At 52.5% G+C, this 113,627-nt stretch carries 114 protein-coding genes and 1 pseudogene (1 of these 115 running past the window's edge); 58 read left to right on the top strand and 57 right to left on the bottom strand.

Annotation, left to right across the window (positions count from 1 at the left end):
- Positions 1-388: 388 nt before the first annotated feature.
- From BM323_RS13020 to BM323_RS13070, 11 genes are all read left to right on the top strand, one after another.
- A complete protein-coding gene (locus tag BM323_RS13020) occupies positions 389-1,303 on the top strand; it encodes a LysR family transcriptional regulator (RefSeq protein WP_008106774.1) in 915 nt (304 codons plus the stop codon).
- Positions 1,304-1,436: 133 nt separating this feature from the next.
- Complete coding sequence (locus BM323_RS13025) at positions 1,437-2,864, top strand: M20 family metallopeptidase (protein ID WP_008106776.1); 1,428 nt, start codon at positions 1,437-1,439, stop codon at positions 2,862-2,864.
- A gap of 17 nt (positions 2,865-2,881) precedes the next feature.
- Positions 2,882-4,474: an ABC transporter substrate-binding protein gene (locus BM323_RS13030; RefSeq protein ID WP_008106778.1), complete on the top strand. Its 1,593-nt coding sequence runs from the start codon at positions 2,882-2,884 to the stop codon at positions 4,472-4,474.
- A 12-nt stretch (positions 4,475-4,486) separates the two neighbouring features.
- Positions 4,487-5,557, top strand: a complete 1,071-nt coding sequence (locus BM323_RS13035; protein WP_008106780.1) for an ABC transporter permease — start codon at positions 4,487-4,489, stop codon at positions 5,555-5,557.
- Positions 5,554-6,489: an ABC transporter permease gene (locus BM323_RS13040; protein ID WP_008106783.1), complete on the top strand. Its 936-nt coding sequence runs from the start codon at positions 5,554-5,556 to the stop codon at positions 6,487-6,489. Before BM323_RS13035 ends, BM323_RS13040 begins: the two co-directional genes overlap by 4 nt.
- Positions 6,482-7,348 carry an ABC transporter ATP-binding protein gene (locus tag BM323_RS13045; RefSeq protein WP_008106785.1) on the top strand — a complete coding sequence of 289 codons (867 nt, stop codon included), beginning with the start codon at positions 6,482-6,484 and terminating at the stop codon, positions 7,346-7,348. The genes BM323_RS13040 and BM323_RS13045 overlap by 8 nt, the downstream gene beginning before the upstream one ends.
- Positions 7,345-8,109 carry an ABC transporter ATP-binding protein gene (locus BM323_RS13050; protein WP_008106788.1) on the top strand — a complete coding sequence of 255 codons (765 nt, stop codon included), beginning with the start codon at positions 7,345-7,347 and terminating at the stop codon, positions 8,107-8,109. The genes BM323_RS13045 and BM323_RS13050 overlap by 4 nt, the downstream gene beginning before the upstream one ends.
- Positions 8,110-8,125: 16 nt before the next feature.
- The gene (locus tag BM323_RS13055; RefSeq protein WP_008106790.1) at positions 8,126-9,412 is read left to right on the top strand and encodes an MmgE/PrpD family protein; all 1,287 of its coding nucleotides are present in this window, start codon (positions 8,126-8,128) and stop codon (positions 9,410-9,412) included.
- A gap of 139 nt (positions 9,413-9,551) precedes the next feature.
- Positions 9,552-10,262, top strand: a complete 711-nt coding sequence (locus tag BM323_RS13060) for an SDR family oxidoreductase (protein WP_008106792.1) — start codon at positions 9,552-9,554, stop codon at positions 10,260-10,262.
- Between the two features lie 135 nt (positions 10,263-10,397).
- A complete protein-coding gene (locus BM323_RS13065; RefSeq protein WP_008106793.1) occupies positions 10,398-10,841 on the top strand; it encodes a hypothetical protein in 444 nt (147 codons plus the stop codon).
- Positions 10,842-10,846: 5 nt separating this feature from the next.
- On the top strand, positions 10,847-11,392 hold the full coding sequence (locus BM323_RS13070; RefSeq protein ID WP_008106795.1) for an RNA polymerase sigma factor: 546 nt from the start codon (positions 10,847-10,849) through the stop codon (positions 11,390-11,392).
- A gap of 28 nt (positions 11,393-11,420) precedes the next feature.
- Here the strand turns inward: BM323_RS13070 and BM323_RS13075 are convergent, their stop codons facing one another.
- The gene (locus BM323_RS13075) at positions 11,421-12,332 is read right to left on the bottom strand and encodes an MBL fold metallo-hydrolase (RefSeq protein ID WP_238541726.1); all 912 of its coding nucleotides are present in this window, start codon (positions 12,330-12,332) and stop codon (positions 11,421-11,423) included.
- A gap of 242 nt (positions 12,333-12,574) precedes the next feature.
- Here BM323_RS13075 and BM323_RS13080 point away from each other — a divergent pair, with 242 nt between their 5' ends.
- The 7 genes from BM323_RS13080 (at position 12,575) to BM323_RS13110 (ending at position 18,420) form a co-directional block, all read left to right on the top strand.
- A complete protein-coding gene (locus BM323_RS13080; protein ID WP_008106799.1) occupies positions 12,575-12,904 on the top strand; it encodes a gamma-glutamylcyclotransferase family protein in 330 nt (109 codons plus the stop codon).
- Between the two features lie 144 nt (positions 12,905-13,048).
- Positions 13,049-13,339, top strand: a complete 291-nt coding sequence (locus tag BM323_RS13085) for a type II toxin-antitoxin system TacA family antitoxin (RefSeq protein ID WP_008106802.1) — start codon at positions 13,049-13,051, stop codon at positions 13,337-13,339.
- Positions 13,327-13,848, top strand: a complete 522-nt coding sequence (locus tag BM323_RS13090; protein ID WP_008106803.1) for a GNAT family N-acetyltransferase — start codon at positions 13,327-13,329, stop codon at positions 13,846-13,848. The genes BM323_RS13085 and BM323_RS13090 overlap by 13 nt, the downstream gene beginning before the upstream one ends.
- A gap of 91 nt (positions 13,849-13,939) precedes the next feature.
- Complete coding sequence (locus BM323_RS13095; protein ID WP_036648990.1) at positions 13,940-14,734, top strand: MBL fold metallo-hydrolase; 795 nt, start codon at positions 13,940-13,942, stop codon at positions 14,732-14,734.
- 91 nt (positions 14,735-14,825) lie between these two features.
- Positions 14,826-15,626 carry a MetQ/NlpA family ABC transporter substrate-binding protein gene (locus BM323_RS13100; RefSeq protein WP_008106809.1) on the top strand — a complete coding sequence of 267 codons (801 nt, stop codon included), beginning with the start codon at positions 14,826-14,828 and terminating at the stop codon, positions 15,624-15,626.
- A 302-nt stretch (positions 15,627-15,928) separates the two neighbouring features.
- Positions 15,929-17,797 (top strand): low affinity potassium transporter Kup, encoded by a 1,869-nt coding sequence (kup, locus tag BM323_RS13105; protein WP_008106811.1) that lies wholly within the window; start codon positions 15,929-15,931, stop codon positions 17,795-17,797.
- 317 nt (positions 17,798-18,114) lie between these two features.
- Entirely contained in the window at positions 18,115-18,420 is a 306-nt protein-coding gene (locus BM323_RS13110) for a YdgH/BhsA/McbA family protein (protein ID WP_008106813.1), read from the top strand.
- Positions 18,421-18,438: 18 nt separating this feature from the next.
- Here the strand turns inward: BM323_RS13110 and BM323_RS13115 are convergent, their stop codons facing one another.
- From BM323_RS13115 to leuC, 4 genes are read right to left on the bottom strand one after another with little or no spacing between them, the layout of a single operon-like run.
- Complete coding sequence (locus BM323_RS13115) at positions 18,439-19,401, bottom strand: LysR substrate-binding domain-containing protein (protein ID WP_008106815.1); 963 nt, start codon at positions 19,399-19,401, stop codon at positions 18,439-18,441.
- Positions 19,402-19,432: 31 nt separating this feature from the next.
- The gene (locus tag BM323_RS13120; protein ID WP_008106817.1) at positions 19,433-20,347 is read right to left on the bottom strand and encodes an alpha/beta fold hydrolase; all 915 of its coding nucleotides are present in this window, start codon (positions 20,345-20,347) and stop codon (positions 19,433-19,435) included.
- Positions 20,344-20,979 (bottom strand): 3-isopropylmalate dehydratase small subunit, encoded by a 636-nt coding sequence (gene leuD / locus BM323_RS13125; protein WP_008106818.1) that lies wholly within the window; start codon positions 20,977-20,979, stop codon positions 20,344-20,346. Before leuD ends, BM323_RS13120 begins: the two co-directional genes overlap by 4 nt.
- 1 nt (position 20,980) lies before the next feature.
- Positions 20,981-22,402 (bottom strand): 3-isopropylmalate dehydratase large subunit, encoded by a 1,422-nt coding sequence (gene leuC / locus BM323_RS13130; protein WP_008106820.1) that lies wholly within the window; start codon positions 22,400-22,402, stop codon positions 20,981-20,983.
- Between the two features lie 361 nt (positions 22,403-22,763).
- On the opposite strand from leuC, the gene mqo reads away from it, so the two are divergent.
- Entirely contained in the window at positions 22,764-24,410 is a 1,647-nt protein-coding gene (gene mqo / locus BM323_RS13135) for a malate dehydrogenase (quinone) (protein ID WP_008106821.1), read from the top strand.
- Positions 24,411-24,567: 157 nt separating this feature from the next.
- Here the strand turns inward: mqo and BM323_RS13140 are convergent, their stop codons facing one another.
- The 6 genes from BM323_RS13140 to BM323_RS24320 all read right to left on the bottom strand — a co-directional run bounded on the left by BM323_RS13140 (position 24,568) and on the right by BM323_RS24320 (position 29,248).
- Positions 24,568-24,753, bottom strand: a complete 186-nt coding sequence (locus tag BM323_RS13140) for a hypothetical protein (RefSeq protein WP_008106823.1) — start codon at positions 24,751-24,753, stop codon at positions 24,568-24,570.
- Between the two features lie 60 nt (positions 24,754-24,813).
- Complete coding sequence (locus BM323_RS13145; RefSeq protein ID WP_008106825.1) at positions 24,814-26,064, bottom strand: flavin-containing monooxygenase; 1,251 nt, start codon at positions 26,062-26,064, stop codon at positions 24,814-24,816.
- 125 nt (positions 26,065-26,189) lie between these two features.
- Positions 26,190-27,008 carry an ABC transporter permease gene (locus BM323_RS13150; RefSeq protein WP_008106828.1) on the bottom strand — a complete coding sequence of 273 codons (819 nt, stop codon included), beginning with the start codon at positions 27,006-27,008 and terminating at the stop codon, positions 26,190-26,192.
- Between the two features lies 1 nt (position 27,009).
- On the bottom strand, positions 27,010-27,864 hold the full coding sequence (locus tag BM323_RS13155) for an ABC transporter permease (protein ID WP_008106830.1): 855 nt from the start codon (positions 27,862-27,864) through the stop codon (positions 27,010-27,012).
- A 63-nt stretch (positions 27,865-27,927) separates the two neighbouring features.
- Positions 27,928-28,959, bottom strand: a complete 1,032-nt coding sequence (locus tag BM323_RS13160; RefSeq protein ID WP_008106832.1) for a polyamine ABC transporter substrate-binding protein — start codon at positions 28,957-28,959, stop codon at positions 27,928-27,930.
- Complete coding sequence (locus BM323_RS24320; protein WP_139221415.1) at positions 28,949-29,248, bottom strand: hypothetical protein; 300 nt, start codon at positions 29,246-29,248, stop codon at positions 28,949-28,951. Before BM323_RS24320 ends, BM323_RS13160 begins: the two co-directional genes overlap by 11 nt.
- A 79-nt stretch (positions 29,249-29,327) precedes the next feature.
- Between BM323_RS24320 and BM323_RS13165 the strand changes: the two genes are divergently transcribed.
- Positions 29,328-30,290: a LysR family transcriptional regulator gene (locus BM323_RS13165; RefSeq protein ID WP_008106834.1), complete on the top strand. Its 963-nt coding sequence runs from the start codon at positions 29,328-29,330 to the stop codon at positions 30,288-30,290.
- Between the two features lie 31 nt (positions 30,291-30,321).
- Here BM323_RS13165 and BM323_RS13170 read toward each other — a convergent pair whose 3' ends face one another.
- The 8 genes from BM323_RS13170 to BM323_RS13205 all read right to left on the bottom strand — a co-directional run bounded on the left by BM323_RS13170 (position 30,322) and on the right by BM323_RS13205 (position 36,891).
- Entirely contained in the window at positions 30,322-31,251 is a 930-nt protein-coding gene (locus BM323_RS13170) for a 2-hydroxyacid dehydrogenase (RefSeq protein WP_008106836.1), read from the bottom strand.
- Positions 31,248-31,697 carry a type II 3-dehydroquinate dehydratase gene (locus BM323_RS13175; protein WP_008106838.1) on the bottom strand — a complete coding sequence of 150 codons (450 nt, stop codon included), beginning with the start codon at positions 31,695-31,697 and terminating at the stop codon, positions 31,248-31,250. Before BM323_RS13175 ends, BM323_RS13170 begins: the two co-directional genes overlap by 4 nt.
- A 112-nt stretch (positions 31,698-31,809) precedes the next feature.
- Complete coding sequence (locus BM323_RS13180; RefSeq protein ID WP_008106840.1) at positions 31,810-32,421, bottom strand: glutathione S-transferase; 612 nt, start codon at positions 32,419-32,421, stop codon at positions 31,810-31,812.
- Positions 32,418-33,428 (bottom strand): NAD(P)H-quinone oxidoreductase, encoded by a 1,011-nt coding sequence (locus BM323_RS13185; RefSeq protein ID WP_008106842.1) that lies wholly within the window; start codon positions 33,426-33,428, stop codon positions 32,418-32,420. The genes BM323_RS13180 and BM323_RS13185 overlap by 4 nt, the downstream gene beginning before the upstream one ends.
- Positions 33,429-33,434: 6 nt before the next feature.
- Positions 33,435-34,583: an ABC transporter ATP-binding protein gene (locus BM323_RS13190; protein WP_008106845.1), complete on the bottom strand. Its 1,149-nt coding sequence runs from the start codon at positions 34,581-34,583 to the stop codon at positions 33,435-33,437.
- Between the two features lie 40 nt (positions 34,584-34,623).
- On the bottom strand, positions 34,624-35,769 hold the full coding sequence (gene argE / locus BM323_RS13195) for an acetylornithine deacetylase (RefSeq protein ID WP_008106846.1): 1,146 nt from the start codon (positions 35,767-35,769) through the stop codon (positions 34,624-34,626).
- A gap of 8 nt (positions 35,770-35,777) precedes the next feature.
- The gene (locus BM323_RS13200; protein WP_008106848.1) at positions 35,778-36,452 is read right to left on the bottom strand and encodes a DUF1028 domain-containing protein; all 675 of its coding nucleotides are present in this window, start codon (positions 36,450-36,452) and stop codon (positions 35,778-35,780) included.
- A 13-nt stretch (positions 36,453-36,465) separates the two neighbouring features.
- A complete protein-coding gene (locus tag BM323_RS13205; RefSeq protein WP_008106850.1) occupies positions 36,466-36,891 on the bottom strand; it encodes a RidA family protein in 426 nt (141 codons plus the stop codon).
- A 230-nt stretch (positions 36,892-37,121) separates the two neighbouring features.
- On the opposite strand from BM323_RS13205, the gene BM323_RS13210 reads away from it, so the two are divergent.
- Both BM323_RS13210 and BM323_RS13215 read left to right on the top strand, forming a co-directional pair.
- Positions 37,122-37,511, top strand: a complete 390-nt coding sequence (locus BM323_RS13210) for an acyl-CoA thioesterase (RefSeq protein WP_008106851.1) — start codon at positions 37,122-37,124, stop codon at positions 37,509-37,511.
- Between the two features lie 155 nt (positions 37,512-37,666).
- Positions 37,667-38,386, top strand: coding sequence for a dienelactone hydrolase family protein (locus BM323_RS13215; protein ID WP_008106853.1), 720 nt, complete (start codon positions 37,667-37,669; stop codon positions 38,384-38,386).
- A gap of 39 nt (positions 38,387-38,425) precedes the next feature.
- On the opposite strand, the gene BM323_RS13220 is transcribed toward BM323_RS13215, so the two are convergent.
- From BM323_RS13220 to BM323_RS13230, 3 genes are read right to left on the bottom strand one after another with little or no spacing between them, the layout of a single operon-like run.
- Positions 38,426-39,913, bottom strand: a complete 1,488-nt coding sequence (locus tag BM323_RS13220; protein WP_008106855.1) for a SulP family inorganic anion transporter — start codon at positions 39,911-39,913, stop codon at positions 38,426-38,428.
- Complete coding sequence (locus BM323_RS13225; protein WP_008106859.1) at positions 39,910-40,545, bottom strand: carbonic anhydrase; 636 nt, start codon at positions 40,543-40,545, stop codon at positions 39,910-39,912. The genes BM323_RS13220 and BM323_RS13225 overlap by 4 nt, the downstream gene beginning before the upstream one ends.
- Positions 40,545-42,452: a heavy metal translocating P-type ATPase gene (locus BM323_RS13230; RefSeq protein WP_254773263.1), complete on the bottom strand. Its 1,908-nt coding sequence runs from the start codon at positions 42,450-42,452 to the stop codon at positions 40,545-40,547. The genes BM323_RS13225 and BM323_RS13230 overlap by 1 nt, the downstream gene beginning before the upstream one ends.
- 297 nt (positions 42,453-42,749) lie before the next feature.
- On the opposite strand from BM323_RS13230, the gene BM323_RS13235 reads away from it, so the two are divergent.
- Both BM323_RS13235 and BM323_RS24735 read left to right on the top strand, forming a co-directional pair.
- Entirely contained in the window at positions 42,750-43,067 is a 318-nt protein-coding gene (locus BM323_RS13235; RefSeq protein WP_008106864.1) for a YdgH/BhsA/McbA family protein, read from the top strand.
- A 12-nt stretch (positions 43,068-43,079) separates the two neighbouring features.
- Positions 43,080-43,361 (top strand): double zinc ribbon domain-containing protein, encoded by a 282-nt coding sequence (locus BM323_RS24735; RefSeq protein WP_071531661.1) that lies wholly within the window; start codon positions 43,080-43,082, stop codon positions 43,359-43,361.
- Between the two features lie 113 nt (positions 43,362-43,474).
- On the opposite strand, the gene BM323_RS13245 is transcribed toward BM323_RS24735, so the two are convergent.
- The 3 genes from BM323_RS13245 to BM323_RS13255 all read right to left on the bottom strand — a co-directional run bounded on the left by BM323_RS13245 (position 43,475) and on the right by BM323_RS13255 (position 47,645).
- The gene (locus BM323_RS13245; protein WP_008106866.1) at positions 43,475-44,836 is read right to left on the bottom strand and encodes a GntP family transporter; all 1,362 of its coding nucleotides are present in this window, start codon (positions 44,834-44,836) and stop codon (positions 43,475-43,477) included.
- Positions 44,837-45,351: 515 nt separating this feature from the next.
- Entirely contained in the window at positions 45,352-46,422 is a 1,071-nt protein-coding gene (locus BM323_RS13250) for an acyltransferase family protein (protein WP_008106868.1), read from the bottom strand.
- 203 nt (positions 46,423-46,625) lie between these two features.
- Positions 46,626-47,645, bottom strand: coding sequence for a LacI family DNA-binding transcriptional regulator (locus tag BM323_RS13255; protein WP_008106870.1), 1,020 nt, complete (start codon positions 47,643-47,645; stop codon positions 46,626-46,628).
- 250 nt (positions 47,646-47,895) lie between these two features.
- Here BM323_RS13255 and ascF point away from each other — a divergent pair, with 250 nt between their 5' ends.
- Both ascF and BM323_RS13265 read left to right on the top strand, forming a co-directional pair.
- The gene (gene ascF / locus BM323_RS13260; RefSeq protein ID WP_008106872.1) at positions 47,896-49,347 is read left to right on the top strand and encodes a PTS cellobiose/arbutin/salicin transporter subunit IIBC; all 1,452 of its coding nucleotides are present in this window, start codon (positions 47,896-47,898) and stop codon (positions 49,345-49,347) included.
- An 11-nt stretch (positions 49,348-49,358) separates the two neighbouring features.
- A complete protein-coding gene (locus tag BM323_RS13265; RefSeq protein WP_091003776.1) occupies positions 49,359-50,795 on the top strand; it encodes a 6-phospho-beta-glucosidase in 1,437 nt (478 codons plus the stop codon).
- A 29-nt stretch (positions 50,796-50,824) separates the two neighbouring features.
- On the opposite strand, the gene BM323_RS13270 is transcribed toward BM323_RS13265, so the two are convergent.
- Positions 50,825-52,885, bottom strand: a complete 2,061-nt coding sequence (locus BM323_RS13270; RefSeq protein ID WP_008106876.1) for an FUSC family protein — start codon at positions 52,883-52,885, stop codon at positions 50,825-50,827.
- Positions 52,886-53,357: 472 nt separating this feature from the next.
- Between BM323_RS13270 and BM323_RS13275 the strand changes: the two genes are divergently transcribed.
- From BM323_RS13275 to BM323_RS13285, 3 genes are read left to right on the top strand one after another with little or no spacing between them, the layout of a single operon-like run.
- Entirely contained in the window at positions 53,358-53,918 is a 561-nt protein-coding gene (locus tag BM323_RS13275) for a regulatory sequestration protein YfiR (RefSeq protein WP_036649019.1), read from the top strand.
- Between the two features lies 1 nt (position 53,919).
- A complete protein-coding gene (locus tag BM323_RS13280; RefSeq protein WP_008106879.1) occupies positions 53,920-55,134 on the top strand; it encodes a diguanylate cyclase DgcN/YfiN in 1,215 nt (404 codons plus the stop codon).
- Positions 55,131-55,604 (top strand): outer membrane lipoprotein YfiB, encoded by a 474-nt coding sequence (locus BM323_RS13285; RefSeq protein WP_008106883.1) that lies wholly within the window; start codon positions 55,131-55,133, stop codon positions 55,602-55,604. Before BM323_RS13280 ends, BM323_RS13285 begins: the two co-directional genes overlap by 4 nt.
- On the opposite strand, the gene uvsE is transcribed toward BM323_RS13285, so the two are convergent.
- The gene (gene uvsE / locus BM323_RS13290; RefSeq protein WP_036649022.1) at positions 55,591-56,565 is read right to left on the bottom strand and encodes a UV DNA damage repair endonuclease UvsE; all 975 of its coding nucleotides are present in this window, start codon (positions 56,563-56,565) and stop codon (positions 55,591-55,593) included. The two genes, BM323_RS13285 and uvsE, sit on opposite strands and share 14 nt — an antisense overlap.
- A 126-nt stretch (positions 56,566-56,691) precedes the next feature.
- Positions 56,692-58,722, bottom strand: coding sequence for a choline transporter (locus BM323_RS13295; protein ID WP_008106887.1), 2,031 nt, complete (start codon positions 58,720-58,722; stop codon positions 56,692-56,694).
- A 256-nt stretch (positions 58,723-58,978) separates the two neighbouring features.
- On the opposite strand from BM323_RS13295, the gene betI reads away from it, so the two are divergent.
- Genes betI through betA form a run of 3 tightly spaced genes read left to right on the top strand, consistent with a single transcriptional unit; the run spans position 58,979 to position 62,766 of the window.
- Positions 58,979-59,572: a transcriptional regulator BetI gene (gene betI, locus BM323_RS13300; protein WP_008106889.1), complete on the top strand. Its 594-nt coding sequence runs from the start codon at positions 58,979-58,981 to the stop codon at positions 59,570-59,572.
- A 13-nt stretch (positions 59,573-59,585) separates the two neighbouring features.
- Entirely contained in the window at positions 59,586-61,058 is a 1,473-nt protein-coding gene (gene betB / locus BM323_RS13305) for a betaine-aldehyde dehydrogenase (protein ID WP_008106891.1), read from the top strand.
- 28 nt (positions 61,059-61,086) lie between these two features.
- Positions 61,087-62,766 carry a choline dehydrogenase gene (gene betA, locus BM323_RS13310; protein ID WP_008106893.1) on the top strand — a complete coding sequence of 560 codons (1,680 nt, stop codon included), beginning with the start codon at positions 61,087-61,089 and terminating at the stop codon, positions 62,764-62,766.
- A gap of 236 nt (positions 62,767-63,002) precedes the next feature.
- On the opposite strand, the gene vapB is transcribed toward betA, so the two are convergent.
- Positions 63,003-63,233 carry a type II toxin-antitoxin system VapB family antitoxin gene (gene vapB / locus BM323_RS13315; RefSeq protein WP_008106894.1) on the bottom strand — a complete coding sequence of 77 codons (231 nt, stop codon included), beginning with the start codon at positions 63,231-63,233 and terminating at the stop codon, positions 63,003-63,005.
- Between the two features lie 286 nt (positions 63,234-63,519).
- Between vapB and BM323_RS13320 the strand changes: the two genes are divergently transcribed.
- Complete coding sequence (locus tag BM323_RS13320) at positions 63,520-64,422, top strand: alpha/beta hydrolase (protein ID WP_008106896.1); 903 nt, start codon at positions 63,520-63,522, stop codon at positions 64,420-64,422.
- Here BM323_RS13320 and BM323_RS13325 read toward each other — a convergent pair.
- The 4 genes from BM323_RS13325 to BM323_RS13340 all read right to left on the bottom strand — a co-directional run bounded on the left by BM323_RS13325 (position 64,419) and on the right by BM323_RS13340 (position 68,969).
- Positions 64,419-65,126 carry a biuret amidohydrolase gene (locus BM323_RS13325; RefSeq protein WP_008106898.1) on the bottom strand — a complete coding sequence of 236 codons (708 nt, stop codon included), beginning with the start codon at positions 65,124-65,126 and terminating at the stop codon, positions 64,419-64,421. The genes BM323_RS13320 and BM323_RS13325 overlap by 4 nt on opposite strands.
- Entirely contained in the window at positions 65,119-66,429 is a 1,311-nt protein-coding gene (locus BM323_RS13330; protein WP_008106900.1) for a purine-cytosine permease family protein, read from the bottom strand. Before BM323_RS13330 ends, BM323_RS13325 begins: the two co-directional genes overlap by 8 nt.
- Positions 66,422-67,870, bottom strand: coding sequence for an amidase (locus tag BM323_RS13335; RefSeq protein ID WP_008106902.1), 1,449 nt, complete (start codon positions 67,868-67,870; stop codon positions 66,422-66,424). Before BM323_RS13335 ends, BM323_RS13330 begins: the two co-directional genes overlap by 8 nt.
- A gap of 199 nt (positions 67,871-68,069) precedes the next feature.
- Positions 68,070-68,969, bottom strand: a complete 900-nt coding sequence (locus BM323_RS13340) for a LysR family transcriptional regulator (protein ID WP_008106904.1) — start codon at positions 68,967-68,969, stop codon at positions 68,070-68,072.
- A gap of 97 nt (positions 68,970-69,066) precedes the next feature.
- On the opposite strand from BM323_RS13340, the gene BM323_RS13345 reads away from it, so the two are divergent.
- The gene (locus BM323_RS13345) at positions 69,067-70,119 is read left to right on the top strand and encodes an SDR family oxidoreductase (protein WP_008106906.1); all 1,053 of its coding nucleotides are present in this window, start codon (positions 69,067-69,069) and stop codon (positions 70,117-70,119) included.
- A gap of 38 nt (positions 70,120-70,157) precedes the next feature.
- On the opposite strand, the gene BM323_RS13350 is transcribed toward BM323_RS13345, so the two are convergent.
- The 3 genes from BM323_RS13350 to BM323_RS13360 all read right to left on the bottom strand — a co-directional run bounded on the left by BM323_RS13350 (position 70,158) and on the right by BM323_RS13360 (position 71,319).
- Positions 70,158-70,493, bottom strand: coding sequence for a DMT family transporter (locus BM323_RS13350; RefSeq protein ID WP_008106908.1), 336 nt, complete (start codon positions 70,491-70,493; stop codon positions 70,158-70,160).
- 48 nt (positions 70,494-70,541) lie between these two features.
- A complete protein-coding gene (locus tag BM323_RS13355; protein WP_008106910.1) occupies positions 70,542-70,985 on the bottom strand; it encodes a DUF417 family protein in 444 nt (147 codons plus the stop codon).
- A 76-nt stretch (positions 70,986-71,061) separates the two neighbouring features.
- A complete protein-coding gene (locus BM323_RS13360; RefSeq protein WP_008106912.1) occupies positions 71,062-71,319 on the bottom strand; it encodes a YdgH/BhsA/McbA-like domain containing protein in 258 nt (85 codons plus the stop codon).
- Between the two features lie 91 nt (positions 71,320-71,410).
- On the opposite strand from BM323_RS13360, the gene BM323_RS13365 reads away from it, so the two are divergent.
- The 3 genes from BM323_RS13365 to BM323_RS13375 all read left to right on the top strand — a co-directional run bounded on the left by BM323_RS13365 (position 71,411) and on the right by BM323_RS13375 (position 73,916).
- Positions 71,411-72,061: a TetR/AcrR family transcriptional regulator gene (locus BM323_RS13365; protein ID WP_157179248.1), complete on the top strand. Its 651-nt coding sequence runs from the start codon at positions 71,411-71,413 to the stop codon at positions 72,059-72,061.
- An 87-nt stretch (positions 72,062-72,148) separates the two neighbouring features.
- Positions 72,149-73,219 carry an ABC transporter substrate-binding protein gene (locus BM323_RS13370; RefSeq protein WP_008106918.1) on the top strand — a complete coding sequence of 357 codons (1,071 nt, stop codon included), beginning with the start codon at positions 72,149-72,151 and terminating at the stop codon, positions 73,217-73,219.
- Positions 73,188-73,916: a molybdate ABC transporter substrate-binding protein gene (locus BM323_RS13375; RefSeq protein WP_008106920.1), complete on the top strand. Its 729-nt coding sequence runs from the start codon at positions 73,188-73,190 to the stop codon at positions 73,914-73,916. Before BM323_RS13370 ends, BM323_RS13375 begins: the two co-directional genes overlap by 32 nt.
- On the opposite strand, the gene BM323_RS13380 is transcribed toward BM323_RS13375, so the two are convergent.
- Both BM323_RS13380 and BM323_RS13385 read right to left on the bottom strand, forming a co-directional pair.
- On the bottom strand, positions 73,903-75,228 hold the full coding sequence (locus BM323_RS13380) for an HdeD family acid-resistance protein (protein WP_238541728.1): 1,326 nt from the start codon (positions 75,226-75,228) through the stop codon (positions 73,903-73,905). The two genes, BM323_RS13375 and BM323_RS13380, sit on opposite strands and share 14 nt — an antisense overlap.
- A gap of 168 nt (positions 75,229-75,396) precedes the next feature.
- On the bottom strand, positions 75,397-76,185 hold the full coding sequence (locus tag BM323_RS13385; protein WP_091003778.1) for a sulfite exporter TauE/SafE family protein: 789 nt from the start codon (positions 76,183-76,185) through the stop codon (positions 75,397-75,399).
- 117 nt (positions 76,186-76,302) lie between these two features.
- On the opposite strand from BM323_RS13385, the gene BM323_RS13390 reads away from it, so the two are divergent.
- Positions 76,303-77,067: an AraC family transcriptional regulator gene (locus BM323_RS13390; protein WP_008102054.1), complete on the top strand. Its 765-nt coding sequence runs from the start codon at positions 76,303-76,305 to the stop codon at positions 77,065-77,067.
- A gap of 121 nt (positions 77,068-77,188) precedes the next feature.
- On the opposite strand, the gene BM323_RS13395 is transcribed toward BM323_RS13390, so the two are convergent.
- Positions 77,189-78,067 (bottom strand): LysR family transcriptional regulator, encoded by an 879-nt coding sequence (locus BM323_RS13395; RefSeq protein WP_008102056.1) that lies wholly within the window; start codon positions 78,065-78,067, stop codon positions 77,189-77,191.
- Between the two features lie 121 nt (positions 78,068-78,188).
- On the opposite strand from BM323_RS13395, the gene BM323_RS13400 reads away from it, so the two are divergent.
- Together BM323_RS13400 and yddG are read left to right on the top strand one after the other, a co-directional pair.
- Positions 78,189-79,040 (top strand): Vmh family MBL fold metallo-hydrolase, encoded by an 852-nt coding sequence (locus BM323_RS13400; protein ID WP_008102058.1) that lies wholly within the window; start codon positions 78,189-78,191, stop codon positions 79,038-79,040.
- Between the two features lie 142 nt (positions 79,041-79,182).
- A complete protein-coding gene (yddG, locus tag BM323_RS13405; protein ID WP_091003781.1) occupies positions 79,183-80,070 on the top strand; it encodes an aromatic amino acid DMT transporter YddG in 888 nt (295 codons plus the stop codon).
- A gap of 158 nt (positions 80,071-80,228) precedes the next feature.
- Here the strand turns inward: yddG and BM323_RS13410 are convergent, their stop codons facing one another.
- Together BM323_RS13410 and BM323_RS13415 are read right to left on the bottom strand one after the other, a co-directional pair.
- On the bottom strand, positions 80,229-81,431 hold the full coding sequence (locus BM323_RS13410) for an FAD-dependent oxidoreductase (RefSeq protein ID WP_008102061.1): 1,203 nt from the start codon (positions 81,429-81,431) through the stop codon (positions 80,229-80,231).
- A gap of 54 nt (positions 81,432-81,485) precedes the next feature.
- A complete protein-coding gene (locus tag BM323_RS13415) occupies positions 81,486-82,421 on the bottom strand; it encodes an AraC family transcriptional regulator (RefSeq protein ID WP_008102063.1) in 936 nt (311 codons plus the stop codon).
- A 111-nt stretch (positions 82,422-82,532) separates the two neighbouring features.
- Between BM323_RS13415 and BM323_RS13420 the strand changes: the two genes are divergently transcribed.
- The 4 genes from BM323_RS13420 to BM323_RS13435 all read left to right on the top strand — a co-directional run bounded on the left by BM323_RS13420 (position 82,533) and on the right by BM323_RS13435 (position 85,135).
- Entirely contained in the window at positions 82,533-83,366 is an 834-nt protein-coding gene (locus BM323_RS13420; protein ID WP_008102065.1) for an oxidoreductase, read from the top strand.
- A 287-nt stretch (positions 83,367-83,653) separates the two neighbouring features.
- Positions 83,654-83,905, top strand: coding sequence for a regulatory protein YcgZ (gene ycgZ / locus BM323_RS13425; protein ID WP_008102068.1), 252 nt, complete (start codon positions 83,654-83,656; stop codon positions 83,903-83,905).
- 117 nt (positions 83,906-84,022) lie between these two features.
- A complete protein-coding gene (locus BM323_RS13430; RefSeq protein ID WP_008102070.1) occupies positions 84,023-84,313 on the top strand; it encodes a hypothetical protein in 291 nt (96 codons plus the stop codon).
- Between the two features lie 288 nt (positions 84,314-84,601).
- The gene (locus BM323_RS13435; RefSeq protein WP_008102072.1) at positions 84,602-85,135 is read left to right on the top strand and encodes a cysteine hydrolase family protein; all 534 of its coding nucleotides are present in this window, start codon (positions 84,602-84,604) and stop codon (positions 85,133-85,135) included.
- A 44-nt stretch (positions 85,136-85,179) separates the two neighbouring features.
- Here the strand turns inward: BM323_RS13435 and BM323_RS13440 are convergent, their stop codons facing one another.
- From BM323_RS13440 to BM323_RS13455, 4 genes are all read right to left on the bottom strand, one after another.
- On the bottom strand, positions 85,180-85,530 hold the full coding sequence (locus BM323_RS13440) for a DUF3147 family protein (RefSeq protein ID WP_008102074.1): 351 nt from the start codon (positions 85,528-85,530) through the stop codon (positions 85,180-85,182).
- 30 nt (positions 85,531-85,560) lie between these two features.
- Entirely contained in the window at positions 85,561-86,424 is an 864-nt protein-coding gene (locus BM323_RS13445; RefSeq protein ID WP_008102076.1) for a substrate-binding domain-containing protein, read from the bottom strand.
- A gap of 122 nt (positions 86,425-86,546) precedes the next feature.
- A complete protein-coding gene (locus BM323_RS13450) occupies positions 86,547-87,188 on the bottom strand; it encodes a LysE family translocator (RefSeq protein ID WP_008102077.1) in 642 nt (213 codons plus the stop codon).
- Positions 87,189-87,415: 227 nt separating this feature from the next.
- A complete protein-coding gene (locus tag BM323_RS13455) occupies positions 87,416-87,769 on the bottom strand; it encodes a DUF1428 domain-containing protein (RefSeq protein WP_008102079.1) in 354 nt (117 codons plus the stop codon).
- Between the two features lie 178 nt (positions 87,770-87,947).
- Between BM323_RS13455 and BM323_RS13460 the strand changes: the two genes are divergently transcribed.
- Positions 87,948-88,634, top strand: coding sequence for a RipA family octameric membrane protein (locus BM323_RS13460; RefSeq protein WP_008102081.1), 687 nt, complete (start codon positions 87,948-87,950; stop codon positions 88,632-88,634).
- 40 nt (positions 88,635-88,674) lie between these two features.
- Here BM323_RS13460 and BM323_RS13465 read toward each other — a convergent pair whose 3' ends face one another.
- The 5 genes from BM323_RS13465 to BM323_RS13485 form a co-directional block, all read right to left on the bottom strand.
- Complete coding sequence (locus BM323_RS13465; protein WP_008102082.1) at positions 88,675-90,108, bottom strand: 6-phospho-beta-glucosidase; 1,434 nt, start codon at positions 90,106-90,108, stop codon at positions 88,675-88,677.
- Between the two features lie 16 nt (positions 90,109-90,124).
- Positions 90,125-91,633, bottom strand: coding sequence for a PTS transporter subunit EIIC (locus BM323_RS13470; protein WP_008102084.1), 1,509 nt, complete (start codon positions 91,631-91,633; stop codon positions 90,125-90,127).
- A gap of 117 nt (positions 91,634-91,750) precedes the next feature.
- Positions 91,751-92,509 carry a MurR/RpiR family transcriptional regulator gene (locus BM323_RS13475; RefSeq protein WP_091003785.1) on the bottom strand — a complete coding sequence of 253 codons (759 nt, stop codon included), beginning with the start codon at positions 92,507-92,509 and terminating at the stop codon, positions 91,751-91,753.
- A gap of 158 nt (positions 92,510-92,667) precedes the next feature.
- Positions 92,668-93,150, bottom strand: a complete 483-nt coding sequence (locus BM323_RS13480) for a glutathione peroxidase (protein ID WP_008102089.1) — start codon at positions 93,148-93,150, stop codon at positions 92,668-92,670.
- Between the two features lie 63 nt (positions 93,151-93,213).
- Positions 93,214-94,227: a LacI family DNA-binding transcriptional regulator gene (locus BM323_RS13485; RefSeq protein WP_008102091.1), complete on the bottom strand. Its 1,014-nt coding sequence runs from the start codon at positions 94,225-94,227 to the stop codon at positions 93,214-93,216.
- A 114-nt stretch (positions 94,228-94,341) separates the two neighbouring features.
- On the opposite strand from BM323_RS13485, the gene BM323_RS13490 reads away from it, so the two are divergent.
- The 3 genes and pseudogenes from BM323_RS13490 to BM323_RS24635 all read left to right on the top strand — a co-directional run.
- Entirely contained in the window at positions 94,342-95,172 is an 831-nt protein-coding gene (locus BM323_RS13490) for an SDR family oxidoreductase (protein WP_008102093.1), read from the top strand.
- 9 nt (positions 95,173-95,181) lie between these two features.
- Positions 95,182-96,324: a phytanoyl-CoA dioxygenase family protein gene (locus BM323_RS13495; RefSeq protein WP_008102095.1), complete on the top strand. Its 1,143-nt coding sequence runs from the start codon at positions 95,182-95,184 to the stop codon at positions 96,322-96,324.
- A gap of 121 nt (positions 96,325-96,445) precedes the next feature.
- Positions 96,446-96,577: pseudogene (locus BM323_RS24635) on the top strand (LysR family transcriptional regulator); the annotation flags it as partial.
- 86 nt (positions 96,578-96,663) lie between these two features.
- Here BM323_RS24635 and BM323_RS13500 read toward each other — a convergent pair.
- Both BM323_RS13500 and BM323_RS13505 read right to left on the bottom strand, forming a co-directional pair.
- The gene (locus BM323_RS13500) at positions 96,664-97,857 is read right to left on the bottom strand and encodes an MFS transporter (protein WP_091003789.1); all 1,194 of its coding nucleotides are present in this window, start codon (positions 97,855-97,857) and stop codon (positions 96,664-96,666) included.
- Positions 97,858-97,941: 84 nt separating this feature from the next.
- A complete protein-coding gene (locus tag BM323_RS13505; RefSeq protein ID WP_008102100.1) occupies positions 97,942-99,078 on the bottom strand; it encodes an alpha/beta hydrolase in 1,137 nt (378 codons plus the stop codon).
- 173 nt (positions 99,079-99,251) lie between these two features.
- Here BM323_RS13505 and BM323_RS13510 point away from each other — a divergent pair, with 173 nt between their 5' ends.
- From BM323_RS13510 to BM323_RS13520, 3 genes are all read left to right on the top strand, one after another.
- Positions 99,252-100,136 carry a LysR family transcriptional regulator gene (locus tag BM323_RS13510; protein ID WP_036647754.1) on the top strand — a complete coding sequence of 295 codons (885 nt, stop codon included), beginning with the start codon at positions 99,252-99,254 and terminating at the stop codon, positions 100,134-100,136.
- Between the two features lie 491 nt (positions 100,137-100,627).
- Positions 100,628-101,803 (top strand): glycosyltransferase family 4 protein, encoded by a 1,176-nt coding sequence (locus BM323_RS13515; protein ID WP_008102105.1) that lies wholly within the window; start codon positions 100,628-100,630, stop codon positions 101,801-101,803.
- 209 nt (positions 101,804-102,012) lie between these two features.
- A complete protein-coding gene (locus BM323_RS13520; RefSeq protein WP_008102109.1) occupies positions 102,013-102,918 on the top strand; it encodes an alpha/beta fold hydrolase in 906 nt (301 codons plus the stop codon).
- Between the two features lie 45 nt (positions 102,919-102,963).
- On the opposite strand, the gene BM323_RS13525 is transcribed toward BM323_RS13520, so the two are convergent.
- The gene (locus BM323_RS13525) at positions 102,964-104,166 is read right to left on the bottom strand and encodes an MFS transporter (protein WP_008102111.1); all 1,203 of its coding nucleotides are present in this window, start codon (positions 104,164-104,166) and stop codon (positions 102,964-102,966) included.
- 64 nt (positions 104,167-104,230) lie between these two features.
- Here BM323_RS13525 and BM323_RS13530 point away from each other — a divergent pair, with 64 nt between their 5' ends.
- Both BM323_RS13530 and BM323_RS13535 read left to right on the top strand, forming a co-directional pair.
- Complete coding sequence (locus tag BM323_RS13530; protein ID WP_008102113.1) at positions 104,231-105,253, top strand: AraC family transcriptional regulator; 1,023 nt, start codon at positions 104,231-104,233, stop codon at positions 105,251-105,253.
- A 252-nt stretch (positions 105,254-105,505) separates the two neighbouring features.
- Positions 105,506-105,721 (top strand): YdgH/BhsA/McbA-like domain containing protein, encoded by a 216-nt coding sequence (locus tag BM323_RS13535; RefSeq protein ID WP_008102115.1) that lies wholly within the window; start codon positions 105,506-105,508, stop codon positions 105,719-105,721.
- 550 nt (positions 105,722-106,271) lie between these two features.
- On the opposite strand, the gene BM323_RS13545 is transcribed toward BM323_RS13535, so the two are convergent.
- On the bottom strand, positions 106,272-106,742 hold the full coding sequence (locus tag BM323_RS13545; protein WP_008102117.1) for a DUF1203 domain-containing protein: 471 nt from the start codon (positions 106,740-106,742) through the stop codon (positions 106,272-106,274).
- Between the two features lie 321 nt (positions 106,743-107,063).
- On the opposite strand from BM323_RS13545, the gene BM323_RS13550 reads away from it, so the two are divergent.
- From BM323_RS13550 to BM323_RS13560, 3 genes are all read left to right on the top strand, one after another.
- Positions 107,064-107,516: a GNAT family N-acetyltransferase gene (locus BM323_RS13550; RefSeq protein ID WP_008102119.1), complete on the top strand. Its 453-nt coding sequence runs from the start codon at positions 107,064-107,066 to the stop codon at positions 107,514-107,516.
- 138 nt (positions 107,517-107,654) lie between these two features.
- Entirely contained in the window at positions 107,655-108,107 is a 453-nt protein-coding gene (locus BM323_RS13555) for a GNAT family N-acetyltransferase (RefSeq protein WP_036647762.1), read from the top strand.
- Between the two features lie 366 nt (positions 108,108-108,473).
- A complete protein-coding gene (locus BM323_RS13560) occupies positions 108,474-109,076 on the top strand; it encodes a LysE family translocator (protein ID WP_091003792.1) in 603 nt (200 codons plus the stop codon).
- Positions 109,077-109,735: 659 nt separating this feature from the next.
- Here the strand turns inward: BM323_RS13560 and BM323_RS13565 are convergent.
- Entirely contained in the window at positions 109,736-111,256 is a 1,521-nt protein-coding gene (locus BM323_RS13565; RefSeq protein WP_175501706.1) for a recombinase family protein, read from the bottom strand.
- A gap of 381 nt (positions 111,257-111,637) precedes the next feature.
- On the opposite strand from BM323_RS13565, the gene BM323_RS13570 reads away from it, so the two are divergent.
- Positions 111,638-112,237: an Ail/Lom family outer membrane beta-barrel protein gene (locus BM323_RS13570; RefSeq protein ID WP_091003796.1), complete on the top strand. Its 600-nt coding sequence runs from the start codon at positions 111,638-111,640 to the stop codon at positions 112,235-112,237.
- 76 nt (positions 112,238-112,313) lie between these two features.
- Entirely contained in the window at positions 112,314-112,922 is a 609-nt protein-coding gene (locus tag BM323_RS13575) for an Ail/Lom family outer membrane beta-barrel protein (RefSeq protein WP_091003798.1), read from the top strand.
- A gap of 74 nt (positions 112,923-112,996) precedes the next feature.
- Here BM323_RS13575 and BM323_RS13580 read toward each other — a convergent pair whose 3' ends face one another.
- Together BM323_RS13580 and BM323_RS13585 are read right to left on the bottom strand one after the other, a co-directional pair.
- Complete coding sequence (locus BM323_RS13580) at positions 112,997-113,419, bottom strand: tail fiber assembly protein (RefSeq protein WP_091003801.1); 423 nt, start codon at positions 113,417-113,419, stop codon at positions 112,997-112,999.
- A gap of 17 nt (positions 113,420-113,436) precedes the next feature.
- Positions 113,437-113,627 carry the end of a gp53-like domain-containing protein gene (locus BM323_RS13585; RefSeq protein ID WP_091003804.1) on the bottom strand. Its footprint extends 1,225 nt past the window's final position, so 191 of the gene's 1,416 nt are visible here — the last part of the coding sequence; its start codon lies beyond the right edge, outside the window; its stop codon occupies positions 113,437-113,439.

The following is a 113,627-nucleotide window of genomic DNA, read 5'->3' on the forward strand; positions in this document are numbered from 1 at the left end:
ATAGTACTGAACTGCAGCCAGCCTGACGGAATATGGGTGCTTCATTTTAACCTCCGGATTCTGGATTGTTTGTCCAGGATCCGGGGTTCAGTGCAGCCAGGCGTCCTCTGCTCGGTCGCCGCACGAAGGTGCTGCAACTGCCTCAGCACAAGGCGAACGAAAGTCGCTCCGCGCTTAACTGAGCGGCATTACGCAATAAATTGCGCCGCTACGATTCGTGCGGACGAGAAATGATGCACCGGCTGGGTGCATGCTCTGCTTCATTTTTGCGTTTTACTCCTGGTAACGCCTCCAGCATCTATCTATCAGGCCATCCGCAGACTGGCGCGTTTCTTGCGTGTAACAAATTGTGACTTATCGTTCCCTTTCGTCCAAAGAGGTCTGCGCTATGGAATTGAAATGGTTTGAAGATTTTCTCAGTGTCGCCCGCTGTTACAGTTTTACCCGCGCCGCCAATGAGCGGCATATCACGCAATCGGCGCTCAGTCGGCGCATCCGCCAGTTAGAAGAGTGGCTGGGCGTGCCGCTGTTTGACCGCAAAACCTATCCCGTCACCTTAACGCCGGAAGGCCAAACCTTTCTCGCCACCGCCAGCGAAACGGTATTCTCCATGACGCATCTGCGTAACGATCTGCATCAGCGCTACAGCTCACGCACCGCCGTGCTGCGCTTTGCGATGCTGAATACCCTTTCGCTGACCTTCTTTCCCGACTGGATCCAGCGGCTAAATTTGCAGCCGCACCTCAGCTATATCCGCTTATGCAATCAGAAGCCGAGCTTCGTCGAACACATTTCCACTCTGCACAGCGGTGAAACCGATTTCCTGCTGACCTACGCCAACGATGCGGTTTCCTTAATCCACCAGCTGGCGGCTTACCCGATGATCCAACTGGGCCGCGAGCGCGCTATCGCCGTGTGTCGTCCCGACAGCAGCGGAAAACCGCTCTATCCGGTACGCGCTGACGGCGGCCCAATTCCGTGGCTGAGTTACGGCCAGCACACCTTCTTCGCCCACGCGCTGGCGCAGATGCTAAGTAAACGGCCGCTGCCGCTGGAAGCGGTGTATGAAAACGGCATGTCGGTGAACCTCAAAGCGATGGTGTTGGCTGGTGCGGGTGTGGCCTGGCTGCCGCTGAGTTTGATCCACGAAGAGCTGGCCAGCGGCAATCTGGTGCGTGCCGATGAAAGCAATTGGGATATCTCGCTGGCAATTCGGCTTTATCGTCAGCCGGTGCTGCAAAACCCGCAGGCAGAACAGCTGTGGCTGCGCGCCTGCGCCGGCGATACGGCAGACGCCGCCTGATGGCAAACTATGCAATTTTGGAATGGGGAGTGTGAATTGCTCATTGGCCTAACGCTGTTGTTTTCCTCCATGCTGCGAGTTCAGAGAGGCTGCCGCCTCTGGCGATACCTGACCAACCAAGCTGAGGACCATGATGGAAAACAAAGCGTTAGTGTGGAAATGGGTGGAGACACATCAAGCGGACTTTTGTGATCTGAGCGATCGCGTTTGGGGCATGCCGGAAATCTGTTATACCGAATATCGCTCGGTGGCGGAGCATACCGCGATGCTGAAACAGCAAGGCTTTCGCGTCACGGAGAACGTGGCGGAGATTCCCACTGCCGTGATGGGTGAAGCCGGTGAAGGTGGGCCAATCATCGCGTTTCTTGGCGAATACGATGCGCTGCCGGGTCTGAGCCAGGCGGCTGGTGTTGCGCACTATTCGCCGCTGCCGGGCAACGGTCATGGCCACGGTTGCGGGCATAACCTACTGGGTTCAGCCGCGATGCTGGCGGCAACAGCATTGAAAGCCTGGCTGGAAGAAACTGGCGTGCCGGGTCGCGTACGCTATTACGGCTGTCCGGCGGAAGAAGGCGGCGCAGCGAAATCCTTTATGGCACGCGCTGGAGCCTTTGATGGCGTTGATGTTGCTATTACCTGGCATCCGAGCGCGCACCATGAAGTCGCCAAACCGCTGTCATTAGCTAACACGCGTATGGATTTTGCCTTCAGCGGCCGATCGTCACACGCCGCCGCCTCACCGCATCTCGGCCGCAGCGCGCTGGATGCCGCTGAACTGATGAACGTCGGCGTGCAGTTTTTACGTGAACACGTGCCGCAGGATTCGCGCATTCACTACGCTTTTCTTGATGCCGGCGGCGTCGCGCCCAATGTGGTGCAGGCCAAATCCACCGTGCGTTACGCGATTCGTTCGCGCGATGTGCACGCCATGTTTGATCTCAATGAGCGCGTTAAGCGCGTGGCCGCTGGTGCGGCAATGATGACCGATACTCAGGTCGATATCAGCATCATGAGCGCCGTCTCCAATCTGCTCGGCAACCGCCCGCTGGAACAGGCGATGCAGTTCAATCTCGAAGCGCTAGGCCCGGTGCCGTTTGACCAGGCCGACCTCGCCTTTGCCGCCGATATTCAGGCCACCTTAACGCCCGAAGAGATCGACAACTGTTATCGCAAAACCGGCGTAAAACCCGCCAATCCTAAACCACTCAGCGACTACATCATCCCGCTGGATACTCACGGCGAAGTGATGATCGGCTCCACCGATGTCGGCGATGTCAGTTGGGTGATCCCCACCGTGCAGGCACACGTGCCGACCATGGCAATTGGTACGCCCGGCCACTCATGGCAGCTTACCGCGCAGGGCAAAATGCCCGCGGCGCACAAAGCGCTGACGCATGTCGCCAAAGTGATGGCAGCGACGGCGGTGGATGTGCTGACCGATAAAATGCTACTGGCGCAGGTGAAAAAAGCGCACTTCGAACAGGTGAGCGAGAAACCGTATCACTGCCCGATCCCTGCGGAGGTTAAGCCGCCGATTCAGCCACGCCCGGACCATCTGTAACAGCTCAGGAGAGAAGCATGACGATGAAAACACTCACTGCCGCCATCGCGCTGGCAGCAGGTTGCTGCGCCGCTTCGCAGGCCGCCACGCCCCCCGACTCGCTGGTGATGGCATGGAATATTGACGCCATCAGCACCTGGGATCCGGCACAAATTGGTGAAGTGGTGACCAGCGAGATCTACTCCAATACCTGTGACACGCTGGTGGATTTTCGCGTGAGCGACGAAACTCAGCTCGATCCCGGCATGGCGAAAAGCTGGGACGTTTCTGCCGATCGTAAAACCATCACCTTTCATCTGCAGGACAACCTGAAGTTTGCCGACGGCTCACCGGCGACAGCAGGCGATTTGGCCTGGTCAATGCAGCGCGTGGTGAAACTCGGATACGGCAACGCTGCCGCCATCAAGGAGTACGGTTTCAGCAAAGAGAATGTCGATAGCCGCATCACCGCGCCGGATGACAAAACGCTGGTGATGAGTTTCGACAAAGCCTATCCCACCAATCTGGTGCTGCAGGCAATCGCCGCCAATAATGTCTCATCGCTGCTGGATCGCAAACTGCTAGAGAAGCAAGCGGTGGACGGCGATCTCGGCCACAAATATCTCTCCACCCACACGGCGTGCGTAGGTCCGTATCAATTGGTGCGCTGGAACGCCGGTGAAGGCGTGGTGCTGCAAGCCTCGCCCAATTACTGGGGCAAAGCGCCGCTGCTGAAACGCATTCTGATCCGTCACGTTGCTGAAACCGGTACACAGCGTTTGCTGGTGACGCAAGGTGATGTGGATATCGCGCGCGATCTGTCAGCCGATGACCTGAAAACGCTGGATGAAGGCGGCAAGGTCAAAGTGGAGAAGGTGCTGAAACCGCAGCTGTTCTTCTGGACCTATAACAACGAGGACCCGATTTTCAAAAATGCAAAAGTGCGTCTGGCGATGCGTTATCTGATCGATTACGACGGCCTCGGCAACAGCGTGATGCCTTATCTCGGCGTGCCGCGCGCCAGCTTTGTGCAGCAAGGGGCCTTTGGCGCGCTGGATGCCAAACAAGGACAACCTTTCCATCTCGATTTAGACAAAGCGAAACAGCTGCTGACCGAAGCGGGCTATCCCAACGGCTTTAGCGCCTCGGTACTGTTTGGCACGCTGCCGCACTCGGCGCCGATCGCCCAAAGCATCCAGCAAAACGCCGCCAAAATTGGCGTGAAACTCAATCTTGAACGCATGGCGAATGCGCAGCTGTTTAGCCGCGTGCGCGGCCGCGAGTTCCAGAGCGCGATGATGGCGTGGCAAACCTCGGTGCCGGATGCCTACGGCAACGCTTCGCGTCTGGTTTATAACCCGGATAACAGCAAAGAGGCGCGCGCCACGCAGTATCCGAGCTGGCGAGCCGCCTATTTCGATCCGCAGATGAACCAGAAAGTGGAGACCGCGCTGCTGGAGCCGGATGACAGCAAACGCAGCGCACTGTATGCCGATTTGCAGAAAGAGCAGATGCAGAAAGGCCCGATGGCGATCATGTTCCAGATGTACAACAGCGCGGGCATTAACGCCGTGGTGAAGAACTGGACGTGGAACGGTTTCCGCGTTTGGTACGGTGACGCAAGTAAATAATGGAGGTGGCTGATGTCTCAGGTGATCTCACCGCTCGCACAGAACACACCTTCCGCTGGCTGGCGTCTGTTGCGACGCCTTTCTAAGGGAGTTATTTCGATCGGTTGCACGCTGTTGGGGCTGGCCGCACTCACCTTCTTTATTGGCCGTTTGCTGCCGATCGATCCGGTAGTGGCGATCATCGGGGATAACGCCAGCCAGGAAGCGTACGACAAGATGTTCCAGCAGCTCGGCCTCGATCAGCCGCTGTGGCAGCAGTTTGTCGCTTACGTCTGGCAGCTGCTGCATCTTGATTTTGGTATCGCACTCACCACCAGCCACCCGGTGGCACAGGATATCGCCCGCGTGTTTCCCGCCACGCTGGAGCTGGCAACGGTGGCGGCGATTATCGGCGTGGGACTGGGCGTACCGGCGGGCGTGCTCTCCGCCATGTATCGCAACACCTGGTTCGATCATCTGATGCGCTTTGTCGGTTTGCTCAGCTACTCCACGCCGCACTTCTGGCTGGGACTGATGGGTTTACTGCTGTTTTACGCCACGCTGGGCTGGATTGGCGGCCCCGGACGCATCGATTTCATCTACGAATTCGATCTGCAACCGGTGACCGGCTTTTGGCTGATTGATAGTGCGCTAAGCGGCAAGTGGGAGGTGTTCCGCAACGTGTTGGGTCACATCATTCTGCCCGCCTCGATTTTGGGTCTCAGCGCCCTCGCCTATATCAGCCGCATGGTGCGCAGCTTCATGCTGGAGCAACTTTCGCAGGAGTACATCATCACCGCGCGGGTGAAAGGTTTGTCGTGGGCGCGTTGCGTGTGGATACATGCGCTGCGCAACATCGCGGTGCCGACCTTGACCGTGGTTGCGCTGTCCTGGGCCTGGCTGCTGGAAGGCGCGGTGCTCACTGAAACGGTGTTCGCCTGGCCCGGTTTTGGCCGCTACCTCACCAATGCGCTGCTGGCCGGCGACATGAATGCGGTGGTTGGCTGCACCTTGCTGATCGGCGCTATCTTCGTTGCCCTCAACCTGCTGTGCGATCTGCTCTATCGCCTGTTTGATCCCCGCACGCGTCAGGAGGAACCATGACCGATTCCGTAAACAAATCCCCGGCGCTGCCCGCCTCGCGGAGCTTACGCGCCTGGCTGCGCGATCCGGCACCGCAATCGCCGTTGCAGGCGCAAGTGCAGCTGATGTGGATTCAGTGGCGCCGCTTTTGCGCCAATCATTCTGCGCTGTTTGGTCTGCTGGTGTTGCTGGTGATTATCGCTGCCGCGCTGCTGGCACCGTGGATTGCCAGCCACGATATCTACGCACAAAATCTGGCGCTGCGCCTGCAACCCGCCAACGCTGAGCATTGGCTCGGCACGGATGAGCTGGGCCGCGATATCTACAGCCGCCTGCTGTATGGCGCACGCATCACGCTGTATATCGCCGGGCTGACCGCCTTGATTATTACGCCGCTCGGGCTGCTGGTCGGCACCACCGCCGGTTATCTCGGCGGTTGGGTCGATACCGTTCTGATGCGGCTGGTGGATATTTTTCTCGCCTTTCCCAGCCTGATTCTGGCGCTGGCGTTCGTCGCCGCGCTTGGTCCCGGCATCGAGAATGCCATCATCGCGATTTCACTCTCATCGTGGCCGCCGATTGCGCGTCTGGCGCGCGCCGAAACGCTGGCCATCCGCAAAATGGATTACATCGCTGCCGTGCGCTTACAAGGCGCATCGTCGTGGCACATCATCGTGCGCCATATCGTGCCGATGTGCCTGCCTTCCGTGGTGGTGCGCGTCACGCTCAATATGGCGGCGATTATCCTCACCGCCGCCGGACTCGGTTTTCTTGGCCTTGGCGCACAAGCGCCGAGCCCGGAATGGGGGGCGATGCTGGCTTCCGGGCGTGAATTCATGCTTAACAACGGCTGGGTTGCCGCCATTCCCGGTTTAGCCATCCTGTTCACCAGCCTCGCCTTCAACCTGCTGGGTGATGGCCTGCGCGACGTAATGGATATTCGCCATGACTAATTCCCTGCTTCAGGTCAAGAACCTGAATATCGTATTCCGCAGCGCGCACGGCGAACAGCATGCGGTGCGCGACGTCAGCTTTCAGGTCGGTCGTGAAAAAGTGGCGATTGTCGGCGAATCAGGCTCGGGCAAGTCACAAACCTGCCGCGCGTTGCTCAAACTAACGCCGAAAATCGGCCACGTCAGCGCCGATCAGATGCAGTTTGGCGATATCGACCTGCTCAGCTGCAGCGAAAAACAGATGCGCGCCATTCGCGGCAATCGCATCTCAATGATCCTGCAGGATCCCCGCTTCTCACTGAACCCGCTGATGCGCATCGGCGATCAGGTGGCGGAAGCCTGGCGGCTGCATCGTCGCGTCAGCAAAGGCGAAGCACGACTGCGGGCGCTAGCGATGCTGGAATCGGTGCATATTCGCGATGTCGAGAGCGTCGCACAGCGCTATCCGCATGAAATCTCCGGCGGCATGGGACAGCGCGTGATGATTGCCATGATGCTGATACCCGAGCCGGATTTGATCATTGCCGATGAACCGACGTCGGCGCTGGATGTGACGGTGCGCCAGCAGGTGTTGAGCATTCTCAACGAGCAACTGGCGCGCCGCCAAACCGGGCTGCTGTTTATCAGCCACGACCTCAATCTTGTGTCGCGCTTCTGTGACCGCGTGTTGGTGATGTACGCCGGGCGCATCGTCGAAGAGATCCGCGCCGACCGCCTTGAACAGGCGCAACACCCCTATACGCAAGCGCTGTTAGCCAGCCAGCCGCGTCTGCATCAGCCGGTTGAGATGCTGCGCGTGCCGCTGCGTGAAGCCAGCTGGCTTAACGGTCCCTGCTACCGCGATGGAGTGGCGCTATGAATATGATCCCAACGGCAGAACGCAGCATTGAACTGGTCGATCTCACCATCGCTTTCGGCAGCGGAACGCGTCGTCGTCAGGTGGTGGATGGCGTGAGTTTTACGCTGGCGCACGGCGAAAGTTACGGCCTGATTGGTGAATCCGGCTGCGGCAAATCGACAATTTTGCGCGCGCTGGCCGGCCTTAATCACGATTATCACGGCCATATTCTGTTCAATAACCGCGAGCAGCAGCCCCAGCGCGATAAAGCTTTTTATCGCCAGGTGCAGATGGTGTTTCAGGATCCGTATGCCTCACTGCATCCGCGCAAAATGGTGTGGGCCAGCCTGCGTGAACCGCTCAAGCTGCACGGATTGGATCGCCATGAAGCGCGTATCAGCGAGGTATTGCACGCGGTGGGACTTTCCGATGCCTTCCGTTATCGCTATCCGCATCAGCTCTCTGGCGGACAGCGGCAACGCGTGGCGATTGCGCGCGCGTTGATTCTTGAGCCCTCGGTGCTGCTGCTGGATGAACCGACGTCTGCGCTGGATGTGTCGGTGCAAGCGGAGATCCTCAACTTACTCAGCAACATGCGCCGCCAGCGTGGGCTGACCTATCTGATGGTGACGCACGATTTAGCCGTAGTTACGCATCTGTGCAGCCGTATTGGCATCATGCATCACGGCAAACTGCTGGAAGAGCTGAGCGCCGACAACGTGCGGCAAGGGCTGACGCAGGAAAACTACACGCGTGAGTTTCTCGCGGCCAGCGAGGCCTGACTTTGAGGATTCGATCATGACACTTATTGAAACGCTGGCGCAGTGGTGCGCCACGCCGCCCGCCTTCTCGCCTCGTGCACGCCAGCTAGCCTGCGATGCCATTGCCGATACGCTCGGTTGTATGGTCGCGGGAAGCGATGATTTCTCAACCCGCGCGGTGCTGCAAGCCTGGCCTGAACAGCCGCGCACGCGCTCGCTGGATGCGCTGTTTAACGCCACCGCCGCGCACGCCATCGATTATGACGACAACTTTGCGCCCGGCATGAGTCACGCCTCGGCGGTGCTGGTGCCCGCACTGCTAGCGGTGGCGCAACAATGCGATGGTGCGCAGCTTATCCGCGCTTACCTGATTGGCCTGCAGGCACAGGCCTTTGTGGGCGAGTCGATTGGCTATCAGCACTACACCGCCGGCTGGCACGGCACATCCACCGTCGGCTGCATCGGCAGCGCGGCGGGCGTTGCGGCGCTGCTGGGCATGGATGCGGCGGGGATTGCGCGCGCACTCAGCATCGCGGTGAGTCTCGCCAGCGGTGTGAAAAGACAGTTCGGCACGCCGCTCAAACCCTTTCATGCCGGAATGGCCGCACGTAACGCCGTCGATGCCGCGCTGCTGGCGCAAACTGGCATGCAAGGCCGCGCTGATATCATTGAATGCGCGCAGGGTTTTGCTGAGTTGTACGCTGGGAAACTCAGTGTTTCCGCGTTGCCTGGTGAAAATGAACACGTTATCGAGCGCATCGGCGTGATGCCGAAAAAGCATCCGTGCTGCGGTTCAACGCATCGCATTCTTGACGCCATTGCCGATTTGCAGCAGCGCCAGACGCTATCATTGGACGATATCGAAAGCGTGCATTGTCAGGTGGGCATCGCCAACTGGCGCAACCTCGCCTACACGCAGCCGCAGGACGAAATGCAGGCGCGCTTCTCGATGCAATATTGTGTGGCGATGATGCTGGAAAAAGGGGCGCTGAGCGTCACTGACTTTACCGCGCAAAGCGTGCGGGCGCAGACGGATAACGTGCTGATGGCAAGTATCATCATGTCGCCGTGGACGGCAGAACAGGAAGCGGAAAGCCGCGATTTACCGCACATTCTCACTTTGCGCTTTAAAGATGGCCGCGAAGTAGTGCATTCACGTCGACATGCGCGCGGTGCGCACGATGAACCCTTTAGCGCAGCGGAGCGCGAGGCGAAATTTCATGACTGCTGTGCGGATTTGCCTAACGCTGGGAATATCTATCAGCAACTGATGCAGCTCGAACAACAGCATGATTTGGGGTTTATGCGTGAGTTGATGGTGTGAGTTTTTGATATTGGTCGCCATGAATGGCGACCCTACAACGAGTGCGCATTCATGCGCACCAGGTAAACATAGTCAATTTAGGCATTTGCCTGGAGCAGTCCTTTTCCTTAGCTTAAAATCATCAACAGGAGAGGAACTTATGACAGCATCAGCATTACCGGTGGCGATTGTCACTGGCGGCAACAGCGGTATTGGCCTGGAAACCGTGAAGTTATTGGCAGCGGATCATCAGGTTTACGCCATCGGTCGCAATCAGCAAACATTGCAGGCTTTGGAACAGGTCACCAACGTCATTCCGCTGGCGCTGGATATCACGGATTTTGCCGCTGTGGCCGCGTTCACCGCCACGCTAGATCGGGTTGACGTGCTGGTGCATTCGGCGGCGATCTCGATACTCAGCACCACCTTCTCCGCCACGCCAGAACTGTGGCAACAGCACCTGAATATTAACGTCATCGCGCCTGCTGAACTCACGCGTTTAACCTTACCAGCCCTGCGCGCCTCGCAGGGCAAAGTGGTGTTTATCAACTCCGGTTCGGGGACGCTGGCGTTAGCAGGACACGTTATTTACTCCGCCTCGAAATTTGCTCTCACCGCGCTGGCGCATGCGCTGCGCACCGAAGAGAGCGAACATGGCGTGCGGGTCGCGACAGTCGCGCCAGGCCCAACCGATACGCCGATGAACCAAGCCTCGCGTGCCCGCGCGGGCAACCATGCGCCGATCAATCCGCTGGAATATCTCGATGCAGCTTCAGTGGCACGCGCCGTACGCTTTATCGTGGACAGTCCGGAAGACACGCAAATTGCAGATATTGTAATTAGACCACGGAGGGATAAAGTGAAACGCTGATTCCTCAGCAAATAGTCCGCAATCCGAGGCTGCCATCCGGCGGCTTTTTTTTAAATTTTTTTAGCAATATTCTCACCGCTCATTCGTCTACCTCATCACCAGCAGTTATCCGTTAATCTAATGAGGAATAAAACAATGAGAGATTTTGATATGCACAGACACGGTCATCGTGATCATTTTGGCGGCCATCGCCTGGCGAAGCCGCTGCTGATGGGCGCGGTAATTATCGCCGCACTGGGCTTGTTGGTGATGTCGCTATGGAATGCGTTGCTGCCCGGCATCATCGGCGTGAAAAGCATCGGCTTCTGGCAAGCACTGGGTTTGCTGGCGCTGTGCCGCATCTTGTTTGGCGGTTTGGGATTTCGTCCGGGGATGTTTGGTATGGCGCGTCGCCGCATGCATGAACGCTGGATGCAGATGACGCCGGAACAGCGCGAAGAGTTTATGCAGCATCGCCGCAATCGCTTTGGTCATCGTGGCCACCGCGATCGTTGCGACTGGCATGGTCGTCGTGATGAGCGAGGCGAAGCGCGCACACAGCCGGAGAATAACCCGCCTAAATCCAGCGACGCCGAGTAAGCGCGATGGCGCAGAATTCACTGCTGATGTCGGCGATCACCGCCTGTCGCACCAAGCTAAATGCATTTATTCGCGGACGAACCGCAGTGCGTGAAGATGCCGACGACATCTTGCAGGAAGTCACATATAAGCTGATGCAGGTGGAGCAGCCGGTGGAGAATGTCGCCGCCTGGCTGTTCCGGGCGGCACGCAATGAAATGACCGATCGGGCACGGAAAAAGCGTGAGCTGCCGCTGGCCGATTTTTTCGGCGGCAATGAAGAGAATGATTTCCCGGAAGATGAGCTGGCTGAAACCTTATTTGGCGTGCCGCAAACGCCGGAAGATGAATATCTCAAAACGCTGCTGTGGGAAGAACTGGAGGCAGCGTTAGCCGAATTACCGGACGCGCAGCGTGAGGTGTTCGAGAAAACCGAACTGCTCGGCTACAGCTATAACGAACTGGCTGAAGAGAGCGGCAGCAGCGTGCAGACGTTATTATCGCGCAAGCACAAAGCGGTTTTATTTCTGCGCACGCGACTGCGCAACCTGTATGACGAAATAACCGGATAACCCGATTGCCTTGCAATCGGGCCTCTTTTTACCACCACGGTTTCTCTTGCTGCGGCTGTAAAAATTGCACGCCCTGCCCGATTTGCGGCATCGACACGTTAATTTGCTGTTCCTGCGCCAGCGCCACGATTTGATTAAGCGGATCGTCCCATTGATGGAATGCTAAATCGAAAGCGGCATTGTGAATCGGGAACAGCCATTTCGCGTTGAGATCGATAAAGGCTTTGATGGTGTCTTGCGGCAACATATGAATATCGGCCCAGCGGCGGTCATACGCGCCGTTTTCCAAAAAGGCCATGTCGAATGGACCAAATTTATTGCCGATCTGTTTGAAACCGTCGAAATAACCGGAATCCCCGCCAAAGAACAGGCGGAAATCATCGCTGATAATGCTCCATGAGCACCACAAACGTTTATTGCTGTCGAAGATTCCACGGCCAGAAAAGTGCTGCGATGGCGTCGCAACAAAATGAATACCGCCGATATTCTCTGATTCCCACCAATCCAGCTGAGTAATTTTTTCCTGCGCAACGCCCCACGATATCAGCAAATCGCCCACACCAAGCGGTGTGAGGAAATAGCGCGCACGATCTTTGAGCTGCAAAATGGTGTGATAATCCAGATGATCGTAATGATCATGCGAAAGAATGATCCCTTCGATAGGCGGCAGATCTTCTAGCGCTATCGGCGCAGGTTGAAAACGTTTGGGACCAAACCACTTAAACGGCGACGCGCGCTGGGTAAATACCGGATCGGTCAGCCAATATTTCCCCTGCATTTTAAACAGCAATGACGAGTGACCAAGGCGAAATACGCTGTTATCCGCCGCCGCTGCAAGCTGCTGCGCGTCAAGTTTTATTAACGGCAGTGCAGTTTCAGGTACGGTATTTTTCGGTTTATTGAAGGCAAAATCCCAGAATAGTTTGGCTAATTCAGTCAATCCTAACTGTTGGCGTGGGATCTTATTGTTAAACCTTTTGCCATCAAACTGAGCGGATTGCGGGTAGCTTTTTATATTGCAGCGAGAAATGCTCGAACTATTCAACATTGATCTTTTACCTCTCATCGCGGGTCCTTCAGAATAGCCACTTTTAAGGCATCGCACATCGCATATTGGGCGATTGATGACATCGTCATCGCCGATAGGTAAAGTCACCCTTTTGCTTGATTTTATGAGGGAAAATGAAACGTTTATTTGTCTACGGCACGCTGCAGCCAGGCCATTCGAATGCGCATATTCTGGAAAACATCGGCGGCGAATGGCTGGCGGGATCGGTTCGCGGCACCTTCTATGCACGCGGCTGGGGCGCAGCGGCGGATTTCCCCGGCATTGTATTGCAGGAAAACGGCCCGCGCGTACCGGGTTATCTGTTTATGTCTGAAAAGCTCGAGCCACATTGGCCGATGCTCGATGAGTTTGAAGATGGCTACGATCGGGTGGAAGTTAATGTCACTACCAGCAATGGCGAGCAGGTAATGGCGTGGATTTATCAGTTGCAGCCGCAGGCGTAAAAAATGAACAGAAAGAACCATTGAAAATGTGCGCATACCTACATACTATGCTTGTACGGATAAATACCGTACGTTAGTAAGAACTGATTTTGTATCACTGATGTGAATTCTCGGTTCTTCATGAGAATAACTGGAGAAATTATCATGGCAGGTTTGGCAAAAACCGAACGTCTTGAGCTTCGTATCAGTCCTGATGTTAAAAGCGAAATTGAAACCGCGGCGCAGATTAGCCGCGTTAGCGTTTCGCAATTCATTGCTGATTCTGCTCTGGAACGAGCAGCAAATGTGATTAGCGAGCATAGCCGTATTAAGCTGACTGAAGAGTCATGGAATGCTGTCATGGAAGCACTTGAAAATCCTCCAGCGCCCAATGAACGTCTTCGTCGTGCGGCGGCTCTCAGCAGAGAGGAAGCAACCTGGGAATGGAAACGGTAAAACTAACCATTGTGAAGTATTCGGCTGATATGCCACTTAACGTCGAAAACTTCAATTGTGGACGCCCCGAGTTAGACGAGTTCCTCAAAAAACATCTTGCGAAACAGCACGCTGATAATATCCTCAAAGCCTATCTGCTGATCACTAACGATGTCATTCCAGAAGTGATGGGTTTCTACACGGTGTCCGGCGGCAGCTATGCCAAGGCGAGTATGACGCGAGCCTATCAAAAGCAGGTTCCCTATCGTGAAACGTCGTGCATTACGTTAGGTCGTTTAGCTGTTGACCAACGCCTTGCCCGGCGCGGCTTCGGGACACAACTGGTCATCGATGCTTTGCGCGTTGCTTATTATGCTGCCGATGCCGTCGGTATATATTCAGTGATGGTTGAAGCAAAAGATGAAGATGCGGCTGCCTTTTATCGCAAGATGGGGTTTATACCGCTTAAGTCAGAAGAGGATAAACTGAAGTTTTTCTTTCCAGTCACCAGTATTAAAGCGTTGCTTTAATTTTCCCTCAACAGGGCTTAGCGCCCTTTTCTTCTCGCATGTCTTAATTCGCCTTCTAGAATGAATCTCAAATAGACGAGAGGAATTCATGATGATTAAAATCTGCACGGCATGCGGCACATCGTACGATGAACAGCAGAGTAAAATCGAACACTGCAAAATATGTGAAGACGAGCGGCAATTTGTGCCTGCCGGCGGGCAAAAATGGACTTCACTGAATAGCCTGCAATCCACGCATTGCAATAAATGGCAGCAGCATGCTGCCAACTTATTTAGCCTGCAAACCGTACCCAACTTCGCCATAAATCAACGCGCATTTCTGCTGCAAACGCCGCACGGCAATATTATGTGGGATTGCATCGCTAATTTCGATGAAGCCACTAAAGCGATTGTCACCGCGCTCGGCGGTGTTCACGCCATCGCTATTTCGCATCCGCACTACTACAGCACCATGCAGGATTGGGCGGCGGCGTTCGATGCGCCAATTTATCTGCACGCCAACGACAGTGAATGGATTATGCGTGATAGCCCGCATATCTCGCTCTGGCAACACGACGAGCTGGAAATTGTGCCGAAGGTGAAGCTGATTCGTCTCGGCGGACATTTTGCCGGCGGATGTGTATTGCATTGGGCGCAGGATGGTGGCGTGTTGCTAAGCGGCGATATTGTGCAAGTCACGCCGGGCGCTAATGCAGTGTCATTTATGTGGAGCTATCCGAATATGCTGCCGTTATCAGTCACTTCGGTAAGTGATATTACACTTCGTCTGGCGGCGCTGAAATTTGCGCGGCTTTATGGCGCATTTGAACAGCGGGAAATTCTCGCTGATGCGCAGCAGATCGTGATGCAGTCGGGCGAGAAATATATTGCCTGCTTGAACGCCTGAACGAATTGTAAGCAAACGCGCTGCAAATGGATGTACAGACGTCTAAACATCCATTATAGTCCGTTCCCTACGTTAAGAGGGGATCTGCGCAATGAAGAAAATTTTACTTACGACTCTGTTGGCTGCTTCCGTGGCGCTGCTGAGTGGCTGCAACAAAGACGATGAAAATCAAATCAAAGTGGCCATTAACACCGGACCTGATCAGGCGCTGTGGGATACCGTGAAGCAAGTTGCGCACGACAAATATCAGCTGGATGTCGATGTTGTGGCCTTTAATGATTACGTGCAGCCGAATGAAGCGCTGTTCAACAAAGATGTCGATGCCAACGCCTTCCAGAGCCTGCCTTATCTGGAGATGCAATCCAAAGAGCGCGGCTACCACTTCGCCGTGATCACCAACACCTTTGTGTTCCCGATAGCGGGTTACTCGCGCAAGATTAAATCGTTGAAAGAGCTGCCGGATGGCGCGACCGTGACCATCTCCAACGAAGCCACCACGCTCGGCCGCAGCCTGCTGCTATTGCAGGCGCAAGGCTTAATCAAAGTGAAACCGGAAGCGGGCCTGCTGCCAACCACGCTGGATATCACCGATAATCCGAAGAAGCTGAAAATTGTTGAGGTGGATACGCCGCAGCTGGCGCGTACGCTGGACGATCCGCAGGTGTATATTTCGATCATCAACAACAACTTCGCCGCGCTGGTTAATCTCTCCGCTTCGCGTGACGGCATGTTTATGGAAGGCAAAGCCTCGCCTTACGTGAATGCGATTGTGGCGCGTGAAGATAATAAAGACAGCCCTAACGTGCAGAAGCTGATACAGGCTTTCCAGTCGCAGGAAGTGCTGGATAAGGCTAATGAGATCTACAAAGGCGATATTATTAAAGGCTGGTAATTTACGGTTTAATTAAGCCTATGTAAGCCGGTGCGCATCAATGCACACCGGCAAACCACCGTAGGGTCGCCATTCATGGCGACCGATTTTCCGCTTAACTGACAACATCCATCCTTCCGCGACTTCCCGCGTTAATCAGCTAAGCTCAGTTCATAAAATAAGCGCCATATAAAAATGGTGTAAAAATTTCGGTCATTGGCGTAAAAATGCTGTACGTAAAATCGCCTGCCACTGTTCGCATCGGTCGCAAACAGGTATGTTCGCCCTCATTAGCCTCAACCCTGATAAACCACAGGAAATCTATGAGTCAGAGTGAAAAACAGTCCTTGCCTGCTGGCATGCTGGCGGCCGCAGGGATCGTGTTTGGGGATATCGGTACCAGCCCGCTGTATACCCTCAAAGAGTGTCTCTCCATTTTGCCTAACGGCGCGATCTCCACCACCGCAGTGATGGGATTTTTATCGCTGATTTTCTGGGCGCTGACGCTGATTGTGACGTTGAAATATGTCTGCTTCGTGATGCGCGCCGATCATGACGGCGAAGGCGGCGTGTTGACATTAATGTCACTGGCACGCCAGCATGTCGGACCGAAAGCGTCGCATATCATTGTGTTAGCGGGCTTAATTGGTGGCGCGTTCTTTTACGGCGATGGCGTAATCACTCCGGCCATTTCGGTGCTTTCGGCAATTGAAGGTATCGAAGTGGTGTCGCCTGAGCTGGATAAATATGTAGTGCCGCTGGCGGTAGCGATCCTCACGCTGCTGTTCATCATTCAAAAACACGGCACCGAGAAGGTCAGTAAAGTGTTCGGCCCGGTGATGTTTGTCTGGTTTGTATCGATTGCTCTGCTGGGTATTCGCGGCATCCTGCTCAATCCTGAGGTGCTGTATGCACTCAATCCTTCCTATGCGTTGACGTTCCTGCTTAGCCATAAAGCGTTGTCGTTTGCCGCGCTTGGCATGGTGGTGCTGGCGGTGACCGGTGCGGAAGCGCTGTACGCCGATATGGGACATCTGGGCAAAGCGCCGATTCGCATGGCCTGGCTGGTGATCGCCATGCCCGCGTTAGTGCTCAACTACTTTGGTCAGGGCGCGCTGGTAATTGCCGATGCGCAGGCCATCAATAATCCATTCTTTAATCTCGCGCCGGGCTGGGGACAGATTCCACTGATTGTGCTGTCAACGCTGGCGACGGTGATTGCGGCGCAGTCGGTGATTAGCGGCGTGTATACGCTGACGCATCAGGCGATTCGTCAGGGATTCCTGCCGCCGATGCGCGTCATTTTCACTTCGCATACCGAATCCGGTCAGATCTATATTCCGGTGGTGAACTGGCTGCTGTTTGTCGCAGTAACGGTGATTGTGCTGGCGTTCCGTCAATCTTCTGCACTCTCTTCCGCGTACGGCATTGTGGTGACCGGCACCATGGTGATTACCGCTTGTCTGGCGGGTGTGGTGGCACTGCGTAACTGGAAGTGGCCGCTGCCGGTGGCGCTGGTTTTCCTGCTGTGTATGTTAAGCATTGATGTGCCGCTGTTCAGCGCCAACCTGATGAAGCTGCTATCTGGCGGTTGGGTGCCGGTGCTGCTGGCGCTGAGTATGATGGGATTGATGCTGATTTGGAGCAGCGAGCGTAATCGCCTGATTCGCAAATTGAATAACGATCCCGAAAGCCTGCTGGCATTGATTCGTTCGCTGGAAACCAATCCACCGAGTCGCGTAGCTGGCACTGCCATCTTCCTCTCACGTAAAGAGCATGAGATTCCGCAGGCGCTGCTGCACAACCTCAAGCACAACCGCGTGCTGCATAAACGTGTGGTGCTGCTGCATATCCGCACCACCGATATCCCGCGCGTCTACAACCAGAAGCGTCTAAGCATTACCCAGTTGTCGCCGTCGTTCTGGCAAGTAACCGCCGCTTACGGCTGGCGAGAAACGCCATCAATGGCGGAGATCCTGCATCTGTGCGGGCTGGAAGGATTTGGTTGTACCGTCAATGAAGCCTCGTTCTTCACCTCGCACGACACGCTGGTGATGAAGAAGAGAAAAGGTTTGATGCGGGTTAAAGGCGGTATTTTCCATTTCTGCCAGCGCAACGCACAGCGCGCGCATGAGCAATTTAATATCCCGCCAAATCGGGTCATCGAGCTGGGCGGGCAGCGCGAGTTTTGATCGGTCGCCATGAATGGCGCCCCTACAAAATCCCGCGAAATAACCGTAAGGTCGCCATTCATGGCGACCTTATTTTTTACCCGCCAAATGTAACCAGATGCAAAAATAGTCGCGTAAGTTTGAATGAGTTGTGGCTGAATCTTTCTTAACATCTAATTAGCAATTAAAGCTAAAACGCTTAACCTGAAAAGGTGTTTATTAACTTCACCGGCAATGATCACCTGTCGTGAACATTTAGGGTTTAAGCGCATTATCAACAATTGAAAGATTCGTAGCTGCGGCCAATGGTTCAGCTACTATTTGCGAGGAGTATCGCCATGAAACAATTAATTAATGACGTAATATCTATTTTCACACCGCAATCTGTTAAACCGGTTTTAATTCGCGCTGATTTAACCCATCGCGAACTTTCATCAATTCATCCGGTAGGATTTACTTCGGTGAGCTGGGCGACCTCAATGGAAGAGCTGAATGACGCCTTTGTGAAGAAAGCCGTTGCTGCCGGCGCGGTGGGTTATCACATCACCGAAGTGGAATCACACGAACCGGCGCACGATGGTCAACATATCATGGCCGCCACAGCCACTCTTTATCATATCAATAGCAAAGTGGCTTATGGCTAATGTTTAATTTATTGGAATTTACAGCCTGCCCTTCATCATCGGCAGGCTTTTTTCTGCAAAGTAGTCAGCGAGAAAATCAATAAACACTTTAATGCGCGGCGATTCAGAAGCGCGTTGCGTGTAAACCGCCCAAACATTCGCTTCCTGATACCACTGCGGTAAAACGTGAACCAATTGTTTTTCACTTAAATAAGGTGCGACATCCCAGGCCGATCGCAACGCAATGCCGTGCGACTTTAAAGCCCAGTTCAAAATCACTTTCCCGCTATTCGATGAGTAATGGCTATTCAGACGACAGACAATTTTATTTTCGCCATCGGTTAACGTCCAATGCCCAAAGGTGTTGTTATTTTCATTAATAATAAGACAGCTGTGATCGATTAAATCATCCAGCGTCTCCAGCGGACGCGATCGGGCTAAATAATCTGCGGAGGCGCAAAGAATACGCCGATTGGCGGCTAACTTTCGGGCTATATAGGAATGATTAACATCATCGCCAACACGAATATCCACATCGGTTCCTGATTGCAATAAATCAATATCACGATCGCTGAGCATCAGTTTGATATTGAGTGATGGATGGCGCGTCATAAATTCAGCAATCGTATCCGACAAATAATCCTGACCAAAACCAAATGAACAGGCCACGGTGAGATCGCCGGTCAGTTCGCCGCGCCACTGCTGAAAGTTATTGAGGAAGGAATCCATCTCGTGCACCACTTGCAGCGCGCCTTCCAGCGCCTTTTCACCTTCTGGCGTCAGGCGCATCACGCGGTTGGTGCGGAAAAATAGTCGGGTTTCCAGCTGCTTTTCAAGGATGGCAATACGCTTACTGATATAGGATGGCGACTGGCCGAGCTCAATGGCGGCGCGGCCAAAACCTTCATAGCGAGCCACGCTGATAAATACATACAGATCTTCGACCGACGGCCAACCCTCAAGCGGCTTCTGATAACTTTTCCCGGCAAGCAGTATCTTCATAACCATCACAGCGTTAGGTAAATTTAGCCGGTTATAACACAGAATCCAGGAAGGGCTGAAGCTGGCTTAAAAACAGTTCGGGCACTTCCTCATGCGGTGAATGACCGCAAGGTAATGCGTGGCCTTGAATATGGCGCGCTTTATCCTGCCAGGTTTCCACCACGTCATATAACTGGCCGACCGTGCCCTTTTCTCCCCATAACAGCAGCAGCGGCGCTTCAATGCGTTTATCGCTGTCCTGCGCATCATCGTCTAAATCAATTGTCGCCGCGGCACGATAATCCTCGCACACCGCGTGAATCATCTCTTTCTTTTGATAACAGCGCAGGTAATCGTTGAATATTACCTCTTCGGTGGCGCCCGGCGTTTTTAATTGCCCATCAATGTGTTTGCGCAGGAATAACGCCGGATCGTGGCCGATCATGGTTTCCGGTAATGGATAAGGTTGAATCAGGAAGAACCACCAGAAATAGCGCGTCGCAAATTCTTTATTGGTTAACGCATACATGGTGGCGGTTGGCGCAATATCGACAAACACGCAGCAGGAAAGTTTTTCCGGATGATCGAGCGCCAGCCGATGGCCTACGCGCGCACCGCGATCGTGACCAACAAACGCCACGCGCTCCAGGCCTAATGCGTCGATCAGCAGGCTAATATCGTCTGCCATCACACGTTTCGAGTAAGCACGATGCGTCTCATCACTTACCGGCTTGTCGCTGTCGCCGTAACCGCGCAGATCCGGTAGGATCACGCGATATTTCTGCGCCAGCTGCGGCGCAATTTTGCGCCACGCCAGATGATTTTGTGGATGTCCGTGCAGCATCAGTAAAGGCGGGCCTTCGCCACCGATGGCGACGCGCAGCGTCACGCCGTTCGCCAATCGCACATCACTCAGCGTAAAGCCGTCGATAAAGGGGGAATCACCGCGTGGTGTTATCTCACTCATGCTTGGGCATCCTGTACTATTGGGCCGCGTTTCAGCCACGGACGCTGGGCAAAATGTTGCGCTTCAAACTGAGTGATATCGGATTCGTACTGCAACGTCCAGTCCACCGCGCTGCCGCCGCCCAATAACATCTCACGCTTCAAGGCACTGACCGAAAAGGCAATGCGTTGATTATTGAAGAGGATCGCCTGTTGTTCCAGCGACACGGTAATGCGGTTGTTGGTGGCATCGTTCGCCCCTGCACACAGACGCTGATAATCCTCGTCGCTTAACGTCAGCGTCAAAACACCATTACGCTGGCAGTTATCGTCAAAGATGCCGGCAAAGCTGGTGCCGATGATGGCACGGATGCCGAGCTGATTGAGTCCCCAAACCGCATGCTCGCGGCTGGAACCACAGCCGAAATTGGCACCGACCAGTAAGAAGGCAGCGTTTTCCCAGCCGGGCTGATTCAGAATGAAATCGGGATTCGGGCTGCCGTCAGGCAGAAAGCGCAGGTCGAAGAACACGCCGCGATCCAAATCCTGGCGATCGATGCCTTTGAGAAACTGCTTGGGCATGATCACATCAGTATCAATATTGGCAGCCGGTAATGGCGCGAGCGTGCCAGTAATGTTGTTAAATGCTTCCATATTAAACCTCTGCAGTCATGAATTTACGGACATCAACCAGATGACCGGCTATCGCGGCGGCGGCGACCATCGCCGGGCTCATTAAGTGCGTGCGCGCACCTGCGCCCTGGCGGCCAGGGAAGTTGCGGTTGGTGCCAGACGCACAGCGATCGCCGGGCGCTAACACATCTTCGTTCATCGCCAGGCACATCGAGCAGCCCGATTGACGCCATTCGAAACCGGCGTTAACGAAAATCGCAGCTAAACCTTCCGCTTCTGCCTGCTGACGCACCTGCGTCGATCCCGGCACGATAATGCCGCGCACATGCGGCGCGATTTTGTGTCCGTCGATAATCGCGGCGGCGGCGCGCAGATCCTCAATGCGGCCGTTGGTGCAGGAACCAATAAATGCATGCGTGATGGCGATTTCCGCTAACGGCGTACCGGGCTCAAGTCCCATATATTTCAGCGCACTGCGCAGCGTCTGCTGTTTTACCGCATCTTTTTCCTGCGCCGGATCGGGCACGCGGCCGGTGATGGCGCTGGCCTGATCCGGGCTGATGCCCCAGGTCACTTTCGGTTCGAGATCGCTGCAATCGATGGCGATGCGGCTGTCAAAGCGCGCGTCAGCATCGCTACGCAAATCGCGCCACTCCGCAATGGCCTGCTGCCATAGCTCGCCGGTCGGCATTTGCGGTTTGCCGGCGATATAGGCAAACACTTTTTCATCCGGCGCGATAATCGCACCGCGCGCACCGGCTTCCACCGCCATGTTGCACAGCGTCATGCGCCCTTCCATGCTCAGCGCTTCGATGGCATCACCCGCAAATTCAATGGCAAATCCGGTCGCGCCCGATGCGCCAATCTGTTCGATCAGCGCCATGATGATGTCCTTCGCCGAACACCCAAACGGCAGCTCACCGCTCACCGTCACCAGCATGGTTTTCAGCGTGCGATAAATCAGGATTTGCGTCGCCAGCAGATGCTCGATTTCCGAGGTGCCGATACCGAACCCGAGCGCGCCAAACGCGCCGTAAGTGGTGGTATGACTGTCGCCTGCCGCAATTACCATGCCGGGCATTACCAAACCTTGTTCGTGCGCCACCACGTGTTCAATGCCCTGGCGCGGATCAAGCACATCGAACAGTTCGATGCCAAAATGCGCAGCGTTTTGACGGAAGTAATCGACTTGTAGCTGCCCGCCCGCGTCGGTCATCGCCTCATCGCGCTCGGGGCGTGTCGGGTTGACGTGATCGACATTCAGCAGAATAGTGCCCGGATTTCGTACAGGACGCTGGTGATCGCGCAGGCCGCTAAACGCCTGCGGACTGGTGTATTCATTCAGAATCGAACGATCGATGTAAAGCAGCACGTGCCCTTCATCGTCTAACTTACGAACCACATGCTGATCGATCAGTTTTTCATACAGTGTTTTGTTAGTCATGCCGTTGCCCACGCGAAAGTAAAACAAATCATTAGAGACGTTAGGGTAATACAGTTTGTGGGCGGGGAATGAACACGCTTCGTGAAGTGATGTTTTATGGAATGTGCAGCGAAGGATACGTGAGTTTCATTTGACCTAAGTCGCGTCTCCCGATATAAAGAATAACCGCGCTGCTTAAGCGGTTTATCCCCGATTAATTCCCCTCTCTGCTTATATTTCACGCTACTTTCTGTTTCGTAAGTTAATTAATTAACACCAATACTTTATTAACTAAAAACAAGTTAATCATTTCGTAACAATCTCTTAATGTGCAAACCGAATTTTTAACGTTCACCTGCATTGCATAATAAGTAGGACTGGAATGACTCACACCAAAAAGATCGTGTCTGCCCTATCGCTGGCAGCACTGCTTGTCTCTTCAGCGGTACGCGCTGATGACGCACCAGAAAAAACTGACGTTCTGCTGATTGGCGGCGGTATCATGAGCGCCTCGCTCGGCACCTGGCTGCAAGAGCTGCAACCGGGCTGGAAACAGCTGATGGTTGAGAAGCTGGACGGCGTCGCGCTGGAATCGTCCAACGGCTGGAACAATGCCGGTACCGGTCACTCTGCTAACATGGAGCTGAACTACACGCCTGAGCGTGCAGACGGTTCAATCGACGTTAGCAAAGCGCTGGAAATCAACGAATCCTTCATGATTTCTCGTCAGTTCTGGACGTCGCAAGTGCAGCGCGGTGTGTTGCACGATCCGCACTCCTTCATTAACTCTACGCCGCACATGAGCTTCGTTTGGGGCGACAAAAACGTCGAGTACCTGACCAAGCGTTACGATGCGCTGCAGAAAACCACCCTGTTCCAGGGCATGAAGTTCTCCACCGATCATCAGCAGATCCAGCAATGGGCACCGCTGGTGATGGAAGGTCGTGACCCGAACCAGAAGGTCGCGGCAACCTGGACACCGGTCGGCACCGATGTTAACTACGGTGAAATTACCCGTCAGCTGATCGGTAGCCTGAAAAAAGATCAGAACTTCAAGCTGGAAACCTCATCTGAAGTCACTGATTTCAAACGTAACGGCGACAATTCCTGGCACGTCACCATCAAAGATGTGAAGAGCGGCGATAAGCGTTCGGTTGATGCGAAATACGTGTTTATCGGTGCGGGCGGCGGCGCGATTAAGCTGCTGCAGAAAACCGGTATTCCGGAAGCAGACAATTACGGCGGCTTCCCGGTCGGCGGTTCGTTCCTGATGACCGAGAACCCAGAAATCGCTAACCGTCACCTGGAAAAAGTGTACGGTCAGGCTTCTGTGGGTGCACCACCGATGTCAGTTCCACACATCGATTCACGTACCCTTGACGGTAAGAAAGTGGTGCTGTTTGGACCGTTCGCGACCTTCTCTACCAAGTACCTGAAAAATGGTTCGCTGTTTGACCTGCTGAGCGCGACCACCACCAGCAACATCATGCCGATGACGCATGTGGGCATCGACAACTTCGATCTGGTGAAATACCTGATTGGTCAGGTAATGCTGAATGACGACGACCGCTTTGCTGCGCTGAAAGAGTACTATCCGAACGCGCGTAAAGAAGACTGGAAACTGATTCAGGCTGGTCAACGCGTACAGATCATCAAGAAAGATGCCGAAAAAGGTGGCTTGCTGAAACTGGGTACCGAAATCGTGACCGATCAGCAGAAAACCCTGGCTGCCCTGCTGGGCGCATCTCCGGGTGCATCTACTGCTGCGCCAATCACTCTCGACGTGATGAAGAAGCTGTTCCCAGAGCAGTTCGCATCGCCAGAGTGGCAGCAGAAGATCCGCGCAATCGTGCCAAGCTTCGGCCAGAAACTGAACGGCAACACCGCGCTGACCCAGCAAGTTTGGGACAACACTGCAGCGACGCTGCTGTTGACCAAGCCGCCGGTGATCAACATGGGTGATCAAGCTGTTGCACCGACGCAGGCTAAGCCGCGTGCGGAATCAGGCAAACAGGATATGGCGCTGTAATCCTCGCCAGAAGTGAATAAGCCGGACAATGTCCGGCTTTTTTATTGTCTTTTGTAAGGGCAATAATCGTCATTTAAGCGTCTTTCGGTCACCATAAATGGCGACCCTACAAAGTATTGGCGCGTATTTTGTAGGGGCGCCATTTATGGCGACCGACTCACAAACGAAGAAAATCTGCGCTAATCGACCCCCACATTCGTTTTGCCACCAAAGCGCTGCAGTTGGCGGCTTTGGCGCGATAGCTGCTTTGCGTCCATGAACCTGCATCGACATAGTCATAAAACATTTTTGGTACGCGTTTACGGGCTAAATGGCGTAATTCTTCGATGCAGGTGATGGTCATAGAGGATATTCCAATAATATTTGGAAGAGGTCGCCATTAATGGCGACCCTACAAATATTTTTACGACTTTTTATAATCGGTGTAGGCATTTTGTAATGCCACATGATCGGCAATATATTTGGCATCGTGCCATACGCCGTAAATAAACGATGAAGCACGATTCACCAGATTAGGCAAGCCAAGGAAGTAAATACCACGTTCGGCTGAAATACCGCGCTTATGGAACGGTACACCATTGTCATCAAAGGCATTCACTTTCAGCCAGCTGAAATCAAATTTAAAACCGGTGGCCCAAATAATGCTGGTGATGCCTGCAGCCTGCAGATCCAATTCTGATAATGGATTAATTAAACATTCTGGATCTGGCAGTAATTCCCATGCTTGCGGTTCGGGCGGTAAATCCAGGCCATTGCGTTCAATATAAGCATCAGCATCACGAAGCACGTCGAAATAGGCTTTATCGCCCTCGGCAATATTCTCTACTAAACCATCGGCAAAGCTTAATACGCCGTTATCCCAGCTTTTGGTGATACCAACCAGCGTAATGCCCATGTGCGCCAGTCGGCGAAAATCGACCGTTTTGCCCCCTTCATAACCACTCACGGCAAAAGCAACGTGCTGTTTCTTAGGCTTGATTTTGACTTCATCCCACAAGCCCAGCGCGCCCAACCACCAGCAATAATCGCGGTCGCGATACGAACGTGGTGGACGGTAATGTTCGCCGATGGAGAGTGTCACTTCACGGCCAGATTTACGCAGCTCTTCCGCAATTTGTGAACCTGAAGCGCCTGCACCCACCACCAACACGCCGCCCTGCGGCAGCTGCTGCGGATTTTTATACGCCGATGAGTGGATTTGATGCAGTGCAGCGCTTTCCGGCACGATCTGCGGAAAAGCGGGTTTCTGGAAGGGACCGGTTGCCGCCACCACATTGTCAGCTTCAAATTCACCGGCCGAGGTCAGTACTTTAAAACCGCTACGTTCCGGCAGACGCTCAACCGAATACACTTCCACGCCAGTACGCACCGGCGCATCGAGCATTTTTACGTAGTCTTCGAAATATTGCGCCATGCGCTCTTTTGGTGGAAACGCTTCCTGGGAAATATTATCGAATTTCATTGAAGGAAAACGATCGTGCCAGGCTGGGCCATTGGCAACCAATGAATCCCAACGTTCTGAACGCCAACGCTCAGCAATACGGCTACGCTCGAATACCACATGTGGCACGCCCATTAATGACAGATGTTCACTCATCGCAATACCTGCCTGACCCGCTCCGACCACCACGGTATTAATTTTTTCTACTGACATGTGAGATCCCTAAAGATGATCGACCCCGATCTTTTCATGGAAAAGAGTAATCAGGTGCCGTATGAATGATATTCAGGTTAATAAATGCTGCGCCATTAAATAAGCACAGCACTCGTGTTAATACATCAATGCCCTGCTTCGACGTTCAATATTTTCCCTAAGCCTAAAAACTTATTCGCGATAATTAACATCATCGCCGTCACCGCAATATAAATAACCGACAGTGCAGCCAGCGTTGGGTCGGCAAACTCACGCACATAGTTGTACATCGCCACCGGCAAGGTTTGCGTCGCTTGCGTGGTAATAAACAGCGAAGCGGTAAATTCGTTGAAGGAAAGAATGGCAGCAAATAACCAACCGCCAAACAGGCCCGGCAAAATCAGCGGCACGGTTATGGTCCACACCACGCGCAGTGGCGAAGCACCAAGGCTTGCTGCTGCCAGTTCAATACGCTGTTCGAGGTTTTTCAGCGACACATATACGCTGCGTAGCACAAACGGCAGCACCAGCACGATGTGGCAGAAGATCACCAGCGGATAACCGCGTCCAATGCCCAACTGGGAAACCAGCATCAGTAAGCCGAGACCAATGGTGAAATGCGGAATAAACAGCGGCGACAGCAGCACGCCTTCCAGCACCTGTTTGCACGGGAAACTGTAACGCTCAATGGCGATCGCCAGCGTGGCGCCGATAATCACCGCCAGCGTTGAAGCCCAGGCCGTCACAATCAACCCGGAATAGAAGCCGTGGCGGAAGTCATCGTAATTCACCGCACGTTCGAACCAGCGCAGCGACCAGCCTTTTGGCGGGAAGAACAACACTGAGGTACTGCTGAACGAAGAGATGAACACCACAATGGTTGGCAGCAATACGAACAGTAAAATCGCGATAACCAGCGCGCGTCCCGCCAGAGTGATCAATTTGTCGTTGAGGGATCGGGTCATATCAGTGCTCTCCCATCGCATGGATAAAGCGGCTCATACGTTTCAGCGCCATCAGCAGCATAATGGTCAGAATCAAACCGGCAATGCTGAGCGCAGCGGCAAATGGAAAATTCATTGAAGAGAAGCCCAGCTGATAAACCATGGTTGCCACGGTGCTAACGCGTCCGCCACCGATCAGCTGCGGCGTTGCGAAAGCGCTGAACGTCCAGGCAAACGCCGTGGTCAGGCTGGAAACGATACCGGGAATCGACAGCGGAATCGTCACCGTCAACAAGGTCCGAATCGGCCCCGCGCCCAGGCTGGTGGCGGCTTTTTCATAATCGGGATTGATGTGCGACAGCGCAGTCGCCAGCATCATCACCATGATTGGCATGGTCACATGCACCAGCGCGACCACCACGCCGGTTTGGGTAAACATAAACTGGATCGGCTTGTTAATCAGCCCCATTGCCAGCAGCAAGCTATTGAGGAAGCCGCTATTGCCCAGCACGATAATCCACGAATAAGTGCGTACCACTTCGCCGAGAAACAGCGGCGTAATGGCGATAATCAAAATGGTGGATTTGATCCAGGTGGTGCGCGTTCTCACCAGCGCATACGCCAGCGGATAACTCATCAGCAGGCCAAAAATCGCGGTTTTCGCGCTGAGCATCACCGTGTTAATAAACGCATCGGCATAGATTTTCTTGAACAGGCCGTTAAAGTTCGCCAGCGTGAATCCACCCACATCAAGCGATCCGGGAATATAGGCCCGCACGCTAAACTGCATCACGGCAAACATGGCCACCACCAGCCCAAGCGCCGTAAACGTGGCGGGGATAATGAACCAGGGTAAGAATGTCGGTTTTTTCGTCATAGACGTTGCTGCCTGAATAAAATGGTGCGACGAACCGGGCGACCAAACGGCCGCCCCTCTTTATTAATGCGACATGATGTTTTCAGAGAACCACTGACGCCACTCGGCGGTTTTTTCCGCGCGCAGTTGTGGATCGGTGTTGATGGTGGCATTCCACTGTTCTGGCGTGGTCAGCATGCCAGGCAGCTTCGCCAGTTCCGGATCGATATGCGCATTGGTCACCGTTGGGCTGCCGCGATAAATCTTCGCCACTTCCTGCTGGATTTCCGGTTTCAGCGCGATATTCATGAACTTGTAGGCCAGTTCCGCGTGTTTGGTGCCTTTATTGATACCGACGGTATCGACGCCCAAAATCGCGCCCTCTTTGGGAATCGCCAGCTTAATGTTGACGCCTTCTGCAATCATGCTGTAGGCGTTCATCGACAGCATCACCTGCACCGGCGTTTCGCCCGTAGAGATCAGCTGCTGGCTGTTGGCATCATCGGTATAGAAGGATTTGATGTTCGGTATCAGCGCTTTCAGCTTGGCCTGACCTTGTTCCCAGTGCGCGGCATCAGTGCCAGAAAGTTTGGCGGAGACCGCAATGATATGGCTCGGATCCCAGTCTGGCAGTGCAATCGAGCTTTTCAGTTCTGGACGCCACAGATCGTTCCAACTGGTAAATTCTTCGCCCTTCGGTACTAAATCTGGACGATAGCCGATGGTGTAAACGTAGCCCCACACGCCAAGGTGATACGGGCTGACTTTGGCCTGCTGCACCAGATTCACCGCGTTAGGGATTTTGCTCATGTCGAGCTTTTCAAACAGGCCGCTGTTGGCATACAGATAACCGACGTGCGCGGTGGTAAAGGTGACGTCGGTTTCCGGCGAGCCGCCCGCCAGCTTGGCTTTATTCAGGCGATCAATGGTGCCGCCGGTGACGAACTGCACTTCTACGCCGGTCTCTTTGGTGAACTCTTTGGCGATGGTTTGATCAATCAGATCTTTAAAGCTGCCGCCCCAGGTGCTGACAATCAGCTTATCTGCGGCCATCGCATTCCCTGCGCTCAATACACACGTGGTCAACAACGTTAAGGCACCAATCTTACGCAACATATTCTCGTCCCCAATGAATGAAATGGCTGTTGTAGCTGCTTTGCACCACCGTCTGGTCTATCGCGTCGCAATGCACTAAAACAGTGCGAAGGCGGCTCTCGGGTGTTGAAGCGATAATGCCGTTGCGGTGAGATTGGGTAAAACAGCATTTCCCTCGCTGTTGCATCAGGATTTCTGAGGCTAAAAAAGCAGCCTGCTTAGCAAGGATTTTCTTAAGCAGTGGTGAGGCAGACGCGAATGGGCGCTGGCGCGTGGCCAGGTGATTATGCTGTGAGTCGGAATTTGGCATGAGAAATGCTTGAGCTAAATCGACACGATTAGAATGACTGACGCGACATGAGCGTGTCAGCGATCTCAGGAGAACCTGCATGCTCAGTCGCATCACCCAGCGTCAGCTGGAATATTTTGTCGCTTCCGGTGAAGCGGGCAGCATTATTGGCGCCTCGGAGCGTATCCACGTCTCCTCACCGTCGATTTCCGCAGCCATCACCCATATTGAGTCTGAGCTTGGCGTGCAGCTGTTTGTGCGTCACCACGCCCAGGGCGTTTCACTCACCGCAATCGGCCATCAGGTATTAAAAGAGGCCAAACTGATCCTCGAACAGATGTCGAATCTCTACACCATCGCATCGGAATCGATGAACAACGTACGCGGCCCGCTGCGCGTCGGTTGCCTCGATACGCTGGCGCCGATGTTGACGCCGGAATTGGTGTTTGGCTTTGGCCGCGCCTTTCCCGGCGTGCGCATCTCACTGGTGGAAGGCAATCATGAGTTGCTGTTAAAACAGCTGCGCTCAGCCGATATCGATATCGCCCTCACCTACGATTTAGTGCCCGCCAGCGATGTCACTTTCCAGTCGCTGGCGCAGCTGCCGCCCTATGTGATGGTGGGCGAGCATCATCCGTTCGCCACACAATCAGCGGTATCGATTCAGGATCTGGCTGAAGTGCCGATGGTGCTGCTGGATATGCCGTGGAGCCGGGAATATTTTCTTGGCTTATTCAGCGAAGCCGGTGTGACGCCAAATGTGGTGATGCGATCCAGCAGTATGGAAACGGTACGCGCGATGGTGGCAAACGGTGTCGGCTTTGGTATCGCCAACGTGCGACCCAAAGCGCACTTGTCGCAGGATGGTAAACGCCTGATTCGCGTGCGTTTGGCGGGCGTTAATAAGGCGATGCAGTTGGGTTATGCCACCATGGCGCACGTACAACAATCCATGGTGGTGAGCGCGTTTGCCGAGCGTTGCCGCATGTTTATTTCCGACCAATATATTCCTGGCATGGCGGCACCGAGTTATTTCGATCCACAAGTGGTGCGGGTGGCGTGATGCTAGTGGTCGCCATAATGGTGACCGCTAGTTAGTAACCCTGCTGCGGGAATACCTGATTCAAAACCGGTTCGCCGCGCGCGGCACGCTGGATATTCTCCGCGACCTGTGGTGCGGCGCTGGCGGGAATGGCGACCGACGCCAGATGCGGCGTAATCAATACATTATCCATCGACCACAATGCATCTTCCGGCGGCAAAGGTTCGCGGTCAAATACATCCAGGGTGGCTTGACCAATATCCCCACGCTGCAATGCCTGCGTTAACGCCACCTGATCGACAATCGCCCCACGCGACACATTGATAAACGCGCTGCCGTGCGGTAAGCGAGCCAGTCGTTCAGCACTCAGCAATCCCTGGGTTTGCGGCGTGAGTGGCAGCATCACCACCAAAATGTCGCTGTTGGCGAGGAAATCATCCAGCGCGTCTATTCCGCTGCTACAGGTAATGCCTTCGATGGTTTTCTGCGATCGCGACCAGCCACGCACATCCAAGCCCTGACGCGCCAACTCCTGCGCGGCGTGCGCGCCCAGTTCACCCAATCCCAGCACGCCAACGCGCACGGTTTCCGGCGAACGTGGATGCAGGTAATGCCAGCGCCGTTCACGTTGTGCCCGCTCAAACGCCGGAATGTCACGCACATAGCGCAGCACGGCAAACAGCACGAAGCCGGCCATCATGCGCGCCATATGCGGGTCAGATAAACGAACAATCGGGATATCCGGCAAATCGTCGCGTCCGACCAGCGAATCAACGCCCGCCCCCAGATTCACCAACAATTTCAGGTTGCGGTATGCAGCGAAAAAGCCGTGCGGCGGTTTCCACACCAACGCGAAATGTACTTCGTCGACGTTTTGCACCTCTTCCGCGCGACAGATATTCACGCCTGGCAGATGCGGCGCGAGCAACACTGACCACTGTTCAAAGCTGTCGAACTCGCTGTAAAACACCAGGGTACTCATGCCGCATTCGCCTTGATCAACTCGACCACCGCATCAATCGCCAGTTCGTAACCGATCACGCCCAAGCCGGCGATCACGCCGGTGGCAGCTTTCGATACCATTGAATGATGGCGGAACGGCTCGCGCTTCCAGATGTTGCTCATGTGCGCTTCGATGATCGGGCCATCAAACATCAGCAACGCATCGAGAATCGGCACCGAACTGTAGGTTAAACCGGCGGCGTTGATGATCAATCCGGCGGCCTGCTGACGCGCTTCCTGAATCCAATCAACCAACACGCCTTCGTGATTGCTCTGGCGGAATTGCAGCGTGATGTTGTGTGATGCCGCCCGGCGCTGGCAGCGTTCACCGATGCTGGCAAAGCTTTCTGAGCCGTAGGTGCCGCTTTTGTCCATGCCATACAGGTTGGCGTTCGGGCCGTTGAGGAAATAGATTTGCTGATTCATGTGAGTTCCTGAGTCGCTATGCGGTGGTCACCATAAATGGCGACCCTACGTTTAAAGTGCCTGTTATTCGTAGGGTCGCCATTTATGGTGACCGAATTACGATTTACGGCGATCAATGCGGGCGCGTGCTGGCCATTGCTGGATGGGCATCGAACACGGCAAACCAGGCAGCGGTTTGCGGATGATCGGCACGCCAGTTAAGGACTTCGAAGCGGAAATCGATATAACCCAGCGCGCACCCAATGGCGATCAAACCCAGGTCATTCGGCTGCGAGCTAAAACTGGCGACCTGACGTTCAATTTCCCGCAACGCGGCGCTGACTTTCTTCAGTTGTCCGTCGGCCCAACCTTGCCACTGTTTTTCCACCGGCCGCGCGCTAAATTCATAACGAGCCAGCAAAGCGGCATCGATCAATCCATCGCCCAACGCCTGGCGCGACAAACTCAACCAGCGCGCGTCACCGTGCGGCGGGATTAAATCGCCTTGCGCGCGGGCATTGAGGTATTCGCAAATCACGCGACTGTCATACAGGCATAACCCTTCTTCGGTGCGCAGCGCCGGCACTTTGGCTAACGGATTAAAGATGGCAATGCGCTCATCACGTTCAATCGGATGCGCTGCCGAATCTAACAGCTCAATCTCATGAGTCAGCCCAAGACAGTGCGCAGTCACCATCACTTTGCGCACATAGGCGGACGTAGTGGCGTAAAACAGTTGCATCATGCCAGCGCTCCCGGCTGATCCACGCTGAGCAGCACTTTGCCAATGTTGGCGTTGGCTTCGAGGATACGATGCGCGTCCGCCGCCTGCGCCAGCGGCAAAAATTGATGCAGCGTGGGGACGATTTTGCCTGCAGCGATGAGCGGCAGCAGATGCTTGCGGATGCATTCAGCCAGGCGCGCCTTTTCAGCAGCGCTTTTGGGGCGCAGCGTGGAAGAGGTCAAACTCAATCCTTTGCGCATCACCAATTGCAGATCGAGTTCAATCTTCGCGCCCTGCATAAATGACAAACTCACATGACGTCCGCCCTGCGCTAACACGCTTAGATTACGCGCCACGTAATCACCTCCGACGTTATCCAGCACCACATCCACGCCTCGACCTGCGGTTTCCGCTGCAATCACCGCGACAAAATCCTCTCTATGACGATCAATGGCGCGCCAGACGCCAAGCTGTTGCAATGCCGCAATCTTGTCGGCACCGCCTGCGGTGGCAATCACCCGCGCACCACAGGCTTGTGCGCATTGGATGGCAAAAGTGCCAACGCCGCTGGCGGCACCGTGAATCAGCACGGTTTCGCCGGGTGCTAAGCGCCCCAGCTCAAACAGGTTGTGCCACACGGTAAACGCCGCTTCGGGCACGCCTGCGGCATGCGCCAACGGCAGATTACCGGGCAGCGGCAAACACAACTCAGCGCGCGCCACGCAATACTCGGCATAACCTCCACCATTGAGCAGCGCCATCACCGCATCACCGACGGCGAAGCCAATTACGTCTGCACCTAACGCCACCACTTCACCTGCCACTTCCAGACCTAACACATCTGAGCAGCCCGGCGGGATGGGCATTCCGTTGCGCTGCATAATATCCGGACGATTAACACCCGCGCTGGCGACGCGAATCAGCACTTCACCCGCCGCAGGTTGCGGCACAGCACGTTCTACCACCGTTAAAACCTCTGCGCCGCCCGGTTGGCTGGCTATTACCGCTTTCATCATTTCAGGCAACATCAGATCTTATCCCTGCTTAGAGGTGGTAAAGGCGCAAACGCCTTCATCATCAAAGGTGATGCCCACCACGCTACCAACCGGCCAACGCGTCAGGGAATCGAGCCCAGACTGACGCGCAAATAGCGATGCGCTGCCGAGCGCCGGCACATCAAGATGCACATCCACGTGATCGCCCTGAAACACATGGGTGATCACCGTGGCGCTCAGGAAGGCGTGCGAAGACAGCGGCCCCAACTGAATGTTCTCGGGACGCACATACACATCCAGACGCTCACCAACATTCGCCTGCACACGTTCTGCTGGCAGACGCAGCGCGTTGCCGCCCAGCTCAAGCACCGCCGCGTGATCGCGCCCGGCATAGCGTCCCGGAAGAATATTGACGTCGCCAACAAAGCCCGCCACAAAGGGATCGCGCGGCTGGCGATAGATCTCATCTGGCGTTCCAATTTGACGCACATGTCCCGCCGACATCACCACCACGCGATCGCTCATGCTCAGCGCCTCACCTTGATCGTGGGTGACAAACACCGTGGTGACGCCCAATTTGCGCTGGATCGCTTTCAGTTCGACCTGCATTGATAAACGCAGATTTTTATCCAGCGCCGAAAACGGCTCATCCAGCAACAACACTTTGGGCCGGATCACCAGCGCACGCGCCAGCGCCACACGCTGCTGTTGTCCGCCGGAGAGTTCACGTGGTTTGCGATGGCCGTAACCCGCCAATTTGACCAAGGCTAATGCTTGCTCAACGCGCTCGGCGATTTCGGCCTTTGGCACGCCACGCATACGCAGGCCGTAACCGACGTTTTTCTCCACCGTCATATGCGGGAACAGCGCGTAGTTTTGGAATACGATGCCGATTTCACGCTGATAAGGTGGAATCTCGGTCACCAGCTCGCCATCAATAAAAATCTCGCCGCCATCAGCCTCGGCAAAACCGGCCATCAGGTTTAGCAGCGTGGTTTTGCCGCAGCCCGACGGACCGAGCAGCGTAATAAATTCCCCTTCTTCAATGGTCAGGGAAATTTTGTGCAGCGCGATAGCGTCGCCAAATTTTTTCAGCACGCCATCTAACTGCACGGCGACGTTACTGGTTTTCACTGCCAGATGCGGCATGTCGGGCTGCGGGAATCGGGTAACTTCTGCACTGACCATGGACTCTCCAAAACTGTTTTGCGTGACAATGTCACAGAAATTATTTACTCATCCATGCGGCTAAGCGCTGCAACATGGCGTCACAGGCTTCCAACTGCGCGATGCTGATGAATTCGTCGGGTTTGTGACCTTGCGCCATGCTGCCCGGCCCGCAAATCACGCTGGGAATACCGGCTTGATGGAACAATCCGCCTTCGGTGCCAAATGCCACGGTGCTGAAGTCGCTGGATTGGGTTAAATAGGCGATCAGTCGCGCGGCCTCACTTTGGGCATCGGTCAATAATCCTGGATAGCCGCTAATCGGATAAAAACGGATCGCGCTGTCCGCTGCGATGGCTTGCATGCGCGGCAAAAGTTCTGCTTGTGCGAACGCCTCGAGCTCAGCGGCGATGGCTTGCGCATCATCCTGCGGCAAGGTGCGCACTTCGAAATCAAAGGCGCATTCGGCGGGCACAATGTTCAATGCGCGGCCGCCGCTGATGATGCCGGTTTGTACGGTGGTAAACGGCGGATCAAAACGAGAATCCCGATGTTGTGCCATCCGCTCGCCCATCGCCGTTAACTGCTGAATCAATCTCGCGGCATATTCGATAGCATTGACGCCCTGCGGCGCATAGGCCGAATGGCAAGCCGCGCCCTTCACTTCACAGCGCATGCCCAATTTGCCCTTATGACCCAGCACTGGTTGCAGTTCGGTAGGTTCACCAATCAGGCAGATAGCCGGTTTTTCCGCACGCTGCGCCAGCGCCTCCAGCAAGGTGCGCACGCCAAGGCAGCCGACTTCTTCGTCGTAGGAGATCGCCAAATGCAACGGCTGTGTCAGCGGTTGCGCCAGAAAGTGGGGCACTGCCGCCAGCATGCAGGCGATGTAGCCTTTCATATCGGCGGTGCCGCGCCCGTATAACTTGCCGTCACGTTCGGTGAGAGCAAACGGCGGCACGCTCCAGTTTTGTCCATCCACCGGCACCACATCGCTGTGGCCAGAAAGCATCACGCCGCCATCGCCAGCGGGTCCAAGGCGTGCATACAAATTGGCTTTACTGCGTTCCGCGTTGTGGATTAGCTCACAGCTGACACCCAAATCACTCAGGTAACGCCAGACGAAATCGATCAATGCCAGGTTGGATTCACGGCTGGTGGTGTCAAACGCCACCAGCTTTTCAAGCAGTTGTCGGCTGGTAAACATAGGAACTCCTACTCGTCGCCTGGCACGCCGTAACTGGGTGCCTGCGTTGGATCGATGGCGCGCGTCACGTAATCGTTCATTTGTGGCTGATAGGCCAGCCACAGCTGCTCGAGTTCGCCAATCGGATCGCCGTCCGTCCAGTCAACACGCAGATCGACAATCGGCCATACCTGATCATCAACGATCGACAATGCAGAGGAGTGCACCGGCCCCGCTTCGCCGCCGGCCTGCATACCCGCTTGCATCGCCGCGATTAAGCGCTCGGCTAAATGCCCGGAATGCTGCTCGAAGGCGCTCACCATCACCGGAATCACCGCAGGGTTAGCCAGCAGATTGCCCGCCGCAACACAGTGATGACCGGTTTGCGCGTTATTGATTCCCAGGGTTTTATCGCCGCTAAAGCAGGCCGTTTGGCCATTCGCAGCTAACACCGTCACCTGGCGAAAATGGTGATAATCATCACTGGCTAAACCGGCTTTGAGCGCGGCTTCTGCGCTATCGCCTTGTTGCAGGCGATCAAGAATGCGCGGACCTAACGTCGGTAAAGTGATGTTTTGGGTTGATACTGCACCCACCGCTGAGCGTAGCCATGGGCAACGTGCGCCCACCGCAATGCTGGATGAGCTAATGGCAATGCCGATTTGACCGGTTTGATCGCAGCGTCCCACAATGGATAACGTCATCGTCGCCTGCCTCTTATTCCGCTTGCCAATCGTCTGGAATAACCGCGATCACATCGATTTCCATCAACCATTGCGGCTGACCTAAACCGGAAATCACCAAGCCGGTGGAGATGGGAAACACGCCTTTCAGCCATTTGCCGACCACCTGATACACCGGCTCGCGATAACGTGGGTCAATGATGTAAGTGGTGGTTTTGACGATGTGCGACAAGTCGCTGCCCGCTTCTTCCAGTAGCTGTTTAACGTTCTTCATCGCCTGCTCGGCTTGCGCGGCGGGATCGCCTAATCCCACCAAATTGCCCGCAAAGTCGGTGCCAATCTGCCCACGGACATACACGGTGTTGCCCGCGCGCACCGCCTGACAGAGATCGTTATCCAGTGCCTGATTGGGATAGGTTTCTTTGGTGTTGAATTTACGGATGCGAGTATGTGTGGTCATGCTTGCCTGCTATGCGAAAAGGATTTGCGCAAGGTATACCTTCCCACGCCTGGCAGCGAAAACAGCATTAACCGAGGTGTTGCTTTAGAAAATCCGAAGGAGCTCACGGTGATGATTTTTAGCATTAAATTGTGACCATCATCACCAGTCGCCTAACCGACGTTTACCGGACGCGCGTTCTGAGGTATACCACCCTCCTTCTTCACCTAACTCTCAGATAAGGATAAAAAATGTTTACAAAGCAGTATGAGGTTGATGAAAAACATATCGATTTTCAGGGCGTGGTCGATGGCCTCTACTATCCGTTTTATATGGAGTGGACGCGCCATGCTTACATGCGTGAAGCCCTGGGTATCGATATGGAAGAAGAGTTTAAGCAGGGCAAAATTTACATGGTGCTGGAGTACTCCCTGCGCTTTCGTAAGAGCCTGGTGAAAGGTGACAAGGTTGAAGTGACCTGTGAGCTGGCGAAGAATGAGAAACGCAATCGCGTCAATTTTGTGCAACAGATTCTGGTCAATGGCGTGGTGTATGCCGATGCGACTTTTGTTGCCACCTGCCTGCAGAATGGACGCCCTTCCATGCCTGATGCGGTGATGAATGCGTTAGCGGATGCTTGATGCGGTTTTGGTAAGGGTCGCCATGAATGGCGACCCTACGAATACCAATGTGCGAAACAAACATTTTATGCGGTCGCCAGGACAGCCAGTTGCTTAATTATCCATTCTCTGTAACTTCTTCAATTTCCTCAATTGATAACCAACGAGTTGAATAAATGAGCAACATCACGGCTTCTTCCCTTTCTTACCAGGTTGGCAACGACACGTTCGAAGGATATTTAGTTTTCGCTGCAGATCATCAGGCACCGCAGCCGGGCATTTTAGTGGCGCCAAACTGGATGGGTGCCACTGAGGATGCCGTTGCGCAGGCCAAGACCATCGCCGCCAACGGTTATGTGGTGCTGGTCGCTGACTTGTACGGCCAGGGCCAGCGCCCAACATCTGGCGATGAAGCTGGCGCGATGATGATGGCGGTGAAAGATAAGCCGGCCGAAGTGGAACGTATGCAGGCAGCGCTGGCGGCATTGCGCACGCAAACTCTGGCAGCAGTTGACGCCACAAAAGTCGCGGCGATCGGTTTCTGCTTTGGTGGACATTGCGCACTTGAGTTAGCGCGCAGCGGTGCGGATATTAAAGCCGCCGTCTCTTTCCATGGCACGCTGGATACCACCGGCAGTTACGCGGGCAACACCATTAGCGCATCGCTGCTGGTGCTGGATGGCGCTGCCGATCCGCTGGTGCCGCGCGAGCAGTTGGCGGCATTCGCAAATGAGATGAACAGCAAGGGGGTGGATTGGCAGCTGGCGAGTTTTGCCGGTGCGGTGCACTCCTTCACTGATCCGAAAGCCAATAATGAAGGCGTCGCGCAATATCATCCTGAAGTGACGCAGCGTGCATTCAAGCGAATGTATCAGTTGCTGGACGAAGTGTTTTAAACAGTATGGGTCGCCTTTGATGGCGACCCGTAAATAAAATCACTGCATCATAGTTGGCAAAAACAACGTGAGCTTGCGTTGTTCTGCCTGCGATGCAAATGCTTGTATCGCCTCGCGGAGATCGGGTGCCAGCGTGATGCCATCAGCCACCTCAATATAGACAGTACTTTCATTGGGGATACTGTCTAATAAGCGGCAAAGTTCGGGTTTACTGATGAAGGTAATGTTCTGGTGAATACGCAGTAAATGAATGCTGCCGTGCTGTGTGAGCGTTAAAGTATTTTTCTCGGCTTTCATGACGCTGATTAATAGCTGGCACAATACGCCAAGACCAATACCTTGCAGCAGGCCTATTCCGACAATTCCAGTCACCGTAACCATAAAGGGAATGAACAGCGTCTTACCTTGCCGCCATTCTCTGATGAACAATGACGGAGAGGCGAGTTTAAAACCGGTGAAAATTAGAATGGCGGAAAGGCTGGCAAAGGGGATCGTATTCAATATCGGGCCCAGTAACAGCGCGCTCAATGCCAGGAGCAGACCGTGAAAGATCGCCGAAAAACGCGTGCGAGCGCCGGCATACACATTCGCAGAACTACGCACAATAACCGCCGTTAGCGGCAGACCTCCCAATAAGCCGCTCACCATATTACCTGCGCCCTGCGCAACCAGTTCACGATCGGAGTGCGGTGCGCGCTTGAGGGGATCTATACGTGACGTCGCCTCGAGGCTGAGTAAGGTTTCCAGGCTTGCCAGCAGAGCAAGACTGAAAGCAATCTGATAGAGCGAAGGCTGTGATAATGCCGACCAATCGGGCGCTGAGAGTGGCCATGCTTCATCCCATGACCAGTCAGGCAGCTGCACCCGCTGCGATAATGGTAACTGCCAACCTTCTGAAGTGGATAATAAAAATTGCGCCACTATTCCCCACAATACAACGACCAGTGGTGCTGGCAGCGCAGACCATCGGCTTTGCTTAAATCGTGGCATCTCCATCAGGACAAGCAACACCAAACTCACCGCCATAATCAGCACCGATCCGCCGGTGATGTCATGGAAAAAATGCAGCGAAATCTGACTGCCTGCTGGTCTGTCTGGTACATAACCAAACGCGACAGGTATCTGCTGAACGATAAGTAAAATGCCAATGCCCGCCAGCAAACCACGAATCACGGTTCCGGGGATTAAGCCGGCCAACCGGCCTAAACGAAATAGCCCCGCCGCAATCTGAAGTGCTCCCGCCAGAATCAGCGCAACTAACATGGCGGATATGCTGCCGAGTGTTGCAATGCTCGTCACCACTAGCGCTATCATTCCTGCTGCTGGCCCACTGACGGAGAGCGGAGAAGGACTGATGGCTGTAATCAGTAAACCGCCAATAATTCCACTGAGCAGACCCGCCAAAGGCGGCATGCCGCTTGCCTGAGCCACCCCCAAACATAACGGTAACGCCACCAAAAACACTACCACGCCAGCAAATACATCCTGTTTCACCGTCGCTAAATAAGAAAAAAGAGGCGTCTTCATAGAGTGTTCTCTCCGTTCTCATCCGACAAAACGTCCAGAATCCCTGTTTTTAAATCATAAATGCAGCCAAAAATCTCCAGCGGGCGCTGCCGTTTTGCCGATTGAAACAGCGAAGTTTGCTGCAAATGTACAATCTGCTGACGCACGTTAGCTTCTACAAAGAATCGTTTGAGGTGATCTTTGGATAACTGCCTCCACTCCGGATGCTGTTTGATCTGCTGGCGCAAGGCCTGGCTGAGAGGGAACATCTGTCGGGTGAGTGGCGTATCCTTTTTTTCTTCGCCCGGTACCACTGCCATCAAACCGGCAAAATCAACACCGCCGCAGTGGGTATGGCCGCAAATGATCACGGTATCTACTCGCAACGTATTCAGAGCATATTCAATGCCGCTCATAATGCTGTCGTCCTCTGCCAGCACCTGATTCGCGACATTACGCATCACAAATAATTCACCCGGCGATGCCTGAACCAAAGTATCTACCGGCACCCGGCTATCAGCACAGCCAATCCACAGGCAACGTGGCGCTTGCCCCGCCTCATGACGGGAAAAGTATTCGGCGTCGTGACGACTGACGCGCGCCGCGTGGATGCGGTTACGCGCCAGCAGGAGTTCTAATGTGGCGTTAGGCATTAGCTATTCTCCTTTAGGATCATTTGTGGCAGCGTTTTCTCAGTGCGTAATAATCTGAGCGCATTAAACGTTACCACCACCGTGGCACCCGAATCGGCCAGAATAGCCACCCAAAGCCCGGTAACACCGAGCATGCTGGTCAGGAGAAAAATGATTTTTAAGCCAATTGAGATCGTCACATTCTGACCAATGATGGTTCGGGTGCGGCGGGCTAAATGCAGAAGCTCAGGTAATCCAGCAAGGCGATCATGCGTTAGCGCGACGTCGGCGGTTTCGAGGGCGACGTCGGTTCCGCCGCTCATCGCAATGCCAATATCTGCCGCCCGCAATGCAGGCGCATCGTTGATACCGTCACCAACCATGGCCGTTGGCGCTGCGATTTGTTGCAGATAGACCGCTTCCACTTTGTGCCTGGGTAACAAACCAGCCTGATATTTCATCCCAAGTTGTCCGGCGATAGCCGCAGCCGCTCGTGGGTTATCACCTGTCAGCATCAGGCTATCAACATTCATAGCGGTTAAAGCCTGAATGGTTTTTTTGGCGTCTACACGCAACGTATCCTGCAGTGCAATAATGCCCAGCGGCACATTCTCTAATGCGACCACCACCACCGTTAATCCGGCATCCTGCAAACGCTCAGTTTCACCCTGCAAGATGCTGTCAGGTGCGAATGGCGGCGCAAACGTAGGTGCCATGACGTTGACGTCCCGACCATCAATATCGCCTTTTACCCCCTGACCAGATAACGCCTGGCGATTGCCAGCAATCGGATAATCATTAAAGCGCTTTCTGGCTTGACGGATAATGGCTTGCGCCAGCGGATGGGATGATCCCTCCTCTACACCTGCGGCGAGGCTTAACACCCGGTCTTCATCGTCGGGTTTATCAGTGATAACGCAAACCACTGTTGGACGCCCTTCTGTCAACGTGCCTGTTTTGTCCATGGCGATAACTTTTATCTCGGCCAACTTCTCTAATGCGGCTCCCCCTTTAATCAGAATCCCGCGACGGGCTGCCGCAGCCAAACCGGAGGTAATTGCGGCAGGCACTGAGATCACCAGCGCACAGGGACAGCCGATTAACATCACCGCCAATCCCCGGTAGAACCACATATCCCAGGGTTGGTCGTAGAAAAAGGGAGGAATAATCATCACCATCATGGAGAGCAGAGCAATGATCGGCGTGTAGGTGCGGCTGAACACATCAATGAATCGTTCTGTCGGTGATTTATGCGCATCGGCTTCATCAATCAATTTCAGAATGCGATCAATGGCGTTACAGCCTTGTTCAGAGGTGACGATGAACCGACAAACACGATCAACGATTACGCTACCGGCATAAATCTGTTGTCCTTTTGCGTATTCCACCGGAAGAGATTCTCCCGTCAATGCACTCTCATCGAATGCGGCCATGCTGTCCTGCAAAATGGCATCAGCCGGTAACCTACCGCCGGGCGCAATTTCAATTTCATCACCTGGCTTCAATTGACTAACGGGTACCGCCCTCAAGATTCCATCATCCAAAAGCATGACGGTTTCCGGCATTATGGCCATCAGAGAAGAAACCCCCGCTCGCGCTCGCTGCGTAGCGTAATGCTCAAGACTTTCACCGATATGAAACAGCCAAAGCACCACTGCCGCTTCGTGTACGGCATTGATCATCAATGCCCCCAGCGATGCGAAACTCATTAAGGTTTCCATGCTGAAAATATTGCCTTCCAGAGATTTCCTCCATGCTTTACGGGCAACTGGCCACAACGCAAAGAGTACGAAAAATATAAAGAGCAGTTGTGAAAATCTGATTGAGAGAATCTGCATAGACCAGGCAGTCAGCAGCAGAATTGAAAAGCCAGCAATAGGTTTAAATAAATCATTTGAACCAGATCTAAATATTATGTTCTTTTTCACCTTCAGCTCCAAATTAGCGACACATGTCGAGAGTGAAGATAAACAACAGATCATTCCAATCGCTCAATGTGAATTACAAATAATTACATGAAGGTTTTATTACAACAAACATAACGACATGAATTAAATAAACAAAGACCCCATCACTAAACGAAATATAAATTGCTTTACGCGTCAAAATAAATGCAATTACTAAATTCATGTAAATAATGACGTTTACATGTTGCCCGACCGGGTATATTTAATGCAAAACTAAAAGCGGAAGCCTGAATACCAGGCGCAAATGGAGAGTGTAATATGAAAAAAATGATGCTTGCTGTCGCAATGTTTGCTACTACATTGATTTTACCCGTAATTTCTCAAGCGCAGGATAATTTTCCGGTTGAAATTTCTTACAAGGAAACAAAGGGGGGAAACTGGGAGCATATTGGTGACATCTCCTTTACCAACCAAAGAAGAACTTCTGAAGAAGTGCTTGAGTCAATCAGAATTGAAGCGCAAAAACGTGGAGCCGTTGGGTATTATGTAACTCGCCTGCAAATGATGAACAATGGTTTCTGGAGTGCGAATGCAGCCATTTATTCGCCGAGAAATAATATGGCGAAAAATAATTAGGGATGATGTGTAATGGGATTATTCAAATCACTCTTTGCGGGCATTGCAAGTGGGCACCATGGCGGACATGGACATCATCATCACAAGGGTAGTGATTCCAGCAGATATTCCCCCTCTGCTAATGAATCCCTGACGCTACCTTGCCCATATTGCCAATACCAATGCAATAAAGACGATCGCTTTTGCGGAAAGTGTGGTGGCGAAACCAATGCCATCTGCCCCAACTGCAACAATGTGATTTCACCGGTGGCGACATTCTGCAATAGGTGCGGATTGCAGAAGCGCAAAGGTTAACTGATATTCATTGAGCTATAAGATAAAAAGACCAGCGAGCAAGAGTCTGGTCTTTTTATTTATTCAGGGTGAGATAAGCGTAATGGGCAGGATGAGCCATCCTGCCCTTACTATCAAATAAACGACCAAATCAGCCAGGTCAGCGCAAAACCACATAATCCCATGATCGTGGTCAGCACCGTCCAGGTTTTCAAGCCATCTGCAACCGACAAGCCGAGATAGCGCGTGACCACCCAGAAGCCGGAATCATTGACATGCGACAAGCCCAGCGCACCGAAGCATGCTGCCAGCGCGACCAATACCAGCTGCATGTCACCCAGCCCGGCGGCAGCGGTGCTTAACAAGCCGCAGGTGGTGACGATGGCAACGGTGGCGGAACCTTGTGAGGCGCGCAGCGCTAACGAAAGGATAAATGCGGCTGGGATGAGCGGCAGATTAATGGTTTGCAGCGAACCCGCCAGCGCTTTACCGACGCCAGATTCAACCAGCACGCGGCCAAATGCACCGCCCGCGCCGGATACCAAAATTACGCCTGCCGCAGTTGAAATGGCGTTATTCGATAAGCTTTCAATCTTATCTTTCGTCCAGCCACGGCGAATACCCAGCAACCATGCGGCTAACGCTACAGTCACCAGCAAAGCAATACCTGGCGAGCCGAGCAAGGTTAAGGTGTTCAGTAACAAACTGTCTGGGGTTAAGTATGGCGGGAGCAGCGTGCCCAAGGTAATCAGGAAAATAGGCAGAACGATCAAGCCGGAGATCACCCACGCGCCCGGCACATTTTGTTTTTCCTCGCTGGATGACGTCTTCTCGCTGCTTTCAGTTAATTGCAGCTGCTCCAGCACCTGAACTGACAACGCGTAATTTTTGCGATTAATCGCTTTGGCCGCGAAGTAGCCAACCACACCGACGGGAATTGAAAGCGCAATGCCCAGCAGCATCAACCAACCCAAATCCGCATTCAGTAGCGCAGCGGCCGCCGCTGGGCCGGGATGGGTTGGCACGGTGACATGGACCATCAACATCATGCCGGCCATCGGTAAACCAAACTTCAGCGTTGATACTCGCAGCACCTTGGTGAAGCCGTAAATCAGCGGTACCACAATGATAAAGCCAACATCAAAGAACACCGGTAAGCCAAGGATAAAAGCCACCGTGGTCAATGCCGCTACCATGCGCTGTGGTCCGCACAGCTTCGCGAAGCGATTGGCCAGCGCATCCGCACCGCCTGATGCTTCAATAATCGCTCCGAGTATCGCGCCCAGAACAATAATCAGCGCGATGTTACCGAGCAACCCGCCCATGCCGCCGAGAATCACCTTCATGATCTCGCCGGTAGGAATTCCGGTGGTTATCGCCACAAACAAGCTGGAAACCAGCAGAGCAATAAAGGGATGAACTTTTGCTTTTATCACCAGAAGTAACAGCAAAATCACGCTTGCCAGCGCGATGGTTAACAACAACGTCGTAGACATCAGTAAGACCTCTAATAATTTTTTTCAGCAGGTAAAAATGGTGTTGGCGCAATGTGAAGCTAAAAAACGACTCATCCCAACGGGATATGAACCGTACGGTGGGTTACTTTTTAAAAATCAATGACCCAAACCGCTTACCACCGTATTGATGTGTAGCACTCGCAACCCTCCTTGTTAAATTACGTTAATATTTGTTTGTTAGTGTGAATCCTGACAGCTTTGTTGTTAAATAAACGTGTCAGGCTTCACAAAACCCACCGTAAAACGCTTGAAATAACAATTCTTCACATTACCTTTCATATCTCTACAAACCGGCTTAGCCCCACGGGCCAACGCCTAACCCGAAGGGGTGAGTTTGTATTTGCACGATGGCGATGGTGAAGGTTCATAAGCGTGTGAAAATATGTTAAAGCGCAGGTGGGATATGAAGAGTGTTGATAGTGGAGCGTGAGAAGTGATAGAAAAATCCCCGGCGATAATCACGCCAGGGATGGGGAAGAAGGATATGTTGTGTACTAAGCTCCCGCGCCAGATTGCGGTGCCGCGGGGATGCGTTTCCCCTTCAGCATATTTCGCAGTGCCGGTTCGGCATATTTGGTGATCAGGAAAGCAATGTAGTACAGCACTGTGGCCACCACGATAGGCATCAGCAGCATGACAACTTCACTTTTGATATAGACGTTAAGTTTAATCAGCGTGGCGATCATCAGGTTTTCATGAATCAGATAAAATGCATAACTGGCAAATCCAACAGCAGTCAGGAAGCGTATTGAAAGCCAGCGCTCCATCTGCTTTGAGTAGAAACTGGCGACAAAGAACAACATCACCATCAGCAATGGAATCACAGTTATCGCGCCGGCATTTTTGACGAAATAGCTGAAGTTAATCAGCATCGCCACGGCGACAATCGCATAATGGAACAGTTTATCGCGGCCGTGCATACGTTCATAAACCAGGCAGCCGACCATAAACCACGAATAATGAATAAAGCCAAACTTAGAAATAATATCAATCAGCAGCGGATGCCCAAGCGATTTTAATACCGACGAAGCAGATAACAGCAGCATTGGCACCAGCAAAGCAGGCAAACAATATTTCCGGCCCAGGGTAAAGTAGACGGCGCCAATAATCAGATAGAAAACCGCCTCGACATACAGCGACCAGAACGATCCCGCCATCGATTTAAATTCAATGCCGGTTAATTGCGTTAGGGTTTCAGGATTGGTAAATATTAAGCCAGGCAGCAGATTCCTGACGTAAGGCGTCATCGCTGACCATTCCGGAAAGAAACCGCCTACCGCAAACAGCAGCATGCTGGCAATAAACATGGCGGGAAACAGGCGCAGCCAGCGCTTCTTCAGGAAACTGACATAACTCTGCGATTTATCCAGCGTCATAAAAATGACAAATCCCGAGATCATGAAAAACAGTTCTACGCCAAGCCAGCCAAAGCTGAAAAGTGGGATATGTTGTGTTTGTGCGACATAAGGCAATAATTCCGGCCATCGCGCGTAAGCGTGGTAACCGATAACTAACAGGATCGCCAGGCCGCGCATACCATCAAGGTGCGTTATACGTGCGTGCATAATTCCCTCAGGAAAGATGACTGGAAGAGTAAAGTCAAATTAACACTGACAGAGTTTTACAATCAATCAGGCTAATTCTGATTAAAGCAGAATAAAATAAGAGTCTCTTTAAAAAAACAAAGCCACTCATTAATGGAGAAATAAAAAGATTCCCATCAAATATCAGTGACTAAATTAATGGAATCAGAAACTCAAATTTTCCATTACAGATTGTGATGCGGTCCCGGCCCGACAGATTCACGCACAATTAATTCACCGGAAAAGGTTTTGTCATTGCGCATTTCGCCGCCATCCAGCATGGAAATCAGGCGTTCAATGGTTTCCTGAATCATCTCGGTAACCGGCATTTTCACACTGGATAATGCTGGAATAGTGAACGGCGCCAACGGGATATCGTCGAACCCGATCACTGCCACTTGAGCAGGCACCGCAATCTGCGCTGCCGCCAGCGCTTTTAATGCGCCTACCGCCATATCATCGTTGCTGGCCACCAGCGCCGTGAAATTCCTGCCCTGCTTCAGCAACTGTTCCACTGCTGTCATGCCGTTTTGCGCCTGCCATTTTCCTTCGACCACCAGCGCATCATTCATTGGAATGCCATGTTTGGTCAGCGCTGCCTGGTAGCCCGCCAAACGTTCGCGCCCGGTCGGCGAATCCAGCGAACCGGTGATAAAGGCAATATCGCGATGACCCAGCGCAATCAGCTGCTCCACCGCAGCGCTGCTGCTGCGCTGTTGATCGGAGTAGATGCAGTAACTGTCGTGCTGACGCAGACGGCGGTTGATTACCAATATCGGATGTTTGTGCTGCGCGATGATGCTGTCCATTTCATCGGTGGTGAGAAAACGCGGATAGATAATCACGCCATCACAACGCAAATCGAGCAGAAACTGAATGGCCGCGCGCTCCTCTTCGGCGCTGTGTTTGCCATCCACCAACAGCAGCTGACGGCCCTGCTGTTCCATCAGGCGCGCGGAGTGCTGCATCAACTCGGTAAAGTAGCTGCCGGTATACAAGGTGTTGGTGATCACCAGCCCAATCGTCTGGCTGGATTTGGTCGCCAGGTTGCGCGCCAGCAAGTTAGGGCGGAAATCGGTGGCGGCAATCGCCTGATACACCTTCTCGCGTTTTTCCTGACTGACATAACCATTGCCAGACAACACGCGTGAAACGGTCGCTTTTGATACGCCGGCTACTTTTGCCACCTCAATTATGGTCGCCATGTTTCACTCTTTTTTCATGCTCATCGCATCAGTGTACCTAAGCGACGAAATGTACGGCAATTTTTCTGCAATCGCGCCATAAATGCCCTTTCACCCTCAGCGATCAACTTCACACTTTCAATCATTGAATTTTAATTCTCTTGCCTGGTTTACATCACATCTTCATGATTTTGTGAAACCGGTTTCTCATGATTAAAAATCACGCAGAAAACCGCTGTACCTCTACCAAATAATCAGAGATCAAAAATCCATGGCTAAAAATTATGCGGACGTCTCGCGCGCCATCGTGGCTGCGCTCGGCGGCCTGAACAATATCGAAGCGGTGACGCATTGCATGACGCGCCTGCGTTTCGTGGTGAAAGACAGTGCGCACATTGATAACGCCGTGCTGAAAGCCATTCCCGGCGTGATGGGCGTGGTGCATACCGATACACAATGTCAGGTGATCATTGGCAACAACGTGAACCTCGCCTATCAGGAAGTGTTGAAGCTCGGCACACCGAACAGCGATGGCTCAGCGCCAGTGAAACGCAAAATCACCCTGCGCAGCATCGGTGCCGGGATTCTGGATGCGCTGGTGGGCACCATGTCGCCGCTGATCCCGGCGATCATTGGTGGCTCGATGGTGAAGCTGCTGGCGATGGTGCTGGAGATGAGCGGCGTGCTGGAGAAAGGCTCCTCGACGCTGATCATCCTCAACGTGATCGGTGACGGCGCGTTCTTCTTCCTGCCGATTATGGTGGCCGCTTCAGCCGCGCTGAAATTCAAAACCAACATGTCGCTGGCGATTGCTATCGCGGGCGTGCTGGTGCATCCCAACTTTGTCGATTTGATGGCGAAAGCGGCGCAAGGCCAGGCGGTGGAATTTGCCTATATCCCGGTGACGGCGGTGAAATACACCTACACGGTAATTCCGGCGTTGGTGATGACGTGGATCCTGTCTCACATCGAATATTGGATTGATCGCATCACGCCGGCGGTTACCAAGAACTTCCTTAAGCCGATGCTGATTGTGCTGGTGGCTGCACCGATTGCTATTGTGCTGATCGGACCGCTCGGCATCTGGATTGGTAGCGGCATTTCGGCGCTGGTTTACACCATTCACGGCTATCTTGGCTGGTTGTCGGTGGCGATTATGGGCGCGCTGTGGCCGCTGCTGGTGATGACCGGTATGCATCGCGTATTTACACCAACCATCATTCAAACCATCGCCGAAACCGGCAAAGAAGGTATGGTTATGCCGTCAGAAATCGGTGCCAATCTGTCGCTGGGCGGTTCATCGCTGGCGGTGGCGTTCAAAACCAAGAACCCTGAACTGCGTCAAACCGCGTTTGCGGCGGCGGCATCGGCGATTGTCGCGGGCATCTCTGAACCGGCGCTGTATGGCGTAGCGGTCAGGTTGAAACGCCCGCTGATCGCCAGCCTGATCAGTGGCTTTATTTGCGGCGCGGTGGCCGGGATTGGCGGACTCGCCAGCCATTCGATGGCCTCGCCCGGCCTGTTCACCAGCGTGCAGTTTTTCGATCCCACCAATCCGATGAGCATCGTGTGGGTCGGCGGCGTGATGGTGCTGTCGGTGGTGCTCTCCTTCATTCTTACGTTGATTCTCGGCTTTGAAGATATTCCGGTCACCGAGCCCGCGCAGGCTAAGCCGGTAACGGATGAGGCCAAACCCGGCAACGTTAATTTATCCAAGGTGTAAAAGAGGTTTTTATGTCTGAAGTGACATTTCCAGAGGGATTTTTGTGGGGCGGCGCGTTAGCCGCCAATCAGTCAGAGGGGAGCTATCTGGCGGGCGGTAAAGGCTTGACCACGGTGGATATGATCCCGCACGGCGCGCATCGCATGCCGGTAAAGCTGGGTCAGGAGAAGCGCTTCGCACTGCGCAGTGATGAATATTACCCAAGCCATGACGCCATCGATTTTTACCGTCGCTACAAAGACGATATCGCGCTGATGGCGGAAATGGGCTTCACCGTGTTCCGCACCTCGATTGCCTGGAGCCGTATTTATCCGCAGGGCGATGAATTGACGCCCAACGCGGAAGGCATTGCGTTCTATCGCAGCCTGTTTGAAGAGTGCCAGAAATATGGCATCACGCCGCTGGTGACGCTGTGCCACTTCGATGTACCAATGAATCTGGTGACCGAATACGGTTCGTGGCGCAATCGTAAAATGATCGAATTTTTCAGCCGCTACGCGCGTACCTGCTTTGAAGAATTCAACGGTCTGGTGAAGTATTGGCTGACCTTTAACGAGATCAATATCCTGCTGCACAGCCCGTTTTCTGGCGCAGGTTTGGTGTTCGAACCGGGCGAAAACCCGGAGCAGGTGAAGTATCAGGCGGCGCATCATGAGCTGGTTGCGAGCGCGCTGGTGACCAAAATCGCCCATGAAATTAACCCGGAAAATCAGGTTGGCTGCATGCTGGCGGGCGGCAATTTCTATCCGTGGTCGTGCAAGCCGGAAGACGTGTGGGCGGCGCTGGAGAAGGATCGCGAAAACCTGTTCTTTATCGATGTGCAGGCGCGCGGCGCTTATCCTTCCTATGCCGCGCGGGTGTTCCGCGAGAAAGGCGTGGAGATTGCGATGGAACCGGAAGATGCCGCCACGCTGCGTCACACCGTCGATTTCGTCTCCTTCAGCTATTACGCCTCACGCTGCGCCTCGGCAGAGATGAACGAGCAAAACAGCAGCGCCGCCAACGTGGTGAAATCGCTGACCAATCCGCATGTCAAACGCAGCGATTGGGGCTGGGGCATCGATCCGCTCGGCCTGCGCATCACCATGAACATGATGTATGACCGCTACCAGAAGCCGCTGTTCCTGGTGGAAAACGGGCTCGGCGCGCACGACGAAATCAACGCCGACGGCGAGATTCACGATGATTACCGCATCAGCTACCTGAAGGAACACATTCAGGCGATGGGCGAAGCGATTGCCGATGGCATCCCGCTGATCGGCTATACCACGTGGGGCTGCATCGATTTGGTGGCGGCATCGACCGGCGAAATGAGTAAGCGTTACGGATTTGTTTATGTTGATCGTGATGATAAAGGCAACGGCAGCCTTGAACGCATCCGCAAGAAATCGTTCTGGTGGTACAAGCAGGTGATCGCCAGCAACGGGCGAAATCTGGACGCGATTTAAATAGGTGGTCGCCATGAATGGCGCCCCTACTAAGTGCGGCGCGGCGTTGCGGTTGGCCACGCTTGTTGCGGGAACAGATAGAGCCGAATACTGAACAGATGGAACAGCGGCGTTAGCACCCTTTCGTCGCGTTTCGCCAGTTGTTCCAGCTTCAGCAGCAGCAAATCCAGCTCCTCCTGCAAATCCGCATGCGGCGGCGTTTGCAGCGACTTTAGGCGGCGCTTGAGAAACAGCGCCAGCTCATGAAACATCTGACCGCTATCCAGCTGATATTGCTGCAGCAACTCCTTATGGCGCGCGTAATAGTCAAAGCTGTTAACGCCCAGCCACACTTCCTTGAGCAACATGCCAGCCGAACGCATATCGGGATGCGGATCGAGGCGTAAACGCGGCAACACCACGTTCACTTTATCCAGCATCAGGCTGATAAAGCGTTGACGTCCCAGCAGTGACGAACCGTTTCGTTCGGTCTCTTTAATAAAGCGCAGCAGCTCGCGCAGACCTTGCCGCACGGCGCGGCGCGCGGTCCATGAGGGACGTTTGTTGCGCATGATGGCGGTGATGATGACTGCAAACATTACGCCCGCCATGGTGGCAATCGCGTTGTTGATCAGCAGCACCAGATCGGGTTTTAAATGGTGGCCAAGGCCAATAAAGCCGGGGATCTGAATCGCCACGCTCAGGCCAATCATGTTGGTGGAGGGACGCGCAATCATCAGCGCCAGCAGCATCAGGCCGGGCGCGAGGCAAATCATCAGGGCTTCGAATGAGGTGGCTTGCGGGATCAAAAGCGCCACGTAAATCACGCTGATAATGATTGCCACAATGACGCCACGCACAAACAGCTTCATCGACGTCAGCGGCGTATCCTGGCTGGCGAGCAATGAGCAGAGAATTGCCGCCATCACCGGCGCCGATGCGCCATCACGCCAGCCCGTTCCCATCCACAACAAGCAGGAACCAAAGGTGGCACAGAACGCGGTTAATGCCGACAGCCGGATTAATCCTTTATCGAAAAAACGGTGCGTGCGTTTGCCGCGCGCCAGTGTAGTGTCGCCCGAGAGATCGCTCACCAATCCGCCAACGCTTTGATAAGCACCCGCAATGCGCACGAAATCCGCCAGCCGCTCCATTAATCCGGTAAACAGCAGCCAGTTTTCGGTGGGCAATTCGCCATTTTGCCAGGCGAGATTAATTTCAGCCTGGCAATCACTCAACGTCTGTTGAATGCCGCTGGTTTCCCCTACCGCTTCACCGTTGTTGAGCCACTGCAGAAACAGCTGAAAGGTCTGCGCCACGTTTTCCGGAAAGGCGATTTGCAGTGTGGAGAGCCGCTGCAGGCGCATCTCGATGGCCGTTAACGTTGGGATCAAATAGGAAAGATGTTGATACTGCACGCTCACCAGCCGAATCAGTCGCCGCGCGGCATCACCTTCATAGACGCAATGAGTGATCAGCACTTCTACCTGCTGCGGATGGGTCGCCATGCGGATCAGAATGTCGTCACGCTCGGGCGAACTGTCGCTGGGAATGCCAGAAAGCAGATCGCTGCACAGCTTGCGTGCGTTGAGATACCAGTGGCTGACACTCTGCTCCAGCAGGCTGCGCATCGACACCGGAAACAGCAGCGCGTGCACCAGGCTGCTGCAGACGATGCCGAGTGTGATCTCTTCTATCCGGGAAATCACCGTACTGGTGATCGACAGCGGCGTGGTGACTTCCGGGAAACCCATGATCGCCGCGCTGTAACCGGCCAGCATAAACACGTAACTTTTCGGTGTGCGGTCGTGCAGCGAAAGATAGAGGCAAACGCTAACCCACAGCGAAATGCAGAAACAGAACAGCAGCGGATGCTGCACGGTCGGCGGAAAGATAAAGAAGACAAACACGCCGCCTAATAAGGTGCCCAGCAGGCGAAACACCGATTTGGAAATGGTTGAGGCGGAATAGAGCTGCGACGCGAGCAAAACCGTGGTAACCGCCCAGGCCGGTTTATCCAGGTTAAGTTCAAGTGCGAAATAGAGTGCCAGAAAGGCGGCCAGACAGGTTTTTACAGCAAAAAAAACGGCGTTTTTTGAAAACCACTGCATGACACGGTGACCAGGATGTACTGAATGTTGCGTATCCTGCCAGAATGTGAAAAAGCCTCACCTCGATAAATATGTCGAATTGTTTCGTAATCGAAAACCATGTTCATCGCGTGGTTTGTTTGCGGCGCGAATGCGTAAGCGAGGCTAATGCTATATCACGAAAAAGATGCCGTATTGTTGCAAAATTACTCATCATCAGCGTTTTGAGCCGCATTAACGCACATTAGTTATCAGGTCGATAAATGTGTGCTGGATCACATTTTGGCGAAATGCGCCCTTTTTGGCCGTTTATCCATAAAATAATTTCGCGCATCGACAGGTACTAATATCGCTGGGATTTTCTCAGGGTGTGCATTTATGCATGCAAGGTCGCCATGAATGGCGACCCTACGGGGGACATGTGTACTTTTTTAACCGCAGCGATGGTAATATTTGCGCGCTGAATAATGCGAAGAACTTTCGGGAACGCAGTATGTTACGTAAACATCAAATTCATCGGGAAGCCGACGTGCTGCTTTCCCTGCTCCACATTTGCAAAATCGTCATTACGGCCCTTTTTCTGCTGCTGTTTATTTCTCGCTCAGCAATTGCTGAAATAAAAGACGATAAAGCCAATCGCATTGTCAGCGGCATTATTAGTTTTACCCATTGGCCGGGATTAACCGGCACGCCTCAGCTTTGCGTATTTTCTTCTGCACAGCATCTTTCGCTGCCACAAAATAAAGTGCCCTCAGCGGTACCGTTCAGCGTGGTTTATCTCTCCAGCGAGAGTGAACTGGCTACGCAGCATTGCGATGCGGTCTATTTTGGCGATCAGACACCAGAACAACAGTTAGAACTGTTAAATCACTTCAAGGGTAAAGCGGTATTAACCCTTGCAGAGAACAATGCGGAATGTACTGTCGGGGCGGCTTTCTGCCTGATTTTTAAATCAGATCACACGCTGTTCTCAGTTAACCTTGATTCGCTTGCCAGGAGCGGCGTCAAGGTGAGTCCGGACGTGTTGTTGCTGTCCCGCAATGGAAGCAAATAAGATGAAATTAGAAAATTCAATCAACGATAAATCATCGATTCGCAACAAGTTGCGCAAGATCAGCACCATAAACTCGGCGGTTATTTTACTGCTGTGCTGGCTGTTGCTCTCATCGACTTCCCTGCTGTTTATTAAAAGCTACGAGAAAAGAAACCTCGAATTAATTGCCGCCACGCTCAGCACCACGCTGACCGCCGCCACGGTTTTTGAAGACAGCTACGACGCGCATAATAAAATCGCGCGTCTCGGCAATGAAGGTATGTTTGATTCGGCGAAATTAGTGACTGACGATCAAACCGTTTTAGTTGACTGGCATGATCAACAGGAACAAACCGGCTGGTATCCGCGTTTATTACGTGAGTGGATTTATCTCAAACCGTTTAGCGTTAATATTATCCACTCTGAAACCAATGTCGGTACGCTGACGCTGGAAGGTACGGTGACCGGCGCGGCTGATTTCATTCGTTATTCGCTGATGATTCTGACCAGCGGCATGCTATGTGTATTAATCATTTCATTCCTGCTGAGTGAGTTTCTCCATCGCGGCATTCTCGCCTCGCTGCGCAACATCACCAGCTCGATCCACTATGTGATTCATTCCGGTGATTTTTCCTTACGTATTCCAGAGAGTCCGACGCGCGAGTTTCAGCTGTTTTCAAATGACCTCAACTCGTTGCTGACAGAAATGCAGACGCTGCAGGCTTCTCTGATGCGCGATAACCGCACGCTGGCGGCTAAAGCGCTGGAAGATCCTTTGACCGGCCTCGCCAATCGCGCCGCCTTTGTGGCGCGCTTAACACAGTTGCTCGATCAGCAATTGGCGAAAGAGCGCTTCGTTTTGCTGTTTCTCGATGGCGATCGCTTTAAAAGCATCAACGATAATTGGGGCCATGCGGCCGGTGATGAGGTGCTGAAAGCCATTGGTTCACGGCTTTCGACATTGGCTTATAAGCAGGATCTGGTCGCCCGATTAGGCGGCGATGAGTTTGCCATGCTGATAAGCAGCCGCGCCAGCGACGCACAACTGCAGTTGTTGATGCAGGATATTAGCGAATCGATCAGCCAGAAAATCATTATTGCGGAAGGCACACCGATTTCTACTTCGGTGACCATTGGTTACGCCTGGTCGCAGCACGGTGATACCGTTGAGTCGATTCTGGAACGCGCAGATATGAACATGTACAAAAACAAGGGAATGAGTAAGGTGCGGATATGAAGATGAAAATTTTCCTGATGGTGTGTGTGTTAGCGCTGGTCGGTTGCCAGACAAAGGGACGTTTCAGTGACGAGCAGATTGCGGCAATGCGCAATGCCGGATTCAGCCAAAATACTGAAGGCTGGGGATTAGGCTTGTCGGACAAAATCCTGTTTGGCGTCAATGAAGTGCAACTCACTCCCGCCAGCAAAGAGAATATTCAGTCGATGGCGAAAAATCTGGCGTCGACCGGCATTAACCATGTGCGTATCGACGGTCATACCGATAATTACGGCAAAGCGGATTACAACCAGCAACTCTCATTGAAAAGAGCCAACGCCGTCGCAACACAATGGGCAGCAGGCGCCGCGATTCCGCGCGAAAATATTATTACGCGCGGATTAGGTATGAGCGCACCGATTGCCAGCAATAACAATGCGCAGGACCGCGCGCAAAATCGCCGCGTGGCGATTGTGATTACGGCGCCGTGATAATCTGGCGCGCAATCGCATAATCATAAAGGCGGTCGCGCGCTAAATTCTTCATCTTCACTTCGCACATAATATCGAAGGCGTTAAACGACAGCGCCCAATCATTTAAGCTTTGATTGAAGTAATAATCGGCATGGGCGCGAAGTTTGCTTTTCGACACCGCCAAATCCTGCTGATCCGGAAAACCGTGATCGGGAATCAGACCTTCCTGCGCAATTGAATAGTGCAAAACTGGCCTTACTCCGCGCCACGACTCTTTTATCAGCGCGATGCGCGTATCGTCTGCCTGAATATAGTGATTCTCTTTCACCCAATGATGGTGAATATCCAACACCACCGGACACAACTCACGCGCCTGCAACACATCGTCCAGCGAACAGGATATTTCATCATTCTCAACCGTCAGCATATTGCGCGCTTCAGGACTCAGCCGCAAAAACGCGGCGCGAAATCCCTCATAGCCCTTTTTGCCGTTCATATGGATGTTGATTTTGAAATCCTGAAACTGGCGGCCATAACCCATTAATACCGCGCAGGTGGCATGATATTCCACATCCTCAATGGCGCGATCGACCACGCCATCGTTATCGGATGCCAGCACCGTATATTGGCCGGGATGGAATGACAGACGGATATTATTGGCACGCGCCAGCTCGCCGCAGCGACGTAATAACGGTGTGAAATCGGGCAATAATTCACCATATAGCTGCGTGGCTTCCGGCACAGTATACAGCGGCAAAAGATCGCTGCCGATGCGCATCATGCGCAGCGCGTCCGGCTGAGTGGCAAGCTGTTCGAGCGTGAGAAGGAGATTGTGCAGATTGTTTTGCGCCAGCTGGTTCAGCAACGTGATGCGTGAATCATCGTCAAGGCCGAGGAAGCGCGTGCGCGTGGTGCTTTTGAAGGGATACGGCTGTTTAGCCTGTTGATCCAGATACTTACAAGCAAAGCCTAATTTCATTTCATCCCCCATTTAATCAGCCTGAAAGCTTAGCTGTTATTTGGGAATGTGCACGGTTGGTCGTTATAAATGGCGATCAACCGTGCAGGGTTTTGTAGGGTCGCCATTTATTGCGACCTGGATAAATCACACGTCAGGGAACGTCATATTGCTGCCCGGCGCTTCACGATGTAGATGGATAAAGTTCAGGTGACGTTCGTACTGATCGAGAATATCGATAATCACCTGCTCTTTGTTGTAGTCCATCAAATCGTTGCCCTGGCTGCCTTCCAGCAGGAAGGTTTCCAGACGGTAATAAGTCGATTTACCACTGCGTGCACGATAGGTAAAGCCCGGGACCGAATACTGCTGCGGCCAGATTTGATACACGAAATCCTGCTCTTCGCCCAGCAACACGCGCAGATCAAGGTGGCCCAGCGGCTGCCCCTCTTCTGGCTCCGCACGCTCCAGCGAGATACGTCCGCCGCGCAGCTCCAGCTCCTTCGCCACATCCTGCATTGCCGGGAACAGCACTTCTTCCATCATCTTCTGCGTGTAGCGCGTGCCAGGATAGTTCATCAGGCGTGACAGGCGTTTTTTCCAGCTCAGGCGATCGTTACTGGCCGGAATGTACGGCGCAGTGTCGCGGCTGGCGCTGGCACGGCGATGATCTTCCACCTTCAGCGATTTATAAAGTCCGGCCATCACAAAGAAGATCACAAAGCTAAACGGTAAGCCCATGATCACCGTGGCATTCTGCAGCGCAGAAATACCGTTGGTCATCAGCATACCCATCGTCAGCACACCAATCGCAATCGACCAGAAGATACGCAGCCAGTTCGGTGCATCGCTGTTGATGTCTTTCAGCTTCGAGGTGAAGTTACCCAGTACCAGCGAACCGGAATCCGCTGAGGTCACGTAGAACAGCATGCCGGTGATGGTGGCCACCGAAGCGCTGAATTTAAATGCCGGATACTGCGCTAGCAGGCTGTAGAAGCCGCGTTCAGCATGCGCCATCACTTCCTGGGCAAAGCCCGCGTCGCCGTGGATGATTTCATACAGCGCCGCGTTACCAAATACCGACAACCACAGCAGCGTAAAGGTGAACGGGATAATCAGCGTACCCAACACGAACTCACGAATGGTGCGACCACGCGAAATACGTGCAAGGAACAAGCCGACGAATGGCGACCAGGCAACCCACCACGCCCAGAAAAACAGCGTCCAGCTATTCATCCACTCGCGTGGCTGATCGAAGGCAAAGGTGTTCAGCGTCATACCCATAAAGCGATTGACGTAGTCACCGACGTTCAGCACCAGCGCGTTGAGCAGGAAATCGGTTTTGCCCATAAACAGCACGAACAGAATCAAGCCCAGCGCCAGCGCGACATTTAACTCAGAGAGAATACGGATGCCTTTGTCCACGCCGGAGGTCACTGAAATGGTGGCGATGATCACCGACAGCACAATCAGCGCCGCCTGCGCCGTGAAACCTTCCGGCACATCGAACAGCACGTTGAGGCCGTAGTTTAGTTGCACCACACCAATCCCTAAGGTGGTGGCGATACCAAAGATGGTGCCGATCACCGCAGCAATATCCACCGTGTGACCAATCGGGCCATTAATGCGTTTGCCGAAAATCGGATAGAGCGCGGAGCGGATGGTGAGCGGCAGGTTGTAGCGATAGCTGAAGTAGCCGAGCGCGATGCCCATCAATGCGTACATCGACCAGCCGGTGACGCCGTAGTGGAACAGCGTCCACACCATCGCCTGACGCGCGGCTTCCATGGTCTGCCCTGCACCTTCTGGAGGCTGCATATATTGCGTTACCGGTTCGGCAACCGAGAAGAACATCAGGTCAATACCGATACCGGCGGCAAACAGCATCGCCGACCAGCTCAGTAAACTGAACTCGGGTTTAGATTGCTCCGGCCCGAGTTTGATCGCGCCGTAGCGCGAACATGCCATATAGATGACGAACACGATGTACAGCGTGGCAGCGAGCATGTAGTACCAGCCAAACGTGGACGTGACCCAATTGACGGCGGTCAGAAGCCAGCTGGCAGCGAGTTCGCTGTAAAAAATCGTGACAAGTGAAAATGTCAGAATCAGTCCAGCTGAGGTGTAAAACACCACAGGATTGATTCTGTCTTTTTCACTGGCAGGTGGATTAATCATCGATTACCTCTGGTTAATTTCCTGTAGTACGTGCCAAAAAAGCTCAATCAGGTCGCCATTAATGGCGACCCTACGAGGGAAAGTGCGGTTTTCGTGGGGTGCGCGTGAGTACGCACCTGCTGAGATCCCTTCAACTCACCGCTTCGTTTTTGTAACAATCCAAGCACAGCATCCTAACAAATTTCTTTTTTATATTGAACGTGCAATCAAAAAAAGTTTTAATAGTGTCCTTACATTGAGGTGGAGCTGGAGTGTTATGCCAAAGGTGGGAATGCAGCCGATACGTCGTCGGCAACTGATTGATGCGACCCTGAGCACCATTAACGAAGTCGGGATCAACGACGCCACCATTGCGCAGATTGCGCGACGTGCTGGCGTATCGACAGGCATCATCAGCCACTACTTCAAAGACAAGAACGGTCTGCTGGAAGCCACGATGCGTGACGTAACCCGTCAGCTGCGTGATGCGGTAGCAGCAAGGTTAAAACCGCTGGCCGACGCCAGCACCGAAGCGCGCCTGCTGGCGATTGTGGAAGGCAACTTTGATGATTCGCAGGTGCACAGCGCCGCGATGAAAGCCTGGCTGGATTTCTGGGCCAGCAGCATGCATCAGCCACAGTTGGGCCGCTTAGAGCGCGTAAGCAGCCGTCGTCTGTTTTCCACGCTGGCAGCCGAATTTCGTCGCGTTATTCCGCGCGAAAAGGCGCGCCTGGCGGCACATGGCCTCGCCTCGCTGATTGATGGCCTGTGGCTGCGCGCGGCGCTCAGTGGCAAACCGTTCGATTTGGCTATCGCCAGACAGCTCACCACCCAATTCATTCGTCAGCAATTGGCTGACCAGAATCACTGAGGAAGGAGAAATCATGTCCCGATTCACCGAGCAACACCTTTATATTGATGGCGCATTAGTTCCCGCTGCGGCGGGCAACACATTCCAGACCATCAATCCGGCAAACGGCGAAGTGCTGGCCGACGTGCATGAAGCCGATCGCACAGACGTTGATCGCGCAGTGGCCGCAGCGAAAAAAGGCCAGAAAGTCTGGGCGGCGATGACCGCCATGGAACGTTCGCGCATCCTGCGTCGCGCGGTCGATATTCTGCGTGAGCGCAATGACGAACTGGCCGCGCTGGAAACCCTCGACACCGGTAAACCACTGAGCGAAACCCAATACGTAGATATCGTGACCGGTGCCGACGTGCTGGAGTACTACGCGGGCTTGATTCCTTCGTTGGAAGGCCAGCAAATCCCGCTACGCGACACCTCTTTCGTGTATACCCGCCGCGAACCGCTGGGCGTGGTGGCCGGTATCGGCGCGTGGAACTATCCGATTCAGATCGCTTTGTGGAAATCCGCACCTGCGCTGGCCGCCGGTAACGCGATGATCTTCAAACCGAGCGAAGTCACGCCGCTCACCGCGCTGAAACTGGCAGAAATCTACACCGAAGCAGGCGTACCTAATGGCGTGTTCAACGTGCTGAACGGTCGCGGCGCGGTTACTGGCCAACTGCTCACCGATCATCCGGGCATCGATAAAGTCTCCTTCACCGGCGGCGTCGCCAGCGGTAAGAAAGTGATGGCGAATGCGGCCGGTTCCACGTTGAAAGACGTCACCATGGAGTTGGGCGGCAAATCACCGCTGATTATCTTCGATGACGCCGATCTCGACCTCGCCGCTGATATCGCCATGATGGCGAATTTCTACAGCTCGGGTCAGGTTTGCACCAACGGCACGCGCGTGTTTATCCCGGCTACGTTGCAAGCGGCGTTTGAAGCGAAAATCGCCGAGCGCGTGGCGCGCATCAAGGCGGGCGATCTCAACCATCCTGATACCAACTTCGGTCCGCTGGTGAGCTTCGCACATCGCGACAACGTGATGCGCTTCATTGAATCCGGCATCAGCGAAGGTGCGCGTCTACTGTGTGGCGGTAAACGCCTGAGCGGCGCAGCTTTCGATAACGGCGCATGGGTAGAACCAACCGTGTTCACCGACTGCCGCGATGAGATGACCATTGTGCGCGAAGAGATCTTCGGGCCGGTGATGTCGATTTTGAGCTACGAAAGCGAAGAAGAAGTGGTTCGCCGCGCCAACGCCACCGAATTTGGCCTGGCTGCCGGTGTAGTAACCCAGGATCTCAACCGCGCGCACCGCGTGATTCACCAGATTGAAGCGGGTATCTGCTGGATCAATACCTGGGGCGAATCTGACGCTGCGATGCCTGTCGGCGGTTACAAACATTCGGGTGTCGGCCGCGAAAATGGCCTGATGACGCTGCAAAACTACACGCAGGTGAAATCTGTGCAGCTCGAAATGACCCGTTTTCAGTCCGTATTTTAATTTTGGCTTTTAACCTGAGGAACGACTAATGGAATTTGATTACATCATTATCGGAGCCGGATCCGCAGGGAACGTTTTGGCAACAAGACTGACCGAAGATAGCAGCGTCAATGTGCTGCTTTTAGAAGCGGGCGGCCCAGATTACCGCTTCGACTTCCGCACGCAGATGCCTGCGGCGCTGGCTTTCCCGCTGCAGGGAAAACGCTACAACTGGGCGTACGAAACCGAACCTGAGCCGTACATGAACAATCGCCGCATGGAGTGCGGACGCGGTAAAGGTTTGGGCGGATCGTCGCTGATCAACGGCATGTGCTACATCCGTGGTAACGCGATGGATCTCGATAACTGGGCCAATGAACCTGGTCTGGAAAACTGGAGCTACCTGAACTGCCTGCCCTACTATCGTAAATCTGAAACGCGCGATATCGGTGCCAACGATTATCACGGCGGCGAAGGTCCGGTGAGCATCACCACCTGTAAACCAGGTAACAATCCGCTGTTCGCCGCGATGATTGAAGCCGGCGTGCAGGCGGGTTATCCGCGCACTGACGATCTCAACGGTTATCAGCAGGAAGGCTTCGGGCCAATGGATCGCTTTGTGACGCCGAAAGGTCGCCGCTCCAGCACCGCGCGCGGTTATCTCGATACCGCGAAAACGCGCCCGAACCTGAAAATCGTCACTCATGCAACCACTGACCGCATCCTGTTTGAAGGTAAACGCGCGGTCGGCGTGCAGTATCTGCTGGGTTCCAGCAATACCTCGCATCAGGCGCATGCGCGTCGCGAAGTGCTGCTGTGCGCCGGTGCCATCGCCTCGCCGCAGATTCTGCAGCGCTCCGGTGTCGGTGCCGCTGAACTGCTAAAACAGTTCGATATCCCGCTGGTGCATGATTTGCCGGGCGTGGGCGAGAACTTGCAGGATCACCTCGAAATGTACCTGCAATATGAGTGCAAAGAGCCGGTTTCGCTCTATCCGGCATTGAAGTGGTGGAACCAGCCGAAAATCGGTGCCGAGTGGCTGTTTAACGGCACCGGCGTCGGCGCCAGCAACCACTTTGAAGGCGGCGGCTTTATCCGCAGCCGTGAAGAGTTCAGCTGGCCTAATATTCAGTATCATTTCCTGCCGGTAGCGATTAACTACAATGGCTCGAATGCGGTGGAAGCGCACGGTTTCCAGTGTCACGTTGGTTCGATGCGCTCACCGAGCCGCGGCCATGTGCGTCTGAAATCACGCGATCCGCGCCGCCATCCGGCGATTCTGTTCAACTACATGTCACACGAACAGGATTGGCAGGAATTCCGCGATGCGATTCGTATCACGCGCCAGATCATCAACCAGCCGGCGCTGGATAAATATCGCGGCAAAGAGATCAGCCCAGGCTTGGATTGCCAGACCGATGAGCAGTTGGATGAGTTTGTGCGCAATCATGGCGAAACGGCTTATCACCCGTGCGGCACCTGTAAAATGGGTACTGACGAGATGTCGGTAGTTGATGGCGAAGGCCGCGTGCATGGCGTCGAAGCACTGCGCGTGGTGGATGCCTCAATCATGCCGCTGATCATCACCGGTAACCTCAATGCCACTACCATCATGATCGGCGAAAAAATCGCAGATAACATTCGTGGCCGCCAGCCGCTGCCGCGCAGCGAAGCGGATTACTTTGTTGCCGGTGATAAACCGGTGCGCGCTGAACCGATGCGTGGGTGAGATTAATTTAAGGGCGACGTTGGTCACGGTGCCTATCTGTTAAGCATAAAACGGTCGCCATTAATGGCGACCCTACAAATGTTTAGCGAGGGTTTCGTAGGGTGCGCATTCATGCGCACCTGCATACAGATGCAGCTTATTCATTAGGTATTAATAAATTGCGCAGCTACGGTAATGGGTTTAACTCCTCAGGTTACATGTTTGACCGCGTCTAATTGACCCTAAAATTTCGATTGTCACCACAGTTCAAATCGTCTCTCATCAAATACATCTTCTCTCTCGCTCATGAAATCTAATTCTTCCTTTCCCTCATGCACAAAGGTCTTCCAGCTCAGCTTTACCGGACGCAGCAATAATGTATCCCCTTCACGAGTGATTTCGAGTTCGTTGATACCATCCAAATCCATGTCATGCGGCAGACAGATAGCGCGTTCATTGCCATATTTAAATATTGAGACAACACGCATAATTTTGTCCTCTTAAAATTTCAACCTTTTATACGCGCATGATTTGAATGTAACTATCTATTAGTAATGATTTTTTGATATAGATTCCAGGTAATCCCATTTTCATTGTTAGAACGATAACCGCACTGTTGCCAAACAAAGGAATTAAAGTTAGTAATTAAAGCATGTTGTAACTACAAACCTTAATTCTTGCCCCGTCGCATTTGGTAATACAAAGCAACGCCCTCTTCATCTTCTCTGCGGATTTATCTGCTTCAATAAGCCTCCGATTTCATGAGGATTCGCCATGAACCGCCGCCACTTTTTATCGTATCTGACACTTTCCGCGCTGGCCGTGCGCAGCGGGCTAAACTTTGCTGCTCCAGCGCGCGTAACCACCCAAGTCCTGCCGCTGTGGCCTGATTTACCGCCGGGCGGCGGCGGTCCTGCAGGCGATCTGGTGATTTCAGCCAAAGGCGCACAGCGTAATATCGTGCAGCCCACGCTCACAGTAATGACGCCGCCCTCGCCCAATGGCCACGCGGTATTAATCGCCGCCGGTGGCGGTTATACGCGCATTGAAATGGGCAAAGAAGCCTGGCCCGCCGCAGCCTGGTTGACGGCGCGCGGATATACCGCTTACGTACTGAGCTATCGTTTGCCGCATGAAGGCTGGAAAGATGGCGCGATGGTTTCACTGCAGGATGCACAGCGCGCACTGCGCGTGGTGCGGCAGCGTGAACAGCATGTCAGCGTGCTGGGATTTTCCGCCGGTGGGCATCTGCTTGGAATGGCGATCACGCGCGCGGATTTCCGCTCGTATATGGCCACCGATGCACTGGATAACCTTCCCGCCACGGCCGATCGCGCTGCGCTGATCTATCCCATCATCACGTTAGAGCCGCCTTACACGCACACCTCAACCCACAAAATTCTGGTAGGTAAAAATGCGCCCGCCAGTGAAGATGCCGCATGGTCGGTGCAGGAGTTTGTTAATCCGCAATCGCCGCCCTTCTTTCTGGTGCAGGCAGAGGATGATCCGATTTCCGATCCGCATAACACGCTGATTATGGCTGACGCCTGTAAGCGCCAGCACGTGCCCGTGGAGATGCATCGCTACAGCAGTGGCGGACATGGATTTGGTATGGGCAGGCCCGGCACGCCCACAATGGCGTGGCCGGAACACTATGAAAGGTGGCTAAAGAGTTAACCGACTTCAGCTGTTTGCTTGCTAGCCAACCCCGCCAGCAAGGTCTGCGAACTGGCTACCGCACCAAAAATCCCGCCTTGCATATGGATCATGCTGAGCGCCGCTTCGTGGTGTTTCAGCTCGGTCGCCGCACAGCAATCTGACAACACTAAACACTCGAAGCCGCGATCGTTGGCTTCGCGCAGTGTGGTATGAACGCAGACATCGGTGGTGATGCCGCTGATGATCAGATTGCGAATGCCACGGCTGCGCAGGATCAGTTCGAGATCGGTGGCATAAAAGGAACCTTTGCCCGGTTTATCGATGATGACTTCACCCGGCAGCGGCGCCAGTTCCGGGATAATCTCCCAGCCCGGTTCACCGCGCACCAGAATGCGCCCGCACGGACCGGGCGCGCCGATTTCTGCCTGCATGCGCTTTGATCGCCAGCGCTTATTCGCAGGCAAATCACTTAAATCCGGCCGATGCCCTTCGCGTGTATGGATGATCGGGAAGCCCAATTCGCGCATCGTTGCCAGCACCTGCTGCAGCGGCTTAATCGGCGCGCGCGTTAAAGCAATGTCGTAGCCCATGCTATCAACGTAACCGCCCTTGCCGCAGAAATCAGTTTGCATATCGATGACGATCAGCGCGGTATCCTGCGGGCTGCAGCGGCCGTCATACGGCCACGAGTAAGGGGTTGAATCAATGGCGTAATCAGGCATTTTTTTCCTCCATCACATTTACCGTACTTTCACGTTTCAGTTTCACAATCAGCGTATAGCTGGCAGCCGCAGTGACTAAGCCAATCACCGCTTCACCAAACTGCGGGAAGGCGATATGCGCAATCACCGCACACAAGCTGCCGATCGCCCAGGCGGCAAAGGCGCTGCCACGCATGCGGCGCAATTTGCGCTGCTCGCTGATTTTGGCCATGAAGATCAAATCGACAATCATCACCGCGCCAAACGGTGGCACCACGATGCCGAGCAAGCTCAGCCATTCGAGGAAATAGGACCACACGCCAGCCAGCGCCAGCGCACCGCCGATCACACCGAGGATCACCGTCCACAAACGCATTTTGCTGCTAAACAGATGGCTGAAACCGACCGCGCCGTTATACAGGCAGTGCGTACACACCGAACCGAGATTGATAAACACAAACAGGAAGGCAATCACCGAGAGCAGCATGCCGTGACCCATCAGCATCGGCAGGAAGTTGCCACCGTTGCTCGCCGGATCAACCGCCGCGCCCACCGCCACAATCACCACGCCAAACAGATAAGAGATAACGTTCGCCACCGGGAACGCGGAGAACGCGGCAATCACCGCCGATTTACCGTCTTTCGACCAGCGGGTGAAATCTGCCGTCATGGTGCCGGAATCGGCGAATCCGGCCACCACCATTGTCACGGCGGTGCCCATGCTCATCGCGCCCACCGCACTACTGCTGCCGGTAAACTGCGTGATGGTGCTGAAATCGTGATCCTTCCCAATCAGCCACAGCGCCACCAATCCCAATACCACGAATAGCGGTGCTGCGATCATGCCGAGCACAGATAAAGCGCGCACGCCGAGGAAAGTGATCGCGGTATACAGCACCATGGCAAACGCCGTCACCGCCAGCGCGTTCCAGCCAAAGGTTTGATTGATCACCGTACCAGTTAAGCCGGTCTGGAATGCGTACCAGCCGATCACCACAGTAGAAAGGAAGCCCGAAACCAAAATGTAGCCTTTGGTACCAAAGATGCGTTTCGCCTGCAGCGCGAAGTTCATGCCGGTATTACCGGCGAACCAGCTGAGCGCGCCGACATAGGCAAACAGCACCAGATTGCCCAGCAGGATGGCGATCAGCGCCGGCCAGAAGCCGAGATGCCAGGTAATGATGCCGCCAAACAGCGCATTGGTGAGGATCATCGGGAAACCAAACCACACTGCCGAAACCGAACCGGTCGAGTGACGATGGCTGAGCGGAACCGGTTCGTGCTCGAACTCCTGCTCTAACGCCGGTGAATTTTTGTTAGTCATGGGCAACTCCGATTGAAACAGGTGTGATGTGATTCCAGGGTTGAATGCGCTCGAATGCGGCAGACGCCGCCAGCACCAGGCCATCGTCCAGATGACGACCCACGATTTGCATGCCAATCGGCAATCCACTGGCCGTAAATCCCGCGGGAACAGACGCCGCCGGTTGGCCGGTAAAATTGAATGGGAAGCAGAATGAGAGCCAGTGATCGCTACGCACCATGTGGCCATCGATGATCTCGGGTCCCTGCATGTTGAGCGGGAACGGCGGCACCGCCAGCGTCGGCGACAGCAGCAGATCGTAATGCTGCATAAAGCGCCACATCTGGTTGCACAGCTTTTTGCGCGTGGTATTGGCGTCGGTAAAGGTTTCAGCGCGCCAGTCGCGTTGCAGCATGGCGCTGAGATGCGGTGACATACGTGAACCGAGTTCAGCCTGCATGTGACGCATGCCGGAAAGATCGCTCTCAAAGGCCACCAGCGCGGCAAAAGTGGCGCCTTCATCGGCGATGCCGGGATCGACCTCATCCAGCTCGGCGCCAAGTTCACGGGCAAAACGGCGCGCGGCCTGAGTGACAACGTCACGCACTTCAGGATCGACAGCGATGTAACCGAAATCCGCGCTGAAGGCGATGCGCAGACCGCTCAGCGGCTTATTCAGCGCGGCCAGCCAATCCACGTCATTGCAGGGAATCGAGTGGCGATCGCGCATATCCGGCCCCGCCATCACCGACATCATCAATGCGCTGTCGCGCACTGAACGCGTCATCGGGCCAATATGCTCCAGTGATTCCCAACTGGAAACGCCGGGATAACGCTCATCGCGACAGCCCGGCCACAAAGGTACGCGCCCCATCGACGCTTTCAGGCCAAACACGCCGCAGTGCGCAGCAGGAATACGCACCGAACCGCCGCCGTCGCTGCCTAAGGCAATCGGACACAGGCGCGCTGCCAGTGCCGCACCGGAACCGGCGCTGGATCCGCCCGGCGTTTTGCTGAGATCCCACGGATTGCGCGGTGATGGAAACAGCGGATTATGCCCGACGCCGCTGTAACCAAATTCCGGCGCGGTGGTTTTCCCCAGCAGCACCGCATCAGCGGCCAGCAGGCGTTCAACCGTGATGTCATCCTCATCCGGGATGAAATCGGCGTAGGCATGCGATCCCGAAGTGGTTTTCACGCCTGCGGTGCAAATCAGGTCTTTTACCGCCAGCGGTACACCTGCCAGCGCACCCAGCGTTTCGCCGCGCGCGCGTTTCGCATCAACGGCGGCCGCCTGTTGCAATGCCAGTTGTGGCGTGGCGGTACAAAACGCCTGAATCTGCGGCTCGCGCTGCTCCATGCGATCGATTGCGGCTTGCGTCACTTCCTGCGCCGAAACGTCGCCGCTGCGAATTAACGCCGCCAGCGTGGTGGCATCTTCATCCAACAGTGCATCAAACATGCGAATACTCCCGATTTATGACTTATCGGAAACGTTGCAGTTTGCGTGCCAAAAAACGCCAAAAATGAGATTACTGTCCGCCAGGCCAGATGGGATACGCTCTTGGATACAAGATCGAATACTTATGTTTCTTTACAATGCAGGCGTTGAGACCAGAAGCACGAAAATGGCGCAGCAGTGCGCCACAATGGAGAGCGGCTTAATCAGCCGCAGGGATTAAATCCACCAGAACCTGTTCGATCACTTCAACCACGCGTCTGACGCGCAGCGAGATAAAGCGCGCGTCAGGAAACACCGCGTAGAGAAAACGATCTGGCAGGCGATATTGCGGCAAGATGCGCACCAGCGTTCCTGATTGCAACGCTTCGTGCACCAGCGGTAATTGCATGCCGCCGACACCAATATTCGCCTGCAGCGCCTGCAACAATCCTTCGCTGCTGTTGGCACGAAACACGGTATTTACCGCCAGCGCCACGCTTTCCTGATGGGATATCAGGCGCAGCGGCGCCTCTTTATCGATGCCGCTGAAGCGGACATGCGGATGCGCCGCCAACTCTGCCAGCGTGGTAATCGGCGTCGCACGTACCCGTTCAGGTGCAGCGAACAGCGGTGTTTCAATACGCGCCAGTAATCGCGCCGGAAACATCTCAGGCGGCCTTTCACTCAGGCGCAACGCGATATCCACGCCTTCACTCACCAGTTCAGCCACACGATCGTCGAGCGCGATGGTCAGATGCAGTTCGGGATTTGCTGTTTGCAGCGCCAGCAAATGCGGCAGAAAGCGCTGGCCTAATCCGCTGGGTAGCTGGATATGCACGCTGCCATGCAACGCTTGCTGCGCCGGACGCAACTGGCTCTCCACCTCCTGCATGGCGGCAAGCAGCGGCTGCATCTGCTGCAAATAACGCTCGCCCTGCTCGGTTAATTTCATGGCGCGCGTGGTGCGGTGCAGCAACACGATGCCGAGTTCCTCCTCCAGCGCGGCGATTTGCTGGCTTACAGCGGATTGTTTCATGCCGCACAGGCGCGCCGCCGCCGAAAACGATCCGGCTTGCGCCACGCGAATGAAGGTGTTAATGGCGTTAAGTTTGTTATTCATTTAATGATTTTTCTGATAAGTGACATCTGAATTGTGGGATATCAGCAATAAAAATAATAGATAACACTGTGCCTGTCTTGTTATCAGGAGAATCATCATGTCGCAAACACATAACGTCGCATTGGTGGCGGGCGCAACTGGGATTGTGGGCAGTCAGCTGGTCACCGCACTGCGTCAGCAGGATTGGCAGGTGATCGGCCTGACGCGCCAGCCCGCAATCTCAACGCACGATATCCCTTTCATCCACGTTGATCTGCTGGATGCGCAACAGAGCGCGCAGGCGCTGGCCCCGCTCAATCAGGTCACGCATATCTTCTACAGCGCGTGGCTGAATGCCGCCAGCTGGCGCGAGATGGTCGAGCCTAACGTGACGATGCTGCGCAATCTGGTGGTTAACATCGATAAGGTCGCGCCGCTGCGCAGCGTCAGTTTGATGCAGGGATACAAAGTGTATGGCGCGCATTTGGGGCCGTTTAAAACGCCCGCGCGAGAAAGCGATCCCGGCGTGGCGGGAGCCGAATTCAATGCGGAGCAGCGGCGCTGGCTCAGTGACTTTCAACGCGGAAAAAGCTGGCACTGGCATGCCCTGCGACCCGGCGTGGTCGGCAGCGCGGTGCCCGGTAATGCTATGAACCTGGCGCTGAGCATCGCGATCTATGCGTCGCTGTGTAAATCTCAGGGTTTGCCGCTGCGTTTTCCCGGTTCTTCACTCGCCTGGCACAGCATGGTCGATCATACCGATGGCGGATTGCTGGCGCAGGCCACGCTGTGGGCGGCCAATGCGCCTGGCGCCCACAATCAGGTATTCAACGTTAACAACGGCGATTTGTGGCGCTGGAGCGAGTTATGGCCGGCGATTGCCCGCTGGTTTGAACTGGAATGCGCGCCGGCGGTAAATCTGTCGTTTCATCAGCTTTTCCAGGATTACCGCGACCAATGGCAAAACATCGCTGAACAATATCAGCTGATCGAGCCGGATATCTTGCAACTGAATGATGGGCAATTTGCCGATTTTGTCTTTGGCTGGGATTACGACATGTTTGGTGACGGCAGCAAATTACGGCGCGCGGGTTTTAGCGGATATCAGGCAACGGATGAGATGTTCTTTACGCTATTTGCGCAGTTACGCGCAGCAAGCATTATCCCTTAAGCCAACAGGGAAGCCTGCGCTTCCCTGTTATTAATCGATTAATGCAAAATAGTTTTAGAGAAAACCTGAATCACTACAATGCCCAGCCCGATTAACATTAAGCCCGCCATTGCAGCAAAATCCAGTTTCTGGTTGTAGAAAAAATAAGACATGACCGACACCAAAAATATGCCCATTCCGGCCCAGATAGAATAAGCAATGCCGACATTCATCTGTTTAACCACTTGAGATAATCCATAAAATGAAATGGCATAACCGATTACCACAACCACGCTGGGAATAAGGCGTGAGAATCCTTGCGAAGCCTTCATCATGGTTGTGGCAATCGTCTCAGCGACGATGGATATCGCCAGTATCACGTAAACATTATTCATAAAGCCCTCTTAAATACCCGAGAGTAAACACGCATTATAGAGTAGCTGTTAGAGGTTGTTTTTCCAACGGATTAGATCGCGCTTTAGTAACGTCAGACCAATCGCCACCACCATAATATCTTTGAAAATAAACGAATCGAGTCCGCCCAACTGCGGTAACAGACTTAGTGTGACTAATCCGGTAAGAATCAACAATCCAGCGCCTATCATGCCTAAATCCGGACGTTTAAAACCCGCAATAAGCAGAATAACCGTAGTGAGTTCAACCACACCAAGAAAATAGCTGCTGCCGTGCAGGCCAAGGAAGTAGGGAAAAATACTCAGCCATGTTTTGGTAAATATGGGCTCCAGCGCCTGAACTTCAAATTCAAACCACTTTGCCATACCAAAAACCAGGAAAATAATAATCACCGATAATCTCAACACCATCGGTTCTTTGCTCGCGAGGAAATGGACCACTCGTGAAGTACAGACTTGTTTAGCTGTTGTCATAATAAACTCTCCAGTGATTCATGCAGCCAGCTCAATAAGAAATGAGCTGGCATAAAGACATGGTTCATGATGTCGATTACATCTCAACGCTGTCATATAAGGTGGCGGTGGCATAACCCTGATTACGCGTGTTGATATAGGTCACGCGATAAAAATCACTGCCCTTCATCTCGGCTTTCGCCGCCAGTTTTGTCACCAGTTCACTGTGCGTACCGCCCTGCACACTGATACTCCCGGTACGCACCACATTTTCACTGCTGTTACGCGTGAGTTCCTGAGCTGCGTTGGAGAAAAATGGGATCAAAACCAAAACTGCGATGATTGCGCTTTTCATAATACCTTCCTTTTGTTAGTGTTCGCTAAAATATATAACGCAGCTTAAGAGCAAACGCACCACGTTTTATTAGTGAACACTAAAATATGTGATGGCTTTATCAGAAAGTTCAGGTCGAGAGGGAGTTATGTCAATGAATGTCATCAAAAAATCAGGCAGACCGCGTCTGTTACCCAAAGAAGAGCTGGCGGCGATCATGTTCTCGATCTTTGCGAACAAAGGTTATGAAGCCACGTCACTCAACGATCTTACCCAGGCAACGGGTACCAAACCCGCCACCTTGTACCAGGCCTTTGGTAATAAAGAAGGGATGTTTATCGCTGCGCTTGAACACTACAAAACGACGTGGCTGGAGGATCTGGAGAAGATTCTTTCCTCAGAGGGATTGAGTTTTAACAATAAGATTAAGCAGTTCCTGTTTTCCGCTTTTAACCTTTTTTCCTGCGAAGGCAAACCGCCAGGCTGTTTGTTGGTGTTTTCCGCACTCTCATTTCGCCCTGAAGCCTCATCGTTAGGCGCTGAGTTATTCAACGAACGTCATGCATTTAAAGCGTGGATCATCGAGGAAGCGCAGCGTGCACAGCAGAACAACATCCTTTCAGGCAAATTATCTCCTGGAGAAACCGCTGAATTTATTCTGACTTTCGAAAGCGGTTTAGCCCTGATGGCGCTGGATAATCCAGACCAGAAGGTGATTAACAGTATGATCGATAAGATGATCGACGCAGTGATGTGCGAGTAACACCGCGTATTGTGATGTTAAAAACAGCCATATCTCCGCCTGGTTAATCGCTATATACTCCGGTGCATATCGAATTCAGGAGCCTTTATGCACATCTCTTTTAAGCGGATTATTCTCGCGGGATTACTCACTTTCGCCTCGTTGCACAGCTATGCCAGCCGCGTCGTGACCGATCAAATTGGCCGTCAGGTGACAATTCCGGACAAGATTGATCGCGTAGTGGTACTGCAACATCAAACCCTGAACCTGCTGGTGCAGCTCAACGCCACCGATAAAATCGTCGGGATTTTGGCGAACTGGAAGCAGCAATTAGGTGAGGGTTATGCGCAATTGGTGCCGGAACTAACGCAAAAAGCGATGCTGGGCGATTTGACGCATGTCGATTTGGAAAAGCTGGTGGCGCTGCATCCGCAGGTGGTGTTTGTCACCAACTATGCGCCGAAAGAGATGATCGACCAGATTTCTGCCTTGGGCATTCCGGTGCTGGCGATTTCACTGCGTCACGATGACGCCGGTCAGCAAGGCAAAATCAATCCCAGCATGCAGAATGAAGATCAGGCTTACGATCTTGGCATTAAGGAAGGCATCACGCTGATTGGAAATGTGGTTAACAAGCCAAAACAGGCGCAGGAATTGATTGATGCCGCCTTTGCGGGACGCAAAATCGTCAGCGATCGTTTGAAGAATCTGCCCGAACAACAGCGCGTACGTGCCTATATGGCGAATCCCGATCTCACCACTTACGGATCGGGTAAATACACTGGCTTGATGATGGCGCATGCGGGCGCTTTCAATGTGGCGGCCGCGACCGTGCAGGGCTTCAAACAGGTCAGCATGGAACAGGTTGTGGCGTGGAATCCGCAGGTGATTTTCGTGCAGGATCGCTATCCCAACGTGGTGCCGGAGATCCAGCAGGATGCGCGCTGGCAAACCATTGACGCGGTGAAAAATCATCGGGTGTGGCTAATGCCGGAATACGCCAAAGCCTGGGGCTATCCGATGCCAGAAGCGATTGGCCTCGGTGAACTGTGGATGGCGAAAAAGCTCTATCCGGAAAAATTCCGCGACATCGATATGCAACAACTAGCCGACCGCTGGTATCAGCGCTTCTACCGGACGCATTATCATGACCACGCTGAAGATTCTGGCCGCCGGTAGTTTACGCGCCGTGTGGCCGGATTTGGTGGCGGCATTTAGCGCGCTTTCCGGCCTCAAAGTCACCACCGATTTCGCTCCGGCGGGCCTGCTGCGCCAGCGCATCGAAGCAGGTGAACCCTGCGACTTTTTTGCTTCCGCCAACAAGCAGCATCCTGAGGCGCTTTTGCAGTCTGGACGCGCATCAGAAGTAGGATTGTTTGCCGCTAATACGCTGTGCCTGACGGTAAAGCGTGACATTGTCACGCAAAATGATGATTGGTTATCGCTGCTGTGCCGGGATGATTTGCGCTTAGCGACCTCAACGCCGCTCAGCGATCCTTCGGGTGATTACACCTGGCAACTGTTTGATAACATTGAGCAACGGCATCCCGGATTAGGAATGATGCTGAAAACCAAAGCGCGTGCTTTGGTCGGTGGTCCAGACAGTTTGGTGGTGCCCGCTGGTGAACTGGCGGCACAATGGTTGATTGAGCAGCAACACGCTGACATGTTTATCGGTTACGCCAGCTATGCGCCGCGCTTGCGGCGCTGCCCGCAGCTACAGGTGATAAGCATCCCCGCGCCCTTCAATGTTCAGGCCGAATATGGCTGGGCGTGCTGCTCAGCTGCCGCGCAGCCTTTCGCGGCGTTTATCTCATCCGCTGCGGCGCAGACGATTCTGCAGCAGCACGGTTTTATACCGTTTACGGATCGGTAGCCGAACGCTTATTTCCAAGCTGCTGCTGCAGCCAACTCGCCGCCCTTTTATAGCGACTCAAGCGCTGTGCCGGTGCCAAAACCTGGCGTAGCAGCAGGCAATAATCCATCACCAATCCCGGCGTCCAGGTCATACCTTCGGCGCGGCTGCGCACCAGGCTTAACAGCCAGAAGTCAGGATTAAACAGCACCCATAACCCCTGCAAACCGCGCTCGCCGAGCAAACCTTCGGTGGCGACATCCAGCGCCTGAATCACGCTGGTGGAACAGTTACGTGAGGTCAGGTTATAGCGCGTGTCGCTGGCGTTGCTGAGCCAGAAATTACGCAGCGCTTGCTGATTATAATGTGGCAGCGTCAGGCGTTTGTCAGGCCGACACCACGCCTTAATCTCTTTCTCCAGTGAAGGCAGGAAACAACCCTCTACATCAAACTCCTCTTTCGCCCGCAACGTTTTCAGGAAGCCACGAAAATCGCGGGAAACGTCATCCGCAGGATAGAGGCTGATATAAATCTCTTCGCCCATCTCCAGCGAGGTATGGCCGGTAGAAACTTCGCCGCGATGGTCAATCGCCGCCACCCAGCGATCAAACCACGGACGTCGACCTGCCACATCGCCGGAACCCACCGGCGTCCAGATGTAGACGTTAAGTGGCGTGCTCACCGCATTCTGACTCATCGGCGGATGCACATAGCCTAATCCGTGCGGCGCACGCAGACCGGCACGCGTAAACATTGGCAATGCGGTGACGCTGGTGTTGGCGGGCAAGGCGTGGATTTGTGCCGTCATCACCAGCAGATTGATGCCCCAACCCAACAGCAACAACGCAAAACACACCGGCACAATCACATGCGGTGATAGCGGCCAGTTGGTGGCAATCAGCACGCTGAACACCAACTCGCTACAGCCGAGCGTTAATTTGCGCGTCCAGCGCCGACAGCGCATCAGGCAACATGAGATGACGCGGAAACCGCCATCGAGTAAAAACACCGTAGCGAATGCCAGTGAAAGGCAAACGCCGCTGTCGTGGGGAGCGAGAAACACCAGCGCGCCAAAGATCAGCAATATCGTCGATTTCATCAAAGACGGCCAGGCGATACCGGCGGGGGCATAAAACGCATTTAGCGCTTCCGCTCCGCCCTCTAACGCCAAAAACATGCCTAAAAGCTGCAAGGGAAAGGAGACCGTTCCATGTTGCAGCAGATCCATGACGATCCCGGCACTGGCCCCCAGACAAATCACACCTAACGCGGCGAGATAAGGCCAGCCGGATCTGAGTGCCGGCCCACCCATCAGCAGAAACAGTAATCGCAACAAATGAACACTCCAGCGCTTAACTCAAAGCTCAGTACGCTCTGTAGACGCGGGCAATCTGCAGGAGTTCGGCGATCGCCCTCTAATTCTGACTTCGTTTACTGATGGTTGTAACAATGAGGGCACTGTACGTGGCGAAGCTTAAAATTGGCTTAACGATTAACCGGTTTACACAGTGATAGCCAACAATACCAGGCACAACAGCAGAACATAGGTACGCGCATGCCAGACATCGGGCACCGCCGGAATACAGCGGCGGGCAAACACCATCCCGATAAAACCGGCGACCACTAGCAGCAGTAAAATATTCAGGCTGATAAAGCCGAGATAACCGCTGGCAGGAATCTGCTGCCAGCCGCTGATGGCGTAAGTTATCGCGCCAAGAATGGCGACCGGCAGCGACAGCGAATTAGCCGCGCTGACGCAATCGCGCATGGCATAACCATGACGACGCAGCAGCGGCACGGTCATTACGCTGCCGCCAACGCCGAGCATGGCGGCGATCACACCAATCACTGTGCCGCCTGCGCTGAAGGTCAGCCGCGACAACATTCGCGGTGTAGTGCGGCTAAAAAAGCCTTTCCGCAGCAGGCAATCAGCGATAGTCACCACCATGTAAAGCATAAACAGCCTGCGCACCCAAATGTCGCTCATCACGCCCGCCAGCCAGGATCCGATCACCGCACCGAGCGCGATAAACCAGATTAGCGGCAACAAAGGGACATCATGCAATTTGCCCGCCCGCCAGTTTTTATAGCTGGCCCAGCCGGCGTTGAAAATCATCACGGCGGTCGAGGTTGCCACCGCGATATGCATCGCCTGCGCCGCCAGTAGCGGCTGCTGCAACAGCAATTGATAGACAAACGGCACCACCACAAAACCGCCGCCAAAGCCAAACAGCACCGTGGTGATGCCGGTGGCAAAACCCGCCAACCCAATAATTAACAGCTCGTTCATCGCCTTTCTCTGCATCATGAAAAGAGTGATGCAGCTTACGCAGCAAGCCACCCGCTTCCCATTTGCGCAGCGCTCATTTACCCTTGCAAATCAGTCAATTTGCGGTGGATATCGGGGATGCGAAATAGTCACATTGATGAATACGACCAAATTGATCGTGACGTGGTGGCGCTGGGCAATGACTACGCGCAGGGATTTGTGCTGCCAGAGCATCGCCATCGCCGCGCGCAGCTGCTGTATGGCGCGACGGGTTTAATGCACGTCGCAACGCAGGCGGGCGAATGGGTGGTGCCGCCGCAGCATGCGGTGTGGATTCCGCCGAACACTGTGCACAGCGTGAAGTTTGTCGGCGTCTCGACGCGCAGCCTGTATATCGAGCCGATTTGCGCGGCAGCATTGCGCGATCGCTGTAGCGTCATCAGCGTCTCGCCGCTACTGCGACAGCTGTTGATTGAAGCCGTTGATTTACCGCTGTTATATGCATCCGATCGCGATCGATCGCTGGTGCAGTTGCTGCTATTGGAGCTTGCGGCGATGCCTACACGGGAATTCGATATTCCGCTGCCGCAGCATCCGGTGTTGTTGGCGCAATGCCAGAAATTCTTACTGGCGCCAACCATTCATGATGCCGCCGATGGCTGGGCCAGCGCGATGTGTATGAGCCCCAGTACCTTCCGCCGCCATTTCTTACAGCAAACCGGCTTGTCTTTCTCGGCCTGGCGACAGCGCGCCTGCGTGGTGACGGCGTTGGCGTGGCTGGTGGCGGGCAAATCGGTTAACGAGGTGGCGCTCTCGCTCGGCTATGACAGCAGCTCCGCCTTCTCCACCATGTTTCGCCGCGTCACCGGCCAGGTGCCATCATTTTATATCGGCCACAATTGAACAAAGTTTCGCCACAACTTTGGCGATTTCAGGCTGAAAACCGGCTTTTCTTAGCCAGAATTATTTGCCTAACACACTGATTATTTGGTCATTCCTTCAAGCCCAAATGCATGTCGAACTTTCAGGCGCTTAACTGCTGCTGCACCGCATCTAAAAACGCCCGCAGCGCCGCCGGTTGCCGTTCACGCGACATGTAAAGCCCATAGATCGCCAGCGTTTTTGGCTGATAAGCCGGCAGTACGGTTTGAAGCTGTCCATTGTCGATGGCGTGACGCGCTTCCATCTCCGGCACCATCGCCACTCCACAACCGGCAATCGCCGCATCACATAGAACCGACGAGATGCCGGCGCTGAAATTGCCGTGCACCGCTGCAGAGATCGTTTCGCCGTGCGCATCTGAAAATTGCCAGCTCTGCCCAGCGAAACGGCTGTAATGCAGGCAGTTATGCTGCGCGAGATCGGCTGGCGTGTGCGGCGAACCATGCGCCTGCAGATAGCCCGGTGACGCGCACACCACCGAAACACAATCGCCTAAACGTCGGGCGATGGCGCCAGGTTCGGGATCGTCAGTGATGCGCACTGCCACATCAATGCGCTCACCGATCAAACTCACCGGCTGATTATTGATCTCCAGCTCGATGCGCACCGCCGGGAAACGCGCCAGGAATGCCGGGATCATCGGGCCCAAAATATGCGTGGCGGTAGAGTGCGCACAGGCGACGCGCAACGTGCCGTGCGGCTCGCTATCCGCGCCCTGATCGGCAATCTCTTCGGCTAATCTGGCTAGCGCGCGCGATTTTTCGAGGATCTTCTCGCCAGCGGGCGTGATGGTTAGCTTGCGCGATGATCGGTGCAGTAAACGCGCGCCGGCCCACTTCTCCATTTCATCCAGATAGCGGCTGACCATCGGCCGCGAAATATCCAACGCACGCGCCGCAGCACTTAAGCTGCCCAGTTCGCAAATGCGGTTAAACACCGTTGCCGCCGTGACTCTGTCCATGTTGGCTCCATCTGATCGTTTTATGAAACTGATCATATCCAGTTTCGGGAATTCTACCAGCCAGCGATTTCCCTACAATAGAGCCACAAATACGGCGAGGTGCCGGATAAAGGAAAATTCGATGAAAATGAAAACGCTGACTCTGGCATTGGCCTTCGCCGCCCTGCCTGCCTTCGCTGCGCCGCTCCATTTAGAGGTGTATAACCCGCAGCAGAACGGCATCTTCCCGGTCTCTTCGACGCTGGTTTCCGGGCCGCATGAAGCGATACTGTTTGATGCGCAGTTCAGCACTAAAGACGGTGAAAAGCTGGTGCAGATGATTAAAGCCAGCGGTAAAAAGCTGACGCAGATTGTCATCACCTCCGGCGATCCTGACTTCTATTTTGGTCTGGAACCGATTGTAAAAGCGTTCCCGCAGGTGAAGATTGTGGCGACGTCGGACGTGGTGAAACACATCGAAGCGACCAAAGCCGCCAAACTGGCGTATTGGGGCCCGCAGATGAAGGACGGCGCACCAAAACAGCTGTATGTTCCGCAGGTTACGCATGCCACCAGCTTTAAAGTCGATGGTGAAATGCTGGAACTGCGTCACGTCAATGATTACGCCGCTTACGTGTGGATCCCGGCCAACAAAGCGATTCTCGGCGGCACCGGCGTGGCTTCCGGCATTCACGTCTGGACCGCCGATACACAAACGCCTGCTGTTCGTCAGCAGTGGCGTAATGTGCTGAGCGAGATGCAAAAACTACAGCCTAAACAGGTGATTCCGGGCCATTATCTTGGCGAGCGCCCGGCGGGTGATGAGGCGATTACCTTTACCTTGAACTACCTGCAAACCTTTGAGAAAGCGTTACAGCAGCATAAAGGTTCGGCGCAGGTGATCAAGACCATGAAAGCCGCTTATCCGCATCTGCCGGAGGAGAGTTCGTTGGATCTGAGCGCCAAAGTGAATACCGGCGAGATGAAGTGGTAATGGATGTAAAAAACCGCACCATTCTCTTGTAGGGTCGCCATTCATGGCGACCTCTCGAAAGACCGCAGATAATCCAGCAAATACAAAGCGCGTTTGATTTGATAGGATTTTGGCCCGAATTTGCGAAATAAGGTTGCGGGTTATGCCCCAAAAGAAGGCGACGCTGATTGGTTTGCTGGCCATTCTGCTGTGGAGCGCGATTGTAGGACTGATTAAAACTGTCAGCGAAGGATTCGGACCGGTGGGCGGTGCGGCACTGATATACAGCGCCAGCGCGGTTTTGCTGATTTTCACCGTAGGCTTGCCAAAACTGCGCTCTTTTCCGCGCCGCTATTTGATTATCGGCAGCGTACTGTTCGTCTGTTACGAACTCTGCCTGTCGCTCTCATTGGGCTTTACCCACAGTGGACGCCAGGCGATTGAAGTCGGCATGGTCAATTATCTCTGGCCAAGTTTAACCATCGTTTTAGCGGTGATAGTGAATCGGCAAAAAACGCATCCGCTGATTATTCCGGGCGTGTTGCTGGCGGTTGCGGGCATTTGTTGCGTTTTGGGCGGCGATCAGGGTTTTTCATTCAGCGAGATCGCCAATAACGTGATGGATAATCCGTTGAGTTACGGCCTGGCATTAAGCGGCGCGGTGATCTGGGCGGTATATTGTGTGGTAACCAAAAAAATTGCTAATGGCAGCAATGGCATAACGCTGTTCTTTATCCTAACCGCACTGACGCTTTGGCTGAAGTTTTTGCTCTCGCCACAGCCGCCGTTTGTATTATCCGTTGGGGTTTGCATCAGTCTGGCGCTAGCGGCGATGGCGATGGGCTTTGGCTATGCCGCATGGAATGTCGGTATTCTACATGGTAACGTCACCATTTTGGCCGCCGCGTCTTACTTCATTCCGATCATCTCCTCGCTTCTCGCCGCCTTTATTCTGCGCTCGCATCTGACCGTCGCCTTCTGGCAAGGCACCGCGATGGTTAGCCTCGGATCGCTAATGTGCTGGTGGTCAACGCGCGTGCGGAAAGCGTAATACTAATCCTTAGCACAAAATTTACTCATTGATCATTTCCTGCACAGATAGAGATCTGTTGCTACTATAGCGACGCAACACACAGCAATGCGTTGCTACGAGAATTTCAGATTGGTAACGTTTACCTGGCCCGCGCTTAGCGGGCTTTTTTTTGCCGGTTATAAATAACGCGGCTTTTCGGTGCGGAATCCCAGGCCAATTAAGCGGCCAAACAGATGGCGCAGGAACGGAAAGCGGCTGATCATCTGTGGCACTTTGCTCGGTGTAGAACGTTTGCGTTTGTTGCTGCTCATCTTGATTTGCAGGAACTGGGTTGCGACCGTTGGAAACTGGCGGCGCTGCTGCACTTTTTGCAGATCGTGCAAGGCAACCTTGCCCTGCTGCAGCGGTTTGGTCAGCATATTGGCCGCTGCTACCGCATCCTGAATCGCCAGGTTAACCCCAACGCCACCAATCGGCGACATCGCATGCGCAGCATCGCCGATACAGAGCACGCCGGGTTTCATCCAGTGATCGAGGCGGTCGATGCGAATCGACAATAGCTTGAGTTTGTCCCACTCATCGACTTCCACCATGCGCTCTGCACTGAACGGTGCCACCTGCGCCATGGTGCTTTTCAGTGCATCCAATCCCGCCAGTTTTAACTCGTCGAACTGGTTTTTCTGAATGGTGTAGCCGCACTGCCAATAATCACCGCGATCAATGACAATGAAGTTCTGCTTCGGCCCTTTATGGCCCATGCCCAGCTGCGGATCATCGGGATGTTTCTCCAGCCGGAACCACAACACATCGCGTGGCGCACCGAAGCTTTTTCCGGTGAGTCCGGCTTTGGCTTTGACCTGCGAATTGCGGCCATCCGCGCCTATCACTAACGAAGTGCGAATGATGTGACGCTCGTTACCCTGTAACGTTTGCACGCCACTGATTGCGCCATCCTCATAAACGAAGTCATCAAATGCGGTGGATTGCAGCAGAGTAAATCCCGGAAATTTAGAGGCTTTTTTGGCGAGAAAGTTGAGGAAATCCCACTGCGGCATAAAGGCGATAAAGCGGCACTGAACCGGCAAACGTGAGAAATCTGCCATGGTGATCTCTTCGCCAGCCACTTCCGCTTGCAGCTTCTCCGCGCGTTGATGTGGCAAGGTTAGCAGCTCATCCAGCAAGCCAAGCTGGCGCATGATCTCCAGCGTTGAGGGATGAATGGTGTCGCCGCGAAAATCGCGCAGAAAGTCGGGATGTTTTTCGATTACCACGGCACGTAAACCCGCGCGCGCCAGTAAATAGCCCAACATCAATCCCGCCGGACCGCCGCCAACGATACAACAATCCGCGCTTAACGCATTTTCCTGTGCTGACTGCATCCTGTGCCTCACGCCAAAAATGATAATGGTTATCATTTATAGCATAGCCTGGCGTTAATGTGAGGAAACGAACAGCGATGCCTGGTGCGCCGGCGGCACGGCAAAGTTACGCTGCATGCGTTTTATCTCTTCTGCTGGCGGCAAACCGAACAGACGTTTGAACTCGCGATTAAACTGCGAAGCGCTTTCATAGCCCACCGCATGGCCGGCCGCTGCTGCAGTTATCTCCTGACGCACCATTAACATGCGCGCCTGATGCAGTCGTACCGACTTCACATACTGCATCGGCGGCTGATTGGTGATGCTTTTGAAATGGGTGTGAAATGTGGGCACGCTCATGCCCGCCAACGCTGCCAGTTGTCCGAGCGTTAGCGGCTGCGCATAGTGCGCGTGAATGTGGCTCAGCGCTTTGCCCACTTTGCCAAATTGCCCTTGTAAGGTGAGCGCAGCGCGCAGCGCGCTGCCCTGCGCACCGGTCAGCACGCGATAATAGAGTTCACGCACCAGCGCGGGGCCGAGCATCTTCGCATCCAGCGGATGGTTAAGCGTGGTGAGAAAGCGCAATACCGTCTCGCGCAGCGTCTGATCCATCGGGCTTGACATCATGCTCTGCGCCGCCTGGCTCTCAAACGCCATATCCTGCTGCTCCAGCTGCAACAGCAATTCAGTCGCCACATTGAAGTCGAGATGCAGGTAAATCGCCAGCAGCGGATGTTCCGCTGACGCCGCCGTTTCCATGGTAAAAGGCACCGGCACCGAAACCGCCAAATAATGTTGCTCATCGTACAGATAGACCTGATCGCCAAAGAAACCGCGCTTCGATCCCTGACACACAATCACGATGCCCGGATCGTACAGCACCGGCGTGCGCGCCAGTGGCCGATCGGAACGCAGGATGCGCACGTCCGGCAGCGCAGTCAGGTTGTAACCTTCCTGCGGCGCTAGCGTTTTAAGCAGTTCTACCGTTTGCTGCTGGAGAGCTTCGTTCATCGCGCAACATCACCTTCATAATATTAGGCAAGGAATATACAAGATAAGGTCTTATTGCCGTTTAATCGCCAGATTATTATGCATCCTCTACTTTTTGAGGAGAACTCGCAAATGTCCAAGGCTAAAACATTATTCATTACCGGCGTCAGCAGCGGATTTGGGCGCGCATTGGCACAAGTTGCACTAAGTCGTGGCTATCGCGTGGTCGGTACCGTGCGCAACGCTGCCGCAAAGGCTGAGTTTGAAAGTTTGCATGCGGAAAATGCTTTCGCCTATGAGTTGGATGTCACCCATTTCGCCGCCATTGATGCGGTGATTGCCAATGTTGAATCCCACGTTGGCCCAATAGATGTGTTGGTAAATAACGCCGGTTACGGTCATGAAGGCGTGATGGAAGAGTCATCGCTGGACGAGATGCGCCGCCAGTTTGACGTCAACGTATTTGGCGCGGTGGCGATGATTAAAGCCTTGCTGCCCTTTATGCGCCAGCGCCGTCACGGCCACATCATCAACATCACCTCAATGGGCGGGTTCATCACCATGCCCGGCATCAGCTACTACTGCGGCAGCAAGTTTGCGCTGGAAGGGATTTCGGAAACTCTGAGCAAAGAGCTGGCACCTTTCAACATTCACGTGACCGCCGTTGCTCCGGGATCGTTTCGCACCGATTGGGCTGGTCGTTCGATGGTGCGTAGCGCACGCAGCATCGCCGACTATGACGCGCTGTTCGACCCGATTCGCCAGGCACGTGAGGAGAAAAGCGGCAAGCAGTTGGGCGATCCGCTCAAAGCCGCCAGCGCGATGCTGGAGGTGATCGAAAGTAGCAATCCCCCGGCGCATCTGTTGTTAGGCAGCGATGCTTTGGAGTTAGTACGGCAGAAGATTGAATCATTTAGCGCAGAGATTGATCGCTGGGAAACGCTGACGCGATCGACGGATGGCTGATGAACTATAAACGGTAATATGCAGGTGCGCATGAATGCGCACCCTACAAAAAACGCTCCAAGCCTTTGTAGGGTCGCCATTCATGGCGACCGAAAGACGATAAAGTGACGAGTATTGCGCGGAATACACTCAGCATTGCCCTAGCCATTCCTTAAGTTATTGTTAACAATAAATTAGCACTTTTGGCCAAATCACTGCGAAACTGATTCGCCATATTCCTGTACATATTAATTAAACTTGTATAAGTTTGTTGGCTAAAGTTATACGTCAACCTTAAGGATGGAACCATGCGTCAGGATCGTAACTTTTCCACCGCGTCGGAAGCTATTGCGCGCTACTTCAAAGAAGCCTCTTTGCCTTCGCAGCAGGAAACGCTGGGGCAGATTGTGGTTGAAATCTTGCGTTCCGGAAGGACGCTAAGCCGTAAAACGCTGTGTACTAAGTTGCTGTGCCGCATGGAACAAGCGCGCGGTACTGAAGCAGAAATTCACTATCAGCAATTAATTGGACTGATGTTTTCCGTAGAACGAGAATCCTAAACCAGGCGCAGCTGGCCTGAGAATTAACCAAGTGGTTTCCGCCTCATTCGCATACTGGTAAGACTGAATCCACTTTGTTATTTGCCGCAGGTCTGCCGCGGTAACCAGAGAGAATCTATGTACAGAAGTGATGAAGAACGGCTCACCGACATCATCATGGGCGATGCAATTTTACAGTTGCTGAAAAAATCCGGCCCGCTTTCACCTCGCGCGCTGCTTGATAAATTGCGTGGGATGGCGTCGATTGAGCGCGATCCTCCGCGCCAGCAAGCACTAAGCCGCGCGATGTCGGAAGTGATGAATCATATTGAAACCCCGCAGTCTAGCGGAGTGGCGATCAAGAATACCGACAACGTGACGCATATTTTCCGCAATCGTGACGGTTCAGGTAATGGAACCAAGCATTAAATACCAGGCGAACGCATGTTAATCCGCGTTCGCCTTTTTGTTTCAAAGCTGTTAACACTTCACGCTTGTTTTCATCTGGCACTCTGTTAGATTCAAAACTCACACCACATTCTGGCGAGCTTTTATGTATATCTTCAACGCATTAACCACAGAGACCACAACCACCACCGCATATGGCGGCGGCGTGTGTGCATCTGTAGCGAAGAGATAAGCTCAAGCATCCTCAGCCCCGTCAATCACTGGACGGGGAATGGTCTCCGTTCATAGCATGCAGAAAGGAGACACACCATGCAGCCACAACATAAAGCCTTATTGGTTATTGATATGCAGAACGGCTTATTTCACGTTTCGCCAGCGCCCTTTGCTGCGGAATCTGTTTTAGCCAATATCAATCAGCTGATCGCGTTAGCCCATCAAGCGCATGCGCCGGTTTTCTTCGCCCGCCACACTGGACCGGATGGATCGCCCTTCGCCGAAAGCAGCCCGCTGACTCAGCTGATTCCTGAACTGCAGATGAATGCATCACACGATCGGGTATTTATGAAGCGCTATCCCAACTGTTTTCGCGACACTGAATTACTGGCAGCGCTCAAAAGTGCCGATATTCAAGAATTAGTGATTGTTGGAATGAAGAGCGAATACTGCGTGGATACCACTTGTCGCGCTGCCGCAGATTTAGATTTTCGCGTGGTGCTGATTGAGGATGGACATACTTCGGTGGATAACGGCGTGCTGAGCGCTGAGCAGATTATTGCGCACCATAATCAAACCCTTGCTGGGCCCTTTGTACAGCTAGTTTCAAGCGCCGCATATGCTTTCTGAGTGGCTGGAAATGAGGGCAAACGCCCTCTTTTCACTTAGCAAAATTACATCAGCTCAATACCAAAGCGCTTGAGCAGCGTGGCCCACAGCAGAAATAACAAGATGGTGAGCACGCAGCTCGCAATCAGCGTCGGCCAGAATCCGAGGCGTTGATAGAGAAACGGAAAGGCGACAAACATCGGTAAGGTCGGCACCACATACCAGAAGGTGTACCAGGCGTGGCTGGCAATTTTGGCCTGACTTTGTCCTTCCAGCTTCATCCAGATCAATACCAGCACGGTCACCAATGGGAGCGCGGCTATCAGCCCACCGAGGCGATCGCTACGCTTAGCCACTTCAGATATCAGCACCACCATGCCGGCAGTAATGGCATATTTGGCGATAAGCCACAGCATTAACATCTCCTTCCGTTTCTTCTTCAGCTATCAATGCCGAATCGCACATCCGCACTGCGACATTTCGCCCGGCACATGCTTGCCGTGATGCGAATGGCGCACCTGCAATTCGCCCTGCTGCCAGGCGTTACTGGTATCGGCACGGTTTTCCAGTAAACGATTAAGCGCTTCGGCCACCAGCAAATCACGACGCTGCGCCCAGCTGGTGAGATGCCAGGTTGACGCGCGAGCTTCATCGACATCATCGAAACCCACCACCGCGACATGCGCGCCCTGCGCGAAGTCGCGCACCGCTTGTAACGCGCCAAACGCCAGCACATCGCTTTCGCAGAAAAGCGCATTGATGCGCTCGGCAGCCCGCGTTTTCTTTAAATACGCCATCATCGCCTGATAAGCCAGTTCGCGATCGTTGCCACCGGCGGAGAGCTCGATTTTCAGTTCTTTCTGTTCTGCTTGCAGGCTGGCGACAAAACCGTCCAGCTGGCGCGCAGGCGCGCTGTTTTCCTGGCTGTGCATAAAGCCGAACCGTTGATGACCTTGCGACAGCAGCAATAATCCCATCTCTGCGCCTGCGTCAAAGCCATCGGCAATCACGACGTTGGCATCCGCACTGGCGCTGTGACTGAGATGGACGGTTGTCGCCTGAGGCAGAATATCGGCTGCCACACTCATTTCATCGCTAAACAGCGAGGTCAGAAACACTAAACCGCTGACAGGAAGTTGCGCGGCGTTATGCAGCGCGTTTTGATAACTTTCACGGGAATTGGCATTGAGCAGCAGCGTAATCAAGCCGCGTTCATTCAACTGACGCGTAACTTCATTGAGTAGCTTTACGGTATTGGGATTGGTGAACTCATCGCTGACAATGCCGACGATGTTGGAATTAACGGCCATGGACTGACTCTCCTGCAACTTAGCGTGCGGTAATTATTTGTAGGTAACAAAGTTAAGCATTCCACGTTACCCGAATAATTCGCGAGCGCCAATCGCTGGCCGTTGTTCCTGAGGTGAATTTATTAACGACGCGTCAGCGCTAATCTAACGCCTAAACCGATAAAGGTGATGCCCACCACGCGATCAAGTAATTTCTGCAGCATCACATTGCGCGATACCGCACTGGCCGCGCTGCCAGCAACCAGCGCAAAGATCACGTCAGTCATTAAACCCACAACGGCATACGTCAGGCCGAGTAACAGAAATGAGCTGGCATGATGCTCACCATCAACCATGACGAACTGTGGGAAGAAGGAGATGAAAAACAGCAATACTTTTGGGTTGGTGATCGAGGTAATAAAGCCGCGAACCAATAAATTGCGCGTATTAGAACGTGGGATCTCAGCCGGCTCCGTTTTCTCTTCTTCACGGTTGAAAAAGGTTCCCCACACCATTTTAGTGCCCAGATAAATTAAATACGCCGCACCAATATATTTAATCACCGTAAATAACAGTGGCGAAGCGGTAATTAACGCCGTCAATCCGATGGCGCTGGCAATGGCGTGAGTGCAACTTCCCAACGCAACGCCACTCGCTGATATCACGCCGCTGCGTCGCCCATTCGCTACGCTTTGTCCAACGACATAAGCCAAATCCGGTCCCGGTGTAATACACAACAGAAATACGGATGCGAGGAAAAGCGGAAAGTGCATGATATCCAGCATAGTGACACCTTGTATAAGATGAATAATTCAAGCACCTATCGTAGCGGCGCAATTAATTGCGCACAACAGAAGCCAGTCTCATACGATAATTTAAAATCTAAACAGCGAGATAAATCGCGTAATGAATAAATTGCATGTGTATGCGGTGCGCATAAATGCGCACCCTACGAAAACCTCAACTGTAGGGTCGCCATTTATGGCGACCATCTTAACGCCTTAGCGCTCAACTACTCATCCAGCAAAATCGCGAATCCGCCATAGATCATGCGTTTGCCATCGAACGGCATATTCTCGCCCATCTCTTTCATACGCGGATCGGACATCATTTTGGCATTGGCGGCGTCACGCGCTTCTCGCGAGGGATATTCGATCCAGCTGAATACCACCGTTTCGCCCTCTTCAGCTTTTACCGCGCGATAGAAATCGGTCTGTGTGCCTTCGGGGACATCGTCTGCCCAGCACTCGACGATACGCGTGGCGCCAAACTCTTTAAACAGCGGTGCGGCTTTGGCCGCCATGGCACGATAATCCTCCTTATTGGCTTCCGGCACCGCTACGACAAAACCATCAACATACGACATAGCTCGTTACTCCGTCGTGATTTGCGCGGTCAGTAATAACCGCCCATTAATTGTACAAATGATGTGCAATACGAGCCGAAACATAGATGGAAAATTGCGCGCTTACTCGCAGATTCTGCGCGTGCCAGACGATTTACGTTACACTGACGCCTTTGATCGTTAAGTTACCGAGAAATCTATGCGCATCACCATTGAATCGGCCGATCAGCCGTTTATTCACCGCTTATTGGGTGAAGAGATTGAGAGTATTGACACCGCATCCACCAATGCCACGTTATTACAGCAGGCGCTGCACAGCGCACGTCAGCAGAAGGATCACGAAGCCGATCTCGACTGGCGGCGCAACGCGCTGTTTCTGCTGCTGTTTGTGTTTTTATATGCCGCGCTGGGTGCGTCATTAACATTGGATCTCACGCCGCAGGCATCCAGCCATAAAAGTCTCGCTTATGCGCTGGAAGCAGTGCCGGTACTGATCGCCTTCTCAGGTTTATTTGTCTCGCTGCTCTACGTATTTCTCACCCGCAGTGGCGCACGTCGTTTGCGTAATTGGGAACAGGGAATTTTTGTGCTGGAGAAATACAGCGGCGCGAATTTCAGTCGGCAAATTAATGAAATGGGTTCACGCACCACAGATTATTCGCAGTCGGCAATTAACGTTGCGCTGGCGCTGTTTATTTGTGTGACCTGGGTGGTGATGTATAACTATTTCACCTTCACCACCAGCGGCGTGATTGGCAGCGTGATTTCGTTATTCATCACCACCATGACCTACGTGATTCTGGATATTCAGTTGCTGAAATCTAATTCATCCATCGCCATTGATGAACCGCTGATTCCGGCTGAAGACGAGAAAGAGAAGCCTTAAAAATTTTGTAGGTGCGACATCCTTGTCGCACCTAATTTGGTTAGAGTTCTTCGCCGTTGCTGGCGATGACCCGGCGATACCAGTCAAAACTCTTCTTCTTCGAGCGGGCAAAATCTCCGCTACCATCATCGTTTTTATTTACGTAGATAAAGCCATAACGCTTACTGTATTGGCCGGTGGTAAAGGATACACAGTCAATACATCCCCAAGGGGTATATCCCATAAGATCGACACCGTCCTCGGTCACGGCTTTCTTCATCTGTTCAATATGCGCGCGCAGATAGTCGATGCGGTAGTCGTCATTGACCTCGCCCTTTTCATCCAATTTGTCGATGGCTCCAAAACCGTTTTCAACCACGAAAAGCGGCTTTTCATAACGCTCATAGAGAATATTCAGCACATAACGCAGGCCGACCGGATCGATCTGCCAGCCCCAATCGGAGGCTTTAACGTGTGGATTCGGAACGCTTCCTTCGAATCCTGAAAGTGCGGTCCCGCTGCCGGCATTTTCTTTACTGACCGCATTACTCATGTAATAGCTCAGCCCGATATAATCGGCACATCCTTCACGCAGGATCTGCGCATCATCGGACTCCATCGCAATGTGGTATCCCTTGCGCTGCCATTCATTGAGGATATAAGCCGGATAATGACCGCGCATGTGAACATCACTAAAAAGGAATCGTTCCCTCATCGCTTCCTGGGCATACATCACATCATCCGGATGACAGGCAAACGGATACAGCGGCACCATGGCGATCATGCAGCCAATTTTCAGTTCATGATTAATGTCGTGTCCTAACTTCACCACTTGAGCACTGGCAACAAATTGATGATGCAGAACCTGATACATGCACTCTTCAGGATTAGGCTCGTGGGTGAAAATAACGCCGGAACAGCAATAACCGAAAAGTGGGGTTTTCCAGTTGCGCTGATTATTAATTTCATTGAAGGTCATCCAGTATTTTACTTTGTGCTGGAAGCGTTCAATAACTACCGCGCTGAAGCGAACAAAGAAGTCCAAAACCTTTCTACTTTTCCATCCGCCATATTCGGTGACCAGGAAATTGGGCATTTCAAAATGGGACAGCGTAATAACCGGTTCAATCCCGTATTTCAACAGCTCATCGAATAACGCATCGTAAAAACGTAGCCCCTCTTGGTTCGGCTCGGCTTCATCGCCGCGTGGAAAAATACGCGACCAGGCTATCGATGTACGGAAGCAGCGGAAGCCCATTTCGGCCAGCAGCGCGATGTCTTCAGGATAACGATGGTAAAAGTCAGATGCTTCGTGATTGGCATAAAAGCAGTCATCCTGAATGTCCGAGGTGATAACGCGATCAACGCCGTGCGCCCCGCTGGTCAGCACATCGACAATGCTCGGGCCTTTTCCGCCTTTATCCCACGCACCTTCGACCTGGTGAGCCGCAACCGCGCCGCCCCACATGAAATTTTCTGGGAATTGATTATTCATAATAAGTATCTCTTGATCAGATGGTGCCAGGCTGCGGCACAGGGCGAACGTCAGACTGGCTGTCTTCTTTGAATCCCGCTACCCAGGAGAAGACCATGCCCAAAACAAATGCGACGAAAATGGATATCAGGAAGCCGAGTAACTGCGTCATGTGCCCTTCTTTAAAGAACACCGGCAGGACGGCAATGCCTGGAATGCAGTAACTCCATGAAACCGCATTGAAGGCACCGGCAATCATGCCGCCAGCGGCGCCGGCCAGGCAGCCACAAATCATGGGGCGTTTGAGGCGTAATGCCACGCCATAAATGGCAGGTTCAGTGATGCCGAACAGCGCCGTCACACCTGCAGAGAGCGCCATGCGCTTAAGCTCAGCGTCTTTCGCCTTCAGATAGACGCCAAGTACCGCGCCCGCCATGCCAAATACCGCAGAGGCTTGTAAGCCAGTAAAAGTGTCGTAGCCCAAGGTTGCATAGTTGCCGACGGTTACGGGCGTAATGCCCCAATGCACGCCTAACGTAACCAGCGGCATCCACAAGGCACCGACCACAAATCCAGCAACGGAAGGACTGAGGTGATAGAGCGTGTTGTAGACGCCACCGATAGCGCCACCAATCATGTTACCGACCGGACCAAATGCCAGCAGCGTGAGAGGAACCATGATGGCGAGGCAAAACATCGGCGTGAACAGGTTGCGTATCACCATCGGCAGCAGGCGCTCAAAGAAGCGCTGAACATACGACATGCCCCAGACCATCAAAATAATCGGGATCACCGACGAGGTGTAACTCAGATACTGAACCGGCAAGCCCATAAAGGTCAGCGGCGCGGCATCCAGCGGAATGCCGGCAATCTCCACCAGCACCTTTGAAATAGCCGGGTTTTCAACTGCGCTCTGCATCAAAGCATGCACAGCTGGATCGGCTGAGTTGGCGGTGAGTATTTTGTTGGCCGTCAGCATATTCAGGTAATCCGGCGACACCAGCGCACAGGCGGCGATTACCGCTGTAAACGGATTTACGTTGAATTTTTTCGCGGCGGTAAAAGCCACCATGACGGGCAGGAAGGTAAAGCCGGTCCACGAAACAAAATTAAGAATGCGATAGGTGCCGCTTGCCGGATCCATCCAGCCGATGGCGGTCAGCAGCGAAATGATGCCCTGCAGCACACCGCAGGCTGCCAGTGGATAGAGGAAAGGCGCAAATATGCTGGAAATGATATCCATAACGCGGCTTACGATACCGACATTAGGCGGTGCTACCGCAACACTTTCGTCGATATTGAGTAGATTCTGCACTTCGCGGTAAGCATCACCGACGTGATTGCCAATAACCACCTGCATCTGGCCGCTGGCCTGCATCGCAGTAATCACCCCTTTAACCCGCTTGAGTGATTCAACCTCGACCAGAGCATAATCTTTAAGCACAAACCTCAGACGCGTAGCGCAATGCGTGACACTTATCACGTTATTATCGCTACCTATCAGCTTTACAATCTCTTTTGCAGAATCCGCATAATTTATTGCCATGGTTTTCTTCCATTGCCAGAGGGAATTCAGTCCGTCAGAGGCGAACTAATCGCGGCAATGTTAGAAAATCGCTTCGGCAATGTCACGAAGTCACAATATGTTATAACCGGTCGATAATTACAAAAATGTCACACCGCGTGACATCTCACTGACATTATTCACCTCCAGCTTCCGGCCTATCGATTCAAGAATAAAAATAACCGGAACCTGCGTGGTAATGTCATATTCGTCATCAATCAAAATACGGGATACATGATAGGGAACAATAAAGTCAGCGAGTTTTGCCAGGGTTGAATCCGGGTTACAGGTTATCGCAATCACTTTGCAATGGTGAATGACAAATTGTCTGGCAAGCTTCACTATTTCGGGTGTTTCGCCAGAGACAGAAAGCACGATAGCCACTGAACTCTGCACCATGTCCGAGCTCACCGGATAATAGGGATCGTCAATGTGATTGCTGAACTTGCCCATGTTAGAGAAGAAACGGGCACCATACCTGCCGAGCGTGCCAGAGCTGCCTGCGCCGGCAAAGAACACCCGTTCTGCATCACGAATGTATTCTGCCGCCTGATTAATCATCTCATCAAACTCATCATTTCTGATGCTCTTAAAAAAGGTCAATATTTCCTCAGCGCCATGAGGAATGAGTAATGTGCTATTTCTGTTCAGGTGCAACTTCATACTGGCTTTGAGTTCTGAATAACCCTTGAAACCCATTTTTTTACAGAATCTCAGAACAGTTGCGGTAGACACACCAGAATTATCGGCAAGCTCCCTTATGGTCATATAAATAACAGCGTTAATATTTTTGATAATATAATTGTGCACGCTGCTTTCGAGGGCATTTAAAGTGGATAGCTTTCTGGCGTCAAACATATATTTAAATATCCAATTAGACGATTTATGACGTTTATCATGTCACAAACCGTGACATGCAGGTGATGTTTAACGTGAAAACAGGCTTAGTGCTCAAAAAGAAATGTTGTTAATTGTGATAGCTCGCACATTTCGGACGGCGAGAGACGGAATCACTATTAGCTTTCTAGTGCAGCAAGGATTGCGGCTTCCATTTTCTCCGGAGTGGTGATTGGCGCAAAACGCTTGAGCGGTTTGCCGTCACGTCCGATGAGAAACTTTGTGAAGTTCCATTTAATCCGCCCGCCGAGCACGCCGGGCAACTCGTCTTTTAGATAGCGAAATAGCGGATGCGTTGCGGCGCCGTTAACTTCCACTTTCTCAAACATCGGGAAGCTCACGCCGTAGTTAATTTGGCAGGTCTGCGCGATATCATCGGCGCTGCCGGGTTCCTGCTTACCGAACTGGTTGCAGGGGAAACCCAGGATCACCAGACCTTGAGCGGCGTACTTCCTGTAAAGCGCTTCAAGGCCGGCGTATTGTGGCGTGAATCCACAATGGCTGGCGGTGTTAACCACCAGAACCAGCTTGCCGGCGAAATCGGCCATAGCGATGGACTGGCCACGCAGGCTGATGGCATTGAGTTGGTGAAAGGTGGTCATGTCAGAATCCTCAGAGCAATAGCGGTTTGGCGTCGATATTGCCACTTAGCAATCGCTAGTGCCTCAAATATTGAACGGCGTGACGACAATAACGCGTGATGATGCCGTTTCATCTTCGGCTTCGGGCAAAAAACCGTGAAAACGCAGGATTGCTTTAAACGCCGATCGCGCATCTTCATGAAGATCATGGTCAATCACCGCATCCATCTCTTCAGCAGCCAGTAGCCGGCGATTTTCTTCATCCAGATCATGGCCAATGAAAACGTTTACCTCGCGGTGCATCGCTGAAAAAGCCTGCAAAATGGCACTATTTCCGCCCCCCACGCTGTAAATAGATTGGATTGAGGGATCCTGTTCCAGCGCTGTGCACATCTGCGTAAATGTGAGTGAATCGATACCGTAACCTTCACTGACAGCTTTAATCTGCAAATATGGCGCTCGCTGACTTAACGCCTGAATGAAGCCCTCCATTCGCTGCTCTTCTCCACGAAAACCCGTGCTGCTGATCACGACGGCGACCGTTTGCACGGCAGCAGGCAGCCACCGCGACATCAGCCAGGCCGCCGTTCGACCGGCACCTTCATTATCCATGCCGACATAGCTGATGCGCTCGCTTGAAGGTAAATCAGTAACGAGCGTGACCACCGGAACATTGAGCGCCGCCAGCTCCGCAATCGTACTCTGCAGCAAAGGGTGATCGCTTGCTTTGAGCAGCACGCCATAACTGTCATTGCCACAGCGGCGCAGCTCACGCTGCAGCTCTTCAGGCGAGATTTCTTCAAAAATATGGCAGCGCAGCGTCAGTCGGAAAGGTGCGAAGCTGTTGATTTGACTAAGCAGTGCCGCCAGCACTAGCGAACTGAATCGCTCTGGCGCGTGCATCACCAGATCGATCGGTAGCGTGCGACCGCTTGCCAGGCTGGCGCGCTGCTGTAATTCCAGGTCGCGGATCGCCTGAGCAATGCGTCGGGCAGTGCGTGGACTCACACTGCCGCGCTGATGCAATGCTCTGTCGACCGTAGCTTTGCTGACGCCAGACTGTGCCGCGATTTGCTTAATGGAGAATGACCTTGCCATAAATTGAGGTCTTTTTGAGGTTATGTGGCCGTATTGTTAGTCGAATGTAATTGCTAAGGTCATTGTGAGCAAGCAGACAGACCTTACCTCACCCAAAATAACAAAGGACAACCAATGAGCCTGAGTGAAAGCAGCAGATTTAAAAACAAAGTGTTCGTCGTGACCGGCGGAACACAGGGATTAGGCGCAGCCGTTGCCAGTCTTCTGGCAATTCGCGGAGCCCGTGGCATTGTGATTTGCGGTCGTAACGTTAAAGCCGGACACGAACAGGTGGATATCCTCAGCCAAACCGGTTGTGAAGTGATATTTGTTGAAGCGGATATCAGCTCGCCAGAAGCCTGCGAAAAAGTAGTGGCGACCGCAGAAACGGCGTTTGGAACCCTGCACGGGCTGGTGAACTGCGCAGGCATGTCCGATCGCGGCACCATCCTCAACACTTCCCCGGAATTGTTTGATGCGATTATGGCTGTCAACGTTCGCGCGCCTTTTTTCCTGATGCAGGCAGCGATCAAACTGATGATTGCCAAAGGCATTGAAGGCAGCATCGTCAATATCATCACCATGACTTCCCACGGCGGCCAGAGCTTCTTAACGGCATATGCCGCATCCAAAGGTGCGCTGGTCACGCTGACTAAAAACGTGGCCTTCAGCGCCATGCGCAATCGCATCCGGGTAAACGGTCTGAATATTGGCTGGATGGATACGCCACACGAACACGACATCCAGCGGCAATATCATGACGCTGATGAAAACTGGCTTCGCAACGCTGAGCAGGCGCAGCCTTTTGGTCGCCTGCTGAAACCCGCCGAAGTCGCGCGTGGCGTCGCATTTCTCCTTTCTGAGGAGTCAGGAATGATGACGGGTGCGGTGATCGATTTCGATCAAAGTGTGGTTGGTTGTGGTGATAACGGTGGCTTTCAGCCATCACATGCTCTGACTCTGTGAGGCAAAAAAATGAAGAATATCTACATTAACGACAGCCACATTTCTCTCGATGATTTCGCCACGATTTGCGCGCAAAACCTGCGTAAAGACGATTTCCCGCTGGCACGTTCGGCTGATAAAAATGTGCTTATCTATCATCGTGACGACCTGCTGGCGGCTGCAACAGCAGACCGTCAAAATATGCTGGCTGAACTGCATCGTGCATTGTCCAGCGGCCCCGGCGTCCTGGTAGTTCAGGGGTTATATGGCGATGTATCAGCCGTTGATCGCAGCAGTAAAGTCTTTGAGGATATCCTGGCCAGTGAAGCGGCAAACGGCGGCGGTGGCGATCACTTTGCCAAAGCGGGCAGCAACGGGCGTATCTGGAATGCACTGCAAAAAGTGGCGGAGCGGGATGCTGATGCCTTCATCGATTACTATAGCAATCCGTTGCTGGCCCTGATTTGTGAAGCCTGGGTTGGGCCCGGATATGAAATTACGGCGCAGGTGAATCAGGTGCGTCCGGGCGGTAAAGCGCAGCAGCCGCATCGGGATTACCATCTCGGTTTCCAGGTAAATGACGTGGTTGCTCGCTTCCCGCTGCCGTTACAGATCCTTTCGCAATACCTGACGCTACAGGGCGCGGTGGCTCACAGTGATATGCCGATTGAATCAGGTCCGACGCAACTTTTGCCCTGGTCGCAGCAGTATGCCGAGGGATATCTGGCGTGGCGCGATCCGCGCTTTATTGAATTCTTCCAGCAGCATGCCATTCAGCTGCCGCTGAAAAAAGGTGATGGGCTGTTCTTCAATCCGGCTCTGTTCCATGCCGCCGGCAATAATGTCACGCAGGATCACGTGCGTACGGCCAATTTGCTTCAGGTCTCATCCGCATTTGGCAAAACCATGGAGAAAGTGAATCACGTTAAAGTGATGGAAGCGATTTATCCAACCCTGCTGAGTAAAGATCTGAGCGATGAAGAGTTACTGGCAATTGTGGCGGCGAGCGGTGAAGGCTACTCCTTCCCGACCAATCTGGATACCGATCCACCACTGGGAGGCCTGGTGCCCAAAACACAACAGCAGCTGTTACTGGAAGCATTACAGCAACGCTGTTCAGCGGAAGAGTTCAGCCGGCAATTAGACAACCACGAGAGTAAGAGAAAAGCCTAGGCGTGTTTTGCAACGGGTATGGCGTAATGCCCTGACGTTGGGTGTTACGTCATATCGGTGAATATATCTGGTCTGATGAACCGGATTAGCAATAGATCCTGAACCGCTAATCCGGTAAATTTCGAACAATGCAGAGACGCTTCTTACTGCCGCTATTTATCCGAATGCCCGTCATCCACCTCTTAATGTCAGAGCGGTTATTGACTACTTTCTGGAGGTTTATGGCTCCAGGCCTTACTGGCTATTCGACTGACGAATGTCTCCTATGAGCGAAAATCGTATATTCAGCTTTACGCCGAATGCTATGGCAAAGAGCACGCTTGAAAGAATTTAATTGCGCTAGCGCGTGTTGCAATCTTGACGGAACATCACAAACGTCATTGCCACCGCACCAAGAAGTAATAAACCACTCAAGCCGAAAGCACTTTGCCATCCCAGGCTGTCGAATATCAGACCTCCTGCTGTTGAACCCAGCGCAATGGAGAGTTGGATGACAGCAACCATCAAGCCACCACCGGCCTCTGCATCTTCGGGTAGCGTCCGCGCGATCCATGTCCACCATCCGGTTGGTGCGGCGGTCGCAAGCATTCCCCACAGGCTTAGCATAACGGCAACAACCCACGTGCTGTGTCCGAACAAGAGTAACGTACCCGCAATCGCAGCCATAAGCAGAGGAATCACGATTAATGTCGGATAAAACCTTGCGTTCAGGAAGGTCGAAAGAATCATGGTGCCGATAAAACCTGCTGTACCTATAGCAAGCAAAATCAACGACAGGCCAGAAGCACTGACTCTGGTCACGTTCTCCAGAAACGGCCGCACGTAGGTAAACAAGGCAAACTGCCCCATAAAGAACAGTCCGCAGGCCAGCAGACCCGTTGCTACGACGGAGACTCTGAACAGACGAAACACCGATCCCTGTGGCTTGCGTTGAGTATCGCTTTCCATCGAAGGCAGGCTGATGCATTGCCAGATGAACGCCACTATCGCCAGCGGTACGAGAGATAAAAAGGCACCCCGCCATCCAATGGTCGCCCCGAGATAGCTCCCCAGCGGTGCCGCCACAACAGTAGCCAGCGCATTACCGCCGTTAAAAATCGCCAGCGCGCGGGGAACCTGATGCTGCGGCACCAGCCGAATGGCCGTCGCCGCCGACATTGACCAGAATCCACCAATCACGATACCAATCAGCGCCCGCCCCAACATATAAATCGGATAGCTGGCCGCCAGCGCGACAATCATTCCTGATACCGCCATCAGAATTGTCAGCCCCAGCAGAAGATATTTACGATTCAGAGCCCCGGCAATGCGGGAAATTGTCAGGCTGGTCAGCACCGCCAGCGCGCCTGAAATGGCAATTCCCTGTCCTGCCAACCCCTCCGTGACATGCAAATCGCTGGCAATAGGCGTCAGCAAACTTACCGGCATAAACTCAGAAGCGATCAGCACAAAAACGCAGAGCGTCATGGCAAATACGCCGCCCCAATACGCGTGGGTTTTATTGTGTGAAGGTTGAAGACTTACGGTAGACATTATCATTTCCCTGCGTTACATCAGACAGGTTAACGCCACCCGAGGATGACAGGTGGCATGGTAAATATGCATTATTTCAGTAAGTTAGTTTAAATTTGATTTGAAAAATTGTTCAAATTTAGCAAACGGGATCTTTCCAGCAACGTTGTCATATAAGTCCACATGGTTTGCCCCTGGAATAATCACCAGCTCTTTCTCTTTACTCCCGATCGCCTTAAAGGCGTCTTCCGCAAAATAACGTGAATGAGCTTTCTCACCGGTTACAACAAGCGCGGGGATGGTGATTTCATTTGCATAGCTCAGCAGCGGCATATTCATAAACGACAGCGGCATGGTTGCATTCCATGCGCCGGTAGAATTGACCGAACGCGCATGGAAACCACGCGGCATGCGGTAATAATCAAAAAACTCTTTCAAAACTGGATTGGGATTAGCGGGTAACGTCTCCGGCAGAATACGCTCAGAAGCGCTGGCTTTACCGTTTTCGTCAACATAGATGTCGTGACTGCCAGGCGCGAAAGTGCCGCTTTCCGCATCCTTCCAGCGCTGCGCGTTCAGATACTGCAACACAGCATGACGATCGGCTGTGGTGTAGCGGTCTTTGCCATCGCCCACGCCATGGCCCATCGCGCGGCTCATGTCATACATCACGCTGGTTGCCACGGCCTTAACGCGGGTATCCATCGCGGCGTCGTTTAACGCCATGCCGCCAAGGCCGCAAATGCCGAGTAGCCCAATTCGGTTGCGGTCGACCTCTTTTTGCAGACCTAAGAAATCAACCGCCGCGCTGAAATCCTCGGTATTGATATCCGGAGACGCCACATTACGCGGGTAGCCGCCACTCTCGCCCGTATATGAAGGATCAAACGCCAGGGTAACAAATCCCTGTTCAGCCAGCGTCTGCGCGTACAGGCCGCTGGACTGTTCTTTGACCGCACCGAAAGGTCCGCTGACGGCCACGGCTGCCAACTTGCGCTCGCCGCGATCCTTCGGAAGGTAGAGATCCCCGACTAAAGTAATGCCGTAGCGATTCTGAAAAGTCACTTTACGGTGATCAACTTTGGTACTTTCAGGAAAGGTTTTATCCCAATTTTTGACCAGCGAAACGGGTGCATTGGGATTGTTTGTATCAGCATAACTCATGGTTGTGACTCCACTTAATGATGCATATAGCAGCAATGCAGGTAGCGCGGCTGTCAGTTTTTTGGTGAAAACAGTCATCAAAATCCTCCTAAAAAAACCTAAAAGATGCAGGTTTCATACCGACAACGCTGCTGTGCTTTATTGCAATGCGCACATTGTAGTTAGCAGAATGCGTTCTGATTAGAGGGGGTTTTTTGCTAAGATTGATATCATATTGTTATAAATAGCGGTGCAGTCAAGAGGGCGGGATGATGGCAAAACGGGAAAATTACAACGTTCTTTATTTATTCATGCTGGTGGTGCGCGAGGGAAGTTTTACCGCCGCAGCGCAACGTCTTGGCCTGGCACAATCAGGAATCAGTCGTTCAGTACGTGAGCTTGAAGAAAGACTGGGCGTTCAACTCATTGTTCGCACCACGCGCAGATTATCGCTCACCCATGCCGGTGAGCAGCTCTATCAAACCATTGAGTCAGGATTCGATGCTTTAGATATGGGACTCGCCACGCTGGCCCACTATCGCCAGACGCCATCCGGTACGGTACGCATCAATGCCAGCCAGCACGCGATTGATAAAGTACTGCTGCCGAAGCTTGCAGTGTTTAAGCAACACTACCCGGATATCAGGCTGGAACTCATCAGCGAAAGCCGGTTTGTCGATATTATTGCAGAGAGATTCGATGCGGGTGTACGTCTGGGTCCAGAAGTGGGCAATGGCATGATTGCTGTGCGCATTTCACCCGACATGGAGATGGTCGTTGTTGGTACGCCAGAACACTTTCGCCGCTACGGCTTTCCGCAAGTCCCTACAGATTTAGCCGTTCATCCCTGCATCGCTTACCAGTTTGGTGATGGCAGCCTGTACGCATGGGAACTCAATCAGGATGGAAAAAAAATCACCCATCGGCCCCAGGGCCAATGGGTTTTTGCTGACAGCTATATGGAAGCAAAAGCCGCCGCTCTGGGTCTGGGACTGGCTTATGTCCCGGAAGAATTGGTATCTGAGGATCTGGAACAAGGGAAACTGATCAGAGTACTGCAACGTTACAGCCAACGTCTGGAAGGTTCATTTCTCTATTATCCACATCGAAATGTGTCGCCCGCTTTGCGCGCGGTGATTGATACGCTGAGAATTTAGGGGATAAGAGCCCTAAGCATCCGCATACTCTTTTTTTTGTGGAGATCAAAAGGATCGGGACAATATTTAATTAGAGGCTTTCCCAGCTTTCAGGCTTATTGCACTCTTCTCATAATATTTTGCTATTACCTGATAAAACAGATTGGATTCTTACTTAATGCAAAGCAGATATCCTGTTCCATCGATTATCAGCCCATAACTTTTTAATTAGCATTGGTACTCTCTCTCCCGAAGTATTCTGGAAAGCCATTAAACATCTGCAAATACACGTCTTTTGTCTGCATGTCCGTGCATAATAAAGCGTGTCGGGAAGCAGCAGCATTGGGAGGATTTTTCTTTGTTATCAACAACCTGTGTAACCATGGCGCATTCAGACTTTTTCTTAAACACCATAACTACATATAGATAGCAAATACCTATTTTCCATTTTTAATTGCAAAAATATTTCAATTAATCCTGTTAATTTTTTGCACTCGCCAGCAGGGGGAAGCATGAAGATTATCGTGGGTGGTAATGGCTACCCGGAAAAGAGAAACATCATTACAGACCCTTCACATCGCTATATTGATTACCGTCCCAGAAACATCTGGACCTGGATTAACGTCATAAGGCAGCGCTTATTACATAAAAATAAGCTCTTTATTTTCCGTCCATTGCCCCTGATCTCTTCCGTTGATGCGGACATTATCCACCTTTTTAATGAAGTCTCTGCGGGGTCAGGTGACTGGGTGGCGACCTTTGAAACCGAACTGCCCCGTGTTCTGCCCGTTGGCGGAGTACAAAAATTTGCCAACCCCGAACTGGCGCGGGAACTCAGGTACGTCTGCTCTCCGCGCTGTAAGGGCATCATCGCTATCTCAGAAGCCACACGGCAGATCCAGCTGCAGCTGCTGGATCATTTTCCCACAGAGCAGGCCATCATCGGGCCCAAACTGCACGTACTCCATCCTCCGCAGCCGATGCTGCATAAAAAAAGCGTGGTGGTTCAGGAAGGACCGGTGACTTTCACCTTCGTGGGTAATGAGTTCTATCGCAAGGGAGGTGCAGAAGTTGTGCTGGCCTTTACCCAGCTATTAAGGGAAAACCTGATAAGTGTGAACGACGTGCGCGTTAATCTGGTTGGTGATCTTGGTAGAACGCATAACGTGGCTCACCAGGCATTCCAGGACGACGACGTTTTTAGAAAATGCGTGGAAGATAAGCTGCGTGATTGCCCGATATTCCGTCACCATACGTCGTTGACCAATGACGCGGTGCTGGCGTTAATTAATACTTCTGATGTCGGGCTGCTTCCAACCTGGCAGGAGACGTACGGCTTTTCCGTTCTGGAGATGCAGGCATGCGGCTGCCCGGTTATAACGACGAATGTCAGGGCACTGCCAGAAATCAATCCAGAAAATGCCGGCTGGTTGATCCGCTGCCCCCTGAATCCGATGTTAGAGCTAACGGTAGCCTCATTGAAGGACAAAACCGTTCTGAGAAGTGCCATCGTATCTCAGCTGAAAACATACATATTGCAAATCATCCGCGACAGAAAAATCGTATCAGAGCGCGCTAAAAATTCACTCGCGCGAATATGTCTGGAGCACGATCCCGTGTTGTTCAGGAAGCGACTCAATGCGATATATATGGGTTTTGAGACTGACAAAAATAAAACGTGTATTTAATCGGGTGCAGTCCATATTGCTTATGGCGGGTGAATTGTTCCCTTTTATTCAACTCAGAATACTGCCAGTTACCCACATTTTTGACACGAAACTGTAACCGGAACATTAAAAACCTTTGTATCCATCCCTTAATAATTTTACCTTTTATGACATACTCTTATGTCAGCCAAACCCGGTTTATCAGGGATAAAATATAAAGGACTAAATTCATGCCTAGCGCAAATATACGTGCCACGTTCGGAGGGGCGCTTCTATTGATGTCCGTCTTAGTTTCAGCGTCAGAAACTCAGCCGATACCTGCAGTGCATTCAAACTCGCAACGCATCTCTGTAGAGACGCAAGGCTCAGGACCGGATGTCATATTGATTCCGGGGCTGGCGTCGTCTCGCGAAGTTTGGACTGATTTAGCAGCAACTTTACGTAAAAGCCACCGAGTTCATCTTGTTGAACTTGCCGGTTTTGCAAGCACACCTGCCCTTTCCAATCCAGATGGCAAGGTCATCGCTCCGGCAGTTGATGCCATCGCGGATTACATTCAAATCCAGCACATCAAAGCACCGGTAATCATTGGCCATTCGCTTGGGGGTGAGATTGCACTGATGATCGGGGCCCGTCATCCCGACCAGGTCAGTCGTTTGATGATCGTCGATGCCTTGCCATTCTATACCTTGATGATTGATCCTGCGGCGACCACCGAGACTGCTGCGCGGCATGCAACAGCGACGCGGGATTGGCTGCTGGGACAGTCGCCGCAGCAATTCAAGGAGTTTCAGAAAACATCCATCATCCGCTTAGCGAAGACTGAGGCGGTGAGACCGGCTTTGGTGACTGCGGGGCTCAATTCTGATCGCAAAACTGTGGTGGATGCCGTGTATGAATTAATGATTACCGATCTGCGTCCCGAGCTCACACGCATTAAAGCGCCGATGGAGATCGTGTACGCGTATGACGCTTTATTCGGCGTTTCTGCAGCCAGCGTGGATGCCATGTACCGTCAAGCCTATGCATCTGCATCCGATATCCATTTCACGCGCATCGATGACAGCTTTCACTTTGTCATGCTTGATCAGCCAGAACGGTTTTCCCGCGCGGTAACGTCATTCTTAAATCAATAAAGGATGCAACTGGCCTTCATTTGACGCGTTGTTGTAGGGAAATGTTCAGGTCAGCGTTTCCCTCACCTTTAGTCCTATAACTAGCGTTGCAAAAAACATTATGCAACCCGCGGTGATGAAAACACCTGTTACGCCGCTGATACCAAAGAGTAATCCTCCCAACGCTGCACCCGCAGCAATCGAGGACTGAACGGCTGCGACTACCATGCCGCCAGCGGTTTCAGCCTGATCGGGAACGGAACGCGCTACCCAGTTTGACCACGCAACGGGTACGCCACCAAATGCCATCCCCCACAACGCGACGAACAACATCAATCCTGTTTCCTCCAGCGGCAGCAAAATCATACTTAATGCCGCCACACCAACAAGCGCTGGCATCAGTATCAGGGTAAGACGCAGGCTTTTCTCCATCAGCCACCCGGCCAGCAGCGTTCCGATAAAATTAGCGACGCCAAATCCAAGCAATATCAAAGACAAACGATCCACATCAAGTTGAACAATATTTTCAAGAGCCGGCCGAATATAGGTAAACAGCGCATACTGACCCGTATGGGCAATTACACACCCCGTCATTCCCATCGCAATGCCTGGGCGGCGGAGTAAATCCATGACAGATGCCGTTACCATCATTTTACGCGGAGCCATTCCGGGAAGGGTAAATAGCTGAAAGAGCAGTGTCAGCACACCTACTGCGGTTGCAGCGATAAAAGCGCTACGCCAGCCATAAAGCCCACCTAAATAGCTTCCCAGTGGGATCGAAACTACGGTTCCGACAGCGATACCGCTAAAAATAATGGAGAGAGCACGCGGGACGCTTTGAGCTGGAACCAGCCGCATAGCTACAGCAGCTGCCATGCTCCAGAAGCCTCCCAGCGCGATGCCCAGCAAAATGCGCATGATTAACAGAACAGCCAGACTGGATGAAAGTGCGACAAGCAGGTTAGAGGCAATCATCAGCACGGTAAAACCCAGCAAAACAGTTCGGCGATCATAATTACGCGTCAAGCGGGGAACCATCAGACCCGCAAACAGGGCCACCACAGCCGTTACCGTCACAGCCTGACCAGCGAGCGCTTCCGTCACACCGAGATCGGCGGCCATGGGTGTCAGCAGGCTGGCAGGAAGATATTCTGCTGTCAGTAAGCCAAATACGCCCATAGTCAGTGATATCACAGCCATCCATGCGGATTCTTTGGGTTCAGAACAGGTTAAACTCGCGGATACAGCTTCAGTTGCTTCGTTTCTCATAACACACTCTTTCTGGAGTAAAAAATCACAGCTCCAAGTCTAGAGTCGAGCAACTGGACGATCTATGATGCCTTACCCTGATTTTTTACCCGAAACTCCGAATATGCATGTGAACAAACATTTTGCCCTGTCATCCGAGCTCATCAGTGAATTGCTGTTGGAAATGCGGCTACGTGGTGTGCAGTATCGCCGTTTGCAGACGGGTTCTGAGTTTGGCATCGGTTTTAGCAACAGGCCGGGACACGCCTATTTTCATTACATCGCCGTGGGTACTGCGCTGCTTCGCACAAGCGATGGTTCGTTGCACGAACTGCACGCCGGCAGCATGGTGTTCATGCCGCAGGGTGAAGAACATCAGCTTTTATCGGATGTCAGATGCTCATTTCAACATATCGACACTTTCGGCTCTGCTCCTTTAGGCGAGGCCGTCAGCGGAATTGATACCTGCCCGAGTTCGCACCCTACACCCAGCGCGGTTCTGTTTTATGGCTGTATGGAGTTCGATCTTGGTGGAATGCAGGGCCTTGGTAAACTGATGCCGCAAGCCATAGTGGTTGAGGCAAATGAACAGATTTATCCGGGGCTGGTTCCCATTCTGGGCGCGATGAAAGCTGAAATCTGTTCTGGACGCGCTGGCTTCGCGGGCATCCTGGCACGCCTCGCAGAAGTGGCTGCTGCCATGATTGTGCGTGGATGGATCGAAAACGGCAGCGAGAACGCCGCTGGCCTGATCGCTGCGTTACGTGATCCACGACTTGCCCAGGCTATTCTGTCCATTCATCGCGATACGAGTCGCGAGTGGTCTGTTGCTGAGCTTGCGGCCCAGTCGCATGTGTCGCGTTCTGTTTTTGCTGAACGCTTCAAATCAATCATCGGCATACCTCCTCTGCGCTATGTAAGGGAAGTGCGAATGCGCATCGCAGGTCACTGGATTATTCACGATAAGATCTCAATCGATACCGTTGCTCTACGCCTCGGTTATGCCTCACAGGCAGCGTTTAGTAGGGCTTTTAAGCGCATCAATGGCTATCCGCCGGGCGCTATGCGTCAGCGACCAGAGAGAGGCGCTAATACTGTAAATGAGTGAATGTTATTTTTAGCATATGCTGGGTTAACTGAAGGGCGTGTAGCGGACGTCAAAATGATAGCTACAGGGATGTTCTCCACATTAAACATAATAACCCAGCGCCGAACCGTTCATCGAGTGCACCTATCGCCGCAATAGTTAGCATGATCACAATATCAGCACTTATTGTTAATAGACTAATAGTAACCTTGGTTATCATTATTTCATCGAAAGCAAACACGCTTTCAACCATAAAAACCAAGGATAAAGACCATGAAAACCATCAAAGCTATGTCTATCGCCGCCGTTGCCGCTCTTTCACTGATGTCAGCAGCCAGCTTCGCGCAGAGCGTTACCGCAACGTCCCTGACTATGGACGGTGCCGAGGCAAAAATCGCCGCGCAGGCCCAGCAGCAGGGCGCGCAGTACAAAATCATTGAGGCCAGCAACGGCAACGTCGTTCACATGACCGCTGAGCTGTACAAATAACGGATGGTCGCAAAAGGAAGTGCCAGGAAAGGTCGCCCACGGGCGGCCTTTTTTGTATCGGAACCGTTATACAGGCAATATGAACAGAACATCTCAGCAGCGAACCTAAGCAGTGTCTTCAGCTGGCGTTCCCTGGTGAAAAACCAGAGTCCAGTGTCCTTTATCCGAATACAGCCAGCAGGAAGAACGCAATGCAGGACGACTGCCGTCAGCATAAGACGTCCGGTAGTGAAGCATGGCACATCCTCCCCCCATTTCGGTGAGTCGGAGATTACTGCTGATAATAGGTGATGCAGTTTTCTCGTTTAATAGCGACGTGATCGTCTCTGAACGGTCAACCATCACGCCTGACTGTGTGATTCCAGGAATTCAGGGTGGAGAAGCCGCTCAAGCCACTCCCGATCGTTTCGCCTGTCATCGTGAAGGCTGCATTCCAGCAACCTGAGCTTTTCCAGAAGCATTCTGCTTATCCTCAAGTGATCCTACCGGATGCTCTCTTCTAACATAAAAGTGCTTCACTGAACGCTGTAGGCTCTTCTATTTTGTAATTTCATTTAAAACGCTCAGCCAAACATGCGTAGCATCCCTGTTTCGCATTGTGTATCTGGATATAGCTAATCTGTGGGTCGGCAAAGAAAATATCTATGAAATTTTCTACAGATTGGCCCTCGCAAATTTCTGCCTTAATTAGAAAGTGCTTTTCGTTATATGCTCGTAATGAAAGGACTCTGCCATTCATAACTTCAGGTAATTCGTTGATATAAATTCCTTGCTCGGTACATCCCTCCCAAATATATATTGCATGAGAGCCGCGATAGGGTGTATCTGCTGGCTGATAAATGTGGTTGATAAGCAGAGCGGTTTCGCCAACAGGTATATCGCATAATGAGATCCTGTCGGGATAACCGGGGTAACTGGTGACAATTTGTCTTACTGCTCCGTATCTTCCCAGATAGCCATCACTACGCCCAAAAAGATGAGTAAACTGCTCGGCTCTAAGGCCAGAAATTCTATATTTCATGATGCCTCCAGTAGTATCAGCATCACCTTAGTGGTTTTTCTAAGAAGAAACTCGCTGTTTCCGGTCAGGGAAATATTGGTTATTGAAGAGTATGAAAATTTCGCATAATGGCCGCTCCCCTTTGATCAACACAGATTGTTGTTAGCTACTTCAGCTCTTGGCACGAAGCGGACGCGCATGCCACGTCTACTATGAGCGAAGAACGGACATTGAATCCCCGATAAAGTCAGGGATCAGTGTTGTCCCATTATCTGTTCTGAAATGGTGATTTTTCAGGCAGCGTACTTTATTCTGGTTAAACTCCCTTTACAGGATCTAACCATGATAACCGTAGAGAAATCAGATCCATTTTCTTCAGAATCCCATCGCTTAATCGAAATGCTGTCAGCTGAACTTGCCGCTATTACTGGCGATAATGGCAAAACCAACTTCACCGTTGAAGCTATGAACAATGACAAAGCATTATGGGTATTAGCAAAAAATGCACATGGCGATGCGATAGGATGCGGTGCAATCCGCCCATTAACACAAAACATAGCTGAGCTTAAAAGAATGTTTTCAGACCGAAGCGAGCCAGGAGTAGGTCTTGCTTTACTCACTTTTCTGGAAACTTCCGCAAAACAAATGGGATATCGTGAACTAAAGCTGGAAACACGATATATCAACCATCGGGCCATCAGTTTTTACGAGAGAAATGGATACATCCAAATTGAGAATTATGGCCCATACGTAGGCAGAGAAGAGGCTATCTGCTTCTCAAAGGTATTGTGCTGATTATATTTATCAGACCTCACTTCCGCTTCTGGCACAGAGCGGGCATTGATGGCATTAGAAGTATGAGAGTGCCATTGTCATACTGGACACAATCCTAATTCTGTCCGGAATATGCAGATTGAAATCAGTGGGAGAATCATGGATATCCAACTCACAAACGTTACCCCGGAGAGCCCAGGATTTGCTGAGTTAAAATCGCAGAGCATGGCTGAAGGATTTAACATGTTACGACGACTGGAAGATAACTGGCTTAGCGGACTGAACCGCTTTGACAGACCCGGAGAAAAACTAATTGGGGCTTCTGTAAATGGGTTGATCGTTGGCGTCTGTGGACTCAACGTTGATCCATCTACGCTAAAAACTGGCATCGGACGTCTGCGACATCTCTATGTAGACTCAGGATGGAGAAAAAGGCAGGTTGGCAGCGCCCTGCTCAGTGAAATACTTATGGATTCTGGCCACTGGTTTGATTTTATCAACACAAACGCTCCTCCATCGGCATTCACCTTCTATGAACGAGCTGGCTTTATTGCTTTAACTGGCATAGAAAAAGTCACGCACCATCTATGCCTCAGAGACCCAGCGCGTTAATTCAATCACGTCCTGGACAGACCGCATATCTTGTCCAGTGAACCAATTTTCAGCAGCGCCTGCCCAGATACAGCCTTGACGCATCCAAGCCGTACCCCTTTCAGGCTAATCAGAGCCATTACAGTTAAATCCGCGCCGCCTTGGACACGCTGCGTTTTCTAACCAGGCATGCAGTACGGCGGCTTAAACATCTTCAGGAAATCAAAGGAACTGGCTGGCAGCCATAAAAAGCTTGTCGTATGTCTCAGGGCGTGAAGCGGACTTTTGATTCATGACGATTCCCTGTTTTTGCTTAGCTGAACATTACCTATATGCGAAACGCTTGGACTGGCAATTTCAGGGAGTCCCAATTACTATCCAGAATCTATGGATGTGAACATTTTTGGCTTTATGCCAGCATTACTCCCTGTTGCACTGTCCCCCGGAGCGAGCTTTACTCTCGTTATGAACAGTGCTCTGGCAGGAGGTAACAAAGGTTTATTCAGAACTCTCACAGGAACAGCTCTGGGCATATATACCCATGCATTTTTTATAGGGCTTGGTATTACGGCAGTGCTCATCTCGTCGCCAGCAGCGTTTGCTGTGCTTAAAGTAACCGGAACTGTCTATCTGCTTTGGTTAGGCGCGATGCTCATCCGCAGTGGGATAACGGTAAATTCAGGCGGGGTTAGTGGCGCAAGGCATTCCGTGACTTTAAAAGAGGCTTGGCTGGCTAATGTTTTGAACCCTAAAGCCATCCTTTTTTATCTGACAGTCGTTTCACAGTTCGCAGGCGCGAAGGGTGGCGTTAGCAACTACCTTATACTGGCATCAGTTCATATAGTGGTTATGAGCATCTGGCTTTTTGCAATCACTCAAACGCTCATATTCTCAGCAAAAAAAACTAACCCATTAATGCTGAAAAAATACGTCAACATTGTCGGCGGGATGATGCTCATTGCTTTTTCTCTGCACAGCCTTATCTATTAACTCCTCAGCCAGAGCCATCACGTCCGCTTTTGGCACTAAGCGGCCTTCCACACTTTATTTTGATATGCCATCTAATAAGAAGACCCAAGCTCAAAGACAGCTCATTTTTTAACCAGTTTTGCAGGAGAGTTTTGCTGGAGTTTTGCAGAAGACCTCTGACGTCCATTTTCATCGACCAGGCTCATTATCGATGCCAACGCCCTGCCCGGTAAGTCATAGCAAGTGCCGCCACACTTCAGGCATTTTTCACTGGAAAGTGCCGCTTTTCGCCACTATTATCAGCTCACTTATTCACCCACTGATAACTAAGGAGGATTACTATGCTGCTGTGTGAATTGTTTCTTTACTCACACTTCTAAAGGATTTAAGTATTGATATAACTCACTGTATTTAAAGGATAATAAATCATTTAAAACTTAAGTTCTGGATGCTTTTTGTTGATTTTTTATTGCCAAGATATCAAGACGTTACTTATCATTTTGCAGAAACCAAAAAAGTTACTATGCAACCTTCTCACACTCATAGTGACTTAACCTAGAACCTAAACTTGACTTATTTAATGACTCAAAAATTAAGAATGATTTAGCCCTTTATTTTCATTAAGACATTAAAATTCTCTCTATGTTATTTTTTAAATAAATCTCTAATGGTGTGGCTTATCAGAGAATAATTTCAGTCTGTTCTAAATAAGCCATTGCATCTAGTATAGATGACCAGCCGGTAGACTTTGTGAGGGGATAATTCAGAACTTTCATCCCGTTATGCAGATAGATATCACAGGTTTTTGACTTTCCGTCAATTTTAATATCCTGAATTATTCTTCGAGCTATTAATTGATATTCCTTGCGGTCGGCTACGTTGAGTACATTTAGTGCAGAAGCAGCCTTCATATCGCGCTCAACCTGTATTTCAACCATGTCACTCTTTAACTGATTTATTTCAGCAGCAATTTCAGCTGCTCTGACTGTCAGCTCTCTGACATCCGGTGCTAGCTCTATTGCCTTAATCACGTTCTGAAGCTTACCGGTTAATTCCAATTGCCTGGCTGTCATTGAAGTTAATGCAGTTTCATTTGATAAATGCAGGTCCATTCCTGATGCACCTTTTATGACTCCAGTAATCAGGTAGCGATCGGTTAAATCTCTTCTGACCGCTTCAGTTTTACATCTGTGCTGACGCCGCATTGAGCAAACATAGTAGCCATAGCCTTTTGTGCTGATTCCCGTCAAAATAATGGCATGCCCACAACCTTTACAGTGCATCAGCCCCTTGAATATATTTATTAGATGGGGATTAAAATTAGTGTTTCTTCTGCTTTCAGGTTCGTAACTAATACGCCTTACACGCTCAAAATCTTCAATACTGATGATTGCAGGATAATAATGAGGAATGTCCTCAACATCGGGAACAGTTATGCGATATGACGGAGAAAGAACGCCAATCACAGCTTTAGATTTAACCAGTCTTTCAATTGAAGCTGAATTCCACTGAGAAACTTTTCCACGAAGATTTTTCTTACCCTGGACATTCAGTGCCTGACTGATTTTCTCAAAAGAGCGGCCGTCGAGTCTCATTTCGAAAATAGTTCTGATAATGTCTGCTTTGTCTTCTATTACCTCAAAACCATTACAAGCAGCGTTTACTTTCAACCAGGAGGGGCAATGGCGGGTCATTATTTCCCCCTTTTCAGCGGCCTGTTTACGCTTTTCGGCCCAGACTGCTCGCTGGCGTTTAGACTTGATCTCGCTTTCTTCGTTAGCGCGCTGGGCTATCAGAATTGCTTTGATGATCGAGTAAGGGTCGTCAAGTGAATCGCGGGTATAATGCGTGCCATCAGTGAGTGTGACCACATCGATCCCCGCTTTGAGGATTGTACGGAGTCTGTCGGACGCATCACCTATTTTTTCTCTTGATAGACGATCCAGACTTTCTACAAGGAGTACACTGCCCGCTTCAATTAACTCCCGTTGCACCGCTTCCATAAATTCAGAAAATGCGCCTGAAATAGCATGCTGTCCCCTGTATGCGCTCAGCCCAAGGTCCTCGAATGTTACCGGATCAAGGTAGTAGTCAGCGTTATGTTTAAGCCATTCATCAATTAATTTCTTCTGTCTTCTGACTGAATCTCCCTGGACCTGCTGTAAAGATGAAAAACGTAGATAAGCTATAGCCCTTTTCATATTTCCCCCTTTATCCTGATAGAGACAACTGATATTTAGCATTTAAGAATATTATGTTTGGCGATTGACTGAACAATATCAGGATTATATCTCAATAAAATGGCCGTTATTGTGACGACGAAGTGGGCCATTAAATCCGCGTCGACCAACATGAGAGGTGTTTGAAATCTCCCGTATAAAACACGACATCACGAGTAACGAATACAAAAGCAGAAAATAAGTCATGTATATACATCAATCTACTGACAACATCTTACTATATAGGTTGTATTTGAAATCTCGCAAACCATAAATATTCATTTTTATGACTAAAAATATCTGTAACCTCTTTACTGATTAAGGCGACCTCCTTAATCTAATAGCTAACGCAGGGCAATTGAGATGCACAGTAAAATATTATGCGCTTTTTTAATCTTGGCCTCAATTACAAGTGGGGCAGCTATTGCTTCACCTGTTGATTACAATGTTAATGCAAACAGGACGACCATCTCCATGGGCTATTCGCAAGGAGAACTTCGTGACTTCGGTTCTCTCTATGGGGGAAATCTAACGGTACAGTATGAACCCGATCTACCAGTAGGAATCATGGGTTCAGTGACAGCTCTGCGGTCAGACCTGGACGTAATTACTAGCGGCATTAGAAAACATAAAGGATCATCATCAACAAAACCTGGCAACAGTGCTGAGTATTACTCGGCGATGTTTGGTCCAACTCTTCGGTTAAATAAATCCATTAGCATTTATGCATTGGCTGGTATATCGCATGGCAAAGTCGATAAAGCCTCAGTTGCTAACTCAATTAGTGGCAAAACTTCCTCCACTAGCTCAAACACTAACAGATTCGCTTACGGCATCGGCATGACTGCTAACGTAACAGACCATCTAATTCTCAGTATGGGATATGAAGGTTCCAGTGTCAGGTTTGATGAAAAATCACATCCCATTAATACCGTCATGCTGAGTGCCGGCTATCGCTTCTGATTACGTTACCCCCCCCTCAATACACGTAAAGGGGCCTTTATCATTCATATCATGTTGGATTTCAACGGAAACAGAAATGAAAAATAATTTGATTAAAATGATCGTCGCATTGGCCTGTGTTTTTTGCATGACAGCAAAAGCAGTGTATATTCCAGACCGCGCCACGATGTTATTTGGTTATGAGTACGGATCAATTGAGGGTTATGGCAGCCTCCACGGACCCAACTTTAAGATGATTTACGAGCCTGAGGGCGTGTTTGGTATTGTCGGCTCTTTGACGGCTCTCAGAAATATATGGGATAACACGGATGAGTTTCACAATGAGAAGAACATCAATGGCAAACGCATCAGAGTCAAGACTGATAAAAAAGCCACACAGGATACAGAGTATTATTCTGCCATGTTCGGCCCATCCTTCCGCATAAACGATTTTTTGACTGTTTATGGCACTTTTGGGTTGTATCATTTGAGAATGGATAAGCCCCTTATACATGACCCGGTCACGAATAGGATGGGAAGAAATGGTTCCCACTCTTACAACAACGTTGCCTTTGGTGCCGGCGTGATCCTGAATGTGACGGATACGCTCACGCTTGCAGCAGGATATGAAGGGGCGCCAACAGAGAAAAATCAGGATTACCACAGCCTGAACGCCGCATCACTGAGTATGGGGTATCATTTTTAAACAATTCCTGCCTTAAAGCATTGAGCTGATTAAATCAGCTCTCTCAGCTAGATTTGCCACAGCTTAAACATTTTTTATTCCGGGACGTCTGGCCAGCGAATGGAACTAACATTTCCCGGTTCGATGCGGTATACATCAGCAAGATGCTTTTTCCATGACAAAAGTCTCTGAGTTTCTTCATCCGTTAATGCATGAAATTCTTCAACAATCTTCATCTGGCGAATTTCGGTGTCAGCCGTCATTAGCATCGCATTTCTTTTACTCACTGCTTCCGCTATGCGCTCCTGTTCCGCAGGTTCTGGAGCATCAATCCAGCATGGCATACCATGGTTATCGGCACCACGAATTTTTCCCTGTGGAGGCTGCCCATTGTAATTTAGCCAGAGCACTTCTGATATGTTTATGACATCATCACTCCATGAACCATTCTGAATGTATACCGCTTTCTCATCCAGGTCATAAAAGGCTTTTGTTGTTGCACTGAATCCAATATTCATACTATTACCCTCTGCTTTCAGTGACCAAACGCAACCCAGTAGAATCCGGTTTCACCAGACCCGGCGTTCAGCTCAAAGTGTGTGCCATCAATCACACTGATATACGGGTTCACGACACTCTTTTTATGTGTTCTGTTCAATGAAAACTGAACGTTCAGGCAGCCAGATGGAAATGCGATGGGAAAGCTAACGCTGGTGCTGTTGCTGG

This window comes from Pantoea sp. YR525 (assembly GCF_900116775.1).
GTDB lineage: Bacteria > Pseudomonadota > Gammaproteobacteria > Enterobacterales > Enterobacteriaceae > Pantoea > Pantoea symbiotica.

Bases quoted from the DNA above. Each gene is read 5' to 3' on its own strand.
- BM323_RS13020 (WP_008106774.1), top strand. From the start codon at position 389: ATGGAATTGAAATGGTTTGAAGATTTTCTCAGTGTCGCCCGCTGTTAC.
- BM323_RS13025 (WP_008106776.1), top strand. From the start codon at position 1,437: ATGGAAAACAAAGCGTTAGTGTGGAAATGGGTGGAGACACATCAAGCG.
- BM323_RS13030 (WP_008106778.1), top strand. From the start codon at position 2,882: ATGACGATGAAAACACTCACTGCCGCCATCGCGCTGGCAGCAGGTTGC.
- BM323_RS13035 (WP_008106780.1), top strand. From the start codon at position 4,487: ATGTCTCAGGTGATCTCACCGCTCGCACAGAACACACCTTCCGCTGGC.
- BM323_RS13040 (WP_008106783.1), top strand. From the start codon at position 5,554: ATGACCGATTCCGTAAACAAATCCCCGGCGCTGCCCGCCTCGCGGAGC.
- BM323_RS13045 (WP_008106785.1), top strand. From the start codon at position 6,482: ATGACTAATTCCCTGCTTCAGGTCAAGAACCTGAATATCGTATTCCGC.
- BM323_RS13050 (WP_008106788.1), top strand. From the start codon at position 7,345: ATGAATATGATCCCAACGGCAGAACGCAGCATTGAACTGGTCGATCTC.
- BM323_RS13055 (WP_008106790.1), top strand. From the start codon at position 8,126: ATGACACTTATTGAAACGCTGGCGCAGTGGTGCGCCACGCCGCCCGCC.
- BM323_RS13060 (WP_008106792.1), top strand. From the start codon at position 9,552: ATGACAGCATCAGCATTACCGGTGGCGATTGTCACTGGCGGCAACAGC.
- BM323_RS13065 (WP_008106793.1), top strand. From the start codon at position 10,398: ATGAGAGATTTTGATATGCACAGACACGGTCATCGTGATCATTTTGGC.
- BM323_RS13070 (WP_008106795.1), top strand. From the start codon at position 10,847: ATGGCGCAGAATTCACTGCTGATGTCGGCGATCACCGCCTGTCGCACC.
- BM323_RS13080 (WP_008106799.1), top strand. From the start codon at position 12,575: ATGAAACGTTTATTTGTCTACGGCACGCTGCAGCCAGGCCATTCGAAT.
- BM323_RS13085 (WP_008106802.1), top strand. From the start codon at position 13,049: ATGGCAGGTTTGGCAAAAACCGAACGTCTTGAGCTTCGTATCAGTCCT.
- BM323_RS13090 (WP_008106803.1), top strand. From the start codon at position 13,327: ATGGAAACGGTAAAACTAACCATTGTGAAGTATTCGGCTGATATGCCA.
- BM323_RS13095 (WP_036648990.1), top strand. From the start codon at position 13,940: ATGATTAAAATCTGCACGGCATGCGGCACATCGTACGATGAACAGCAG.
- BM323_RS13100 (WP_008106809.1), top strand. From the start codon at position 14,826: ATGAAGAAAATTTTACTTACGACTCTGTTGGCTGCTTCCGTGGCGCTG.
- kup (WP_008106811.1), top strand. From the start codon at position 15,929: ATGAGTCAGAGTGAAAAACAGTCCTTGCCTGCTGGCATGCTGGCGGCC.
- BM323_RS13110 (WP_008106813.1), top strand. From the start codon at position 18,115: ATGAAACAATTAATTAATGACGTAATATCTATTTTCACACCGCAATCT.
- BM323_RS13115 (WP_008106815.1), bottom strand. From the start codon at position 19,401: ATGAAGATACTGCTTGCCGGGAAAAGTTATCAGAAGCCGCTTGAGGGT.
- BM323_RS13120 (WP_008106817.1), bottom strand. From the start codon at position 20,347: ATGAGTGAGATAACACCACGCGGTGATTCCCCCTTTATCGACGGCTTT.
- leuD (WP_008106818.1), bottom strand. From the start codon at position 20,979: ATGGAAGCATTTAACAACATTACTGGCACGCTCGCGCCATTACCGGCT.
- leuC (WP_008106820.1), bottom strand. From the start codon at position 22,402: ATGACTAACAAAACACTGTATGAAAAACTGATCGATCAGCATGTGGTT.
- mqo (WP_008106821.1), top strand. From the start codon at position 22,764: ATGACTCACACCAAAAAGATCGTGTCTGCCCTATCGCTGGCAGCACTG.
- BM323_RS13140 (WP_008106823.1), bottom strand. From the start codon at position 24,753: ATGACCATCACCTGCATCGAAGAATTACGCCATTTAGCCCGTAAACGC.
- BM323_RS13145 (WP_008106825.1), bottom strand. From the start codon at position 26,064: ATGTCAGTAGAAAAAATTAATACCGTGGTGGTCGGAGCGGGTCAGGCA.
- BM323_RS13150 (WP_008106828.1), bottom strand. From the start codon at position 27,008: ATGACCCGATCCCTCAACGACAAATTGATCACTCTGGCGGGACGCGCG.
- BM323_RS13155 (WP_008106830.1), bottom strand. From the start codon at position 27,864: ATGACGAAAAAACCGACATTCTTACCCTGGTTCATTATCCCCGCCACG.
- BM323_RS13160 (WP_008106832.1), bottom strand. From the start codon at position 28,959: ATGTTGCGTAAGATTGGTGCCTTAACGTTGTTGACCACGTGTGTATTG.
- BM323_RS24320 (WP_139221415.1), bottom strand. From the start codon at position 29,248: ATGCCAAATTCCGACTCACAGCATAATCACCTGGCCACGCGCCAGCGC.
- BM323_RS13165 (WP_008106834.1), top strand. From the start codon at position 29,328: ATGCTCAGTCGCATCACCCAGCGTCAGCTGGAATATTTTGTCGCTTCC.
- BM323_RS13170 (WP_008106836.1), bottom strand. From the start codon at position 31,251: ATGAGTACCCTGGTGTTTTACAGCGAGTTCGACAGCTTTGAACAGTGG.
- BM323_RS13175 (WP_008106838.1), bottom strand. From the start codon at position 31,697: ATGAATCAGCAAATCTATTTCCTCAACGGCCCGAACGCCAACCTGTAT.
- BM323_RS13180 (WP_008106840.1), bottom strand. From the start codon at position 32,421: ATGATGCAACTGTTTTACGCCACTACGTCCGCCTATGTGCGCAAAGTG.
- BM323_RS13185 (WP_008106842.1), bottom strand. From the start codon at position 33,428: ATGTTGCCTGAAATGATGAAAGCGGTAATAGCCAGCCAACCGGGCGGC.
- BM323_RS13190 (WP_008106845.1), bottom strand. From the start codon at position 34,583: ATGGTCAGTGCAGAAGTTACCCGATTCCCGCAGCCCGACATGCCGCAT.
- argE (WP_008106846.1), bottom strand. From the start codon at position 35,769: ATGTTTACCAGCCGACAACTGCTTGAAAAGCTGGTGGCGTTTGACACC.
- BM323_RS13200 (WP_008106848.1), bottom strand. From the start codon at position 36,452: ATGACGTTATCCATTGTGGGACGCTGCGATCAAACCGGTCAAATCGGC.
- BM323_RS13205 (WP_008106850.1), bottom strand. From the start codon at position 36,891: ATGACCACACATACTCGCATCCGTAAATTCAACACCAAAGAAACCTAT.
- BM323_RS13210 (WP_008106851.1), top strand. From the start codon at position 37,122: ATGTTTACAAAGCAGTATGAGGTTGATGAAAAACATATCGATTTTCAG.
- BM323_RS13215 (WP_008106853.1), top strand. From the start codon at position 37,667: ATGAGCAACATCACGGCTTCTTCCCTTTCTTACCAGGTTGGCAACGAC.
- BM323_RS13220 (WP_008106855.1), bottom strand. From the start codon at position 39,913: ATGAAGACGCCTCTTTTTTCTTATTTAGCGACGGTGAAACAGGATGTA.
- BM323_RS13225 (WP_008106859.1), bottom strand. From the start codon at position 40,545: ATGCCTAACGCCACATTAGAACTCCTGCTGGCGCGTAACCGCATCCAC.
- BM323_RS13235 (WP_008106864.1), top strand. From the start codon at position 42,750: ATGAAAAAAATGATGCTTGCTGTCGCAATGTTTGCTACTACATTGATT.
- BM323_RS24735 (WP_071531661.1), top strand. From the start codon at position 43,080: ATGGGATTATTCAAATCACTCTTTGCGGGCATTGCAAGTGGGCACCAT.
- BM323_RS13245 (WP_008106866.1), bottom strand. From the start codon at position 44,836: ATGTCTACGACGTTGTTGTTAACCATCGCGCTGGCAAGCGTGATTTTG.
- BM323_RS13250 (WP_008106868.1), bottom strand. From the start codon at position 46,422: ATGCACGCACGTATAACGCACCTTGATGGTATGCGCGGCCTGGCGATC.
- BM323_RS13255 (WP_008106870.1), bottom strand. From the start codon at position 47,645: ATGGCGACCATAATTGAGGTGGCAAAAGTAGCCGGCGTATCAAAAGCG.
- ascF (WP_008106872.1), top strand. From the start codon at position 47,896: ATGGCTAAAAATTATGCGGACGTCTCGCGCGCCATCGTGGCTGCGCTC.
- BM323_RS13265 (WP_091003776.1), top strand. From the start codon at position 49,359: ATGTCTGAAGTGACATTTCCAGAGGGATTTTTGTGGGGCGGCGCGTTA.
- BM323_RS13270 (WP_008106876.1), bottom strand. From the start codon at position 52,885: ATGCAGTGGTTTTCAAAAAACGCCGTTTTTTTTGCTGTAAAAACCTGT.
- BM323_RS13275 (WP_036649019.1), top strand. From the start codon at position 53,358: ATGTTACGTAAACATCAAATTCATCGGGAAGCCGACGTGCTGCTTTCC.
- BM323_RS13280 (WP_008106879.1), top strand. From the start codon at position 53,920: ATGAAATTAGAAAATTCAATCAACGATAAATCATCGATTCGCAACAAG.
- BM323_RS13285 (WP_008106883.1), top strand. From the start codon at position 55,131: ATGAAGATGAAAATTTTCCTGATGGTGTGTGTGTTAGCGCTGGTCGGT.
- uvsE (WP_036649022.1), bottom strand. From the start codon at position 56,565: ATGAAATTAGGCTTTGCTTGTAAGTATCTGGATCAACAGGCTAAACAG.
- BM323_RS13295 (WP_008106887.1), bottom strand. From the start codon at position 58,722: ATGATTAATCCACCTGCCAGTGAAAAAGACAGAATCAATCCTGTGGTG.
- betI (WP_008106889.1), top strand. From the start codon at position 58,979: ATGCCAAAGGTGGGAATGCAGCCGATACGTCGTCGGCAACTGATTGAT.
- betB (WP_008106891.1), top strand. From the start codon at position 59,586: ATGTCCCGATTCACCGAGCAACACCTTTATATTGATGGCGCATTAGTT.
- betA (WP_008106893.1), top strand. From the start codon at position 61,087: ATGGAATTTGATTACATCATTATCGGAGCCGGATCCGCAGGGAACGTT.
- vapB (WP_008106894.1), bottom strand. From the start codon at position 63,233: ATGCGTGTTGTCTCAATATTTAAATATGGCAATGAACGCGCTATCTGT.
- BM323_RS13320 (WP_008106896.1), top strand. From the start codon at position 63,520: ATGAACCGCCGCCACTTTTTATCGTATCTGACACTTTCCGCGCTGGCC.
- BM323_RS13325 (WP_008106898.1), bottom strand. From the start codon at position 65,126: ATGCCTGATTACGCCATTGATTCAACCCCTTACTCGTGGCCGTATGAC.
- BM323_RS13330 (WP_008106900.1), bottom strand. From the start codon at position 66,429: ATGACTAACAAAAATTCACCGGCGTTAGAGCAGGAGTTCGAGCACGAA.
- BM323_RS13335 (WP_008106902.1), bottom strand. From the start codon at position 67,870: ATGTTTGATGCACTGTTGGATGAAGATGCCACCACGCTGGCGGCGTTA.
- BM323_RS13340 (WP_008106904.1), bottom strand. From the start codon at position 68,969: ATGAATAACAAACTTAACGCCATTAACACCTTCATTCGCGTGGCGCAA.
- BM323_RS13345 (WP_008106906.1), top strand. From the start codon at position 69,067: ATGTCGCAAACACATAACGTCGCATTGGTGGCGGGCGCAACTGGGATT.
- BM323_RS13350 (WP_008106908.1), bottom strand. From the start codon at position 70,493: ATGAATAATGTTTACGTGATACTGGCGATATCCATCGTCGCTGAGACG.
- BM323_RS13355 (WP_008106910.1), bottom strand. From the start codon at position 70,985: ATGACAACAGCTAAACAAGTCTGTACTTCACGAGTGGTCCATTTCCTC.
- BM323_RS13360 (WP_008106912.1), bottom strand. From the start codon at position 71,319: ATGAAAAGCGCAATCATCGCAGTTTTGGTTTTGATCCCATTTTTCTCC.
- BM323_RS13365 (WP_157179248.1), top strand. From the start codon at position 71,411: ATGGCTTTATCAGAAAGTTCAGGTCGAGAGGGAGTTATGTCAATGAAT.
- BM323_RS13370 (WP_008106918.1), top strand. From the start codon at position 72,149: ATGCACATCTCTTTTAAGCGGATTATTCTCGCGGGATTACTCACTTTC.
- BM323_RS13375 (WP_008106920.1), top strand. From the start codon at position 73,188: ATGACCACGCTGAAGATTCTGGCCGCCGGTAGTTTACGCGCCGTGTGG.
- BM323_RS13385 (WP_091003778.1), bottom strand. From the start codon at position 76,185: ATGAACGAGCTGTTAATTATTGGGTTGGCGGGTTTTGCCACCGGCATC.
- BM323_RS13390 (WP_008102054.1), top strand. From the start codon at position 76,303: ATGCGAAATAGTCACATTGATGAATACGACCAAATTGATCGTGACGTG.
- BM323_RS13395 (WP_008102056.1), bottom strand. From the start codon at position 78,067: ATGGACAGAGTCACGGCGGCAACGGTGTTTAACCGCATTTGCGAACTG.
- BM323_RS13400 (WP_008102058.1), top strand. From the start codon at position 78,189: ATGAAAATGAAAACGCTGACTCTGGCATTGGCCTTCGCCGCCCTGCCT.
- yddG (WP_091003781.1), top strand. From the start codon at position 79,183: ATGCCCCAAAAGAAGGCGACGCTGATTGGTTTGCTGGCCATTCTGCTG.
- BM323_RS13410 (WP_008102061.1), bottom strand. From the start codon at position 81,431: ATGCAGTCAGCACAGGAAAATGCGTTAAGCGCGGATTGTTGTATCGTT.
- BM323_RS13415 (WP_008102063.1), bottom strand. From the start codon at position 82,421: ATGAACGAAGCTCTCCAGCAGCAAACGGTAGAACTGCTTAAAACGCTA.
- BM323_RS13420 (WP_008102065.1), top strand. From the start codon at position 82,533: ATGTCCAAGGCTAAAACATTATTCATTACCGGCGTCAGCAGCGGATTT.
- ycgZ (WP_008102068.1), top strand. From the start codon at position 83,654: ATGCGTCAGGATCGTAACTTTTCCACCGCGTCGGAAGCTATTGCGCGC.
- BM323_RS13430 (WP_008102070.1), top strand. From the start codon at position 84,023: ATGTACAGAAGTGATGAAGAACGGCTCACCGACATCATCATGGGCGAT.
- BM323_RS13435 (WP_008102072.1), top strand. From the start codon at position 84,602: ATGCAGCCACAACATAAAGCCTTATTGGTTATTGATATGCAGAACGGC.
- BM323_RS13440 (WP_008102074.1), bottom strand. From the start codon at position 85,530: ATGCTGTGGCTTATCGCCAAATATGCCATTACTGCCGGCATGGTGGTG.
- BM323_RS13445 (WP_008102076.1), bottom strand. From the start codon at position 86,424: ATGGCCGTTAATTCCAACATCGTCGGCATTGTCAGCGATGAGTTCACC.
- BM323_RS13450 (WP_008102077.1), bottom strand. From the start codon at position 87,188: ATGCTGGATATCATGCACTTTCCGCTTTTCCTCGCATCCGTATTTCTG.
- BM323_RS13455 (WP_008102079.1), bottom strand. From the start codon at position 87,769: ATGTCGTATGTTGATGGTTTTGTCGTAGCGGTGCCGGAAGCCAATAAG.
- BM323_RS13460 (WP_008102081.1), top strand. From the start codon at position 87,948: ATGCGCATCACCATTGAATCGGCCGATCAGCCGTTTATTCACCGCTTA.
- BM323_RS13465 (WP_008102082.1), bottom strand. From the start codon at position 90,108: ATGAATAATCAATTCCCAGAAAATTTCATGTGGGGCGGCGCGGTTGCG.
- BM323_RS13470 (WP_008102084.1), bottom strand. From the start codon at position 91,633: ATGGCAATAAATTATGCGGATTCTGCAAAAGAGATTGTAAAGCTGATA.
- BM323_RS13475 (WP_091003785.1), bottom strand. From the start codon at position 92,509: ATGTTTGACGCCAGAAAGCTATCCACTTTAAATGCCCTCGAAAGCAGC.
- BM323_RS13480 (WP_008102089.1), bottom strand. From the start codon at position 93,150: ATGACCACCTTTCACCAACTCAATGCCATCAGCCTGCGTGGCCAGTCC.
- BM323_RS13485 (WP_008102091.1), bottom strand. From the start codon at position 94,227: ATGGCAAGGTCATTCTCCATTAAGCAAATCGCGGCACAGTCTGGCGTC.
- BM323_RS13490 (WP_008102093.1), top strand. From the start codon at position 94,342: ATGAGCCTGAGTGAAAGCAGCAGATTTAAAAACAAAGTGTTCGTCGTG.
- BM323_RS13495 (WP_008102095.1), top strand. From the start codon at position 95,182: ATGAAGAATATCTACATTAACGACAGCCACATTTCTCTCGATGATTTC.
- BM323_RS13500 (WP_091003789.1), bottom strand. From the start codon at position 97,857: ATGTCTACCGTAAGTCTTCAACCTTCACACAATAAAACCCACGCGTAT.
- BM323_RS13505 (WP_008102100.1), bottom strand. From the start codon at position 99,078: ATGACTGTTTTCACCAAAAAACTGACAGCCGCGCTACCTGCATTGCTG.
- BM323_RS13510 (WP_036647754.1), top strand. From the start codon at position 99,252: ATGGCAAAACGGGAAAATTACAACGTTCTTTATTTATTCATGCTGGTG.
- BM323_RS13515 (WP_008102105.1), top strand. From the start codon at position 100,628: ATGAAGATTATCGTGGGTGGTAATGGCTACCCGGAAAAGAGAAACATC.
- BM323_RS13520 (WP_008102109.1), top strand. From the start codon at position 102,013: ATGCCTAGCGCAAATATACGTGCCACGTTCGGAGGGGCGCTTCTATTG.
- BM323_RS13525 (WP_008102111.1), bottom strand. From the start codon at position 104,166: ATGAGAAACGAAGCAACTGAAGCTGTATCCGCGAGTTTAACCTGTTCT.
- BM323_RS13530 (WP_008102113.1), top strand. From the start codon at position 104,231: ATGATGCCTTACCCTGATTTTTTACCCGAAACTCCGAATATGCATGTG.
- BM323_RS13535 (WP_008102115.1), top strand. From the start codon at position 105,506: ATGAAAACCATCAAAGCTATGTCTATCGCCGCCGTTGCCGCTCTTTCA.
- BM323_RS13545 (WP_008102117.1), bottom strand. From the start codon at position 106,742: ATGAAATATAGAATTTCTGGCCTTAGAGCCGAGCAGTTTACTCATCTT.
- BM323_RS13550 (WP_008102119.1), top strand. From the start codon at position 107,064: ATGATAACCGTAGAGAAATCAGATCCATTTTCTTCAGAATCCCATCGC.
- BM323_RS13555 (WP_036647762.1), top strand. From the start codon at position 107,655: ATGGATATCCAACTCACAAACGTTACCCCGGAGAGCCCAGGATTTGCT.
- BM323_RS13560 (WP_091003792.1), top strand. From the start codon at position 108,474: ATGGATGTGAACATTTTTGGCTTTATGCCAGCATTACTCCCTGTTGCA.
- BM323_RS13565 (WP_175501706.1), bottom strand. From the start codon at position 111,256: ATGAAAAGGGCTATAGCTTATCTACGTTTTTCATCTTTACAGCAGGTC.
- BM323_RS13570 (WP_091003796.1), top strand. From the start codon at position 111,638: ATGCACAGTAAAATATTATGCGCTTTTTTAATCTTGGCCTCAATTACA.
- BM323_RS13575 (WP_091003798.1), top strand. From the start codon at position 112,314: ATGAAAAATAATTTGATTAAAATGATCGTCGCATTGGCCTGTGTTTTT.
- BM323_RS13580 (WP_091003801.1), bottom strand. From the start codon at position 113,419: ATGAATATTGGATTCAGTGCAACAACAAAAGCCTTTTATGACCTGGAT.